Origin of the sequence: Halomarina pelagica (assembly GCF_024228315.1) — an archaeon.
In the GTDB taxonomy this organism is placed as follows: Archaea; Halobacteriota; Halobacteria; order Halobacteriales; family Haloarculaceae; genus Halomarina; species Halomarina pelagica.
The window spans coordinates 512,651-617,328 of record NZ_CP100455.1 but is presented as its reverse complement, the minus strand read 5'-3'; the positions used below and the strand labels follow the sequence as shown (position 1 = coordinate 617,328).

95 protein-coding genes and 1 pseudogene (1 of these 96 cut by a window edge) are annotated in these 104,678 nt (G+C 69.0%); 41 read left to right on the top strand and 55 right to left on the bottom strand.

The features are described 5' to 3' along the window. Window positions 1–387: 387 nt before the first annotated feature. On the top strand, window positions 388–666 hold the full coding sequence (locus tag NKI68_RS21400; protein ID WP_254546784.1) for an aldehyde dehydrogenase family protein: 279 nt from the start codon (window positions 388–390) through the stop codon (window positions 664–666). Between the two features lie 75 nt (window positions 667–741). Beyond that, window positions 742–2,883 carry a catalase/peroxidase HPI gene (katG, locus tag NKI68_RS21395; protein ID WP_254546783.1) on the top strand — a complete coding sequence of 714 codons (2,142 nt, stop codon included), beginning with the start codon at window positions 742–744 and terminating at the stop codon, window positions 2,881–2,883. A 311-nt stretch (window positions 2,884–3,194) separates the two neighbouring features. Here katG and NKI68_RS21390 read toward each other — a convergent pair whose 3' ends face one another. Continuing rightward, the gene (locus NKI68_RS21390; RefSeq protein WP_254546782.1) at window positions 3,195–4,628 is read right to left on the bottom strand and encodes a sodium:solute symporter family transporter; all 1,434 of its coding nucleotides are present in this window, start codon (window positions 4,626–4,628) and stop codon (window positions 3,195–3,197) included. A gap of 96 nt (window positions 4,629–4,724) precedes the next feature. Between NKI68_RS21390 and NKI68_RS21385 the strand changes: the two genes are divergently transcribed. Further along, window positions 4,725–5,774 carry an NrpR regulatory domain-containing protein gene (locus NKI68_RS21385; protein WP_254546781.1) on the top strand — a complete coding sequence of 350 codons (1,050 nt, stop codon included), beginning with the start codon at window positions 4,725–4,727 and terminating at the stop codon, window positions 5,772–5,774. A 4-nt stretch (window positions 5,775–5,778) separates the two neighbouring features. Here the strand turns inward: NKI68_RS21385 and NKI68_RS21380 are convergent, their stop codons facing one another. From NKI68_RS21380 to NKI68_RS21365, 4 genes are all read right to left on the bottom strand, one after another. Further along, window positions 5,779–6,801, bottom strand: a complete 1,023-nt coding sequence (locus NKI68_RS21380) for an agmatinase family protein (RefSeq protein WP_254546780.1) — start codon at window positions 6,799–6,801, stop codon at window positions 5,779–5,781. Next, window positions 6,794–6,985, bottom strand: a complete 192-nt coding sequence (locus tag NKI68_RS21375) for a hypothetical protein (RefSeq protein WP_254546779.1) — start codon at window positions 6,983–6,985, stop codon at window positions 6,794–6,796. Before NKI68_RS21375 ends, NKI68_RS21380 begins: the two co-directional genes overlap by 8 nt. Window positions 6,986–7,263: 278 nt before the next feature. Beyond that, window positions 7,264–7,740, bottom strand: coding sequence for a TRAM domain-containing protein (locus tag NKI68_RS21370; RefSeq protein ID WP_254546778.1), 477 nt, complete (start codon window positions 7,738–7,740; stop codon window positions 7,264–7,266). Window positions 7,741–7,926: 186 nt separating this feature from the next. Then, window positions 7,927–8,934 carry a PhoU domain-containing protein gene (locus NKI68_RS21365; protein WP_254546776.1) on the bottom strand — a complete coding sequence of 336 codons (1,008 nt, stop codon included), beginning with the start codon at window positions 8,932–8,934 and terminating at the stop codon, window positions 7,927–7,929. 180 nt (window positions 8,935–9,114) lie between these two features. Between NKI68_RS21365 and NKI68_RS21360 the strand changes: the two genes are divergently transcribed. Next, the gene (locus NKI68_RS21360; protein ID WP_254546775.1) at window positions 9,115–9,990 is read left to right on the top strand and encodes a MarR family transcriptional regulator; all 876 of its coding nucleotides are present in this window, start codon (window positions 9,115–9,117) and stop codon (window positions 9,988–9,990) included. Between the two features lie 66 nt (window positions 9,991–10,056). Here the strand turns inward: NKI68_RS21360 and NKI68_RS21355 are convergent, their stop codons facing one another. The 4 genes and pseudogenes from NKI68_RS21355 to NKI68_RS21340 all read right to left on the bottom strand — a co-directional run bounded on the left by NKI68_RS21355 (window position 10,057) and on the right by NKI68_RS21340 (window position 13,631). Beyond that, window positions 10,057–10,737: a DapH/DapD/GlmU-related protein gene (locus NKI68_RS21355; RefSeq protein ID WP_254546774.1), complete on the bottom strand. Its 681-nt coding sequence runs from the start codon at window positions 10,735–10,737 to the stop codon at window positions 10,057–10,059. Further along, a complete protein-coding gene (phnE, locus tag NKI68_RS21350; RefSeq protein WP_438267823.1) occupies window positions 10,734–11,690 on the bottom strand; it encodes a phosphonate ABC transporter, permease protein PhnE in 957 nt (318 codons plus the stop codon). Before phnE ends, NKI68_RS21355 begins: the two co-directional genes overlap by 4 nt. Continuing rightward, a pseudogene (locus NKI68_RS21345) lies at window positions 11,691–12,520 on the bottom strand (phosphonate ABC transporter ATP-binding protein); the annotation flags it as partial. It abuts the gene before it with no gap. A gap of 19 nt (window positions 12,521–12,539) precedes the next feature. Then, window positions 12,540–13,631 (bottom strand): PhnD/SsuA/transferrin family substrate-binding protein, encoded by a 1,092-nt coding sequence (locus NKI68_RS21340; RefSeq protein ID WP_254546772.1) that lies wholly within the window; start codon window positions 13,629–13,631, stop codon window positions 12,540–12,542. Window positions 13,632–13,908: 277 nt separating this feature from the next. Here NKI68_RS21340 and phnG point away from each other — a divergent pair, with 277 nt between their 5' ends. From phnG to NKI68_RS21295, 9 genes are all read left to right on the top strand, one after another. Beyond that, window positions 13,909–14,355, top strand: a complete 447-nt coding sequence (phnG, locus tag NKI68_RS21335) for a phosphonate C-P lyase system protein PhnG (RefSeq protein ID WP_254546771.1) — start codon at window positions 13,909–13,911, stop codon at window positions 14,353–14,355. Further along, a complete protein-coding gene (gene phnH, locus NKI68_RS21330) occupies window positions 14,352–14,948 on the top strand; it encodes a phosphonate C-P lyase system protein PhnH (RefSeq protein WP_254546770.1) in 597 nt (198 codons plus the stop codon). Before phnG ends, phnH begins: the two co-directional genes overlap by 4 nt. Beyond that, entirely contained in the window at window positions 14,949–16,106 is a 1,158-nt protein-coding gene (locus NKI68_RS21325) for a carbon-phosphorus lyase complex subunit PhnI (protein ID WP_254546769.1), read from the top strand. Next, window positions 16,099–17,223 carry an alpha-D-ribose 1-methylphosphonate 5-phosphate C-P-lyase PhnJ gene (locus tag NKI68_RS21320; RefSeq protein ID WP_256562704.1) on the top strand — a complete coding sequence of 375 codons (1,125 nt, stop codon included), beginning with the start codon at window positions 16,099–16,101 and terminating at the stop codon, window positions 17,221–17,223. Before NKI68_RS21325 ends, NKI68_RS21320 begins: the two co-directional genes overlap by 8 nt. After that, window positions 17,220–18,044: an ATP-binding cassette domain-containing protein gene (locus NKI68_RS21315; protein WP_254546767.1), complete on the top strand. Its 825-nt coding sequence runs from the start codon at window positions 17,220–17,222 to the stop codon at window positions 18,042–18,044. The genes NKI68_RS21320 and NKI68_RS21315 overlap by 4 nt, the downstream gene beginning before the upstream one ends. Continuing rightward, the gene (locus NKI68_RS21310) at window positions 18,041–18,808 is read left to right on the top strand and encodes a phosphonate C-P lyase system protein PhnL (RefSeq protein WP_254546765.1); all 768 of its coding nucleotides are present in this window, start codon (window positions 18,041–18,043) and stop codon (window positions 18,806–18,808) included. Before NKI68_RS21315 ends, NKI68_RS21310 begins: the two co-directional genes overlap by 4 nt. After that, window positions 18,805–19,986 carry an alpha-D-ribose 1-methylphosphonate 5-triphosphate diphosphatase gene (locus NKI68_RS21305; RefSeq protein WP_254546764.1) on the top strand — a complete coding sequence of 394 codons (1,182 nt, stop codon included), beginning with the start codon at window positions 18,805–18,807 and terminating at the stop codon, window positions 19,984–19,986. Before NKI68_RS21310 ends, NKI68_RS21305 begins: the two co-directional genes overlap by 4 nt. Continuing rightward, window positions 19,983–20,777 (top strand): sugar phosphate isomerase/epimerase family protein, encoded by a 795-nt coding sequence (locus NKI68_RS21300; RefSeq protein ID WP_254546763.1) that lies wholly within the window; start codon window positions 19,983–19,985, stop codon window positions 20,775–20,777. Before NKI68_RS21305 ends, NKI68_RS21300 begins: the two co-directional genes overlap by 4 nt. 131 nt (window positions 20,778–20,908) lie before the next feature. After that, window positions 20,909–21,871: a transcription initiation factor IIB gene (locus NKI68_RS21295; RefSeq protein ID WP_254546762.1), complete on the top strand. Its 963-nt coding sequence runs from the start codon at window positions 20,909–20,911 to the stop codon at window positions 21,869–21,871. Window positions 21,872–22,882: 1,011 nt separating this feature from the next. Here the strand turns inward: NKI68_RS21295 and NKI68_RS21290 are convergent. The 3 genes from NKI68_RS21290 to NKI68_RS21280 all read right to left on the bottom strand — a co-directional run bounded on the left by NKI68_RS21290 (window position 22,883) and on the right by NKI68_RS21280 (window position 25,966). After that, entirely contained in the window at window positions 22,883–23,653 is a 771-nt protein-coding gene (locus NKI68_RS21290; RefSeq protein WP_254546761.1) for an IclR family transcriptional regulator, read from the bottom strand. A 204-nt stretch (window positions 23,654–23,857) separates the two neighbouring features. After that, window positions 23,858–25,066 carry an MFS transporter gene (locus NKI68_RS21285; RefSeq protein WP_254546760.1) on the bottom strand — a complete coding sequence of 403 codons (1,209 nt, stop codon included), beginning with the start codon at window positions 25,064–25,066 and terminating at the stop codon, window positions 23,858–23,860. Window positions 25,067–25,087: 21 nt separating this feature from the next. Further along, the gene (locus NKI68_RS21280; protein WP_254546759.1) at window positions 25,088–25,966 is read right to left on the bottom strand and encodes an isocitrate lyase/PEP mutase family protein; all 879 of its coding nucleotides are present in this window, start codon (window positions 25,964–25,966) and stop codon (window positions 25,088–25,090) included. A 76-nt stretch (window positions 25,967–26,042) separates the two neighbouring features. On the opposite strand from NKI68_RS21280, the gene tcuA reads away from it, so the two are divergent. Continuing rightward, window positions 26,043–27,458 carry an FAD-dependent tricarballylate dehydrogenase TcuA gene (tcuA, locus tag NKI68_RS21275; RefSeq protein WP_254546758.1) on the top strand — a complete coding sequence of 472 codons (1,416 nt, stop codon included), beginning with the start codon at window positions 26,043–26,045 and terminating at the stop codon, window positions 27,456–27,458. Here the strand turns inward: tcuA and NKI68_RS21270 are convergent. The 3 genes from NKI68_RS21270 to NKI68_RS21260 all read right to left on the bottom strand — a co-directional run bounded on the left by NKI68_RS21270 (window position 27,455) and on the right by NKI68_RS21260 (window position 30,475). Then, window positions 27,455–28,006 (bottom strand): MaoC family dehydratase, encoded by a 552-nt coding sequence (locus tag NKI68_RS21270; protein WP_254546757.1) that lies wholly within the window; start codon window positions 28,004–28,006, stop codon window positions 27,455–27,457. The genes tcuA and NKI68_RS21270 overlap by 4 nt on opposite strands. Window positions 28,007–28,117: 111 nt before the next feature. Next, the gene (locus NKI68_RS21265) at window positions 28,118–29,350 is read right to left on the bottom strand and encodes an acyl-CoA dehydrogenase family protein (protein WP_254546756.1); all 1,233 of its coding nucleotides are present in this window, start codon (window positions 29,348–29,350) and stop codon (window positions 28,118–28,120) included. A 48-nt stretch (window positions 29,351–29,398) separates the two neighbouring features. Beyond that, on the bottom strand, window positions 29,399–30,475 hold the full coding sequence (locus tag NKI68_RS21260; RefSeq protein ID WP_254546755.1) for an alkaline phosphatase family protein: 1,077 nt from the start codon (window positions 30,473–30,475) through the stop codon (window positions 29,399–29,401). A 106-nt stretch (window positions 30,476–30,581) separates the two neighbouring features. Here NKI68_RS21260 and NKI68_RS21255 point away from each other — a divergent pair, with 106 nt between their 5' ends. Further along, a complete protein-coding gene (locus NKI68_RS21255) occupies window positions 30,582–31,946 on the top strand; it encodes an MmgE/PrpD family protein (protein WP_254546754.1) in 1,365 nt (454 codons plus the stop codon). 30 nt (window positions 31,947–31,976) lie between these two features. Next, complete coding sequence (locus NKI68_RS21250) at window positions 31,977–32,402, top strand: cupin domain-containing protein (RefSeq protein ID WP_254546753.1); 426 nt, start codon at window positions 31,977–31,979, stop codon at window positions 32,400–32,402. 44 nt (window positions 32,403–32,446) lie between these two features. Here the strand turns inward: NKI68_RS21250 and NKI68_RS21245 are convergent, their stop codons facing one another. After that, window positions 32,447–33,898, bottom strand: a complete 1,452-nt coding sequence (locus NKI68_RS21245) for an ABC transporter substrate-binding protein (protein WP_254546752.1) — start codon at window positions 33,896–33,898, stop codon at window positions 32,447–32,449. A 113-nt stretch (window positions 33,899–34,011) separates the two neighbouring features. Here NKI68_RS21245 and NKI68_RS21240 point away from each other — a divergent pair, with 113 nt between their 5' ends. Next, window positions 34,012–34,335, top strand: coding sequence for a hypothetical protein (locus tag NKI68_RS21240; RefSeq protein ID WP_254546751.1), 324 nt, complete (start codon window positions 34,012–34,014; stop codon window positions 34,333–34,335). A gap of 480 nt (window positions 34,336–34,815) precedes the next feature. On the opposite strand, the gene NKI68_RS21235 is transcribed toward NKI68_RS21240, so the two are convergent. Genes NKI68_RS21235 through NKI68_RS21220 form a run of 4 tightly spaced genes read right to left on the bottom strand, consistent with a single transcriptional unit; the run spans window position 34,816 to window position 38,159 of the window. Further along, window positions 34,816–35,724 carry a carbohydrate ABC transporter permease gene (locus NKI68_RS21235; RefSeq protein ID WP_254546750.1) on the bottom strand — a complete coding sequence of 303 codons (909 nt, stop codon included), beginning with the start codon at window positions 35,722–35,724 and terminating at the stop codon, window positions 34,816–34,818. 1 nt (window position 35,725) lies between these two features. Further along, window positions 35,726–36,670: a carbohydrate ABC transporter permease gene (locus NKI68_RS21230; RefSeq protein WP_254546749.1), complete on the bottom strand. Its 945-nt coding sequence runs from the start codon at window positions 36,668–36,670 to the stop codon at window positions 35,726–35,728. Window position 36,671: 1 nt separating this feature from the next. Continuing rightward, entirely contained in the window at window positions 36,672–37,838 is a 1,167-nt protein-coding gene (locus tag NKI68_RS21225) for an ABC transporter ATP-binding protein (RefSeq protein ID WP_254546748.1), read from the bottom strand. A 48-nt stretch (window positions 37,839–37,886) separates the two neighbouring features. Beyond that, the gene (locus NKI68_RS21220) at window positions 37,887–38,159 is read right to left on the bottom strand and encodes a hypothetical protein (protein ID WP_254546747.1); all 273 of its coding nucleotides are present in this window, start codon (window positions 38,157–38,159) and stop codon (window positions 37,887–37,889) included. Window positions 38,160–38,294: 135 nt separating this feature from the next. On the opposite strand from NKI68_RS21220, the gene NKI68_RS21215 reads away from it, so the two are divergent. From NKI68_RS21215 to NKI68_RS21200, 4 genes are all read left to right on the top strand, one after another. Then, entirely contained in the window at window positions 38,295–38,717 is a 423-nt protein-coding gene (locus NKI68_RS21215; protein WP_254546746.1) for a hypothetical protein, read from the top strand. Between the two features lie 98 nt (window positions 38,718–38,815). Next, window positions 38,816–40,216 carry an MmgE/PrpD family protein gene (locus tag NKI68_RS21210; RefSeq protein ID WP_254546745.1) on the top strand — a complete coding sequence of 467 codons (1,401 nt, stop codon included), beginning with the start codon at window positions 38,816–38,818 and terminating at the stop codon, window positions 40,214–40,216. Between the two features lie 2 nt (window positions 40,217–40,218). Continuing rightward, window positions 40,219–41,445: an MFS transporter gene (locus NKI68_RS21205; RefSeq protein WP_254546744.1), complete on the top strand. Its 1,227-nt coding sequence runs from the start codon at window positions 40,219–40,221 to the stop codon at window positions 41,443–41,445. 113 nt (window positions 41,446–41,558) lie between these two features. Beyond that, window positions 41,559–42,770, top strand: coding sequence for an MFS transporter (locus NKI68_RS21200; RefSeq protein ID WP_254546743.1), 1,212 nt, complete (start codon window positions 41,559–41,561; stop codon window positions 42,768–42,770). Between the two features lie 13 nt (window positions 42,771–42,783). Here NKI68_RS21200 and NKI68_RS21195 read toward each other — a convergent pair whose 3' ends face one another. The 3 genes from NKI68_RS21195 to NKI68_RS21185 form a co-directional block, all read right to left on the bottom strand. After that, window positions 42,784–43,839, bottom strand: coding sequence for a tartrate dehydrogenase (locus NKI68_RS21195; RefSeq protein ID WP_254546742.1), 1,056 nt, complete (start codon window positions 43,837–43,839; stop codon window positions 42,784–42,786). A 102-nt stretch (window positions 43,840–43,941) separates the two neighbouring features. After that, window positions 43,942–45,078 carry a mandelate racemase/muconate lactonizing enzyme family protein gene (locus tag NKI68_RS21190; RefSeq protein ID WP_254546741.1) on the bottom strand — a complete coding sequence of 379 codons (1,137 nt, stop codon included), beginning with the start codon at window positions 45,076–45,078 and terminating at the stop codon, window positions 43,942–43,944. A gap of 25 nt (window positions 45,079–45,103) precedes the next feature. Next, window positions 45,104–46,294, bottom strand: a complete 1,191-nt coding sequence (locus NKI68_RS21185) for a CaiB/BaiF CoA transferase family protein (protein ID WP_254546740.1) — start codon at window positions 46,292–46,294, stop codon at window positions 45,104–45,106. A gap of 63 nt (window positions 46,295–46,357) precedes the next feature. On the opposite strand from NKI68_RS21185, the gene NKI68_RS21180 reads away from it, so the two are divergent. From NKI68_RS21180 to NKI68_RS21160, 5 genes are all read left to right on the top strand, one after another. Further along, complete coding sequence (locus tag NKI68_RS21180; RefSeq protein WP_254546739.1) at window positions 46,358–47,140, top strand: enoyl-CoA hydratase/isomerase family protein; 783 nt, start codon at window positions 46,358–46,360, stop codon at window positions 47,138–47,140. A gap of 1 nt (window position 47,141) precedes the next feature. Continuing rightward, window positions 47,142–48,359 carry a CaiB/BaiF CoA transferase family protein gene (locus NKI68_RS21175; RefSeq protein ID WP_254546738.1) on the top strand — a complete coding sequence of 406 codons (1,218 nt, stop codon included), beginning with the start codon at window positions 47,142–47,144 and terminating at the stop codon, window positions 48,357–48,359. A gap of 41 nt (window positions 48,360–48,400) precedes the next feature. Further along, entirely contained in the window at window positions 48,401–48,742 is a 342-nt protein-coding gene (locus tag NKI68_RS21170; protein WP_254546737.1) for a cupin domain-containing protein, read from the top strand. Further along, on the top strand, window positions 48,739–49,929 hold the full coding sequence (locus tag NKI68_RS21165) for an iron-containing alcohol dehydrogenase (protein ID WP_254546736.1): 1,191 nt from the start codon (window positions 48,739–48,741) through the stop codon (window positions 49,927–49,929). The genes NKI68_RS21170 and NKI68_RS21165 overlap by 4 nt, the downstream gene beginning before the upstream one ends. 198 nt (window positions 49,930–50,127) lie before the next feature. Next, window positions 50,128–51,375, top strand: a complete 1,248-nt coding sequence (locus NKI68_RS21160; RefSeq protein WP_254546735.1) for a CaiB/BaiF CoA transferase family protein — start codon at window positions 50,128–50,130, stop codon at window positions 51,373–51,375. A 27-nt stretch (window positions 51,376–51,402) separates the two neighbouring features. Here NKI68_RS21160 and NKI68_RS21155 read toward each other — a convergent pair whose 3' ends face one another. After that, window positions 51,403–52,626: an MFS transporter gene (locus NKI68_RS21155; RefSeq protein WP_254546734.1), complete on the bottom strand. Its 1,224-nt coding sequence runs from the start codon at window positions 52,624–52,626 to the stop codon at window positions 51,403–51,405. A gap of 375 nt (window positions 52,627–53,001) precedes the next feature. Here NKI68_RS21155 and NKI68_RS21150 point away from each other — a divergent pair, with 375 nt between their 5' ends. Next, window positions 53,002–53,247 (top strand): ribbon-helix-helix domain-containing protein, encoded by a 246-nt coding sequence (locus NKI68_RS21150; RefSeq protein WP_254546733.1) that lies wholly within the window; start codon window positions 53,002–53,004, stop codon window positions 53,245–53,247. Between the two features lie 80 nt (window positions 53,248–53,327). Here the strand turns inward: NKI68_RS21150 and NKI68_RS21145 are convergent, their stop codons facing one another. The 9 genes from NKI68_RS21145 to NKI68_RS21105 all read right to left on the bottom strand — a co-directional run bounded on the left by NKI68_RS21145 (window position 53,328) and on the right by NKI68_RS21105 (window position 62,162). Then, window positions 53,328–54,476 carry an MBL fold metallo-hydrolase gene (locus NKI68_RS21145; protein ID WP_254546732.1) on the bottom strand — a complete coding sequence of 383 codons (1,149 nt, stop codon included), beginning with the start codon at window positions 54,474–54,476 and terminating at the stop codon, window positions 53,328–53,330. A gap of 897 nt (window positions 54,477–55,373) precedes the next feature. Continuing rightward, window positions 55,374–55,568 (bottom strand): XapX domain-containing protein, encoded by a 195-nt coding sequence (locus NKI68_RS21140; RefSeq protein WP_254546731.1) that lies wholly within the window; start codon window positions 55,566–55,568, stop codon window positions 55,374–55,376. After that, on the bottom strand, window positions 55,565–56,521 hold the full coding sequence (locus NKI68_RS21135; protein ID WP_254546730.1) for a nucleoside hydrolase: 957 nt from the start codon (window positions 56,519–56,521) through the stop codon (window positions 55,565–55,567). The genes NKI68_RS21140 and NKI68_RS21135 overlap by 4 nt, the downstream gene beginning before the upstream one ends. Window positions 56,522–56,569: 48 nt before the next feature. Next, complete coding sequence (locus tag NKI68_RS21130; RefSeq protein ID WP_254546729.1) at window positions 56,570–58,327, bottom strand: ABC transporter ATP-binding protein; 1,758 nt, start codon at window positions 58,325–58,327, stop codon at window positions 56,570–56,572. Beyond that, window positions 58,324–59,097, bottom strand: a complete 774-nt coding sequence (locus NKI68_RS21125; RefSeq protein WP_254546728.1) for an energy-coupling factor transporter transmembrane component T family protein — start codon at window positions 59,095–59,097, stop codon at window positions 58,324–58,326. The genes NKI68_RS21130 and NKI68_RS21125 overlap by 4 nt, the downstream gene beginning before the upstream one ends. A 70-nt stretch (window positions 59,098–59,167) precedes the next feature. After that, window positions 59,168–59,809 (bottom strand): ECF transporter S component, encoded by a 642-nt coding sequence (locus NKI68_RS21120; RefSeq protein WP_254546727.1) that lies wholly within the window; start codon window positions 59,807–59,809, stop codon window positions 59,168–59,170. A 51-nt stretch (window positions 59,810–59,860) separates the two neighbouring features. Beyond that, complete coding sequence (locus NKI68_RS21115; RefSeq protein ID WP_254546726.1) at window positions 59,861–60,319, bottom strand: universal stress protein; 459 nt, start codon at window positions 60,317–60,319, stop codon at window positions 59,861–59,863. Window positions 60,320–60,366: 47 nt separating this feature from the next. Then, entirely contained in the window at window positions 60,367–61,308 is a 942-nt protein-coding gene (locus NKI68_RS21110) for a nucleoside hydrolase (RefSeq protein WP_254546725.1), read from the bottom strand. Continuing rightward, window positions 61,305–62,162 (bottom strand): NAD-dependent epimerase/dehydratase family protein, encoded by an 858-nt coding sequence (locus NKI68_RS21105; RefSeq protein ID WP_254546724.1) that lies wholly within the window; start codon window positions 62,160–62,162, stop codon window positions 61,305–61,307. The genes NKI68_RS21110 and NKI68_RS21105 overlap by 4 nt, the downstream gene beginning before the upstream one ends. A 155-nt stretch (window positions 62,163–62,317) precedes the next feature. On the opposite strand from NKI68_RS21105, the gene NKI68_RS21100 reads away from it, so the two are divergent. Next, complete coding sequence (locus NKI68_RS21100) at window positions 62,318–63,040, top strand: metal-dependent hydrolase (protein WP_254546723.1); 723 nt, start codon at window positions 62,318–62,320, stop codon at window positions 63,038–63,040. A 20-nt stretch (window positions 63,041–63,060) separates the two neighbouring features. Here NKI68_RS21100 and NKI68_RS21095 read toward each other — a convergent pair whose 3' ends face one another. The 4 genes from NKI68_RS21095 to NKI68_RS21080 all read right to left on the bottom strand — a co-directional run bounded on the left by NKI68_RS21095 (window position 63,061) and on the right by NKI68_RS21080 (window position 66,013). Beyond that, entirely contained in the window at window positions 63,061–64,164 is a 1,104-nt protein-coding gene (locus NKI68_RS21095) for a mandelate racemase/muconate lactonizing enzyme family protein (protein WP_254546722.1), read from the bottom strand. Window positions 64,165–64,245: 81 nt separating this feature from the next. Beyond that, window positions 64,246–65,067 (bottom strand): fumarylacetoacetate hydrolase family protein, encoded by an 822-nt coding sequence (locus NKI68_RS21090; RefSeq protein WP_254546721.1) that lies wholly within the window; start codon window positions 65,065–65,067, stop codon window positions 64,246–64,248. 2 nt (window positions 65,068–65,069) lie between these two features. Further along, window positions 65,070–65,861, bottom strand: coding sequence for an SDR family oxidoreductase (locus NKI68_RS21085; protein ID WP_254546720.1), 792 nt, complete (start codon window positions 65,859–65,861; stop codon window positions 65,070–65,072). Window positions 65,862–65,872: 11 nt separating this feature from the next. Beyond that, complete coding sequence (locus NKI68_RS21080; protein WP_254546719.1) at window positions 65,873–66,013, bottom strand: hypothetical protein; 141 nt, start codon at window positions 66,011–66,013, stop codon at window positions 65,873–65,875. A gap of 127 nt (window positions 66,014–66,140) precedes the next feature. Here NKI68_RS21080 and NKI68_RS21075 point away from each other — a divergent pair, with 127 nt between their 5' ends. After that, window positions 66,141–66,902 (top strand): IclR family transcriptional regulator, encoded by a 762-nt coding sequence (locus NKI68_RS21075; protein WP_254546718.1) that lies wholly within the window; start codon window positions 66,141–66,143, stop codon window positions 66,900–66,902. Window positions 66,903–67,541: 639 nt separating this feature from the next. Here the strand turns inward: NKI68_RS21075 and NKI68_RS21070 are convergent. Continuing rightward, window positions 67,542–68,276, bottom strand: coding sequence for an IclR family transcriptional regulator (locus NKI68_RS21070; protein WP_254546717.1), 735 nt, complete (start codon window positions 68,274–68,276; stop codon window positions 67,542–67,544). Between the two features lie 607 nt (window positions 68,277–68,883). Then, the gene (locus NKI68_RS21065; protein ID WP_254546716.1) at window positions 68,884–69,999 is read right to left on the bottom strand and encodes an ABC transporter ATP-binding protein; all 1,116 of its coding nucleotides are present in this window, start codon (window positions 69,997–69,999) and stop codon (window positions 68,884–68,886) included. 144 nt (window positions 70,000–70,143) lie between these two features. Here NKI68_RS21065 and NKI68_RS21060 point away from each other — a divergent pair, with 144 nt between their 5' ends. From NKI68_RS21060 to dgoD, 6 genes are read left to right on the top strand one after another with little or no spacing between them, the layout of a single operon-like run. Further along, window positions 70,144–71,469: an extracellular solute-binding protein gene (locus tag NKI68_RS21060; RefSeq protein WP_254546715.1), complete on the top strand. Its 1,326-nt coding sequence runs from the start codon at window positions 70,144–70,146 to the stop codon at window positions 71,467–71,469. Beyond that, the gene (locus tag NKI68_RS21055; protein WP_368410982.1) at window positions 71,469–72,398 is read left to right on the top strand and encodes a carbohydrate ABC transporter permease; all 930 of its coding nucleotides are present in this window, start codon (window positions 71,469–71,471) and stop codon (window positions 72,396–72,398) included. The genes NKI68_RS21060 and NKI68_RS21055 overlap by 1 nt, the downstream gene beginning before the upstream one ends. Continuing rightward, on the top strand, window positions 72,391–73,251 hold the full coding sequence (locus NKI68_RS21050; RefSeq protein ID WP_254546713.1) for a carbohydrate ABC transporter permease: 861 nt from the start codon (window positions 72,391–72,393) through the stop codon (window positions 73,249–73,251). Before NKI68_RS21055 ends, NKI68_RS21050 begins: the two co-directional genes overlap by 8 nt. Further along, the gene (locus tag NKI68_RS21045) at window positions 73,248–73,919 is read left to right on the top strand and encodes a hypothetical protein (RefSeq protein WP_254546712.1); all 672 of its coding nucleotides are present in this window, start codon (window positions 73,248–73,250) and stop codon (window positions 73,917–73,919) included. The genes NKI68_RS21050 and NKI68_RS21045 overlap by 4 nt, the downstream gene beginning before the upstream one ends. Before the next feature lie 38 nt (window positions 73,920–73,957). Beyond that, complete coding sequence (locus NKI68_RS21040; RefSeq protein ID WP_254546711.1) at window positions 73,958–76,672, top strand: glycoside hydrolase family 2 protein; 2,715 nt, start codon at window positions 73,958–73,960, stop codon at window positions 76,670–76,672. Further along, window positions 76,669–77,817, top strand: coding sequence for a galactonate dehydratase (gene dgoD, locus NKI68_RS21035; protein WP_254546709.1), 1,149 nt, complete (start codon window positions 76,669–76,671; stop codon window positions 77,815–77,817). The genes NKI68_RS21040 and dgoD overlap by 4 nt, the downstream gene beginning before the upstream one ends. Before the next feature lie 84 nt (window positions 77,818–77,901). On the opposite strand, the gene NKI68_RS21030 is transcribed toward dgoD, so the two are convergent. From NKI68_RS21030 to NKI68_RS21015, 4 genes are all read right to left on the bottom strand, one after another. Next, window positions 77,902–78,201, bottom strand: coding sequence for a family 43 glycosylhydrolase (locus tag NKI68_RS21030; RefSeq protein WP_254547082.1), 300 nt, complete (start codon window positions 78,199–78,201; stop codon window positions 77,902–77,904). Window positions 78,202–78,223: 22 nt separating this feature from the next. Then, window positions 78,224–79,186, bottom strand: a complete 963-nt coding sequence (locus NKI68_RS21025) for an aldo/keto reductase (RefSeq protein ID WP_254546708.1) — start codon at window positions 79,184–79,186, stop codon at window positions 78,224–78,226. A gap of 79 nt (window positions 79,187–79,265) precedes the next feature. Next, window positions 79,266–80,294 carry a family 43 glycosylhydrolase gene (locus NKI68_RS21020; protein ID WP_254546707.1) on the bottom strand — a complete coding sequence of 343 codons (1,029 nt, stop codon included), beginning with the start codon at window positions 80,292–80,294 and terminating at the stop codon, window positions 79,266–79,268. A 118-nt stretch (window positions 80,295–80,412) separates the two neighbouring features. Continuing rightward, a complete protein-coding gene (locus tag NKI68_RS21015) occupies window positions 80,413–82,548 on the bottom strand; it encodes an alpha-L-arabinofuranosidase family protein (RefSeq protein WP_254546705.1) in 2,136 nt (711 codons plus the stop codon). Window positions 82,549–82,648: 100 nt separating this feature from the next. Here NKI68_RS21015 and NKI68_RS23650 point away from each other — a divergent pair, with 100 nt between their 5' ends. Next, on the top strand, window positions 82,649–82,777 hold the full coding sequence (locus tag NKI68_RS23650) for a hypothetical protein (protein WP_256562702.1): 129 nt from the start codon (window positions 82,649–82,651) through the stop codon (window positions 82,775–82,777). A 972-nt stretch (window positions 82,778–83,749) separates the two neighbouring features. Here the strand turns inward: NKI68_RS23650 and NKI68_RS21010 are convergent. From NKI68_RS21010 to NKI68_RS20995, 4 genes are all read right to left on the bottom strand, one after another. Continuing rightward, window positions 83,750–84,934: an ABC transporter ATP-binding protein gene (locus NKI68_RS21010; RefSeq protein ID WP_254546703.1), complete on the bottom strand. Its 1,185-nt coding sequence runs from the start codon at window positions 84,932–84,934 to the stop codon at window positions 83,750–83,752. Between the two features lie 84 nt (window positions 84,935–85,018). After that, window positions 85,019–85,906 (bottom strand): carbohydrate ABC transporter permease, encoded by an 888-nt coding sequence (locus NKI68_RS21005; RefSeq protein WP_254546702.1) that lies wholly within the window; start codon window positions 85,904–85,906, stop codon window positions 85,019–85,021. Window positions 85,907–85,988: 82 nt separating this feature from the next. After that, window positions 85,989–86,918 (bottom strand): carbohydrate ABC transporter permease, encoded by a 930-nt coding sequence (locus NKI68_RS21000; protein WP_254546701.1) that lies wholly within the window; start codon window positions 86,916–86,918, stop codon window positions 85,989–85,991. A gap of 3 nt (window positions 86,919–86,921) precedes the next feature. Continuing rightward, the gene (locus NKI68_RS20995; RefSeq protein ID WP_254546699.1) at window positions 86,922–88,262 is read right to left on the bottom strand and encodes an extracellular solute-binding protein; all 1,341 of its coding nucleotides are present in this window, start codon (window positions 88,260–88,262) and stop codon (window positions 86,922–86,924) included. Between the two features lie 118 nt (window positions 88,263–88,380). Between NKI68_RS20995 and melA the strand changes: the two genes are divergently transcribed. The 4 genes from melA (at window position 88,381) to NKI68_RS20975 (ending at window position 93,238) form a co-directional block, all read left to right on the top strand. After that, a complete protein-coding gene (melA, locus tag NKI68_RS20990) occupies window positions 88,381–89,736 on the top strand; it encodes an alpha-galactosidase (RefSeq protein WP_254546698.1) in 1,356 nt (451 codons plus the stop codon). Between the two features lie 167 nt (window positions 89,737–89,903). Next, entirely contained in the window at window positions 89,904–90,680 is a 777-nt protein-coding gene (locus tag NKI68_RS20985) for an IclR family transcriptional regulator (protein ID WP_254546697.1), read from the top strand. Between the two features lie 105 nt (window positions 90,681–90,785). After that, window positions 90,786–92,129 carry a sulfatase family protein gene (locus tag NKI68_RS20980; RefSeq protein ID WP_254546696.1) on the top strand — a complete coding sequence of 448 codons (1,344 nt, stop codon included), beginning with the start codon at window positions 90,786–90,788 and terminating at the stop codon, window positions 92,127–92,129. Window positions 92,130–92,944: 815 nt separating this feature from the next. Continuing rightward, window positions 92,945–93,238, top strand: coding sequence for a PadR family transcriptional regulator (locus NKI68_RS20975; RefSeq protein WP_254547081.1), 294 nt, complete (start codon window positions 92,945–92,947; stop codon window positions 93,236–93,238). Between the two features lie 82 nt (window positions 93,239–93,320). On the opposite strand, the gene NKI68_RS20970 is transcribed toward NKI68_RS20975, so the two are convergent. After that, window positions 93,321–94,382 (bottom strand): TrmB family transcriptional regulator sugar-binding domain-containing protein, encoded by a 1,062-nt coding sequence (locus NKI68_RS20970; protein WP_254546694.1) that lies wholly within the window; start codon window positions 94,380–94,382, stop codon window positions 93,321–93,323. 177 nt (window positions 94,383–94,559) lie between these two features. On the opposite strand from NKI68_RS20970, the gene NKI68_RS20965 reads away from it, so the two are divergent. Further along, complete coding sequence (locus NKI68_RS20965) at window positions 94,560–96,560, top strand: DUF7997 domain-containing protein (protein ID WP_254546692.1); 2,001 nt, start codon at window positions 94,560–94,562, stop codon at window positions 96,558–96,560. Between the two features lie 102 nt (window positions 96,561–96,662). Here the strand turns inward: NKI68_RS20965 and NKI68_RS20960 are convergent, their stop codons facing one another. The 7 genes from NKI68_RS20960 to NKI68_RS20930 form a co-directional block, all read right to left on the bottom strand. Further along, the gene (locus NKI68_RS20960; RefSeq protein ID WP_254546691.1) at window positions 96,663–96,854 is read right to left on the bottom strand and encodes a hypothetical protein; all 192 of its coding nucleotides are present in this window, start codon (window positions 96,852–96,854) and stop codon (window positions 96,663–96,665) included. A gap of 13 nt (window positions 96,855–96,867) precedes the next feature. Next, the gene (locus NKI68_RS20955) at window positions 96,868–97,926 is read right to left on the bottom strand and encodes a TrmB family transcriptional regulator (protein ID WP_254546689.1); all 1,059 of its coding nucleotides are present in this window, start codon (window positions 97,924–97,926) and stop codon (window positions 96,868–96,870) included. Window positions 97,927–97,929: 3 nt separating this feature from the next. Further along, window positions 97,930–100,359: a dipeptide ABC transporter ATP-binding protein gene (locus NKI68_RS20950; protein WP_254546688.1), complete on the bottom strand. Its 2,430-nt coding sequence runs from the start codon at window positions 100,357–100,359 to the stop codon at window positions 97,930–97,932. Next, window positions 100,359–101,402: an ABC transporter permease gene (locus tag NKI68_RS20945; RefSeq protein ID WP_254546687.1), complete on the bottom strand. Its 1,044-nt coding sequence runs from the start codon at window positions 101,400–101,402 to the stop codon at window positions 100,359–100,361. The genes NKI68_RS20950 and NKI68_RS20945 overlap by 1 nt, the downstream gene beginning before the upstream one ends. Continuing rightward, window positions 101,389–102,396, bottom strand: coding sequence for an ABC transporter permease (locus tag NKI68_RS20940; protein WP_254546686.1), 1,008 nt, complete (start codon window positions 102,394–102,396; stop codon window positions 101,389–101,391). The genes NKI68_RS20945 and NKI68_RS20940 overlap by 14 nt, the downstream gene beginning before the upstream one ends. A 23-nt stretch (window positions 102,397–102,419) precedes the next feature. After that, entirely contained in the window at window positions 102,420–104,231 is a 1,812-nt protein-coding gene (locus NKI68_RS20935; RefSeq protein WP_254546685.1) for an ABC transporter substrate-binding protein, read from the bottom strand. 331 nt (window positions 104,232–104,562) lie between these two features. Then, window positions 104,563–104,678, bottom strand: partial view of a halocyanin domain-containing protein gene (locus NKI68_RS20930; protein ID WP_254546684.1) — the 3' portion only. It continues 400 nt past the right edge of the window; the window shows 116 of its 516 coding nt (coding positions 401–516); the start codon falls outside the window, past its right edge; it ends in the stop codon at window positions 104,563–104,565.

The window sequence follows — 104,678 nt, the reverse complement described above, 5'->3', positions numbered from 1 at the left end:
CCATCCACGAGCAGCGCCCCTCGACACTGGACGTTATCGTCGAGGGGGCCGGTGGGGGACCGCACGTCGAGCGGGATGGCGTGTTCGCCGAAGATCGGGATGGACCGGCGTCCCCGGTGTACGCGCGCTTCGTTCGGGCCGAGTTCTCAGGAGGGGGACCGACCGCCGCCCCTGCGGTGAGACGTGCGGTGGCCGATGGTTCCATACACTCTATATCGCGATATTGTGGGGTGCATCCATCGAACCGTCGGTTCGGAGTCTGCGTCCTCACGGGAACCGACACCGATGCGGCGCTCGCCGACGGTTGGTACGGCGAGCCGACGCTCATCGGGGGTTGGATTACGACGGCGAAGCCGTTCGAGAGGGGCATTCGGCCCCGTCATCGGCGTGTTCCGCTGGGACGACTACGACGAGATGGTCCGCGTCGTCAACGACGTGGAGTACGGCCTCGCCACCGCCGTCATCACCGACGACACCACGAGCGCGATCGCGACCGCTCGCACCGACGTCCGCCGGATCGTCACCCCGCGATCGCCACGAAAGACGTCCAGTCAGGAACTCTACAGGGATTTCGTCCTCGAAAATGTCACGTGTCTGTATTGGGGCAGTCCGTACCGAATACGGGGCGTGAACCCCCTCCCTAACGAAAGTTTACAGATCCGATAGATAGCTTGGGCCGCAGCGAATACTTCGTTACCGAATTAGATAACCTTAACAGTCTAACGCAATTATTTCTCGAACATGAGCAAGTCCAACCGGGACTGGTGGCCGAATCGGCTGAACGTGGAGATCCTCGACCAGAACGCTCGACGGGCCGATCCGATGGGCGAGGAGTTCGACTACGCCGAGGAGTTCGAGAAACTCGACCTCGACGCCGTGAAGGCCGACATCGAGGAGGTGATGACGACGACCCAGGAGTGGTGGCCGGCGGACTACGGCCACTACGGGCCGCTGTTCATCCGGATGGCGTGGCACAGCGCCGGGACGTACCGCACCAGCGACGGCCGCGGCGGCGCGTCCGGCGGTAGACAGCGCTTCGCGCCCATCAACAGTTGGCCCGACAACGCGAACCTCGACAAGGCGCGCCGGCTGCTCTGGCCGGTCAAGCAGAAGTACGGCCGGAAGCTCTCGTGGGGCGATCTGATCGTCCTGGCCGGGAACGTCGCCCTGGAGTCGATGGGGTTCGAGACGGTCGGCTTCGCCGGCGGGCGCGAGGACGCCTTCGAGCACGACGAGGCCGTCGACTGGGGGCCCGAGGACGAGTGGGAAGCCTCCGAACGCTTCACCGACGACGGGGAACTCGAGGAGCCACTCGGTGCCACCGTGATGGGCCTGATCTACGTGAATCCGGAGGGGCCGGACGGTCAGCCGGACCCGCTCGCGTCGGCGGAGAACATCCGGGAGTCGTTCGGCCGGATGGCGATGAACGACGAGGAGACGGTCGCGCTCATCGCCGGCGGCCACACCTTCGGGAAGGTCCACGGTGCGGACGAGCCCGACGAGCACGTCGGCCCCGAACCCGAGGCGGCCCCCATCGAGAAGCAGGGTCTCGGCTGGGAGAACGAGCACGGCTCCGGCAAGGGGGCCGACACGATCACCAGCGGGATCGAGGGGCCGTGGAGCGCCACGCCGACCCGGTGGGACACGAGCTACCTCGACAACCTGCTCGACTACACGTGGTGGCCGGAGAAGGGTCCCGGCGGTGCGTGGCAGTGGACCACACAGAACGGCGAACTCGACGGCGTCGCACCGGGTGCCGAGGATCCGTCGGAGAAGGAAGACGTGATGATGCTGACGACGGACATCGCCCTCAAGCGAGACCCGGAGTACCGGGAGATCGTCGAGCGCTTCCGGGGGAACCCCGACGAGTTCCGGGAGGCGTTCGCGAAGGCGTGGTACAAGCTGATCCACCGCGACATGGGCCCGCCCGAGCGATTCCTCGGCCCGGAGGTCCCCGACGAGACGTTCGTCTGGCAGGACCCCGTCCCCGACGCCGACTACGACCTGATCGGGGACGAGGAGATCGCTGCGCTCAAAGAGGAGATCCTCGCGTCGGACCTGTCCGTCTCCGAACTGGTCAAGACCGCCTGGGCGGCGGCCTCGACGTACCGCGACAGCGACAAGCGCGGCGGCGCAAACGGCGCGCGCATCCGCCTCGAACCCCAGCGGAACTGGGAGGTGAACGAACCCGAGGAGCTGGCGATCGCGCTGGAGACCCTGGAGGGGATTCGGGAGGACTTCAACGGCTCGCGGTCCGACGGGACGAGAGTCTCGCTCGCCGACCTGATCGTGCTGGGCGGCTGCGCGGCCGTCGAGAGGGCCGCGAGGGATGCCGGGTACGACGTGGACGTTCCGTTCGAACCTGGCCGGACGGACGCCACGCAGGAGCAGACCGACGTCGACTCGTTCGACGCGCTCGAGCCGGAGGCGGACGGGTTCCGCAACTACCTCGGGGACGGGGTCGACCGGCCTGCGGAGGAGTTGCTGGTCGACAGGGCGGAACTGCTGAATCTGACGGCTCCCGAGATGACGGTGCTAGTCGGCGGCATGCGAGCGCTGAACGCGAACTACCGGGGGTCCGACCTCGGCGTCTTCACCGACCGGCCGGAGACGTTGACGAACGACTTCTTCGTGAACCTGCTCGACATGGACTACGAGTGGGAACCGACCGCGGAATCCGAGAACGTGTTCGAGGGGTGCGATCGCGAAACGGGCGAGGTCGAGTGGCGGGGGACCCGCGCGGATCTCGTCTTCGGGTCGAACTCCCGGCTTCGCGCCGTCGCGGAAGTCTACGCGTGTGACGACGCGGAGGGGAAATTCGTGCGCGACTTCGTGGACGCGTGGGACAAAGTGATGAGCCTCGACCGCTTCGACCTCGAGTGAGGTGACCTCCGAGCCGCCGGGTCGGTCGCCGCCGCCGTCTCGATGGCGTGTCGCCACGGTCCCCCGTCCGGTCTCGCAAACGAATCGTGACGGAGCGTCGAACGTAACGAAGTTCGACATCTTCCGTCAGCCCACCCTGTCGATACTGCCGATAGCTGTGGGCTGCCGTCGAACGGTGGCCAGTGCGGAATCGATGTCGTGAGACGGTTCTTCGTGACTCCCTCCCTCGATTCTTCCGTGACAGGGAGGATCTCCGACGGCCGTACCGTGCAACCGGGCGTCTACGGTTCGGCGTGGGTACCGGTTCGAATTCAGTCCGTCGAGGCGTCGTACCCGAGACTCCGCGTCCACGCCCGGAGCTTCTCCGCGGCGGGCGGGCCGGTGACGACGCTGACGACGACGAACACGACCGTACTCGTCGCGAGCCCGTAGACGATGGGGAGATTCGACGAGAAGCCGTACGTCCAGAGGGAGGCGACGACGACGCCCGCGCTCGCGACGATCGACGACAGCGCGCCCTGCCACGTCGAACGCTCCCAGAAGAACGCGGCGAAAACCGGGACGAAGATACAGCCCGTCAAGAGGTCGTACGCGAGGACGAGCGCCTGGACGACGTTCCCGATCGCGACGGCCGCGTAGATCATGACCGCCCCCAGTCCGAGGACGAACGCGCGCGACACGCGAGTGTAGGTCTCGTCGGACGCGTCGGGATCGACGAAGCGCTTGTAGACGTCGCTCGTGAACAGCGTGCTCGAGGCGAGCAGCGCCGAGTCCGCCGTCGACATCATCGCGGAGACGAACCCGGCCAGGATGAGGCCCGAAACGCCGACCGGGACGACCTCCAGGATGAGCCGCGGGAGCGCGAGTTCCGGATCCGCGAGGTTCGGGAGGACGGCGACCGCGATCGCGCCGAGGAAGGCGGTCGCGATCCCGTAGACGATGGTGTAGATACCGGCGGCGACGTTGCCCGTCCGCGCGACCTCGGCGCTCCTCGCGGTGAACACCCGCTGCCAGATGTCCTGCCCGATCATGATGCCCAGGACGTAGAGGAGGACGTAGCTGGCAATCGTCTTCCACCCGATCGCGGCCGGGGCGAAGTACGACGGATCGAGTTCGGCGGTCAGTCCGGAGAGCCCGCCGACCGCGTCGAGTCCGAGCGGGATCGCGAAGAGGAAGACCCCGACGGTCATGATGATCCACTGCACGAAGTCGGTCATCGTGACGGTCAGCATGCCGCCGAGCGCCGTGTAGCCGATGACGATGACGCCGGCGGCGACGATCATGGTACTCTGCTGGAAGCCGAAGAGGGCGCTCAGCACCTTCCCGATCGCGATCGTCTGCGTGATCGCGATCGTGAGCGCGTAGACGCCGGCGATCGCCGCACCGATCGTCCCCGAGTACTCGTCGTACCGCCGTTCGAGGACTTCGCCCAGCGAATACGCCCGGAGGTTAGCGAGGTTCGTCGAGATGAGGAGCCCGAGCGCGATCGTCCCGATCCCGAGCGAGACGACGAGCCACGCCCCCGAGATCCCGTACTGGTAGCCGAGCCCGCCGCCGCCGATCGTCGACGCGCCGCCCAGGATGACGGCCGACATGACGGGCACGTACATCCAGATCGGAATGTTCCGTCCGGCGACGAGGTAGTCGTCGAGCGTCTCCGACCTGCGGTAGCCCCAGTACCCGATCCCGAGCATGCCGAGCACGTACACCAGCAGCACGGCGGCGTCAATCGTTGGCACGACCATGGAACTGTGTTGCCACATCTCACTACTTAACGGTTGTTATTCTGGCTACCTCGGGGAGAGGCGTACGTTTACGGTCTCGAGGGCGGTACTCGGTCCATGACCGATAACCTGGACCGGCGTACCTACGACCTGCTCCGGCTCATCGCGGACTACGAGCCCATCGGGAGCATTCGGCTTGTGGACCTGCTTCGGCGGCACGGGTATTCCATCGAGGACCGGACGGTGCGGCTGACGCTCGCGGACCTCGACGAGGCGGGGCTCACGGAGAAGATCCCCGGTCGGGGACGGCGACTGACGCCCGACGGCGCGTCCGAACTCGAACGGGGACACGTCAGCGGTCGCCTCGAACAGGTCCGGGCGCGCATCGCGATGCTCACGGGCCAGGTCACCTACGATCCAGTCGAGGACACGGGGGAAGTCGTCGCGTCCGCGGCCGACGTGCCTCGCACCGAACTCGACGGCGCACTCGAGGCGCTCGACGTCCTGGACGGTACGCCCCTCTCGCCGGTCCCGATCGCCGTCGAGCCGGATCCGATCGACGCGCCGTCCGACGACGCCGTCCGTCTCTACGCCCCCTCCAGCATCACGATCGACGGCGTGTTGCTCTCCCGCGGTATCAACGCCGACCTCAAGACCGCGGGCGTCGCGGAGTATCACCCCGACCCCGAGCCGGACGCGTTCCCGCACGACGGCGACCTCGACGCCGATCACGGGGGCGCGATCCTGCGCTACATCGACGCGATCAACGGCGAGGGATCGACGGTCGACGTGACGCGACTGCTGATCGAGGCGGGACGCGACGACGTCCGGCCGGCGCTGACCGGCGGGGACGAGCGGTCGCTGTTCGTCGTCGACAACCGGGAGTATCCGCTCACCCGATACGACGAAGCCAGGGACCTGGCGGTGGAGGTGCGCGATCACCTCGGCGGCGTCTTCGACATCCGGAAGCCGCGCGAGGCGGGACCGTTCCCGAGCGAGCGCCCCGGCTGGGAGTTCGCGTCGATGACCTACGGGGCGATCGGCGAACTCGTGCTCTCGCTGCTGGTCGAAGGGGGGTACGCGGAATCCTGGGAGACCCTCTCCGGGCTCGTGCCCCGCTCGCGGTTCGAGCCGCTCGGGGCCGTTCGAGCCCGAGAGCGGGCGTAGTTCTTCAGTCGGGCCGTTCGGCGAACCGGCGTTCGAGGAGCGTGACGAGGAGGAAGGCCCCGAGCAGTTGCGTCGATCCCGTCGGATCGACGTCCGGAGCGACCTCCATCAGGTCGACGGCACCGACCGAGGGGTGAGCGCCGAGCGTCTCCATCACCGCGAGCGCCTGGTGACTGTCGAGACCGCCGGGTTCCGGCGTCCCGGTGCCGGGCGCTACGCTCGGGTCGACGGCGTCGATGTCGAAGGTCACGTAGACCGCGTCCGTGTCCGCGGCCGCGGATTCGATCGCCTCGGAAACGACCGACCGAATGCCCCCCTCCCGAACGTCCCGCATCGTGTAGAGCGACAGCCCGGTCTCCTCGACGAACTCGAAGAAGTCCGGGCTCTCGTACCCCCGGATACCGACCTGACTGACGTGCTCGTAGGCCGAGTACGCGGACTCGGCGATGAGCCGCGTGCTCGAGCCGTGGAACTCGTCGCCGAACACGGGGCTGCCGTCGGCGGTGTCCGTGTGAGCGTCGATCTGGACGAGGCCGACGCTCTCGGCGTCGGAGCCCTCGGCGAAGCCGCGGAACGAGGGGTAGGTGCAGTAGTGGTCGCCGCCGAGCAGGACCGGGAACGCCCGCCGGGCGACGGTCGCGACGTGCGCGGTGATGCTCTCGGCCGTCCGTTCCCGGTCCATCGGGAAGACCGGCACGTCGCCGCAGTCCGCGACGTCGAGGTCGGAGAAGTCGACCTGCTTGCGGGTGTTCATGTTGGTCAACCCGCCCTTGTAGCCCGAGAGGTACGCCCACCAGGTGCTGGCCTCCCGGAGCGCTCGCGGGCCGTATCGCGCCCCCGGTCGGTTGCTGGCCGCGCCGTCGAACGGCGCGCCGAGGACGGCCGCGTCGACGTCGTCGACGTCGTCGCCGTCGCGGGCGTCGCCCTTGAGGAAGGTCTGGTGTCCGGCGTAGGCCAGCTCGACGTCGGCTCCGGCGTGGGCGTCGCGGAACGCCCGCGCCCGAGACGGCCTCCCCTGTTCAGTCATCGGTCGGTACCTCCGCGAGGGTGGCCTCGAGTCCAGGGATCGCGGGCTCGAGTCGCTCGTCCGTGATCGTGAACAGCGGTCGCGGGTGCGGGGCGTTCTCGGAGACGTCGCCGACTCCGAAGATGCCCTCCTCACGACGGTACTCGGCGACGTTCGCAGTCGAGGGTGCGTCGTTCCGTGTCATCGACGGCTCACCATGGCACGACGTTGCCACCTACCCACATAAAAGGTGTTGCGATCGTAGTGCGCGGAGTTCCGAACGGCGTCGGACGCCTGCCGCGAGGGTACAGGAGGCGGTCGGGGCGAGGCAGGTCCGACGATGCCGTCGGCGACACCGTAGCGTGCGCGAGTTGCCCTGATCGAGTGGGAGGGCGCTGTGCACCGCGTCGCGAGCAGGTACCGACCTACCGAGGAGATGTCTACTTCGCTGACAGGATGGATCAATGCGTCGACGGGAGCGGTCTAACGGACGGTGGCTTCGCTCACTGGCTCGGCGAACGCCACCGTCTCTTTCACGTCCGTGATCTCCACCCTCACCTGGTCGCCCGGCTGAGTGCCCGGCACGATGAGGATGAACCCGCGTTCGACCTTCGCGATGCCGTCGCCCTGATCGCCGAGCGTATCGATCGTGACCGAGCGCACCTCTCCCTCCTCGACCGGGGGAGTCTGCTGAGATCGTCCCGACGGCTGTGACGGCTGGGTGGCCGCCTCGCGCGACTGGTCCGAGGCGGTCTCGGTTCTCTCCTGGCGCGTCCCCGTCGCGGACGCCGTCTGAGGAGCGGCGTCCGGCGCTGGAAACAGCGCGATCCGATACGAGTCGTCGGTCGAGAGCGAGCCGTTCTCGACGAGGTCCGCGGGAATCGGAACGACGTAGCGATCGTCTCGCGCTTCGATCGAGGTTTCGAACAGCAGCCGCAGTGAGTCCGAGATCTCTACCATGATTCGGGAGATGAACTCCAGCGTAAAAACTGGTTAGAATTCGACCGACCAGCGAGATCGAAGGCACTCCCGCGCGGGAAGCGCCCCCGCTGGGGGTCAGCGTCGACACCTCACGCGGAGGTCCACCCGTGGTCGTACTCCCCCGGCCGCGTTCGTCTCGGTGGTTCGAGCGCCGTACCGCCCCGACTACTCCCCCCGGCGTATCGTCCGCCGGAGTCCCATCTCGGCGACGTTCCGGCCGTATCCCGCCGTCCGCCGGACGCTCTCCAGGAGGAGCCCGACGACGTACGCCGCGACCGCGTCCTCGTGTCCGTAGAGGTCCTCGTCCAGTTCCGTGGTCGCCTCCTCCAGCGCCGTCGCGTCGTCGATGACGTCGAACGCGGTGGTCGCGTCCGCGTCGGTGAGCACGACGTCCGCCGCGCGCTCGACGATGCGTCGCGACTCGCGGGCGAGCCGGGCGAACTCGTCCACGTCCACCTCGGCGAGGTCCTCGCTCCGATCGGTGACCAGGTAGGCCATCTTCGCCGCGTGGTCGCCGATGCGCTCGAACTGCCGGGCCGTGTGGTAGTACTCGAACAGTTCGGGACGGGAGAGGTCGAGCTTCTCGACGGTCTGGAGGTCGTCGAGCGCGCGCTGGAACTGCCGCGTGACGAGACTGAACAGCTTGTCGGCCTCCGCGTCGCGGGAGACGACCTGTCGCGCCAGGCCAACGTCCGCCTCCGTGACGGCGCGAACCGCGTCGCGGTGCATCGCGAGGGCGACGAGTTTCAGCCGGAGCACGGTCTTCCGGATCGAGACGCTGGACGGGTCGATGATGTTCTGGAAGACGAGCCGCCGCTCTCCCGTCTCGATGACCTCGAACCCGCTCAGGTTCGCGGTCAGGTCCATCGCCGCGTCGATCGTCTCGTCGTCGTGTCCGCCCCGATCGACGAGGACGAGTTCGTCGACGCCGCCGAGGTAGGCCGACGCGACCGCGTGGGCGAGCGTCTCGGGCGCGTAGTTCGAGACGTCCAGTTCGACGGTGCGCCCGTCGGTCTCGCGCCGCTCTCCCGCCTCGACGAGGAGCGTTCCGTCGTCGTCGGGATGGAGATACAGCACCGACCCGCTGGTGATGCGCTGCTCCGTCGCCCACGACTTCGGGAGCGAGACGGTGTAGGTGGTGCCGCCCGACAGCTGGACCTTCCGTGTCTCCATAGCTACGCGGACGACCGGAGGTTCGAACCTTAGTCGTTGATATGAGGTACGTGGTGTCGACCGTAGGGCTATCGAGCGCTATCGACGGACATCGCGGTCACCGTGCGACGGGAGTCCGTACCGGTACGGACTCTCGGGTACGAAACCCTATACCGGCCCCTCGGGAGTCGTCACGAACGGATGCGATGGAGTCAGCCAAACAGAGCGCCACAGAACGGCCGAGAGGCGACGCTCGCCCGGGTCATCGAGACCATCGACCGTCTGGCCCCGGAGACCAAGTCGGAACTGGCGGCCGAACTCGACCTCTCTCAGCACTACCTCTCTGAGTTACTACAGGAGCTGAAGAGCGATCGAATCGTTCGCAAGGGGTACGTCGTCGACGACGCCCGGGTCTTCGCGAACGCGCCCGCCATCTCGGAGCTGATGCGCGGAGCGGGGTCCGGGAACGTCTCCTATCGACGCCTGTTCGACCACCTCGACCGCCTCGAATCGGTGACGACGGAGCAGTACCGCGCGGCGCAGGCGTCGTTCGTCGGCGACGACGTCGAACGATCCGCGGACGACCTCGAACCGCTCGCGAACGAGCGGTGCCTGGTCGTGCTCCAGGAGCTGAAGTCGATGACCCTCACGACCGAGTGGCCGGGCAACCGCGTCGCCTCGGACCTCGGGACCGTCGCGAAGAACCTCGAGATCGTCGGCGATCGGGCGTGTTTCATCTCCGACGTCACCGGCAAGATGGGGACCGACGCCGCGGGGATCGTCCACGATCACGTCCGCGAGATCTTCGACGGCGGGCTCGACATCAACGAGCACGTCGTCGCCGTCCTCTTCGACGCCGAGGTGGATCGTATGGACGACCTGTACGCCGAGGAGGACGAGGTCCACCGGAAGCTCGACGAACTCTTCGAACTCGTCACGGCCTACGATCCGGAGATGTACGGCCACCTCGCGACGATGACGCGGGCGCTCGAACGGAGCATCTACTACTGGGTGCACACGGCCGAACTCGCCGCGCGCATCCACTCCGGCATCGACGCCGAACACATCCCGAGCTAGGCCGTTGACGGAACGCGAACCGTGGATCGGGGGCGAACTCGAGCAGTGACGAACGGGGGTCTTCGCTTATTCTCGCGCGTACCGGTCGAGGAACGTCTCCAGGTCGCGGAAGGCCTCGAGGCGTTCGCGGAGCGTCTCGTGGTCCCACTCCCACCAGGCCGTCTCCCGCAGGCGGCGCGCGGTCTCCTCGTCGAACCGACGGCCGATCGGCTCGGCCGGCACGCCCGCGACGATCCCGTACGGCTCGACGTCGCGCGTGACGACCGCTCCCGCGGCGACGACCGCCCCGGTCCCCACGCAGACGCCGGGGAGGACCGTCGCTCCGTGCCCGATCCACACGTCGTGGCCGACCTCGACGGGGTGGTCGGCGCGCCACTCGAAGACCGCCTCGTCGTCCTCGCCGAGCCCGTAGGCCGCCGCCCGGTAGGTGAAGTGGTGCGCCGTCGGGCGGTCGACGGGGTGGTTCGGCGGGCCGAGGCGGACGTCCGAGGCGACGTTGCCGAACGCCCCGACGCGAGCGTGGTCGAGCTGGACGCGCTCCATCAGGTACGTGTAGTCGCCGATCCGCGAGGCGTCGAGGCGGGAGTGCGCCCGCACCTCGGTCCAGCGGCCGAGCGCGCTGTCCTCGATGGACACCGGTTCGTGGAGCGTCGGCGCTTCGGACAGCTCGCCGACGCGTTCCCCGCCGTACGACGCGACGTAGTACCGACCGTCGCGGCGGACGCCGACGTGTCCGCGCCCGCTCATCGCCACATCGCCTCGGCCGTCCGCCGAGGGAACGCCCGGAGCAGTTCGACGACGCTCTCGGTCTCCTCGTCGGCCCGGAGGCGCGAGCGGACGCGCTGGCTGGTCATCTCGATCGCGAGGATGAGCGCGACGGAGACGAAGATCGCCGCCATCATATTCGTGTACTGGAACGTCTGTCGCTGGATCATCAGCACGTAGCCGAGTCCGCCAGCGCCGATGAGCCCCAGCGTGATGGCGATCCGGACGTTCAGCTCGAAGATGTACATCGTCCACGCGATGTACTGGCGCATCACCTGCGAGAGCATCCCGAAGTAGATCGTCTGGCTCTCGCTCGCCCCCGTCGACCGGACGCCCTCGACCGGGCCGTCGTCGATCTCCTCGAGTTCGTCCGTGAACAGGCGGCCGAGGTACCCCATCGTGTCCACCGCGATCGCGAGCGTCCCGGTGAACGGCGTGACGCCGCCCAGCGGGATGAAGATGAGCGCCCACACCAGCGCCGGAATCGCGCGGATGACGCTCATCGTCGTCCGGAAGACGAAGTTGAACGGGAACGGCGTGACGCGCTCGGAGCCGAGAGTGCCGAGCAGGAGGGCCCCCGGAAGCCCGAGCAGCGTGCCCGTGAACGCCATCGCCACCGTGACGACCGAGAGGCGAAACAGGTCCTCGGCGACGACGAACCGCCAGTACCGCCCGACGTCGATGACCGGAACGCCGAGGACCGTCGTCGTCGGGAAGTACCCCCCGAGCGCCTCCGTGAACTGCGGCCAGTACTGGACCAGCGTCGCTATCGAGAACCCGACGGTCGTGTACGCGCCGTAGAACGCGACCGCGGCGACAAGCAGTCCGAGCGTCTGCTTCAGTCGGCGGAGGCTCCTCCGTCGGCGGATCTCGTCCAGTCGCTCCCGGACGGCCCCGTCGAACGCGCGCGTTCCGCGCGGGGCGTCGGTGCTCACGTCGGGTCCTCCATCAGCAGGTCGTTCCCTCTCCGACCGGGTTCGATCCCCGTCGGCGTCGCGTCGACCGGGGCAGTCGCGTCGGTCGCGTCGGGGACGCCCATCCCGACCGTCTCGACGTCGCCGTACAGGTCGTCGATGGCCTCGCGGGTGAGGTCGGCCCTCGTCCCGTCGAAGACGAGTTCGCCGTCGCGGAGCCCGATGAACCGCTCGCCGAAGTAGCGGGCGACGTTCACCTGGTGGAGGCTCGTCAGCGTGGCGATGCCGTACTCGTTCGCGGCCCGCTTGAGGTAGCGCATCACGCGCTCCGCGCTGGCGGGGTCGAGGCTGGCGACGGGTTCGTCCGCGAGCATCAGTCGCGGCTCCTGGACGAGCGCGCGGGCGATGCCGACGCGCTGCTGCTGACCGCCGCTCATCCGGGCGACGCGCTGGTCCGCCTCGTCGAGCAGGCCGACGGTCTCGAGGGCCTGGAGCGCCCGAAGCTGGTCCGTCTCGTCGTTGCGCTGGAGGACGCTCCGGAGGAGGCCGGTCCGGTCGAGCGAGCCGGTCAGGGCGTTCGCGAACGCCGAGAGTTCCTCGACGAGGTTGTGCTGCTGGAAGATCATCGCGACGTCGGAGCGCGACCCCGACAGTCGCTCGCCGTCGAGTTCGACGCACCCGTCGGTCGGCGTCGTGAGCCCGTTGACGCAGCGGAGCAGGGTCGACTTCCCCGCGCCCGACTGCCCGAGGAGGACCACGAACTCGTCGGCGTCGATCGTGAACGAGACGTCCCGAAGCGCCGTGACGTCGCCGTACCGCTTGGTGAGGTTTCGTACGGTGAGTGTGCTCATGGTGGGAGAAGAGGGAGCGTTAGCTCTCCTGGGTCAGGTCGATGCCGAGCGTGTGAACGCGATCGATGACCGGCCGGTAGTGCTCGATCGTGGTGTCCTTCAGCGTCGTGAAGGGCATAGTGCCCTCGTAGTCGTCGCCCTTGTACTTCGCCATCGTCTCCGCGTTCGAGGCCAGGAGCGCCTCCCTGATCTCCTCCTTCACCGGGTCCGTCCACGTCTTCCGGGCGTAGATCGGCTGTTTCGGTATCGGCTCGGACCAGAGGAACACGTCGAGTTCGGGATCCTTCGTCCCCGCCTCGCTCACGTACGCGGACTTCTGCGTTACGTCCGCGGGGATGTCGCCCTTCGGGACGTACGCCATCCCGTTGCCGCCCCACGTCGAGCAGGCGTCGGCCTTGTCGTTGATGAGCTGTTCGATGGCGGCCTTGTGGTTCGACCACGTGCCCGAGAAGTCCGCACCCGCGTCGCTCCCGGGCGCTTTCCCGATGTCGAGTCCCGCGTTCTTGAGTTCGTAGAGCGCGTAGATCGAGCCGGAGGTCGAGAGCGGGTCAGCGAAGGCCATCTCCTTACCCTCGACGTCGGCCGGTTCGTCGATCCCGCTTCCAGGCTTGGTCATCATGAGCGAGTAGTAGAACGCCGTCCCGCCCGTGACCGCCGTCCCCATCACGTCCATCTGGTCGGGTGCGGCGATGAGCGTGATGTCGTCCATCCCCATCTCGGCCTGCTCCGCTTTGAGCGCCGGGAGGATGGCCGCGTAGTCGAGCGGGACGCGGTAGGTGATCTCGAGTCCGTCGATCGCGTCCTCGAGGTACTTCTTCATCGGCATGTAGTCCTTCTTTACCTCCGTCGGGTTCTCCGGCGTGAGGAGGATGGTCACCGCCTTGCCGCCGGATCCCGACGACCCGGTCTTCGCCCCGCCGTCGGTATCCGTCCCGCCGCTCGCGTTTCCGTCGCTCGCGTTTCCGTCGCTCGCGTTTCCGCCGCCCGTACATCCCGCCAGTCCGACGGCACCGACGGCCCCGGCTCCCGCCAGGAACCGCCGTCGAGTGACCGTCGCTCGCGTCGCGTTCGACCCCGCGCCGTCCGTGGTGTCCCGAGTGGAGTTCACCATACGTGTGGCGACTCCGAGCTTTCCCGGATAACCGTTGTCTGGGTACAGTACTGAGGGGAGCAGGGGGAGGCGATCGAACGTCCGCCCGCGCTCGGCGCTCCGTTCCGCACTACTGTCACCGAGACGGTACCGACGAAACGGCGTCCCGTCCCGACGGGTCCGTACTCGTCCGGACCCGCCGACGCGAGGTGACGCTCCGACCTCCCACCGTTCGGTCGAGGGGAGAGTACCCAGCGAACCGTTATGCGCGCGCCTCGGGGAGACACGGACCGAGTTCATGGCCGATCCACACGACAGGGCGGACAGGTTCGAGTTGATCGCGGCGTGCGACGAGCGGACGCTCGTCGGCCTCGCCGACGACCTGCTGGACGGGACGACGCCGGTGCGCCTCCTGCGGGAGCCGACGCCGCAGCTCCTGATGCAGCGGGTCCGCGAGCCGGTCTATCGGCGGGCGTTCAACCTCGGCGAGGTGCTCGTGACCGCCGCGGAGGTGGAGTACGCCGGCGCGCGCGGCTTCGCGATGGTCGCCGGCAAGGCCGAGTCGAAGGCCGTCGCCGGTGCGATCGTCGACGCCGCCGTCGACGCCGACCACGGGACGGCAGCGCGCGTCTGCGCGACCCTGACGGCGAGCGCGGCCGACCGCGAGGCGGCCCGCCGCCGGCAGTGGAACGAGAGCCGCGCGACGACGGTGGCGTTCGAGACGATGGAGGGTGAGGCCGAATGAGGGCGCTCGACGTCGATCCGGTACACGACACCCGCGAGACGTTCCGGGCGCTCCTCGACGCCGCGAGTCGCCCCGGCACCGTCGAGCGGACGCCGGTCGCGCCCGCCGTCAACGCCGTGGTCGCGACCCTCGTCGACCACGAGGTGACGGTCCACGGCGGCAGCGAGACGCTCCGCGCGGCGCTCGATCGCGAGCGGCGGCTCAGCCGAGCGCCGTTCGAGGAGGCGGACCTCATCGTCGCGGCCGGGGACACCGACGGCCGCGTCACCGACGCCGAGCGCGGGACCCTGAAGGAGCCGAGCGAGGGTGCGACGGTCATCTACGAGGTCGACGCGCTGGCGGCGGACGCCACGCGCGTGAACGGCCTCGCGCTCTCTGTCACCGGGCCGGGGGTGCCCGGAACGCGGACGTTCGGCGTGGGCGGTCTCCCCGCGACGGAGGTCGGGGCGATCGCCGAGGCGCAGTCGACCTACCCGCGCGGCGTGGACGTCTTCCTCGTCGACGAGGAGCGGGTGGCCGCGCTGCCGCGCTCCGTCGAGGTCGAAGTCGAGATCGACGACGGGGTCGGGGACCGCACCGCGGAGGTGGCGTAGATGGGGTACGTCGCCGTGAAGGCCGGCGAGAACGTCATCCGCCGCGCCGAGGACCTCTTCGAGAAGCGCCGGCTCGAAGGCGACGAGCCGCAGGTGAGCGTCGAGGCCATCGACGAGCAGTTCGGCCGCCTCGTCGGGCAGGTCACGGGCGAGGGCGGGCTCTACGCGCCGAAGCTGGCCGCGCGCGCGATCAAGCAGGCGCAGGGCGACACCGCCGAGGCGTCGTTCCTCCTGCGGGCCTACCGCTCCACGCTCGAACGCTTCGACGAGACGGTCGTCGCGGACCCGGGCGACCTGTTCGCGACGCGGCGGGTGTCGCCCGCGTACAAGGACGTCCCCGGCGGGCAGATCCTCGGGGCGACGAAGGACTACACCCAGCGGCTCCTCGACTTCGACTTCGACGAGGCGGACCCCACGGCGGGGTGGGACCTCGGCGACGAGGACCCGGCGTCGCTCCGCGACGTGATGGAACTCCTCCGGGAGGAGGGGCTCGTCGCGACCCCCGCGCCGGTCGAGGACGACGACCCCCACGACGCGACGCGCGAGCCGGTGCTGTTCCCCGCGCCGCGCGACGCGGTGTTACAGGAACTCGCCCGCGGCGAGACGGGGGCGGTGACCGCGCTCGCCTACAGCGCCCTCCGGGGGTACGGGCAGGTCCACCCGACGCTCGGCGAGGTCCGCGTCGGGAGCCTGCCGGTCGAGATCGAACACCCCTACACCGGCGATCCCGTCGAGGTGACGAGCGTCGAGGTCACGGAGGTAGAGAGCGTCGTCCCGGTGTTCGCGAAGCGCGACGACCCGCAGTTCGCCTTCGGTTACGGTCTCGTCTTCGGCCGCAACGAGCGGAAGGCGATCGGCATGTCGATCCTCGACGCCTCCGTCCAGCTCGACGGCGACGAACCCGCGGAGGACGCCGAGTTCGTCCTCGACACCGTCGACGGGATCGACTCCTTCGGCTTCATCGAACACCTGAAGCTCCCCCACTACGTGACGTTCGGGAGCATCCTCGATCGCATCCGGGCCATACGGGCCCGTCGCGGGGTGGACGAGCCGGCGGCGCGCGAGGCGACCGTCGGCGGTACCGGTTCGGATCGCGACGACGATCCGGACGGGCGACGGGCGGCCGAACCCGAGACGCGGGTGAGCGACGATGACTGAACCGACGAGCGACCCGGCGACAGCCGCGGGCGACGGATCGGAGACGGCGGCCGACGAGCGGACGAGGGGAACCGAGGCGGACGACCCGGCGTCCGTCGCGGACGGACCGTCGACCGACGCGGACGGGTCAGCGTCCGCCGCGTACGAACCGTCGTCCGTCGCGGACCTCCTTCCGGGGACCGAGGGGGGACTCGACGGCTACAACTACGCCTACCTGGACGAGCACACGAAGCGCGAAGTGCGCCGCGGGATCCTGAAGGCCGTCGCGCTGCCGGGCCACCAGGTCCCCTTCGCCTCGCGCGAGATGCCCCTCGCGCGGGGGTGGGGGACCGGCGGGATCCAGGCGTCGCTGTCGCTGCTCGGTCCCGACGACGCGTTCAAGGTGATCGACCAGGGGAGCGACGAGAGCGTCAACGCCGCCAACGTCCGACGCCTCGCGGAGAGGACGGCCGACGTGGACGTGACGACCGACACCGCCGAGGCGACGGTGATCCAGACGCGCCACCGAATCCCCGAGGAGGTCATGACCGACGAGCAGATCCTCGTCCTCCAGGTGCCGACGACCGATCCGCTCCGGCGCGTCGACGGGAGCGACGACGCCAACCGCCGCCGGCACGCCCACCGGAACTACTCGAAGATGTGGGTCGCGCTCTACGAGAACGTCGTCGAGTGGGGCGAGATCCAGATCCCGGCGCGGTATCCGGTGCTGGTCGACGACCGCTACCTGATGGATCCCTCCCCCATCCCGCGGTGGGACACGACGAAGCTGAACGACGCCGAGACGCTGTTCCTCTTCGCCGCCGGCCGGGAGGCGCGCGTCTACGCCGTGCCGCCGCACACGTCGGTCGAACCGCTCGCCTTCGAGGACCGCCGGTTCCAGGTCGAGCGCTTCGCGGGCGAGTCGTGTCACCGGTGCGGCTCGACCGACACCTACCTGACGGAGGTGACGGACGACGACGGGGTCACCCGCCACGCCTGCAACGACGCCTCGTTCTGCGAGAAGCGGGTCGAGACCCCGGGGCTCCCGAAGGACCACCACCTCGACGCCGACGGCGTCGCGTGGGGGCCGGGGACGCCGGATCCGCTGCTGACGGACGACGGAGGTGACGGGGCGTGAGTCTGCTCGACGCCGAGGGCGTCACGCGGTTCTACGGCGACGGCGACCCCTGCGGTCGGTGCGTCGAACGGACCGGTCCCGACAGGGGGCGGAACCGCTGTCCGTGCGGAACGGTCGTCGGGTGTGCGGAGGTGAGCCTCTCGGTCGATCGCGGGGAGGTCCTCGGCGTGGTCGGCGAGTCGGGTTCGGGCAAGTCCAGCCTCGCGGAGATGCTGGCGCTCGACCTCCCGGCGACCGCGGGCCGCGTCGACTTCGCCGCCTACGACGGGAACCTCCTGGAGGCGAACTACGAGGAGCGCGTCGACCTGCGGAGCGGACACGTCGGCATGGTCCACCAGCACGTCCGCGACGGCCTGACGCTCGAGTTCACCGGCGGGGGGAACGTCGCGGAGGCGCTCCTCGCGGCGGGATGGCGGAACTTCGAGGAGATTCGCGCCCGCGTGCGCGACCTCTTCGAGGAGACGGAGGTCCCGCTCGACCGCATGGACGACCCGACCGACACGTACAGCGGCGGCATGCAGCGGCGCGTCCAGATCGCCAGGGCCATCGCGAACGACCCGGAACTGATCGTCCTCGACGAACCGACGACCGGCCTCGACGTGAGCGTGCAGGCCCGCGTGCTCGACGCGTTCCGGCGCATCCAGCGCGAACAGGACGTGGCGACCGTCGTCGTCTCGCACGACCTCGGCGTCGTGCGACTCCTCGCCGACCGGACCGTCGTCATGCGACACGGACGCGTCGTCGAGTCGGGCCTCACCGACCGCGTCATGGAGGACCCGCAGCACGAGTACACCCAGACCCTGATCAACTCAGTCATATGACGCTCCTCGAGATCGAAGACCTACGGAAGACGTTCGAGATGCACGTCGTCGGGGGGAAGCGCGTCGTCGGCCTCGACGGCGTCTCCCTCGACGTCCGCGACGGCGAGTTCCTCGCCGTCGTCGGCGAGTCCGGCAGCGGGAAGTCCTCGCTGCTGAAGTGCCTGTACCGCACCTACCGGCCGTCGGGCGGGAGCGTCCGCTTCGAGAGCCGCGACGGGACGGTCGACCTTGCGACGTGTTCGGGGCGACGGATGCTGGCGCTCCGTGGGGCCGAGATCGGCTACGCCTCCCAGTTCCTCGACGAGATCCCCCGCGTCCCCGCGGTGGACGTCGTGGCCCGACCGCTGGTCGAGCGTGGCGTGGCGCGCGCCGCCGCGCGCGACGTCGCCGAGGACCTCCTGTCCGCCCTCGACCTCCCCACCGAACTCCACGGGGCGTATCCGGCGACGTTCAGCGGCGGCGAGCGCCAACGGGTGAACCTCGCCCGCGCCGTCGCCCCCCGGCCGCGGCTCCTCCTCCTCGACGAGCCGACGAGCGCGCTCGACCCCGGGACGAAGGCGGCGGCGATCGACCTCCTCGACCGGTATCTCACCGACGAGACGACGGTCGTCGGGGTGTTTCACGACCGCGACGCGGTGGCGCGCGTCGCAGACCGCGTCGCCGTCCTCGAAGACGCTCGCCTGCGGCGCGTCGTCGACGTGGAGACCTACCTCGCGGCGGCGACGCCGGACGCCGAGGAGGCCGACTCGGGGGTGCGGCCGTGAGCGAGACCGCGGAGCGCGCCGACGCCGACCCCGGGGAGTACGACGTCGTCGTCGAGGACGCCCGCGTCGTGACGCCGACGGCGGCGTTCCGCGGGAGCGTCGCGGTCAGCGACGGCGAGATCGCGGCCGTCGAGTCCGGGCGGATCGACGCCGACGGCGTCGCCCGCGTCGACGCCGCCGGAAGGGTACTCATGCCGGGGATCGTCGACCTGCACGGCGACGACATCGAGCGCCACCTCCGCCCGCGGAGCAACGCCCGCGTGGAGGTTCCGATGGCGCTCGTCGCCGCGGACCGCGCGAACGTCGCCGCGGGGATCACGACGAAGTTCCACGCCATCGCCTTCGAGGAGGCACCCGAGAAGGACCGGTCGCCCGAACTCGCGTCGAGGATCGTCGACGCCGTCGGCTCGACCGACTCGCTCCTCGCCGACCACCGCATCCACGCGCGGTGCGAGATCACCGACGACGCCTGCGTCGACGCCGTCGAGGCGGTCCTCGCGCGCGGTGCGGCGACGCTCGTCTCGGTGATGAGTCACGTCCCCGGGAAGGGACAGTTCCGCGACGTCGAGCGCTTCCGGTCGTACTACGAGAACGACGCGAACCTCTCGGGCCGCGACGCCGACGCGCTGATCGAGGAGCGCACGAACCTCTCGGAGGCGACGCTCTCGGCGCGCGTCGACCGCGTCGTTTCGGCCGCCCGGACGGCCGGGGCCGTCGTCGCGTCCCACGACGACGAGACCCCCGTCGAGGTCGAACGGCTGCGCGAGCGCGGCGTCGCCATCAGCGAGTACCCCATCACGCTCGACGCCGCGGAGCGCGCCCGCGACCTGGGGATGACGACCGCGATGGGCGCGCCGAACCTCGTCCGCGGCGGCAGCCAGTGGGGGAACCTCTCGACGAGCGACGCGATCGCGGCCGACGCCGCCGACGTGCTCCTCGCCGACTACCACCCGCCGTCGCTCCTCGCCGCGCCGTTCGTCGACACCGGCGAACCCCTCCCGGTCCGCGTGGCCCGCGTCACCGCTGCCCCGGCCGACGCGGTGGGGCTGACCGACCGCGGGCGGATCGAGGCGGGCGCGCGCGCCGACCTCGTGCTGGTCGATCCGGAGCCGACGCCGGTGGTCGAGCGCGCCTTCGTCGCCGGCGAACCGGTCTTCCGCGCGGAGGCGGCCCGATGACCGGCGGCGGACGCGATCGCGCGACGCGCCTCGGCGCGGCGATGGACCTCCGGTTCGAGGAGTCGGTCCGCGCGTTCGTCGATCGCGTGACCGACTGGGGACTGAACCACGTCGAACTGAAGCGGGAGTACCTGTACGCGCATCCGGCGGCACCGACGCCGCGCGACCTCGCCGCGCTGGGGCGCGAGCGCGACGTCACGTTCACCCTGCACGCGCCGTTCCGCGACTGGAACCTCGGGAGCTTCAACGACGCGTCGCGTCGCGCCTCGGTCGAGCAGGTGATCCGGACGCTCGACGACGCCGCGGCGGCGAACGCCGGGGCCGTCGTCGTCCACGGCGGCTCCGTCCCCCGGCGGTATCCCGAGCGCGTCAGGACGACGGCCCGTCGGAACGCGATCTCGTCGCTCTCGGCGTGCGCCGCCCACGCCGCCCGCGTCGGCGTCCCGCTCTGCCTGGAAAATCAACCGCGGTCCGACTCGGCGGTACGACACACCACCACCCCCGACGACCTCGCCGCGACGCTCGACGCGGTGGACGCCGACCCCGAGTGGCTCCGCGTCACGCTCGACGTGGGTCACGCGACGGTCAACGGCGTCGACTGGCGGACCTTCGCGGACCGCTTCGGCGACCGGATCGAGGTGGTCCACCTCCACGACAACGACGGCGACTCGGACGCGCACGACCCGCTCCCGGCGTACGAACCGGTCGTCGAGGGGACGACGGCGGCGTACTACGTCTTCGAGATGAAGCGGGTCGGCGACGTGGCGGCGTGCGTCGGCGCGGGGCGGTGAGCGATCGTCCCGCGGTCGAGCGCCGTCATCTCGGCCGACGACGGCCGACGCGAGCCGCCGACGGTCCCCTCGATTCCCCCCGGATCGGGTGGCGAGGTCTTAAGGTGCCACGACGTTCCCGTTAATACGTCATGGAACACCGCACCCGTCGGCGTGAGCGCGAGTCCGAAGCGAAGCAGCGAGCGCAGGAATCAGGGAACGAGCGGGTGTGCTCGGAGTGCGAGGCGGGGACGCTCGTCAAGAGCGACGACCAGGGTGAACTCGTCTGCGATCACTGCGGCCTGATCGTCGAGGAGACGAACATCGATCGTGGTCCGGAGTGGCGAGCGTTCAACCACTCGGAGCGCCAGAGCAAGTCCCGGGTCGGCGCGCCGACCACGCAGACGATGCACGACAAGGGGCTGACGACGCAGATCGACTGGAAAAACAAGGACGCCTACGGCCGGTCCCTGTCGGCAGAAAAGCGCAGTCAGATGCACCGGCTGCGGAAGTGGCAGGAGCGCATCCGCACGAAGGACGCCGGCGAGCGCAACCTCCAGTTCGCGCTGAGCGAGATCGACCGCATGGCGAGCGCGCTGGGCGTCCCACGCTCCGTCCGCGAAGTCGCGTCGGTCATCTACCGCCGCGCGCTCTCGGAGGACCTCATCCGCGGGCGCTCCATCGAGGGCGTCGCGACGGGGTGCCTCTACGCCGCCTGTCGCAAGGAGGGCATCCCGCGCAGCCTCGAGGAGGTCTCCGAGGTCTCGCGCGTCGAACGCAAGGAGATCGGCCGTACGTACCGGTACGTCTCACAGAGCCTCGGCCTCGAGATGCGGCCGGTCGATCCGCAGGCGTACGTCCCGCGGTTCTGCTCGGAACTCGGCCTCAGCGAGGAGGTGCAGGCGAAGACCAACGAGATCATCGAGGTCACCACGGAGAAGGGGCTCCTCTCCGGCAAGTCGCCGACGGGCTACGCCGCGGCGGCCATCTACGCCGCCTCGCTCCTCTGTAACGAGAAGAAGACCCAGCGAGAGGTCGCGGCCGTCGCCCAGGTCACCGAGGTCACCATCCGCAACCGCTACCAGGAACAGATCGAGGCGATGGGCCTCCACTGATCCCCCGCGCGCCGCGACCGTCGTCGGTCTCGTTCCGGCCGCGTGGCACGGTCGCAGTCAGCGGTCCGTTCACGTTACGAACACGTCGCGGCCACGATCGAACGGGTGCACCGTACCGTCTCGAAGTCGCGAAGCGTCCTCGACGAGCGACGGGAACGATGCGGCCGACGCCCCGGTGTCCACGCGGGCGGTAACGAGTGTACCGTTAGAAGTGATCACTCGGATGTTCGATCGGGCTCGGTCGAACGACGTCGGGCGGCGCGACCCATCGTGAATCAGGGGTTCGACGCCGAGACGCACCGAACGGCGGTATCTCGCCGGGGTCGGGTCGTCGGGTATCGGATACCGGACGTCGATCGTCGGCCGCCTCGGGCGAACGTGTCGCTACGGGCGACCTCGGCCACGCGACGACCGTGGCTCGTCGCCGTGAGGGTGTCGAGTGGATGCCATTCGGCGCGACCGCGCAGCCGAACGGGCCGAACGGATCCTGTCGTGCCGGCGACCTGATCCCACGGAAACGCGCGTGCTGGGATCTCTCGCGACAGAAGGCGGCTCACGCCGCGGTTCGCGACGGTCGACCGTCGACCTGTCGCTCCGTCGTCGTTCGACGCGATCGCGTCCGCCGACTCCGGGCGCTCGCGTCCGCTTCGACGCGGCGGTCCGCGCCGCCGCGTCCCCGACTGTGCGCCCGTCACGCCCGACAGATAACGACCCGACTGTCGAGTAGTTTTTATTGACGGTTAGTGTCGACGAATCCGTCGTTCGTCCCCCGAGTGGCGACGCAGAGCGGGCGGGGTCGATCGCGAAACGGACGATCGCCGTAATGGGTGTAGGTTTGTTACGCCGTCGCTGCCTCGATCGATTCTGCCGTTTTTGGGAGAAGTAGTCGACGATCGTCCAACCGATGCCCCCGGAATGCGGTCGTGTAGCGATCGAGACGTACCGACGTGGTGTCCCGCGAATCCGTTCGCTCTCAACGAACGTGTCGGGGGGTGTGTTACCGCAGACCGATCAGAGGTACGCGATGTTCAACTCGAGTTCGTTCGCCGTGCCGAGGAGGAGGTCGAGGACCTCCTCCTCGAGTCGCTCGCCCTTCATGCGGTAGGTCGGTCCCGAGACGCTGATCGCACCGAGGACGCGGTCGTCGGGGAGTCTGACGGGTACGCCGACGGCGTGGAGACGTTCGGTGTTCTCCTCCTGGTTGAACGCGTACCCCCGTTCCCGAATCGCCCGCAGTTCCTCGCGGAGCGTCGCCTCGTCGGTGATGGTGTGGTCGGTCTGCCGCGGTAGACCGCGGTACTCGATGATCCCGTCGACCCGTTCGTCGGGGAGGTGCGCGAGGATCGCCTTCCCGGACGCGGTCGCGTGGAGCGGGACGTGGCCCCCGATGGCCGAGTCGGTTCGGACCGCGTTCGCTCCCGTCTCGCGGTGGACGTAGATGCCGCGGCCGTGCTCCTCGACGATGAACTGGGATCGCTCGCCGGTCTCCTCGGCGAGCTTCGCGACCTTCCGTCCGGCGAGTTCGTAGCTGGGCCGGCGCGTCCGGGTGTACTCGCCGACGTGGGCGAACTCCAGGGAGAGGTGGTACCGATCTCCCTCTTTCACCACGTACCCCCGTTTCCGGAGGGTGAACAGCTGACTGTAGACCGTGCTCTTCGCCAGCCCGAGGTGGTCCGCCAGTTCCGTCACGCGGGCACCGTCGAGTTCCTTCAGGGATTCGATGATGTCGAACACCGTCTCGGTAGATTTGACGGGTTTCGTCGTGGTAGTTCGGTGTATCATGACATACAGTGCCTAACGTTCGTCCATATTTAATGTTTCGCCTCACCGAACAGGTGTGGTTCGAGGAGTTACTCGCGGATCGATTCGCGGCTGCCCACGTCGGCGATCTCCCGTCTCTCGAGGGGCGAGGCGGTGCCGTATCGAGGGTAATGCGGGTGATCGGAACGTCCCGTCGTCCGATCTGGACGAACGGACGTCTCGGGATCACGCCGGCGTCGTCGGCTCCGACGCTCGCCAGGCGAGGAGGACGCCGAGCGCCGCGAGCGCGGCGGCGTAGGCGAACGCGGCGAGGTACGCGCCCGTCCAGTCGATGAGGACGCCGGCGACGACGGGCGCGGTGAACGCCCCGGCGACGGCCGTGGAGCCGAGAAAGGAGAGGGCGGTTCCGGCGACGCCGGCGGGGACCGACTCGCGGACGTAGCTGTAGAAGACGCCGATCGACAGCTGGATCGCGAAGCCGGCGACGACCAGCAGCACCACCAGCAACGCGACCGTGTTCGTGACGGCGATGGCGGCGACGATCGGGAGCGAGACGGCGAACGAGAGCCGGATGACCGGGAGTCGCCGTCGGCCGAGGAGTCGGTCCGAGAGCAGGCCGCCGGTCGATCGGGAGACGATCCCGACCGCCGGAAAGAGCGCGACGAGGAGGCTACCGATCGAGAGCGGGACGGCGAACTCCTCGGTCAGGTAGGTGGGCATCCAGCCGTTGAAGAAGAGAAAGAGCGAGTAGCCCACGAAGCTCATCGCGCAGCCGAACCGGACCGCGGGGCTGGCGAGGACCGTGTCCAGGTCGTCGAGGAGGGAGTCCGTCGCCGTCCGCGGGGCCAGGGACGTCGCGCCCATCGCGAGCAGGAAGACCGGAAACGCGGCGGCCGCGAGCAGGGGGAACGCGAGGAGGTTCGCCGGCCAGCCGTACGCGTTGCCGACGAGCGGACCGGCGGACTGGCCGATCGCGATGCCGGCGGGCGCGCTGGCGGTGAAGAGACCGAGCGCGGTCCCCTGACTCTCCGTGGGGAAGGCGCGACCGACGAGGTTCGCGCCGGTCGTCCAGATGGCCGCGAGCGCGACGCCGCCGAGCGCGCGCGAGGCGAGCAGGCCGCCGAAGTCGCCGGCAGTGCCGGCGCGAAAGCCCCAGACGCCGGCGAGGAGGAGCGCCGCGGTGCCCGCGGCCGCGACCCTGACGTCGCCGACCCGGTCGATGACGAACCCGAGCAGGAAGTTCGTGGCCGCCCACGCGCCGAACGCGGCGCTCACGATCCAGATCGCCGTCTCCGGCCCGAGGTCGAGCGTCTCCATGATCCGCGGGAGGACGCTCGCCGGGACGATGAGGTACGCGTTCGCGAACAGCGAGAGCGCCCACGTGCCGGCCAGGCACGTCCAGGACCGCCAGTCGGGCGGGCCGGAACCCGTCATCCTGGACGCCCCCGGTCGTCCCTACGCATCGTCGCCCGCGTAGCGCGCCTCCAGTTCGCGGATCGACGCGAGACCGGTGATCTCGTTTCGTTCCTCCCACGTCACGAGGCGGTCGAGTACGCCGACCTGGGTGCCCCGCTCGAATATCTCGCCGTACACCTCGCGGAGCGCCTTCGCCGCGGCCTTCTGACCCGTCGTCGGGTAGAGCGCCACGTCGAAACCCATCGACGACAGCTCGTCGGCGTGGACGAGCGGCGTCCGCCCGCCCTCGACCATGTTCGCGAGCAGGGGGACGTCGCCGAGTTCGTCGCCGACCCGCTCTAGGTCGGCCCGCGACTCCGGTGCCTCGACGAACAGCACGTCCGCGCCCGCGTCGGCGTAGGCCCGCGCCCGGTCGATGGCGTCGTCCAGGCCGGTCACCGCCGCCGCGTCCGTGCGCGCGACGATCGCGAGGTCGTCGCGGGCGTCGACCGCCGCCCGGAGCTTCCGGACCATCTCCTCGCGCGGGACCACCCGCTTGCCCTCGAAGTGACCACACCGCTTCGGGAACCGCTGGTCCTCGAGGTGGATCGCGGCGACGCCGGCCCGCTCGAACCGCTCGACCGTCCGGCGGACGTTGAGCGCGTTGCCGTACCCCGTGTCGGCGTCGCAGAAGACCGGCACGTCCACGGCCTCGACGACGTTCCGGGCGCGGTCGACCATCTCGGTCATCGTGGTCAGCCCCACGTCCGGCTTGCCGTGGACGCTGGTCGAGACCGCCGACCCGCTCACGTAGACGACCTCGCCGCCGGCCTCTTCGACCAGCTTCGCGGAGAGCCCGTCGAACGCGCCGACCGCCCGCAGCGTTTCCGCTCGGTTCACCAGCTCGAGAAAGCGTCTCCCGGGAGCGCTCGCGTCCATACCGTCCCGTACGGGAGCGGCGTGATAAAGATACGGTCGCACGGTTATTTACGCCGTCGGACGTACAGAGGGGACGATGGCAGGAGCTACGACAACCGGAGCGTACGACCTCGTCGTCGTCGGCTGCGGGATGGCGGGCCTCGCCGCCGCCGTCCGGGCGGGCGAACTCGGCCTGGAGACGGCGGTACTCGAGAAGACGCCGCGCGAGAAGCGGGGCGGACAGACGCGCTACGTCCAGTCCTTCCGCGTCCCGTCGGCCGACTGCGACCTCTCGCCGTGGGGGCTGACGTTCGACGTCCCCGACTACACGGTCGAGGCGTTCTACGACGACGTCATGAGGCAGACGAGCGGCCGCGCCGACCCCGACCTCGCGCGGACGCTGGTCGAGGAGGCGGGACCGACCGTCGAGTGGTTGACCGAGAACGGCGTCGAGTGGAGCATGGAACCGCTCCACGTCGGGTACACCGTCGGTCGGACCTTCTGCGACGGCGAGGACCTCGTCGCGACGCTCGTCGAACGCGCGGAGGAACTCGGCGCGACGGTGTTCTACGACACCGAGGTGCGGGCGATCCACGAGACGGCGGACCGGCGGGTGGCCGGCGTCCGGGCGATCTCCGGCGACGAACCCGCGACGTTCGAGGCCGACGCGGTCGTGGTCGCCGGCGGGGGCTACGAGTCCGACCCCCGCAAGCGAACCGCCTACTACGGACCCGACTACGACGCGATGACGGTCAGGGGCAGCCCGTACAACACCGGCGAGGCCATCGACGCGGCCCTGGACGCCGGCGCGCGGGCGGCCGGCCAGTGGAGCGGCGCGCACATGGCGCTCATCGACGCCAACTCGCCCGAGGCGGAGGGGGGCGCGAACCGCATCGACGGCTACCAGTACTGCGTGCTGCTCAACCACGAGGGCGAGCGCTTCGTCGACGAGGGGCGGGACGCCCGCGCGCACACCTACGCCGAGTTCGGCCGCCGCATCTTCGAACAACCGGGCCACGAGGCGTTCATCGTCGCCGACGCGGGGATGGAGGCCCACCTCTGGCCGGACGGTCCCTCCGACCCGACTTACGGCGAGACGGTCGCGGACGTCCTCGAGCGACTGGGCTGTGAGGACCCCGAGCGGGGCGAGGAGACGGTCGAGGCGTACAACGCCGCCTGCGACCCCACCGGGGAATTCGACCCCGACGCGCTCGACGGCAACCGCGCGGCGGGGATCGACCCCCCGAAGTCCAACTGGGCGATCCCGCTCGAGGAGCCGCCGTACGTGGGGTACCCGGTCACCGGCGGCATCACGTTCGCCTTCGGCGGCGTCGAGATCGACGCGCACGGCCGCGTGCTCGACACCCGCGGCCGGACGATCCCGGGGCTCTACGCCGCCGGCAACAGCACCGGGGGGCTGTTCTTCGACAACTACCCCGGCGGGACGGGGCTGACCAACGCCGCCGTCTTCGGCAGGCGGGCCGCCGAGGCGGTCGCCGAGGACGGAGTCTAGAGGTCCTCGGGCTGGGTGCCGACGCCGTCGGGCCACCCGGTCGGCCGGGCGGGCGAGGGCCGGGCGTGCTCGCGCTTGAGCACCATCGGCGTCCGCTCGAGCGACAGCACCAGCGTATCGTCCTGATTGTACGTCCGCAGTTCGGTGGTGACGAGTCCCACGTGCTCGCGCGAGTCCGACTCGCGTTTCGCGAGCACTTCGCTCTCGGCGAAGAGGGTGTCGCCGTGGTAGACCGGCGCGTGGTGTCGGACGTCGTCGTAGCCGAGGTTCGCCGTCGCGTTCATCGAGACGTCGATCACGCTCATGCCCACCGCCAGCGCGATGACGAACGTGCCGTCGACGAGGCGCTCGCCGAACTCCGTCTCGGCGGCGTACGCCTCGTTGAAGTGCATCGGGTTCACGTTCATCGTCACGTTCGTAAACCACACGTTGTCCGTCTCCGTCACCGTCCGCCCGTACGGGTGTTTATAAATGTCGCCCACCGCGAAATCCTCGTAGTAGCGCCCCTCCCACCCGCCGGCGAGGCGTCTCTCGTTGTCGTCTGCCATGGCGTTCGGACGGGAGGACGCGGCGCGGGTACAAAAGGTTCGTGGGGAGGGGCGGCGGACCGCGGGCGGTGGAGCGCGGACGGCGAGCGGTAAGCGAGCGGCGGACGGCGGTCAGTACGACCGTGGCATGCCGAGCACCCGCTCGCCGATGTAGTTGAGCGCCAGCTGCTGGGTGATCGGGACGAGGCGGGTCAGCCGGGCCTCGCGGAAGTAGCGTTCGACGTCGTACTCCCTCGCGACGCCGAAGCCCCCGTGGGCCTGGACGGCCGCGTCGGCCGCCGCGAAGCAGGCCTCCGCCGCCAGGAACTTCGCCACGTTCGCCCGCGCGCCGATCGCGGCGCGCGCGTCGTCCGACCCCCGTTCCCCCTCGGCCGCACCGTCCGCCCGGTCCGCCGCGTCGTAGGTCAGTTGCCTCGCGGCCTGCACGCGGGCATACGCCTCCGCGAGCGGGTGCTGGATCGCCTGGTTCTGCCCGATCGGGCGACCGAACACCTCGCGCTCGTTGGCGTACGCCACGCCGCGCTCGATCGCGAGGCGGCCGAGGCCGACGCACTCGGCGGCGATGACGAGGCGCTCCTCGTTGAGGCCGTCGAGCACCTGGTAGAACCCCTCGCCCTCGGTGCCGATCAGCGCCGATTCGGGCAGGCGGAGGTCGTCGAACCACATCTCGAAGGAGTGGACGAAGCCGCTCGCCGACTTCGGGATCTCCTCGACCTCCAGCCCGCCCTGCTCGTACGCCGCCTCGAGATCGACGAGGAACATCGAGATGCCGCGGGTCTTCTTCTCGACGTCGTCCTTCGGCGTCGTTCGCGCGACGAGCACGAGGTAGTCGCTCACGTCCACCCGCGAGGTCCAGATCTTCTGGCCGTTGACGACCCACTCGTCGCCGTCGCGCTCCGCGGCCGTCTCGATCGAGGTCGAGTCCGACCCGGCGTTCGGCTCGGTGAGTCCGAACGCCTGGATCGACGCCTCGCCCGCCGCGACCTTCGGCAGCAGCGCCTCCTTCATCTCGTCGCTCCCGTACTTCACGAGGGGGACCGAGTTGTAGATCCCGCCGTGGACGGCTTGCGCGGCGCTGAAGCCGCCGCCCCCGGCCGCGATCTCGTCCATCATCACCACCACCTCGCTGGTACCCATCCCCGCGCCGCCGTACTCCTCCGGAACGAGCGCGCCGAGCCACCCGTTCTCGGCGAGCGCGTCGACGAACTCGCGGGGGTACTCGCCGGAAGCGTCGCGCTCGCGCCAGTAGGCCCGATCGAAGCTCTCGCAGATCTCGCGGACGCTCCTCCGCACCAGCCGCTGCTCGTCGGACAGCGCGAGGCCGTCCACCGATAGCTGACTCATCGTCCGTCTATGGGACTCGTTCGCACATAGTTCCACGGATCGAGGCGATCACGGATTGTCGAGGGCGGCGAACGCCTCGACGTTGTACCGCAGTTCGACGTCGCGCGTGGTGACGTACGGGACGGTCCGCTCGTGGTGCGAACCGTGCGTCCGGAGGTCGACGGGTGCGCGGACGCCCCCCTCGACGGGGCCGAACACGGTGTCCGGATCGCCGAGGACGAGGTAGTCTCCGATCCGGTCCGGCGCGAGCCGAAAGCGCTGGGCCGCGTCGTCCCGCGGGAGGACCGCCTCGACGCCCGGTACGTCGGTCAGCCAGTCCCCCCCGCTACCGTCGTGGCTGTAGACGTACGCCGCGCCGCCGAGGTTCCGGTGGTGGTAGGTGTGCCGGTCGCGGATGAGCCGGACGACGGTGGCGTCGACGCCCGCCCGCTCCGCGACCGCGTCGAGGTCGACCCGGACCGACTTGCGGTTCATGCCGTGGTCCGCCGTCGCCACGAGGTCGACGCCGCGGTCGTGGAGCGCGGCCAGCCCCTCGTCGAGGCGTTCGACCCACGCCCTCGCCCGGTCCTCCGTCGGCGCGTGCTTGTGCGGCACCACGTCGGTTGTCGAGACGTAGAGCACGTCCGGGCACAGGTCGTCGAGGACGTGGAGCGCGGCGTCGAGGAGCCACCCGCTCGCCTCGCCGGAGTAGATGTCGGGGGGCGGCCCGACCGCCTCGACCAGCGCCGCGGGCGGGTCCTCCGCGCTGGCCGCGACGGCGCAGCCCCGCCCGACCATGCGCCGCAGTTTGTCCTTCGCGACCAGCGCCGCGACGGTCTCGCCCGCCGCCGCGAACGCCTGCAACCTCGTCTCGCAGCGGACGTACGCCGGGTCCTCCATGTAGACGAGATCCCCCCGGTCGGGGTCGTAGTAGGTGTTACCGGTGACGCCGTGGTCCGCGGGGAACGACCCCGTGACGATGCTCACGTTGTTGACGTTCGTGAGGCTCGGGACGACACAGTCGCACTCGCCCGCCGCGCCCTCGGCCGCGACGGCGTCCCAGCCGGGCGTGTCCGTCGCCGCGAGGTACGCCGGGTCCATCCCGTCCAGGCAGACCACGACGCGCGTCCGATCGCGGGAGTCCATGGCACGCTATTCCGCGGCACCGATAAATATTTCCCGGGGGTTGCGATCGCGACCCGCGTGCCGTGGTGACACGCACCGTTATATTCCCGGGGCGAAACGACCGGGTATGGACGAGACAACCGCGCTCGCGTCGTTCGCCGTCTCGACTGAGCTGTCGGACGTGCCCGAACCGGAGATCGACCACGCAAAACGCGCCGTCCGCGACTACCTCGGCGTCGCCGTCTACGGCTCGCGCCACGAGGTCGGCGACCGGATCGCGGCGTACGTCGAGGCGTCGTCGCCGGGGACCGACGCGACCGTGTTCGCCCGCGGGTCGGCCAGCGCGCCGGGCGCGGCGCTGGCGAACGGCACCTTCGGCCACGCCATCGACTACGACGACACCTTCGAGTCGATCGTCATCCACCCGACCTCGCCCGTCTTCGCCGCGGCGCTCGCGGCGGCGGAGCGCGCCGACGCCGACGGGCGCGCCCTCCTGGCCGGCTACGCAGTCGGCGTCGAGACCGCCTTCCGCGTCGGCCACGCGACCTACCCGAGTCACTACGACAACGGGTGGCACAGCACCGGCACCGTCGGGAGCTTCGGCGCGGCGGCGGCCGCCGCCTCGGTGCTCGGTCTCTCCGTCGAGGAGACGCGCCACGCGTTCGGCGTCGTCGCCTCCGGGTCGTCGTCGCTGAAGAGGAACTTCGGCTCCATGACCAAGCCGCTGCACGCCGGCCACGCCGCGCAGATCGGGGTCCGCGCCGCGCTCCTCGCGCGGGAGGGGTTCACCGCGGACCCGAGCGTGCTGTCGGGGGAGATCGGCTACGGCGCGGTCATGACGCCCGGCGGGGGCTACGACCCCGGCGAGATCACCGACGGCCTCGGCGAGACGTGGTCGCTCACCGACGTCGGGTTCAAGCCCTACCCCTCGGGCGTCATCACCCACGCCGCGATGGACGCCCTCCGGGGGATCGTCGAGCGGGAGGACCTCGCGCCGGCGGACGTGGCGTCGATCACCGTCGCGCTCGACGACGCGGCGAGCGAGATGTTGATCCACGCGGATCCGCAGAACGCGCTCCAGGCGAAGTTCTCGATCGAGTTCTGCCTCGCCGCCGTCCTCCGCGAGCGCGACGCCGGCGTCCGCGAGTTCACCGACGAGTACGTCGCCGAGGCCGAGACGCGCGACGCCATCGCCAGGGTCGAGCGGGCGTTCGAGCCGAACCTCTTCGGGGCCGAGTTCGCCGGCTACGGCGCGCGCGTGACCGTCGAGACGACCGACGGCGAGGAGCACGTCGCGGAGGAGCGCCACGCCCCCGGCGGCCCGACGAACCCCGTGAGCGAGGCGCGACTGCGGGCGAAGTTCGACGAGTGCGCCGGGACCGTGCTCGGGGCGGACGACGCCGACGCGCTGGCCGCGGCGGTGGTCGACCTCGAGTCCGACGGAGCCCTCTCGGACCTGCTCGACGTTCTTCGGGTGGACCGGACAGCATGAGCTATATCGGTGGGATCCGACGGTGATCCCATGGGAGACGGTTACCACCGCGTGTCGCTGACCGATCTCGAGACGAACCCGGAGAAGCCGGGACGACGCTGGGAGGTCTCGCCGGCGCTCGGCGTCGAGGACTACAACCTCAACGTCGCCGTGCTCGCCCCCGGCGAGCGCCTCTCGCAGAACGCCTACCACTACCACGACGATCAGGAGGAGGTGTACTACGTCGTCGACGGGACGGTGCGCGTCGAGGTCGAGGACGGCTCGTTCGACGCGGCGACCGACGACGCGGTCCGGTTCGAGGCGGGCGTCCCGCACCTGTTTCACAACCCGTTCGACGCGCCGTGCAAGCTGGTCGCGATCGGCAGTCCCCCGGAGGGGCGCTATCCGGTCAGGCAGGTCCGGAGCTACGACGACCTGCTCGCCGAGCGGTACGGGGAGCGTCGGAAGAACGGGTAGCGCGTAGCGTCGTCCGTCGCGAGGGCGTCGAGGGGCGGGCGTCGTTACGCGGTCTGGTTCTGCTTCAGGAGGTCGTTGATCTCCTTCGCCGCCTGCGCGGTCGCCTCCTCGACGGGGGTCCCGGCGTGGATGCGCTGGTGCATCGAGCGCGGGATGTCGTAGGTGATCGCGTTCGCCCCCCTGACGGCGGGGATGACGGCCGGCTTGATCTCCTTGAGCGTCTTCATGCAGGCCCCGCGCCAGAACTCCTCGTGCATCTTCGTCTTCGCGAAGAAGTCCTCCTTCTGGATGGCGTCGGGCGTCACCGGGACGAACCCGAGTTTCTCGGCGTTCTTCACGGCGCGCTTGGAGTCGCCGATCCACCACTCGAGGAACGTTACGGCCGCGTCCTTCTCCTTCTGGTTGGTGAAGCCCTCCTTCATGAACCCGACGGAGGGGAGCCACGCTAGCGCGGCCTTGGTGCCGCCGTTCATCGGCAGTCCCCACGTGTACTGACCGTTCCGCATCGCGTCGCCCTGCTCCTCGAGGTAGTCGCCCCAGAGGTCAGTCGAGTCCTGGAGGTGGTTCACCGCCGTCTTCCCGGACCAGTGGAGCGTGGTGGACTCCTCGTCGCCGTGGTTGATCGAGTTGGGGTGGAACAGCCCCTTGTCGATGAAGTCGAACTGGAACTTGATCGCCTCGCGCGCCTCCTTCGTGTCGATCGTCGCCTCGTCGCCCGTGACGTTGACGACGCCCGACAGCGACCCGCCGAACTGCGGGATGTAGAGCGACATGTACTCCTCGTCGCTCGATTTCATCCCGGTCGTGTCGGGGTAGTGGTCGCCTTTCTTGCCCATGGAGCTGTTCTTGAGCTTCTCGTAGATCGGCTGCACGTCGTCGTACCAGTGGAGGCTCCCGGCCTCGTGGTTGACCTCCGTCTCGTCGATGCCCGCCGCCTTCAGCCAGTCGGTGCGCCAGGCGGTGAAGAAGGGACGGAACCCGAGCGGGAAGGTCACGAGGTTGCCCTCCTTCCCCGTCGATTGAGAGCCCCAGACCCTGTGGCCGTTCATGATCGTGTCGGCCGTCTTGTCGGCCAGCGACGAACTCTCCCAGAGGTCGTTGACCACGAGGCCGGCCCCGCCGGCGAGCACGCCCGGTCGCGTCATCACCTCGACGAGGTGGGGGACGTCGCCGCTCGCCCGGGCCGCCCGGAGCTTCTTCACGACGTCCGTGTACGGCACTCCCTTTATGTTGATCGTGATGCCGGTCTCCTTCTGGAACTTCTTCACCACCTGGTCGGTGTACTGGCGCTTCGTCTCCCCCTCGGTGTAGTACGAGAGCCAGACGTCGAGCGTCGGCTTGCCCGTTCCCCCGGTCTGTGCGCCACCGCCTCCGTTCCCGTTTCCGCCGCCGCCGCCCATGCAACCGGCCAGCCCTGTCGTCACCAGCGCGGCACCGGCACCGGCCGTCTTCAGAAAGTGACGCCTACCGATCGATCCGCCGTCATTGCCTGTCATAGTCTAACAGCCGTGTGGGTATTACTATCCGGTGTAATAAGTGTTACTCCACGGCCGTTCCTCGGCGAGGGGGCGGCACAACGTTTATCACCGGATCGCCTGTACGGCGGAGTATGTCAGGTCAGACCGTATCACATGGTGGGAGGTCGACGACGGACCTCGTAGTGCTCGCGGCGTACGTGTTGTACGGGATCGCGGGCGTCGCCTTCCTGGCGGGGCTCTTCGTCGACTGGCGACTCCCGGGATTGGTCGTCGTCCCGCCGTTCGTCGTCACGACGGGATCGCCGACCAACAGCGGCCTCTTCATCCTCTCTATCGTCGTCCTGGTCGTCGGCTTCCTGCTGAGCAAGACCGGGCGGATCATCGAGGCGCGTCGCACCGAGGAGATCGACCAGACCCAGGAGTGGACGGTCGACGTGGGAAGCGACAGGCGCTGATCGCGGCGCACGCCCGATAGCGACCTGCCGGCGGACGTGTGGGTCCTTCGACGGTGGGCACGAGGCGTCCCGTCGAATCGCTCGGAGTCGCTCCGACCGTCCGTCACGTATCGAACCGCTCGTTCTCCGTGGAAACGGTGTCGGAAGGCGCGAGCGGTGCGCCTCGACGGGGAGAACGCGCCGCCGCGCCGCCGACGGAGCGGAGATGCGACGGTGAACACGGGAGAGAGGAGAACGTGGAGAGTGTGAAGGAGAGGGGAACGTGGAGAGTGTGAAGGAGAGGGGAACGTGGAGAGTGTGAAGGAGAGGGGAACGTGGAGAGTGTGAAGGAGAGGGGAACGTGGAGAGAGTGAAGGAGAGGGGAACGTGGAGAGAGTGAAGGAGAGGGGAACGTCGAGAGTGTGAAGGAGAGAAGAGCGTGGGGAGAGTGGGAGGGGGAAGAGAACGTGGAGAGAGGAGAGTAGAGGGAGAGGGGGAGCGTCACCCCTTGACGCCGCCGCCCGAGGAGAGCCCCTCGACCAGGTACTTCTGCAGGTACATGTACATCGTGATGGGCACGAGCATGGTGAGGAACGTGGCCGCCATGAGGTAGTGGAAGTTCCGGACGAAGAAGGTCCCCTGGAGTTCGAGGATGGCGACGGGGAGCGTGGTGTGGAGTGGGTCCTGTCCGATGATGAACGCCATCAGGAAGTTGTGCCACGCGAGCAGGAACGCGAGCAGGAAGACGCTCGCGATCGCCGGGCGCGAGAGCGGGAGGATGACGCGGAAGAACGCGCCGATCTGGGTGCAGCCGTCGACGCGCGCCGCCTCCTCTAAGTTCCGCGGGAGGTCCTCGAAGAAGCCCCGCAACAGCCAGATGTTGTAGGGCAGGGTGAACGCGGTGAACGCGAGGATCATCCCCGTGTAGGTGTTGAGCAGTTGCAACTGCTGGAGGAGGACGAAGATCGGGATCGCCAGCAGCACGACGGGGAACGCGAACCCGGCGACGCTGAGCACGAACAGCCCGTTCTTGAACGGGAAGTCGAGGCGCGCGAAGGCGTAGGCGGCGAAGACCGCGGACACCGTCGCCAGCCCCGCCGTCCCGACGCTGACGACGAACGTCGCCAGCGTGTACTGGACGAACGGGAACGCGCCCCACATCGTCCGCCACGCGTTCCGCCCGCTCCACGGCACGGGCTGGAAGGTGACCCACGGGATGCCGAGCGGCGTGGTGAAGATCATCTCGGGCGTCTTCAGCGAGTTGACGAAGGTGTAGTAGAGCGGCAGGAGCATCCACGCCATCAGGACCGCCAGCGCGACGTACTTGAGGACGGGCTTGTAGTGCTGCTCCCAGTTCAGCCCCTGCTGGGCCGTCTCGAACCGCCACTGCCGATCGGTGTCGGTGCTCATCTCAGTAGTCCTCCGTCTCGCTTCTGACCCACAGCAGGATCAGCGGGACGATCGCGATCGCGAACATGATGCCGAGCGCGGCGGCCTGTCCCATCGTCCAGTTGATGAACGCCTTCTTGAAGATGGCGACGCCGAGGAACGTGGTGTAGTTGACCGGCCCGCCCTTCGTGACCGCCCACGGGATCTCGACCTTGCCGATCGTGAAGATGGTGCGGATCATCACGACGGTGACGATGACCGTGCGCAGGTGCGGCAGCGTGATGTACCGGAAGCGCTGGATCGGGCCGGCCCCGTCCACCTTCGAGATCTCGTAGAGTTCCTTGGGGATGGACTGCACCCCAGCGAGGAACACCACGTACATGAACCCGAAGTCGCGCCACACCTTGGCGATGACCACGCCCCAGAACGCCCACGGCGTGTTGGACGTGATCCCGCCGGACGCGGGGATGTCGAAGAACATGTTCAGGATGTTGTAGATGATGCCGTAGGTCGCCGCCTGTTCCATGATCGCGAAGGTCAGACCGGCGGCGACGGCCGGTGCCGCGTACCCCGCGAGCATGAGGCCGCGCCACAGCGGCCGTCCCGGCAGGCTCTCGTTCATCACGAGCGCCGCGCCGAGCGCGACGATCAGGTCGAAGGGGACGACGACCAGTTCGTACAGGAGCGTCATCTTGATGCTGAAGAGGAACAGCTCCTGCCCGCCGCCGAAGAGCCAGTACTCGTAGTTCGCGAGGCCGACCCAGGGATCGACGTCGTTCGGGTTGAGCGTGAACTGCTTGAACGAGAGCAGGACCCCGTTGAACACCATCGGGTAGAAGACGATGACGGTGAGCAGGAGCAGCGTCGGCAGGAGAAAGAGGATCCCCTGGGCCGAGCCGTACTCCTCCAGGATGCGATCTGAGAGGGTCCGTTCCCGCCGTTCGAAGCGCTCTGAGACGGACGCCATCTTACGACTCCTCCTCGCGCGGTCGGCCCGAGCCGTCGGCCACGGCGTCGCCGCGTCCCGCGTCGCCACCGGACGCGACCTGCCGCCAGGTGAGGACCTTCGGACCCTCGGGGCTGAAGAAGTGGACGTTCGGCCACGCGACGTCGAGGCCGATCGTGTCGCCCTCCTCGATCTCCCGGGTCGACTCGACGACCACGTTGAACCGCTTGTCGTCGATGTCGACGTAGACGATCTTGGTGTCGCCCATCGGTTCGATGACCTCGATCCGGAGGTCGACCAGCCCCGCGCCCGGTTCGACGATGGTCAGGTCCTCGGGTCGGACGCCGAGGATCACCTCGTCGCCCGGGAGTCCGGCCCGGAGTTCGTCCGCGATCTCCGCGGGTAGCTCGTACTCGAACCCCTCGCCGGCGACCCGGCTCCCCTCGAGCGTCATCTCGAAGAAGTTGATCGCCGGGCTGCCGACGAAGTCGGCCACGAAGAGGCTGTTCGGGTTGTGGTAGATCTCCTCGGGCGGGTCGATCTGCTCGATGCGGCCCGCGTTCATCACCGCGATGCGGTCGCCCATGCTCATCGCCTCCTCCTGGTCGTGGGTGACGAACACCGTCGCCACGCCCAGGCGCTGCTGGAGTTCCTGGATCTCCGTGCGCATCACCGCGCGGAGTTTCGCGTCGAGGTTGGAGAGCGGCTCGTCCATCAGGAAGACGGCCGGATCGCGAACGATCGCGCGGCCGAGCGCGACGCGCTGTTGCTGGCCGCCCGAGAGCTGGTTCGGGTAGCGCTCGAGCAGGTCGCCGATCTCCATGATGTCGGCGGCCCAGCGGACCTGCTCGTCGACCGTCTCCTTCCCCTCGTTGCGCATCTTCAGCCCGAACGCCATGTTCTCGTACACGGTCATCGACGGGTAGAGCGCGTAGTTCTGGAAGACCATCGAGATCTCCCGGTCCTTCGGGGGCAGGTCGGTTACGTCGAAGTCGCCGAACAGGATCTGTCCGGAGTCCGGCGTCTCGAGCCCCGCGAGACAGCGGAGCGTCGTGCTCTTGCCGCACCCGCTGGGGCCGACCAGGACGATGAGTTCGCCCTCGTCGATGTGGAGATCGACGTCGTCTACCGCGACGACCTGTCCGTCGTTGAACGTCTTCCGTAGCGTATCGAGTCGTACCTCAACCATGGTGGTTCACCGGCGTTCGCCGTCCGTCGTCGTTTGTCGCGTCGAACATCATTCGTTGCCCTCCCACGGACCGCCCGTGCGGAACCGACCCGTCCGCCCGGTCCGTCGCTCCAGTACCGATTTGACGATCGGTACGAACAGGATCGAGCCGAGCGCGAGCGCCGCGATCACGACCGACCCGTCGACGGTACCCGCGTTTCCCACCGGCCCCTCGAGCCAGAGATACGCGGGCACGCAGACGATCGCGTACGCCACGACGGCGACGACGAGCGGGTCGGCCACGCCCAGGACGCTCGACTGTGATTCGTTAGGCTGCACCATACATCACTGGTAACGAACTCACCACGACATAAAACCTTGCACGGGTTCGCCACCCCGGGTTCGACGGCCGTCGCCGGGCGGCGACGGGACCCCCACCGGAGGGAGCTTTTTACCCCGGCGGCGAGTTGGGGGGGTATGGCCGACGACGCGACGGAGATCGACGCCGCATCCGAACACGCCGTGGACGAACCGCTCCTGGCGAGGGTGCCCGACGCGGTGGTCTCGCTCGGTGCCGGCGCGCTCGCGACGGCCACGCTCATCACCCTCGTCGGTACGCTCTTCGTCGGCTACTCCGTCGCGACCGGCGAGTTCTACGGTTTCCAACCGTACGAGATGGGTCTGGCGCTGCTCCAGTTCGCCGTCGCCACGGTCGCGATGGGTGCGGGCGTCCACTTCGCCCGACAGCGGACCCGCTGGACGCTCGTCATGGTCGCCGCGGCGCTCGGCTCGCTGACGTTCATCACGATCCCGTTCACCCTCACCGCGTTCGTCTGCGTCGGGCTCGGGAAGTACCACTTCGCCTCCCACACGCCCTCGGCCGTCATCCGCGGCGAATAGGCCGACGGGACCGCCGTCGGCTCCGATCGCCGGCGGTTTCGGCCCCCGACGGTCTCGATCCCCGGCGTTTATGCTCCCCTCCGTCGTCGTGTCCGTTCATGGGAACCGGTAGCACGACGGACGAGATCGCACGCTACTGCGTCGAGGCATCGACCGCCGACCTCCCCGAGGAGGTCCGCGAGCGACTCAAGCAACACCTGCTCGACTTCGTCGGCGTGGTCCTCGGCGGCCGCGAGCACGCCGGGTCGAGTCCGGCCGTCGAGCGGGCCGTCCGGACGCTCTCGGGGGCGGACGCCGCGGCCGAGGCGACGGTCCTCCCGACCGGCGAGCGCCGGTCCGCGGAGCACGCGGCGCTCCTCAACGGGACCTTCGCCCACAGCCTCGACTTCGACGACACCCACCGGGGGTCGTCGCTCCACCCCGGCGCGCCCGTGATCCCGGCGGCGCTGGCCGTCGCCGAGCGCGAGGGCGCGACGACCGAGGCGCTGCTCGCCGCCGTCGCCGCCGGCTACGACGTCACCTGCACGCTGGGGCGGGCGGCGAACCCGGACGCCCACTACGCCCGCGGGTTCCACGTCACGGCCACCTGCGGGACGTTCGGGGCGGCCGCGGCGGCGGGCGTCGTCGCCGGGCTCGACGCCGAGGGGTTCGCGTCGGCGTTCGGCGTCGCCGGGAGCCAGGCGGCCGGCTCGCTCCAGTTCCTCGCGAACGGCGCGTGGAACAAGCGCCTCCATCCGGGGCTGGCCGCCCGACGGGGCGTGACCGCGGCCGCGCTGGCGGCCGCCGGCTTCCGCGGCGCGGCGCGACCCGTCGAGGGCGACCACGGGTTCCTCGCAGGCTACACCGACGACCCGGACTACGCGGCGTTCGAGCGACTCGGCGTCGACCACGCCGTCACGGAGACGGCGCTCAAGCCCTACCCGTGCTGTCGCTACATGCACGCGGCGATCGACGCGCTGCTCGAGCTGTCGGGCGAGGTCGACCCGGCGGACGTGTCCTCGGTCGCCGTCGACCTCCCGCGCTCGGGCGTGACGCTCACGGGCGAGCCGATCGCGGCGAAGCGCCGACCGGAGAACGTCGTGGACTGCCAGTTCAGCATGCCCTTCGCCGCCGCGCTCGCGCTGACCCGCGGCGAGGCCGGTCTGCCGGCCTTCCTCGACGCCGGGTCCCGCCTCGACGACCCCGACCTCCGGCGGCTGATGGACGCGACCGACGTTCGAACGACCGACGAGGTGCAGTCCCGGTTCCCCGACCAGTGGGCGGCGCGGGTCGTCGTCGAGGCGGACGAGACGTACGAGCGGTTCGTCGAGACGGCGCGCGGCGAACCCGAGCGGCCCCTCGGCTGGGACGGCGTGGCGGCGAAGTTCGACGCCGTCGGCCGCTCCGTCGGGCTCTCCGAGGGGCGGCGGGCGGAGATCGTCGAGGTCGTCCGCACCCTCGAATCGCGCGAGCTGGCCGACCTGACGGGCGCGCTCCGCGGGGCGGAGCCGGACCGGTGAGAGTGGTTCGGCGCACGCTCGCGGGGACGCGGGAGCACATCCGCGGGACGAGCGAGGCGCTCCGCGGGGACGGCCGTGGGTGGGTGCTCGTCGCGGTCGCGACCGGGTGGCTCCTCGTGCTCGGCACGCGGGTCATCCTGCCCACGCTGCTCCCGCAGGTGAAGGGGACGTTCGACCTGGACAACGCGACCGCGGGCGTCCTCATGACGGTTCTCTGGGCGTCCTACGCCGTCACGCAGTTTCCGGCGGGGATGCTCGCCGACCGGATCGGGGAGAAGCCGACGCTCGTCGCGAGCGTGGTCGTGACGGCGGGGGGCGCGCTGGCGCTTTCGCTCGCGCCGACGTTCGTCGTGTTCGTCCTCGGCGCGATACTGTTCGGCCTCGGCTCCGGCCTCTACGCGCCCCCGCGGGTGACGGTGCTCTCGCGGATCTACCCCGACCGCGACGGGACGGCCCTCGGCGTCACGTTCGCGGTGGGGAACCTCGGCGCGTCCCTGCTCCCGCTCGTCGCCGGCGGCCTCGCCGTCCTGCTCGGCTGGCGCTTCGGGTTCGGGTTCGTCGTCGCGCCGCTCGCCGTCGTCGGGGTCGCCCTCTGGGCGCTCGTCCCGGCGCAGGACGGCGATCGGACGCGGGTCGCGGCGGCGGCACCGCGCCGGATCGCCGGCCGCCTGGCCAGCGAGCTGGTCGACCCGCACGTCGTGCTCGCGTGGACCGCCATGACGCTCGTCCTCTTCACCTACCAGGGGATCACGGCGTTCCTCCCCACCTACCTCATCGCGGCGAAGGGGATGAGCCAGGGGACCGCCTCGGCGCTCTACAGCCTCTTCTTCGCGAGCGGCGCGATCTCGCAGTCGGTCGCCGGCGGCGCGGCGGACAGCCACGGCGCGCGGCGCGTGCTGGCCGTCATCTCCGGCTTCGGCGTCCTCACGCTCGTGGCGCTCCCGTTCGTCCACGGCCTCCTCCCGCTCGCGGCGCTCGTCGTCCTCCTCGGCACCCGCCTGGGCATCGGACCCGTGGGCAACGGCTACGTCGCCGCCATCCTCTCGGACGACGTGCAGGGGAGCGGCTTCGGCCTCTTTCGGACGTTCTACCTCGCGGCCGGCGCGCTCGGCTCGTCGTTCGTCGGCGTCCTCGCCGGGCGGGGGCTGTTCGACGAGGCGTTCCTCGCCCTCGCCGGGATCACCGCCCTCTCGTCCGCCCTCTACCTCCGGCTCCCGCGGCGGGGCTGATCGGACGGGGGCACCGCCGCGGCGGGACGCCGCCGATCGCTCGCGGCCACGGCGTCGACCTCCCCCGTCTCCCCTCCGAAGTCTTCAACTACCCCCGGGTGGGAGACTCCCCCGTGCGCGAACGAACGAGGGTGCTCGCGGTGGCGAGTACGGCCCTCCTGCTCACGGTGCTGGTCTGGTTCAACTACTCGGCGCTGCTCCCGATCATCGTGGCCGAGTGGGGGCTCACGGGCGTCGAGGCGGGGGTCGTCTTCGCCGCCTTCCAGGCGGGTTACGTGCTGGCGGTCCTGCCGGTCGGCTGGCTCGCCGATCGGCGCTCCCGGCGGCGCGTGATCGCGGCCGGCGCGACGGGGACGGGGCTGTTCAGCCTCGGCTTCGCGTTCTTCGCCGTCGACGTCACCACCGGCGCGCTCCTCCGGTTCCTCGCGGGGCTGTGCATGGCCGGCGTCTACGTGCCGGGGATGCGTTTCCTCTCCGACTGGTACCCCGAGCGGGTACGGGGTCGCGCGCTCGGCATCTACGCCGGGGCGTTCTCGCTGAGCACGGGCCTCTCCTTCCTCCTCGCCTCGCCCATCGCCGCCGCGCTGGACTGGCGGATCGCCATCGGCGCGACGAGCGTCGGCGGTCTCCTCGCCGGGCCGCTGGTGCTCCTCGGGACGCGCGATCACCCGGACGCGAGCGTCGCGACCGCGGGGCTCGACCTCTCGATCCTGTCGAATCGGCCCTACCGCTCGGCGGTGGGGATCTACGCGGGGCACACGTGGGAACTGTTCGGCGCGCGGAACTGGCTCCTCGCGTTCCTGCTCGCCACGCCGGCGCTCGCGAGCACGGGTCGCCCCACCGTCGTCGCGGGCCTGCTCGTGGGCGTCACCCTCTCCATCGGGGGGCTCAGCAACCTCGCCGCCGGCTGGGCCAGCGACCACCTCGGCCGCCGGCGGACGATCCTGCTCACGCTGGGGACCAGCGCGACGATCTCCGCCGCCCTCGGGACGCTCGCGTGGAACTCGTTTCCGGTGCTCGCGGGCGTCGTCCTGCTCTACGGCCTCGTGCTGACGGCCGACAGCTCGCCGACCTCCACGGCGGTCACGGAGGTCGTCTCGGACGGGCGGATCGGCGTCGCGCTCGCGTTGCAGACGCTCGTCGGGTTCGGGACGACCGTCGTCTCGCCGGTGGTCTTCGGCGTCGCGCTCGACCTCGCGGGCTTCGACGCGGCGTTCCTGACGCTCGCCGCGGGCGCGGGCTTCGGGCTCCTGTCGCTGGCCGCCTTCTCGCGCCGGCAGCGGACGCACGCGAAGCAGTCGGGGGCGACGGGCCGTCGAACCTGACGGGGGCGAGCCCCTACAACCGGGAGCGGAGGTCCGCAGTGACGTCCTCCGTTCCGGCGTCGCCGCCGAGGTCGGGCGTCCGCGGCGCGCCGGGGTCGTCGAGTTGCGCCGACACCGCGTCCCACAGCGCGTCGGCCGCGTCCCCCTCCCCGAGGTCGTCGAGCAGCATCGAGCAGGAGAGCACGGCCGCGATCGGGTTGGCGATTCCCCGCCCGACGATGTCGGGCGCGCTTCCGTGAACGGGTTCGAACATCGAGGGGTAGTCGCCGTCGGGATCGACGTTCGCGGAGGGGGCGAGCCCCATGCTGCCCGTGATCTGCGCGCCGATGTCGGTGAGGATGTCGCCGAAGAGGTTCGAGGCGACCAGCACGTCGAACTCCTCGGGTCGGCGGACGAGGTCCATGCACGCGGCGTCGACGAGGAGCCGCTCGACGGCGACCGCGGGGTACTCGGTCGCCACGTCGTCGACGACCTCGTCCCAGAACACCATGCTGTGGGCCTGCGCGTTCGACTTCGTGACGCTGGTCAGCGTCCCCTCGCGCTCGCTCGCGGCCTCGAAGGCCGCGCGGACGACGGTCTCGGTCGCCTCGCGGGTGAAGACCGCGCTCTGGACGGCGACGTCGTGGGGGAAGCCTCTGTGCTCCCGTCCGCCGACGTCCGCGTACTCGCCCTCGGTGTTCTCGCGGTAGACGACGAAGTCGATGTCGCCCGCCCCGTACCCCCGGAGCGGCGACTCGATGCCCGGAAAGAGCACGGACGGCCGGACGCAGACGCCCTGGTCGAACCCCTTCCGGATCGGGAGGAGCAGGCCGTGGAGCGTGACGTGGTCCGGGACCTCGGGGTGGCCGACCGCGCCGAGCAGGATCGCGTCGAACGATTCGAGCCTGTCGAGTGCGTCCTCGGGCATCATCGCGCCCGTCTCGACGTAGCGCTCGCTCCCCCAGTCGAACCGAGTGGTCTCGATCGAGAACCCGTACTCGTCGGCGGCGTCGGCGACGATCGAGAGCGACGCGTCGACGACTTCGGGCCCGATTCCGTCCCCGGGGATGACAGCGATACGATGTGTCATAGCACGTCTGGGCGGCCCTCCGTAAAAAGCGTGTAGGATGACGCGCGGTTAGGTAGAGTGGGCGCGCGGTTCGATAGAGGGTCGAGGGCCGCCGCGACGCCGTCAGTCGAGGCGGAACGCAGCGAGGGTCTCCTCGTCGACCTCGATGCCCAGGCCGGGCGCGTCCGGGATCGGCACCGAGTTGCCGTCGTTGGTGATCGGATCGACGGCGAGCCCCTCGCGGATGGGGTTCGGCGTCCGGTCGAACTCCAGCATCGGGTCGCCGCGGATCGTCGCGAGCACCTGGAGGCTGGCGGCGAGCGCGACGGCGCTGCCGAAGACGTGCGGGAGACACTGGACGTCCGCGGCCTCGGCCATCGTGGCGACGCGGCGCGTCGAGGTGACGCCGCCCGCGCTGGTCACGTCGGGCTGGACGTAGTCGACCGCGCCGGCGTCGAGCACGCGGTCGAACTCGTCCCGGAACGCCCAGCACTCCCCGCCGGCGAGCGGGACCGCGAGCTGATCGTTGAGGCGCGCGTAGCGCTCGATCCCCGCCGGCGGGATCGGCTCCTCGAAGAAGTGGACGTCGAGATCCGCGAGCGCGCGGCCAACTCGACGGGCGTCTGCGACGTCGTAGGCGTGGTTCGCGTCCGTCATCAGGCGAACGTCGTCGCCGACGGCCTCGCGGATGGCGCGGACGAGCGCGACGTCCTCCTCGGGCCCCCACGGGAAGTGGCGCGCCAGCCCGATCTTGTTCTTCAGCGCGTCGAAGCCGGCCTCGACGTGCCCCGTCGCCTCGGCCACGACGGCGTCGCGGAGGTCGTCGAACGAGTCCACGTCGCCCCAGAAGTGCCCCGTCGCGTACGCCCGGACGCGCTCGCGCTCGCGCCCGCCGAGCAGCCGCGAGATCGGCTCGCCGAGCGCCTTCCCGTAGAGGTCCCAGAGCGCGATGTCGACGCCGCTCACCACGCTCGCCGGGACGTACGAGTGGTACGAGGAGCGGAGCCGGACGATCAGTTCGTCGTGGATCGCCTCCACGTCGCGCGGATCGCGACCGGTCAGCCACGGCCCGACGGTGCGCTCTACGATCTCGCGGTTGCCGGCTACCGGCCCCCAGCACTCGCCCCAGCCGACCGACCCGTCGTCCGCGGTGATCCGGACGAGGCAGTACTCGCGGCTGTCGATCCACTTCTGCGCGTTCGCGAACCGCTCGTCGAGGTCCCGGCGGAGCGGGATCGCCTCGACCTGCTCGACGTACATACGCCACTCGTTATCGGGGGCCGTGTTAACGGTTGCCCTCTGCGTCGGACGGTTCCCCCGAGCCGTCGGGGAGGACCTCGGCGAGCACCTCGCGGGTGTGCTCGCCGAGCGCGGGCGGGGCGCGCGCCCCGCCCGTCTCGCTCGCGGAGAACGTGACGGGGAATTCGACGAACGGGAGGTCGACGCCGCCGATCTCGAGGTCGGAGAGCGTGCCGCTCGACCGCAGGTGGGGGTCCTCGAACACCTCGACCGTGTCCTTGACGGGCGCGGCGGGGACGCCGTGCTCGCCGAAGGTCTCGAACCACTCCTCTGCGGTCCGCTCCGCCAAGGCGGGCGCGAGTTCCGCGGCGAGTTCCTCGCGGTGCTCGACGCGGTCGGCGTTCGTCTCGAAGCGTGGATCGGCCGCGAGGTCGGGGCGGTCGACGGCCGCACAGCAGGCGCGCCACGTCCCCTCGCTGCCGACGGCGAGGGCGATCGATCCCTCGGCGGCGGGGAAGACGCGGTAGGGGGCGAGCGAGGGGTGGGCCGTCCCCATCCGGGGGTAGGGTTCGCCGGTCGCGAAGGTGCGGCCCGCGCGCTCGGTCAGCCACGAGACGAGCCCCTCGAACATGGGGACCTCGACGTGCTGGCCGCCCCGCTCGTCGCGGGCGTAGAGCGCCGTGACGACGGCGACGACGGCGTACATCCCGGCGCAGATGTCGCCGATCGGGATGCCGGGGCGCGCGGGCGGGCCGTCCGCGTCGCCGGTGACGCTCATGCTCCCGCCGAGCGCCTGGACGACCATGTCGAACGCCGGGCGGTCGCGGTAGGGCCCCGGCAGGAAGCCGGAGATCGAGCAGTAGACGAGTTCGGGGTTCGCCGCGCGGAGCGTCTCGGAGCCGAGTCCCCACTCCTCCATCGTCCCGGGCCGGAAGTTCTCCACGAGCACGTCGGCCGACGCCGCGAGCGCGGCGAGCGCCGCCGCTCCCTCGTCGCTCCCCAGATCGAGTTCGACCGAGCGCTTCCCCCGGTTGAGCGCGGCGAAGTAGCCCGTCACGTCGGAGTCGCCGACCGTCGGCTCGATGGCGCGGGTGATGTCGCCCGTCCCCGGGCGTTCGACCTTGATCACGTCCGCGCCGAGGTCGGCGAGCAACTGGGACGCGAAGGGACCCGAGAGCATCTGCGTACAGTCCACGACGCGGACTCCGGCGAGGGGTTCGTGCGAGTGTTCGGTCATCGAGTGGGGGATCTGCCGTGCCGCGGGGCAAAACTCTTTCTACCGTGCTTGAGTATCACGGCCATGGTCGATTACAGCGCGTACGAGAGCATCACGGTCGACGTGAGAGAGGGGGTGGCGACGATCGAGTTCCACCGCCCGGAGGTGTACAACGCCCTGAGCACCGAGGTCATGCTCGACCTCTCCCGGGCGTTCGACGAACTCCAGCTCGACCGGTCGGTCGACGCCGTCGTCGTCACCGGCGAGGGCGAGGACGCCTTCTCCGCGGGGGCGGACATCGCTCAGTACGCCGGCCCCAGCGAGGAACACGACCCGAGACAGCGGGACCGCCAGAACCTCTTCTACGACATCTACCGGAAGCCGTACGACCTCCACGCGCCCGTGATCGCGAAGATCAACGGCTACTGCGTCGGGGGCGGCCTCATCCTGGCGATGTACTGCGACCTCCGGATCGCCGTCGAGGGCGCGAAGTTCGGCGTCCCGACGGCCAACATCGGCCAGATCCCCACGGGCGGGTCGACCTACCGGGCCGTGGAACTCGTCGGCGAGGCGAAGGCCAAGGAGTTGGTGTTCACCGCCGGCATGGTGGACGCAGCGGAGGCCCACCGGATCGGTCTCGTCAACCGGGTCGTCCCGCGCGAGCGGCTGGACGCCGCGGTCGACGACGTGATCGGCGCGATCCAGGATACCGGTCGGCTGGCGGTGAAGAACTCGAAGCGGGCGATCAACGAGAGCGTTGGCTCGCCCGACCTGGAGACGGCGCGCGCCGTCGAGGAGGAGATCTGGTGGGAGCAGTTCGCCACCGGGGAGCGCGAACGGCTGGTCGACGAGTTCAACGAGGGATAGCATGTCGGGACCGCTCTCCGATCTGACCGTCGTCGAGATGACCGTCCACCGCGCCGGCCCGTTCTGCGGCGCGCTCCTCGCCGACCTCGGCGCGGACGTGATCAAGGTCGAACGCCCGGACGTCGGCGACCCGGCGCGGGTGCAGGGCCCCGGTCCCGAGGGGAAGTCGGGGTACTTCATGGCGAACAACCGCAACAAGCGCTCGGTCGAACTCGACCTCAAGTCCGAGGCGGGGACCGAGGCGGCGCTCGCGCTCCTCGCGGACGCAGACGTGTTCGTCGAGAACTTCGGGTACGGCGTGGCGGAGAAACTGGGCGTCGGCTACGAGGCCGTCCGCGAGGTGAACGAGGAGATCGTCTACGCGAGCATCAAGGGCTACGGCGAGACGGGGCCCCACCGCGAGAAGAAGGGGTTGGACCTGATCCTGCAGGCCGAGGGCGGGATCATGAGCGTCACCGGCCCGGCGGGGGGCGATCCGGTGAAGGTCGGGCAGGCCATCGGCGACCTCACGGCCGGGATGTTCGCCACCATCGCCGTCCTCGCGCGCCTCCACGAGCGCGGGCGCGTCGACGGCTCCGACGACTTCGTCGGCAAGTTCGACGTCGGCCTCTACGACGCCATCGTCTCGATCATGAACGAGTACCTCACCTTCCACTCGATGACCGGCGAGGTGCCGGGACCCCAGGGGACGACCCACCAGTCGATCGTCCCCTACCAGTTGTTCGAGACGGCGGACGACTACGTCGTGACGGGCGTCCCCTCCGACGAGCGCTGGGACGACTTCGTCGACCTGCTCGGCCGCGAGGAGTTACGCGAGTACCCGACGAACGCCGACCGCGTCGCCCACGAGGAGCGCGTCGTCGGCGTCATCGCCGAGGAGTTCGCGAGCGAGCCGACCGCCTACTGGCTGGAGCGGCTCACCGAGTACGGGTTCCCGAACGGCCCGCTCAACGACGTGGCGGACGTGGTCGAGAGCGAGCAGTCCGCGGCCCGCGGCCTCGTCCGCCGCCACGAGGACCCCGACGGGGGCGAGGTGATCCTGCCGGGCCACCCGGTCCACTTCCCCGACTACGAGACGGCGATCCGCAGACCGACCCCCCGCCTCGGCGAGCACACCGACGAGGTGTTCGCCGCCGTGGCCGACGACCAGACCACGCTCGACCAGTGGCGCGAGGGCGGCGCGTTCGGCCCGCAGGGATCGAACCCTGCGAACCGCTGACAGTCGACAGCCTATTGATCCCGTACTCCGAGTGGGGGGGTATGGAGATCGTCGAGTGGGACGACCCACACAGAGCGGAGACGGCGTACGAGGGGATCGAGCGGCGGGTGCTGGCACACGACGGGGCGCAGATGCTCGTCCACTACACCGTAGAGGAGGGCGCGGAGTTCCCCGAACACGAACACGAGGAGGCCCACCAGGCGGTCTTCGTGATCGACGGCGCGATCGAACTGTTCGGCGACCGGGAGGCGCTCCTGGAGACGGGCGACAGCTTCGTCGTCGGACCCGGGGTGCGACACGGTATCCGCGGCGTCGCGCCCGAGACGCGACAGGTCTGCGCGTTCACGCCCCCGGTGAACGCCTACGCGGAGCGACGGCCGTGACGGGGGACGATCGCGGGCCGGTGTCGGGCGCGCACCTGACCGTCGACGTCCCGGAGACGGCGTTCGGCGACGGGATCGTCGAGCGGTTGCCGTCGATCCTCGACCGGTTCGGCGTCGACCGGCCGCTCGTCGTGAGCGACGACGGGGTCGCGGCGGCCGGCGTCCTCGAGACCGCCCTCGCCGCGGTCGATCGGCCCGTCGTCCACTACCGCGCGGCGACGGAACCCTCGACGGCGGACTTCGACGACCTGCCGTCGGCCGACGTGGACGGCGTCGTCGCCGTCGGCGGGGGGTCGTGCCTCGACGCCGGGAAGGTCGCCGCGCTCCTGCTCTCCCACGGGGGGACCGCGGACGAGTACCTGGGCGTGGACGCCGTCCCGGGACCCACCGCCCCGCTCGTCGCCGTGCCGACCACGAGCGGCACCGGTTCGCAGGCGACGCAGACGGCCGTCGTCGCCCACGACGGCGTCAAGCGGGGGATCAGCGACGAGCACCTCCGACCGGACGTCGGCGTCGTCGACCCCGCGTTGACGTTCGACCTCCCCCGGGGGGTGACCGCACGCTCGGGGCTGGACGCGTTCGTCCACGCGCTGGAGTCGCTGACGGCGAGGGACTACCGGTGGGTGCCCCAGCGCCCCATCACGTACCAGGGGGCGAACCCGTTCGCCCGGCCGCTCGCGCGGCGGGCGCTGGGGCTCGTCCACGGCCACCTCGAACGCGCGACGTACGCCGGGGACGACCGCGACGCGCGCCGGGCGATGGCGCTCGGGTCGCACCTCGCCGGCGTCGCCTTCTCGAATTCCGGTCTCGGGGCGGTGCACGCGCTCGCGAGCACCGTCGGCGGCATGACCGGCCGACCGCACGGGGAGTGTCTGGCCGTCTCGCTCCGCCCGGGGCTCGAGTACAACCTCCCCGTCCGCGAAGCCGAGTACGCGGCGGTCGCCCGGCACCTGGGCGTTGCGCGCGCCGACGCGACGGACCCGGAGGCGGCCCGCGCGCTGCTCGAGGAGTGCGACCGGCTCCGCGGGGCGCTCGGGCTTCCGGGATCGTTCGAGGCCGTCGGACTCGACGCCGACGACGCGGACGCGATGGTCGAGAACACGCTCGTGCAGCGACGCCGCCTCCCGACGAACCCGCGGACGGTCGCGGCTGACGTCCGCGACGTCCTCGACGGTCGCCTCGACTGACCGCCTCGGATCCCCCTCGTCGCTCGAGGGGTCCACCGCCAGTCGACGGTTCCGCCACCGGTCGCCGGTTCCACCGCCGGTCGACGGCCCGTCGGTCGCGGAGCGCGGAGCCCCGGGTGGCCCAGGAGCGACCGCGATCCGGCGTTCGCGGGGCCGTCGGAGGGCAAGACCTTTACTAGTTCGCCGCGACCGAACGTCATGGCAGAGTCGTCTCGAATCCTCGACGGGATCACCGTCGTGGACCTCTCGACGTTCGTCACCGGTGGCTTCGCCACCGCGATGCTGGCCAACCAGGGCGCGGAAGTGATCAAGGTCGAACGCCCCGGCGCGGGCGACGACAGCCGGCACTCGGGTCCGCCGTTCGTCCCGGCCGAGGACTACGACGGCCCGGGGACGGTCGCCGACGCGAACGGCGAGTCGCCCTACTTCTGGACGGTCAACTACGGGAAGCAGTCGGTCGAGTTCGACCTGAAGACCGCGGAGGGGCTCGCGGCGCTCTACGACCTGATCGAGGTGGCCGACGTCTTCGTCGAGAACTTCCGACCGGGGACGGCCGAACGCCTCGGGGTCGGGTACGACGACGTCCGCGAGGTGAACGAGGACGTCGTCTACTGCTCCATCTCCGCGTTCGGCGAGACGGGGCCGTGGAGCGACCGCCCCGGGTACGACCTCCTCGTCCAGGGGACCAGCGGCATCATGAGCGTCACCGGCACCGAGGGCGGCGACCCCGTGAAGGTGGGGCTCCCGCAGACGGACCTCGTCACCGCGATGTGGGCGGCGTTCGGCGTCGTGGGCGCGCTGTTCCGTCGCGAACTCACCGGGGAGGGCGACCGCGTCGAACTCGGGATGCACGACGCCGCCCTCCCCTGGTTGACCAAGCAGGCCGCGAAGGCGTTCGTCGGCGAGGAGACCCGACGCATGGGGACGAAAGACCCCGTGCTCGCGCCCTACCAGGCGTACCCCACGGCGGACGGCTACCTCAACGTGGGCTGTGCGAACCAGAAGCTCTGGCGCGGCCTCTGCGAGGGCGTCGGCCGGCCGGAACTCGCGGACGACCCGCGATTCGCGACGAACGCGGACCGCGTCGAACACATGGAGGAGCTTGAAGCGGAGCTGTCGGCGGTGTTCCGTCGGCGGACGACCGACGAGTGGGTCGAGCGACTCGCCGACGAGGCGGGGTTGCCCGTCGGCCCGGTGTACGACGTCGACGAGGCGCTCACCAACGAGCAGACCGAGGCCCGCGGCGTCGTCACGACGATGGACCACCCCGCGGTCGGGGAGATCGACGTGCTCGAACACCCGCTGAACTTCGAGCGCGCCGAATCGGGCTTCGAGGGGGCACCGCCGCTCCTCGGCGAGGACACGGAGGCCGTCCTCCGTCGCCTCGGCTACGGCGTGGACGACATCGAGACGCTGCGCGAGAGCGGGGCCATCCCGGATCGGTGAGCGACGGACGGACGCGAACCGAACACCCTAGCGGCGCAGGAGGGCGATGCCGAGGCCCGCGGCCAGGAGCACGATCCCCGCGAGGACGACGAACAGCGCGCCGGTGCCCGCCCAGGTGAGCACCGCACCCGCGAGGGCCGCGCCGCCCGCGCCGACGCCGAACATCCCCAGGTAGGTGTAGCCGTAGGAGAGCCCGCGCACGTCCGCGTGGACGTGGTCGGCCACCGTCGCCTGGTAGACGGGCGCGACGACGTAGATGAGAAAGCCCAGGAGGACGCAGACCGCGAGGAGGGGCAGGACGCCGGCGGCCGCCGCCGGGAGGAAGAGGAGCGAACTGACCGCGAGCGCGGCGAACGTGATCACCAGGACGCGGACGGTGTCGAAGGAGTCGGTGAGCCGTCCGCCGACGTACTGGCCGGCGACGCCCACCAGCAGGAGCCCCGCGTAGACGTACTGTCCGGGCTGGACGGTCGTCCCGAACACCGTGGCGGGCGAGAACGTCCGCAGGCCGCCGAGGATGTCCGGAAGGAACGTCAGGACGCCCCGGTAGTAGAGGCCGTAGCACATGATGACCGCGAAGACGAGGAGGAACGAGCCCGTGAACAGGGCGCGCGACTCCCGCCGGAGGTCGCCGAGCGAGGTGATCTCCCGCTCCGCGGCCGCGCCGCCGTCGGCGCGAGCGCCGTCCTCGATCGCGGCGGTCTCGTCGAAGTCGAGGCGGAGCGCCATCGCCGCGCCGAGGAGCGCCGGCAGGACGAACAACCCCGTGACGACGCGCCAGTCGAGGACGGCGAGACCGACGGCGGCGAGCAGCGGTCCCACGACGGTGCCGACGTTGCCCGCGGCCCCGTGGTAGGCGAACGCCGCGCCCCGCTCCGTCGTCCCCCGACTCAGCAACGCGAGGCCCGCCGGATGGTAGACGCTCGCCGCCGCGCCCCAGAGCGCGAGCGCGAGCGCGACGACGTAGACGTTGGGCGCGACCGAGAGCGCGGCGAACCCTGCGGCCATCCCGAGCAACGCGCCGACGATGAGCCGCCGAGACTCGAAGCGATCCGAGAACACGCCGCTCGGGAGGGCACCGACGCCGACGAGCGCGTAACCGGCACCGACCACCAGCCCCATGGTCGCCGGAGTCACGGAAAAGGCGTCGAGCCACGCGACGACGAACACCGGGATCGACAGCTCGTAGGTGTGAAACAGCGCGTGGGCGAGCATCGTGAAGCCGGTTATCGCGCGATCGTTCGAGTTCACGGGGACGCCTCCGTTCGTGCCATGGTCACCCATAACAGTCGGCCGCCGTAAGTGTTGGTACACCGGCGACGGGCGGGCCGGCCGCGCGGGTCGACGGGATCGCTCCGACGCGAACGTCGGGCGGCGTCCGTCCTCCTCAAATTAAAGTAGAAGTAATTACTCGGAATTTTGGACGAAGTCGGGGGTGCGCCGTGGCCGGCGATCGGTGAAACGCGACGACGAACCTCTCGGCGAGACGACCGACGCTGCGGGAGCGCGTTTCCGAGGCGGAGGGCGGCGTGGCCGCCCTCTTCCGGTCACGGACTGCGCGTTGCCCCACCGGCGTGTGCGACTCGAACCCAGCTTTTACGCTCGTGGAGGCAGTATCGAGCGAGTATGCCCACGTTCGAAGTGACGGTTCCGGACCAGATCGACAGCCAACTCGACCGCCTCGTGGACCAGGGCGACTTCCTGAACCGGGAGCAGGCGATCGAGGAACTCCTGACGATGGGGGTGTCCGCGTACGACGTCCCGGAGGACTCCACGCAGGAGGTGGGGGAGGAGCTGTTCACCAGGGCGGTCGACGACCAGCAGGACCCGGCGCAGCTGGACGACCAGCGCGACGACGGATACACCTTCTGACGATCGCGACGATCGCCGGGGTCGAGGCAGAAAAGATCGAGATAATACTTTTGACTTGAACCTGGCCGAACGTCGCGAGTTCACGCCGCGCAGTTGTTCGGGCCGAGTTCGAGTTCGGTCGCCTCGCCCTCGTCGTCGACGGTCTCCCGCCCGGTGTTGATCGCGACGACCGTTTCGTAGTTCGGCGGCTTCTCGGGCGCGTTCTCCGTCAGCCGCTCGACGAACGCCTCGCGGTCGAGCCCCAGGAGGTCGAGGTCCGCGCGCAGGTCGCCGAGGCGGGCGACGATCGGTTCGCCGGGGGAGCCGTTCTCGTAGCGGCCGTCGCTCGTGACCGTGACGTGGCCGGGCAGGATACGGGTCTCGTCCGGCAGTTCGAGGACAGTCTCGTGGAGCGACCCGTACAGCAGTTCGGCCCCGCGGGAGGCGTCGTCCTCGCCGAACTGGAGTTCCGTTCGTCCCACCGAGTCGACGAACAGCGTGTCGCCCGTCAGGAGCACCTCGCCGTCGACGAGGTAGTTCACCATCTCCGTCGTGTGGCCGGGCGCGTGGAGCACCTCGATCTCGACGCCGCCGACTTCGACGATCTCGCCGTCCGACAGCGGCCCGTACTCGTACTGGACGTCCCGCTCGCGCGCGCGTTCGCCCAGCCGGTAGGGAACGCCGACCGCCGCCGCGAGCGCCGGACCGCCCGAGACGTGATCGGCGTGGACGTGGGTGTCGAGGACGCCGGCGATCGACAGCGCCGCGTCCTGCGCGGCGACCTTGAACCGATCGGTCTGCCGGGTCGCGTCGACCACGACCGCTTCCCCCGTCCGCCTCGAGCCGACGACGTAGCCGAGACAGCCCTTCGCCCGACGCTGGACCTGCCGGACGACGAGGTCGTCGTTCGCGGTCTCGACGGGGACGACCTCGTAGAGCTTGCTCCACGCCTCCATGCCGCCGGTGACGACCGACACGTCGTCGTAGCCGCGCTCGTCGAGTTCGAACCCGAACGGCGTCGAGGTCAACCCCTTGCCGCAGATGACGACGATCGGCCCGTCGTCGACGCGCGCGTCGACCTCGTTCAGTCGCTCCTCGCTCGCCCCCTCGCGCGGGTCGTACGGGACGTTCTCCGCGCCCCGGACGTGCCACGCCTCGAAGCTGTCCGCGGGGCGGGTATCGATCAGCGTGAACCGCTCGTCGGCGTCGACCTTCTCCGCGAGTTCGGCCGCAGTGACGTTCTTCACCATCGTCGTTCACTCCGCGTACGTCCGGGGGCCGTATCTACGGCCGGCTTGCCGTGTCCGTTCGCGCCTCGCGTCCGTCGCCGGTCGCCCGCGGTTCGCGTCGGTTCGCCTCTCGATCATCGTGTCGAGGAGTAGAGCGTCCCGCCTCTCATATGTTGTGGGTGATATTCGAAAGACGGCACAAGACTACCGACGCGCGCCGAGACGGGGGAAACCGGCGGTCGGACAGGAACGAAGGGACGGTGCGGGTTTCGAACGCGAACGCAATACCCGGTCCCGCTTCGGAAACGACGGGACGCCGCGGGTCGCGTTTCGCGGACTACGTCCGGGGACTCTCGGTCGAGGGCGAGGGTCGGGAGGTACCGGGAACCGATTCGGACCTGCTACCGCCGTCGGACTCGTCACGAGGGCGGTAGTAATCGAAAGTAACTACACGAAATACGGGACGTCACGAACCGCATCGTCGACCGGCGCTCACCCGGGGCGTCTCGCGGATTGACGGTCGAACGTATTAGTCACCCGACGTATGCCGGAGGTGATCGCCGAAGGGTACGGAGAGTGGCGTGCGTGGCGTGTTCGGCGGCGACGGCCCCCCCGACACCGAGTGAACGCGCGGACACGGTGACGAGCGAGTGTCTCGAGTGCGTACCCTCCTCACTCCCGACGGAGTCGACGTGGTGCGGTGTGTCGCACGACCCTCCGACGGAAAACGGGACCGAGGCCGCCGGCCGGTTCCGGCCGACGATAACGGACGGCGGACGGCGGACGGCGGACGGCGCTCCGTTCGAGCGGTGTCGCGGCCGGTCCGTCCGGACCACGCTCGTCGGGACGCGCCATCGTCGATCGCGACCTATTCGAGCGAATAGTTTTGACGTTATTTACCGTTCGGTCGCGGTGATCTCAGAGTCCGAGCGCGTCGAGGAGGTCGACGCCGACGCCGAGCCACTCGACGAGCAGATAGCCCGCGTAGATGCCGAGGATGCCGACGACGCCCGACAGAGTCGGCGGCGCGGGGATCGGGACCTGCAGGAACTTGAACAGCGCGCCGGTGGCGAGTCCGGCGACGAAGGCGAGCGCGACGACGGCCGCGTTCATAGCGAGCGCGCGGACCGCCCGCCGTACGTCTCCAGGAGGCGGACCACGGTCTCTTCGTACGCGTCCCCGTCGACCCCGAGGGCCACCTGACAGTTCGGGTCCTCGCCGTAGACGCCGTGTTCGTCGTAGACGGTCGCGCCGTTCGAGGGCCCGCCGCTCGTGTCGATCTCGACGTACGCGTCCTCGAACTCGAGCGCCCCCGCGATGACGTCCGTGAGCACGACGGCGTCGCTCGCGAGCCCGCCGTCGTGGCCGAACTTCGAGCGGACCTCCTCGACGCTGAACTCGAGGATCTTCGCCATCGTCGCGAGGGGTTCGGGTTCCTCCGCCAGCCGACGGATCTCGTCGGTCGAGACGTAGACGTGCTCCGTGACGTCGAGGCCGACCACCTTGGGAGCCGCCTCCTGGACGACGCGGCTGGCGGCTGCGGCGTCGACGTAGAAGTTGAACGAGGCCTGGGGCGTCACGTTCCCCGTCGTCTTCAGCGCCCCGCCCATCGCGTAGATGTCGCCGACGAGGTCGGGCAACGCGGGTTCGAGCGCGAGCGCGAGCGCGAGGTTCGTCTGGGGGCCGACGGCGGCGATCGTGAGTTCTTCGCCGTACTCGTGCGCCTGCTCGACGATGAACGCCGCCGCGTGCGCGTCGACGACGGTTACGTCGCTTTCGGGGACCGCCGCGCGAACTCGTTCGGGCAAGCCGCCGGGACCGTGCACGTGCTCCGCGGTCGTTAGCTCCTGGGCGAGCGGGCGGGCGGCACCCGCCGCGACCGGGACGTCCGTCCGATCGACGAACTCCAGTAGCGAGAGCGTGTTCCGCGTCGTGTTCTCGAGCGTCGTGTTCCCCATCACGGTCGTCACGCCGACGACGTCGACGTCGTCGGCCGCCAGCGCGAGGAAGAGCGCGATCGCGTCGTCGCAGCCGGGATCCACGTCGAGCAGGAGCTTCGTACCCATGAGTAGTACGCGGAGAACTATCGGCCCGTCTAATAAAACTTTCTCACACTACCGCGACGAGCCGCGCGGACCCTGGCGCTGTGTCTCGAGTGCCTCGAGGAGTTCGTCGATGGAGAGGACGGGTTCCACCCCGAGTTCGAGCCCGTAGCGGGCGACGATCGGGGGGTGAACGTTGGATCGGGCCAGCGTCGCCTCGTCGGTGAGCACGGTCCGGGGATCACCGTCCGCGAGCAGGCGGCCCTCCGAGAGCAACACGACGCGGTCGGCGTGGTCGGCGACGAACTCCATGTCGTGGGTGATGACGACGACCAGCTTCCCCCGCTCGACGAGGGCGTCGACGGCCCGCCCGAGACAGTCCCGGCCGGGCGCGTCCTGACCGCTGGTCGGCTCGTCGAGGACGACCACCGGCGTGTCCATCGCGACGACGGAGGCGACCGCGACCCGCTTGCGCCACGCCTCGCTGAGGTCGTACGGGTTTCGCTCCCTGTCCCCTTCGAGATCGAACTGGGAGACGGCCCGGTCGACTCGGGTCTGGATCTCCTCGTCGTCGTAGTCGAGGTTTCGCGGGCCGTACCTGATCTCGTCGTCGATCGAACTGTGGAACAACTGGTCGTCGGGGTTCTGGAAGCTCAGTCCCACGTGGTGTGCCAGTTCCGCCACCGTCCTGTCGCGAGTGCTGGACCCGTCGACGTACACCTCCCCTTCGGTCGGTTCGAGGAGCCCGTTCAGGTGTTTCACCAGCGTCGACTTCCCGGCCCCGTTCTGACCGATCAGACAGACGCACCCCTCGTCGAGCGAGAACGAGACGTCGCTGAGGGCCTCGACGCCGCTCGGGTAGCTGTAGTGGAGTCCGTCGAGGACGATCTGCGCACTCTCGTCCACGTCGTCCACGCTCCGTCGGTTCCCGTCCGTACCGGCGTCGACGCTCGATCCCTCCCGCGAGATGGAGCGACCGATCGCCCGCTGAAGTTCGGCGAGACAGCCCTCCTCCGTTACCGGGATCGACTCGTCCGCGGGGACGTACCCCGCCTCGCGGAGGCGACGACCGACGGCGATCGTCTTCGGGACGACGACCGGGAGGTCGTCGTCCGCGGCGCGGAGGAGGACCTCCTCGGGGTGACCGTCGAGTCGGATCCTCCCCTCTGTCATCACGAGGAGGCGATCGAGGAGCGGCGTGAGCCGTTCGAGGTCCTGACTGACCATCACCACGGTGTACCCCTCCTCGTTCATCCGGCCGACGACGTCGAACACCTCGTCGGTCCCTTCCGGGTCGAGCTGCGCCGTCGGCTGCTGGAGGACGAGGATCTCGGGCTGCATCGCGAGCACGGACGCGATGGCCACGCGCTGGCACTGCCCCCCCGAGAGCTGTTGCGGGTCGCGGTCGACGAGGGTCTCGACGCCCATCGCGGCGAGGCTCTCCCTGGCGCGTTCCCGCATCTCGTCCCGGCTGAAACCCCTGCTCTCCAGCCCGAACGCGACCTCCTCCAGCACGGTCGAGGTCGCGCCCGTGAGCTGGTCGTACGGGTTCTCGAAGACGAACCCGATCCGCTTCGAGAGGTCGCCCAGCGACTCGTCGCTCGTCGGCGTTCCGTCCACGGTGACCGACCCGCTCAGCTCCCCGGTGTAGAAGTGGGGGATCTGCCCCGCGATCAACCGACAGAGCGTCGCCTTGCCGGCACCGCTCGGACCGGTGATACCGACGAAGCTCCCGGCGTCGATCTCGCAGCTGACGTCCCGCACCGCGTACTCGTCGTCGGGTTGCGTGGCGTACTGGAACGTCACGTCGTCCACGTCGATCAGCGTCATGGGAGGAGCCTCCACGCGAGCGCGCCGAACACGGCGACGACCGCGGCGTACCGGAGGAGTCGCTCGCCGCCGGTGTCGGGGACGTCGTAGAGGAACGTCCGCTCGCCGGACGCGTCGAACCCGCGCGCGTCGAGGGCGAGCGCCCGCGTGTTCGCGGCGATGAGGGTGCCGATGAGGAGCGGTGCCATCAGCGCGACGATCGACCCCGTTCGAGTCCTGATGTCCGCGTGGATGTCGAGACCGCGCGCCTGCTGCGCGTCGGCGATGGACTTCGCCCGGGTGCGCATCTCGGGGATGATCTGGAGCGAGGCGATGAACACGTACGCGAGCTTGTTCGGGACACCCTTCTCCATCAGCGCGACGCGCATCCGCTGTGGCTGGCTCGTGGTGGCGAACAGCAGGAACGACAGGATGAGCACGAGGATGCGCAGGAAGATCAGCCGCGCGGTCTCGAACCCCGCCTCCCAGACCGTCACCGGCCCGATCGTCACGAGCGGCTCCGCCTGCGGTCCCGGGTTGAGGACCCCGTGGATGAGCAGGAGGAAGAACGCGAACGGGATCGCGAGCGCCGCGACCAGCCGGAGGACTAGCCGGTGGACCCGGGCGACGAACACGAGCGCGAGCAGAACGATCGACAGGCCCAGCGGGAGCCGGTAGTCGGGGACGACGAACACGACGACCGAGAGACACGCCGCGAGGACGAACGTCGTCACCGGGTTGAGTCGGTGGAGGACGCTCTCGCCGGGCTGGTAGATGGATCGCTCAGCCATCGATCGCCTCGCCCGAAAGCGGAACGCGGTGGGATGCGGTTCTCGGGATCATATACCGTGATGCCGGGGACTACGAATAAATATCTTGCCCCTGGGGCGGCAGGTAGCGCGTGGGGACGGATCGCCCGATGAAGTAGGCGACGAACGCCGACCCGCCCTTGTCAACGAACTCCACCATCAACTGCGCGGAGGCGGCGCTCTCGACCAGGCTGCGGCCGGTCGCGACGAGCGTCGCGGTGACGAGGCTGGTGCCGGAACTCGTGACGCCGCCGAAGACGAGCACGACGATGGGCGTCGCGATGAGCGTCGCGACGACGGTCAACACGAGCGCCGGCACGACGACCTTCTTCGGGCTGTCGAACCACCCGCGCCGCGCGAGGACCCCCGTGACGAACCCGATCGCCACCGGAACCGGGAGGAACGCCAGTTGCACCGGGTTGCCGAGCATCGCCTGGATGACGTTCGCGAACCCCCCGGTCAGCATCGCGGCCCACGGGCCCGCGAGGATCCCGATGAGCATCGTCCCGATGTTGTCCAGGAACAGCGGTAGCTTGAGCGTGCTCGCGATGAACCCGCCGATGGCGTTGATGCCGATCCCGATCGGGATGAGGACCCACGTCGTGATCGTGAAGTCCTCGCCGACGCTCTCCCGGAACCGCTCGACGAAACCGACGTCTCTCTTGGCCGTCGTCTTGGCTTCAGTGCTTGACATAGTATGTCACCCACAATGCGACGGAGCACCGAGATAAGCGTTTCGCTTGGGCTACCGCGTCGTGACGGTGACGTATCCGTCGAAGTTGAGGATGACCGACTGGACGGTGTCGCCGAAGATCGCCTTCCCGGTCGGCGACCGGCGATGAGTGAGGAGGTAGATGTAGTCGCAGGCGTGGTTCTCCGCGACGCCCATGATCTCCGCCGACGGTCTGTTCGTCTCTACGTGGTCGCCGATCGCGAGGTACTCGACGCCGAGCGGAGCCAGCACGTCACTCCCGAGCGAGTCGGCGAACCGGCGCGCGAGGTCCCCGACGGGCGAGGAGGGCTCCCGTTCGTCCGCGAGGTCCGTCGTCTCGCGTATCGCGTCGAGCCACTCGTCTTCCTCCCCTTCGACGACCGGAGCGAGGACGACGACCCCGGCGTCCGTTTCCGCCGCGACGCGGCCGGCCTCTTCCACGAGCGCGACGCCCGACTCCGACGGCTCAGCGACGACGAGTATTCGGTCCATGGCGTGGGGGACGGTTCGATCCTTTTTAAGGGTTACTCACGCCCCGGCTAGGGAGCGGCGCTCTTCAGGCTGGAGACGATCACGTCCCGGCACCGATCGACGTCGACGTTCAGCGCGGCGTGGCAGTTCGGGTCCTCGCCGTAGACGCCGTGTTCGTCGTAGACGGTCGCGCCGTTCGAGGGCCCGCCGCTCGTGTCGATCTCGACGTACGCGTCCTCGAAGGTCAGCACGTCCGCGTCGAGCATCCCCGCGAGGACGACCGAGTCGCTGACGATGGCGCCGCCCTCCGCTACGACCCCGTCCGGTCCCTGCGCCTTGTAGTCGAGGACGTCGAAGATCATCCGCCCGTACTCGGTGCCGTCCGCGAAGGTGTCGTGCAGTTCCGGCGGGAGGTACCCCGGTTCGGTCACGTCGAGACCGACGACGTGCGGGGACGCCTCCTGGACGACGCGGCTGGCGGCCGCGGCGTCGACGTAGAAGTTGAACGAGGCCTGGGGCGTCACGTTCCCCGTCGTCTTCAGCGCCCCGCCCATCTGGTGGACGCCCCCGATGAGATCGGGGAGTTCCGGTTCGAGCGCGAGTGCGAGCGCGACGTTCGTCTGGGGGCCGACGGCGGCGATCGTGAGTTCTTCGCCGTACTCGTGCGCCTGCTCGACGATGAACGTCGCCGCGTGCGCGTCGACGGGTCGCGTCGTCGGTTCGGGGAGCACGTCTCGCACCGGCTCCGGCACGCCGCCGGGGCCGTGGACGTACTCGGCCATCACGAGGTCGTCCGCAAGCGGCCGCGCGGCACCCCTGGCGACGGGGACGTCGCTCCGCCCGACGAACTCGAGCAGCGCGAGCGCGTTCCGCGTGGTGTTGTCGATCGTCGTGTTGCCCATCACCGTCGTCAGGCCGGTGACCTCGACCGAGTCGTTCCCGAGCGCCATGAGGACCGCCAGGGCGTCGTCGAGTCCGGGGTCCACGTCGAGGAGCAGCTTCCGCGTCATCGGCTCACACCTCCTCCACCGGTCCCCCGCGTCTCCTCGGGCGGGGCGTCCCACTCCTCGCCGTTATCTCGCGGGTCGTATCCGATGACCTCCCGGGCGTGGTCGATGTCGAACCACCGTCGGTCGTTGTCGCTGACCCCGTAGAAGACGTCGAACTCGACGGAGTCGTCCCGGAGACAGCACTCGACCATGTGCGCCAGGTCGCGCCGCGACTGCCACATCGCCTTCATCCGCGCGACCATCTCCTCGTACTCGTCGCTCCCGCGCTCCCAGTCCCCGCGGTCGACGCCGCGCTCGGCGTCGCCGTAGGGGTGGTCGTACTCCTCGTGGCGGACGCTGCAGATGCGCAGCGCGTAGAACCGCTCGGGGTACTCGAAGTTCTCGACGTAGAATCGCCCGTGATCCTCGTCGAAGCACTTCGAGGAGCCGTAGTACGAGTCCGGCCGGTGGGGGGCCGTGTGATCGACGGTCAGGTCGAAGTCCGGTTCGTAGATCGCCGGGGCGTCGTCGACCTCGTACATCCCGACGACGTGGTTCGTCGAGCCGAAGACGAACGTCTCGACGGCCGCGTCGCGGGCCGCCCGGAGGACGTTCTCCATGCCGACGAGGTTGTTGTCGAGGACCTGCTCCCACGTGCCGTCGGTCTCGGGGTACCCGGCGAGGTGGATCACGGCGTCCGTGCCCTCGAAGGCCGGACGGATCGCCTCGTAGTCGGACACGTCGGCGACGAACGTGTCGTACTCCGGTCGGTCGCTTCGGTTGAGATACGTGAAGTCGTACTCCTCGCGCGGCGCGAGGTGGTCGATGATGGCGGTGCCGACGCGACCGAACGCGCCAGTCAACAGGACGTCCATACGAGTCGAATTTCCGAGAGCGGTATTAAAGATTCGGTGGGAAGTCGGGACGTTCGGGGTCGCCAGGGTCGCTCGCTCGCCCCGATCCGCTCCCCTGACCACCGCCGGCGTCGGACCCGGCGGATTGATGTAGTTCGCTCGCGCAGTCGGTAGCGATGCACTCGGAACCGACGCTCACCTACTACGGGCTCTCGTCGTTCGAGATCGAATTCGACGGGACCCGACTACTGGTCGACCCGTGGATCGAGGAGCCGGACTGGTCGTCGCTCACGGTCGAGGACTTCGAGGACGTGGACTACGTCTTCGTGACCCACGGGGCGTACGACCACGTCGGCGACACGCGCGCCATCGCGTCCCGGTCAGGCGCGACCGTGATCACCGAACCGGCCCTCGCGGATCACCTCCGCGACGAAGGGGTGCCGCCGGAGCGGGTTCGGAGCGTGATCTGGGGCAACACCTTCGAGGAGGCCGGGATCGAGATCAGGGTCCTCGAGACGCGGCACCTCTCGTACTTCGAGTCCGGCGGCGACCGGCTGTCGGGGATGCCCCTCGGCTTCTACTTCGGCTTCCCCGAGCGGAGCCTCTACTACGCCGGCGACACGTCGCTGTTCGGCGACCTCCGGCTGTTCGCCGAGCGATACGAACCGGACACGGTGCTGCTGCCCGTCGGCGGCGCGCCGGGCGATCTCGCCCCGCTCCCGCCGGACGACGCCGCCGTCGCCGCGTCGTGGCTGGACGTGGAGACGATCGTCCCCGTCCACTACGTCCCCGGCAGCGGCGAGGTGGAGGCCTTCGAGGCCGAACTCGACGGGCGAGTGGACCGGTCCCGACGGCCCGAGATCCGCCCGCTCGACGTCGGCGAGCGGTACGTCCTGTAACCGCGAGCGGGGGACGGCGCTCAGATGCGGAACTGATCGAGCCTGTCGTCGTGGAGTTCCACGCCGTGGCCCGGCCGGTCGGGGAGTCGAATCACGCCGTCCTCGGGTTCGATGGGGTGCTTCAGGACGTCGTCGAACGCCTTCACGTCGGAGTCGCGGTAGAAGAACTCGATGAAGAGGCCGTTCTCGACGGCCGCGAGCAGCTGGATGTGGAGGTCCCAGTTGTAGTGCGGCGCGATGGGGACGTCGTAGGAGTTCGCCGTGTTCGCCACGCGCATCCACTCCGTGACGCCGCCGACGACGGTCACGTCGGGCTGGACGATCTCGACGGCACCCTCGCGGAGGAGGTGGGCGAAGCCGTACCGCGAGAACTCCAGTTCGCCGGCCGCGACGGCGTAGTCGAGCGACTCGTTGACCTCGCGCATGAGGTCGACGCTGTCGGGCATCACCGGCTCCTCGATGAAGTAGGGGTCGTACGCCGCGAACCGGCGGCAGGCGCGGACCGCCTCTTGTTTGTTCTTCCACTTGCCGTTCGCGTCGAGCAGGAGCGTCCGCTCGGGACCGATCGCCTCCCGGGCGACGCGGACCCGCTCGACCTCCTCCTCGAGGGACTTCCGGCCGACCTTCATCTTCACGACGTCGTGACCCCGGTCGACGTACGTCCGCATCTCCTCGCGGAGGCCCTCCAGGCCCTTGCCCTCCCGGTAGTACCCGCCGCTTGCGTACGCCGGTAGTTCGTCGGTGTACGCCCCGAGGTACTTGTAGAGGGGCTGGCCCGCGGCCTTCGCCTTGATGTCCCAGAGCGCGATGTCGATGCACGAGATGGCGCGCACCATCACGCCCTTCCGGCCGATCTGGACGGTGCCGTCGAACATCTCGCGCCACAGGCGCTCGGTGTCGCGTGGGTCCTCCCCGACGAGCATCGGTTCGAGCACCGACTCGACCGCCTGCGCGATGACGTCCGCGCCGCCGTACCCGAGGGTGTACCCCAGTCCCTCCGTCCCGTCGTCGGTGCGGACGTACACGATCGCGTGGTCGCGCTCCTCGACGACCCGCGTCGCGAACGCCACCGGCTCCTTCAGCGGGATGGAGACCGCAAAGCTTTCCACTTCGGTGATTTCCATGAGTGCGTTTGACACCATTCGGCAGGAGGGTAAAGAGTGTTTCGTCAACGGGCCGCTCGGCGGGGTCGAGCCGCCGGCGCGTCACCGAACGACGTCCGCCGAGACCTCGCCGACCCCCTCGACCCGCGCGGTCACCCGGTCTCCGGGGGTGATCGGGTACGCGCCGGGCGTCCCGGTCGAGATGACGTCGCCCGGCGAGAGCGTCATCACCCGCGAGTGGAACGAGACGAGGTCGCGCGGCGGCGTCATCATGTTCCGGACCTCGTTCTCCGCGACGACCTCGTCGTCGACGATCGTCTGCACCGTCACGTCGTCGAGCGACTCGACCTCGTCGGTCGTCGCGATCCACGGCCCGATGACGATGAAGGAGTCGAAGCTCTTCGAGCGGGTCAGAAAGCGCGGGTTCCGCTCGAGGATGTCCTCCGCCGTCATGTCGATCACCGGGACGTACCCCGCGACGACGTCCTCGGCCTCCTCCCGGCCGACGTCGGAGCAGGTGCGACCGATGACCACGCCGAGTTCCGCCTCGGCGGTCACCCGATCGGAGAGTTCCCGGGGAGGGAGGGTGATCGGTCCCTCCGGTCCCGTCGCCGCCGTCGCGGGCTTCATGAAGCTGGCCGGCTCCTCGGGCCAGTCCTCCCGGAGGTCCGCCGCGTGATCGGCGTAGTTCAGGCCGATGCCCCAGAGCTTCCCGGGGGTCTCGAGGGGCGTCGCGAACGAGAACGACGACGCCGGCCGCGCCTTCGCCGGCGCGCCTTTCCACTCGGGGAGCGTCCCCGCCGCCGCCCGGGGGAGGGCGTCGCTCACGCTGGAGAGCGACGGCTCCGCGGCGGCCAGCGGAACGAACCGATCGCCGTCGCCGAGCAGTGCGGTCCCGTCGGTCGTCCGTGCGAGGTGCGGCATTGCTAGAGGTTGGAACTGCCCGCACCGCCGTCGACGGGGATCGCGACGCCGTTGACGTAGCTGGATCGCTCGGAGCTGAGGAAGGCGACGAGGTCGCCGAGTTCCATCGGGTCGCCGATCCGTCCCATCGGGTTTCCGGACCCGCGGGCCTCCAGTCCCTCCTCGTAGGAGCCGTACTCGCCCCGGTCGACCGACTGCTCGACCAGTTCGCGGATCCGCGCGGTCTCGTGCGGCCCCGGCAGGACGGCGTTCGCGCGCACGTCGGGCGCGAGTTCCGTAGAGAGGGTCTTCTCCAGTCCGACGACGCTCATCCTGACCGAGTTGGACAACACTAGCGAGTCGATCGCCTCCTTCACGCTGCGCGAGGTGATGGTGACGACGGTACCGCCGCCGTCGGCCCGGAGGTAGTCCGCCGATTCGTGGACGAGTCGCACGACGCTCATCACGAGGAGGTCGAACGCGTCGTACCAGTCGTCCTCGTCAGTCTCGAGGAACGGCCCGCTCGGCGGTCCCCCGGCGCTCGTCACCAGGTGGTCGATCCCCCCGAACTCGTCGACCGTCCGCTCGACGAGCGCGCTGACGTCCTCCTCCCTGGTGAGGTCGCCGGGGTGGCCGACGACCTCGCCGGTCGCGACCGCCTCGACGTCGCCGACGGCCTCGGCGAGTCGGTCCTCGTCGCGACCGTTCACGACGACGTTCGCACCCTCGCGGGCGAGCGCCTTCGCCGAGGCTTTCCCGAGGCCGCTGCTCGATGCCGTGACCAGAGCGGTATTTCCCGTTATCTCTAGATCCATGACTGACGTGATCAAGTTACGAGCGGTGGTATAAAGCTCTTCTTCCGTTCGGACGGCGTCTCACGGTCGACCGACGCCGTCGGCCGTCCCCGTTCGCGGTCGTCGGCTCTGTTTAGCATCGGAAAACCGCTCACCCTCAGATCCTCTGGCACTTTCCGCCCATTTCGGTGATATCCACGGTATTATCACTATCGCTCGTCGTTGTGAGGGCAGCGCGTGCCGTCGGGCGTTTGGAGTTACTAAACAAGCTTTTTGTACCCGGACGGGCATCGCGTACCCATGAACGAAGCGAAAAACCCGGTGAAGTCGGTGGGGACGACGATTCGGATCGTCCACGCGCTACGCGAGTTAGACGGGGCCGGGGTGACCGAGGTGGCGGACCACCTCGGGCTGACGAAGGGGACGGTGCACAACCACCTCGCGACGCTCGAGGAGCACGAGTGCGTCGTCCGCGACGGGGACGTCTACCGCCTCGGGTTACTCTTCTTCGAGGTCGGGGAGTACGTGCGGAGTCGGAAGAAGATCTACGAGATCGGCGTGCCGGAGATCGACCGCCTGGCCGCAGAGACCGGCGAGATCGCCAACATCCTCGTCGAGGAGCACGGCCACGGCGTCTACCTCCACCGCGCGAAGGGGTCGCAGGCGCTGACGCTCGACACGGGCATCGGCTCGCGGGTGAACTTACACAGCACCGCGCTCGGGAAGGCGATCCTGGCGTTCCTCCCCGAGGAGCGCGTCGAGTCGATCGTCGACGTGCAGGGACTCCCGGCGTCCACGGCGCACACGATCACCGACCGCGACGACCTCCGCGAGGAACTCGCGACGATCCGGGAGCGGGGCTACGCCTACGACATGGAGGAGCGCGCGGAGGGGATCCGGTGCGTCGCCGCCCCCGTGACCACGAACGGCGGCGTGGCGTACGGCGCGGTCAGCATCGCGGGCCCCACGAGCAGGATGAAGGGCGAACGACTCGAATCGGACGTCCCCGAACTCGTCGAACGCGCGGCCAACGTCATCAGCATCAACCTGAAGTACTCCTGATCCCCGTTTGGCGACGCTAAACGCAATTCTCCCGATGCGGTACGTCGGCTCCCCCGTCCCGACGCGCCCGTCGATACCGACGCGTCCGGGCCGAGGGGAGACTCGCCTCCAACGAGAACGACGACGGTACTGGTAATCGGAATAGCGCGATCGCCGACTCGACAGATCGCGCTCGAACGCCACGAATTCGGCGATCTGCGACGTTCGACGCGCGGCCCGCGGAGCGATCGTGCGGATGGCAATAACAACGATACACGCGTTATTTCGAGGTGGGTCGATGACACGACGGCTCACGCGACGGGGCGGTCGGTCACGCGCTCGTTCGCGCGGCGGGGAGCGAGGAGCGCGTGCACATCCGTCACGGACGACCGGGCGGCGCCCGTCGTGCGAGGGGGCCCGGTTTCGAGAGACTGGACGCGCTTCCGGGGAGTTTGCGTCGTGAGACCGACGGGGCGTTTCGCCGGGAGTTCTGGACGCAGGGACGTTTAGGCATGCTTAACAGTGATGCGGCGGGAGCGCGTCCGGTCCCCGGTGCTGGACGATCGGACGGACGTACATCGACTATACCGCCTCGGCGATAACAGAGCTACGTTCGTTATCTGCCGACCGGTTCAGTTCCGGGCGAGCGCGCACGATCGCTCACCGTTTCAGCAGTTCGACCTCTACTCCCTTGCTCGAACTCACCAGGAGACCGGCGATGTCTTCCTCGAGGCGCTTCCCCGACAGGCTAGCCGCGGATCCGCAGACGCAGATCGCCCCCAGGGCGCGGTCGTCGGCGTTCCGGATCGGGACCGCGACCGCGTTGACGCCCTGTTCGGTGCTACTCCGATCGATCGCGAGCCGTTGATCGCGAACCCTACCGAGTTCCGTCCGCAGTTCGTCGTCGATCTCCACCGAGATGTCGGCACAGAGCGTGTCCGTGCCGAGCGGTGAGCTGAAGGCGAGGATCGCCTTCCCCGCCGTCGATTCGACCATGGGCCTTCGTTCGCCTTCCTCCAGCGCCTTCGATCCCCCTCCGTGAGCGCAGTAGACGTTCACGACCTCGTCGCGCTCCGGGACCGCGAGCGCCACCGATTCGCCGGTCGTGCGAGCCAGGTTGTCCACGTACGGTTTCGCGATCTCGAACAGCGTCTGCCGCCGACGGACTTCGTTTCCCAGATCGAAAAATCTGAGGCTGAGGGAGTACTTCGAGTCCGCCTTGTTCACGTAGCCGACCCGGTAGAGCGTGTCGAGGTGTTTGTAGACGGAACTCTTCGAGTAGCCCAGACGCGTCGCGAGTTCCGTCACTCCGGCTCGTTCGAGCGTTCTCAGCGCCTCCACGATCCGAAACGCCTTCACCACGGTCTGGATCACGTGCGCGTCATCTGTAGTCACGATCATGTACTATCCGCATCATCGATCATAATGTTTCCTACTTCGAACGAGAACGGGAGGTCGGGGAGCGACGGACGCGTTCGCGCCGCCCGTCGTGTCGCGCTCCCCCCTACGGACCACGAACCGCGGCGATCGATCGTCGAGAGCGGGAGGTTCGTTTCCCGTGAGGAAACGGCCGGAGGGAGCCAGTGAAGCGACGCGGAAGGTGCGAAACGAGACCGGAGGGGCCGGCCGCCGTCGGCGGTCTCCGGCGACGACGCCGCAGCACTCCTCTCGCGTCGTCGGGGCGGTCTGTCGGTCGCGGGAGTTCTACGTCGACCGTTCGCCCCCGAAAGGGAGCAGATGCGGGCCGTCGCGATACCGCCGGCCCATCGTCCGGTCGTGCGTTTCCCATTTCGAAGCGTCGCTGAGAGGACGCGATGTCGTTCCCCGTTCGTCGCCGATTCGGCGGAATAGCGGGCCGTCGCGGCGAGCCGTTGGACTGCGGAGGGATAACCGAAAACGTGATCGAAGCACGTCGCCGCGCGATCGACCGGGGCACGGCGCGGCACGGCACGGCGCGAAGCGAGCGCGGGAGGCGGTCGAGTGGTGAGTCGGACTATCCCGTTCAGTCGGAGGCGGGAAGGTAGTCCGTCCGGCGCGTGAGCACGCTCCGGTCGGTCTCGGCGTCGAAGAGGTGGAGGCTCGACTCGTCGAACGAGACGTCGACGACGCTACCGACCGAGGGTCGTACTCCGCTCGGCGTTCGGAGGATGCACTCGTCCTCGCCGACGGTGACGTACACGTAGTTGTCGCTCCCGACCGGTTCGACGACGTCGACGGTCGCCCGGATGCTGTCGCCGGCCGCCTCGTCGCCGAGGTGGATGTGTTCGGGACGGACGCCCAGGATCAGCGCGTCGCCGTCGGTCGCGTCGACGCGGTCGACGAACTCCTCCGAGAGCGCGTACTCGAACGACGGCCCGACGAGGGTGGCGTCGCGGAGCGTGACGTCGAAGAAGTTCATCGAGGGGCTCCCGATGAACTCGGCGACGAACCTGTTGACCGGCTGGTGATACACCTCGTCCGGGGTCCCGACCTGCTGGAGCGCGCCGGCGGCGAGGACGACGATCCGATCGGACATCGTCATCGCCTCCTCCTGGTCGTGGGTGACGTAGATGGTCGTCGTGTTCAGGTCTTCCTGGATCCGCTGGAGTTCGGTCCGCATGTGGACCTTCAGCTTCGCGTCGAGGTTGCTGAGCGGTTCGTCCATCAGGAACGCCTCCGGGTCGCGGACGATCGCGCGGCCGGTCGCGACGCGCTGCTGCTGCCCGCCCGAGAGGTTCCCCGGCCGCTGGTCGAGCAGTTCCTCGATGCCCATCATCTCGGCGGCCTCCTCGACGCGAGACTCGATCTCGTCGTCGGGGAGGTCCGTCGTGAGTTTGAGACCGTACGACATGTTCTTCCGAACCGTCATGTGGGGGTAGAGCGCGTAGTTCTGGAACACCATCGCGATACCCCGTTTCTGCGGGGGGACGTCGTTCACGACGCGGTCGCTGATGCTGATCTCCCCGTCCGTGATGTCCTCGAGTCCGGCGAGCATCCGGAGGAGGGTCGACTTGCCGGACCCCGAGGGCCCGACGATGGAGACGAACTCCCCGTCCTCGATGTCCATGCTGAACCCGTCCACCGCCACGATGGACCCGTCGTACTCTTTCCGCACTCCGTTGAAGCTCACGCTACTCATGGGATTGCGTGTCACATAGGGACGGTCCTACATAAAAATATATGCTCTCTCACGCTCGGTGCGGTTCGGAGACGCGGACGTCGGACGCCGCCCGCCGAACGATAGCGAAAATTTATGTAGATGGGCACGATTCGTAGGAGTGGTATGTCAAGCAATAGCGAGAGGTCGTCGCGCCTCGGCAGGCGCGCCTTCGTGGCGACCGCCGGTGCGGCCGGCGTCGCCGGACTCGCAGGCTGTATGGGCGGGAACAGCGGTACGAAGTCCGGCGGAGGCGGCGGGAAGAACGGGACCACCACCGTCGAGTTCTGGACGCTCTTCGGCGGCGGGGACGGGAAGGCGATGAAGCAGATGGTCGGGACGTTCAACGAGCAGCACGACTCCGTCCAGATCAAGCGACAGCGCCTCCCCTGGGATCAGTACTACAACAAGCTCTACACGGCGCTGACCGGAGGTAACCCGCCGGACCTGGCGGTCGTCCACGCGACGCGCCTCGCGAAGTACGCCGACGTGGTCGAGCCGCTCGGCGATATGGCCGGGTCGAACGTCGGCGACAAGTACGTCTCCTCCATCTGGAAGAAGATGAACGTGGACGGAAAGCGCCTCGCCCTCCCGCTCGACACGCACCCGGCCGGCTACTGGTACAACAAGGACATCTTCGAGCAGGCCGGTCTCGACCCGGAGAAACCGCCGGAGTCGGCCGAGGAGTTCGAGCGCGCCTGCAACGCCATCGTCGAGAAGACGGGCAAGCTGGCGTTCAGCCCGGCACCGTACGGCATGACCGAACTGCTGCGCGACTACTTCCTCCGCCTCCGCCAACTCGACGGCCGGCTGCTGACGGAGGACGGAAAGAAGGCGGCGTTCGACAGCCAGAAGGGCGTCGAGGTGGCCGAGTACCTCGCGAAGGTCAGCGGGACGTGGAACTGGGACAAGGCGTCGATCGGTAACAACCGCGGGACGAAGGCGTTCCGCGCCGGCGACCTCGCGATCCTCCAGAACGGGACGTGGTACTACAGCGTCGCCGAGCAGCAGGACTTCGACTACGGCATGTTCCGGCCGTTCGTCCAGCCCGGGAAGGTGCAGAACGCGACGTGGGCCAACAGCCACACGCTCGCGATCCCGCGGAACCCGAAGCGGAGCGACGCGGCCTCCGAGGCCGCCGTCACCGCGGCCAAGTGGCTCACCCAGGAGGGCGGCCTGACGTGGGGCACCGTCGCGGGACACCTGCCGGCGAGTCAGTCGGCGCTCGAAGCCGACGAACTCCGCAACGCGACGGTCTGGAAGAAGTCGCTGAAGACGTTCTACGAGATCGCGAAGGCCGACGAGATCGCGTACGTACCGCGAAACGAGAAGGTCACGGAGTACAAGGAGCCGATCATGAAGAACCTCTCGCAGATCTACACGCAGAAGGTCCCGCCGAAGCAGGGTATCTCGCAGGCCGCCAAACGGGTCGACCAGATCCTCTCGTCGTGATGTCGATCGCAACTCGAATCACCGGCCGCTTCCAACGGCTGAAGGGCGTGACGAGCGGGTACGCCGAACGGGAGTCGCTCGAGGGCGTCCTCTTCGCCCTCCCGTACCTCGTGGTGTTCTCGCTGTTCCTCCTCTATCCGCTGTTGAAGGGGCTCTACATGAGTTTCTTCGACTGGAACGCGATCTACCCCTCCGAGTCGGAGTTCATCGGGTTCGGTAACTACGCCCGGATGCTGTCGGACCCGCTGTTCTGGACCTCGGTGAAGAACACGGTGTACTTCGTCGTCCTGACCGTCCCGACGCTGGTCGTCCTGGCGCTGTTCCTGGCGCTGGGCGTCAACCGGAACGTGAAGGGGAAGAAGGCGCTCCGCGCGGTCTTCTTCAGCCCGTACATCCTGACGGTGTCGGTCGTGACGCTCATCTGGCTCGAGATCTACGGCGCTCAGTACGGCCTGCTCAACTACTATCTCGGGCTGATCGTGGCGAACCCGCCGGATCTGCTCAACTCGGAACTCTTCGCGATGCCGGCCATCGCGCTGACGACCATCTGGTGGACGCTCGGGTTCAACTTCGTCATCCTGTTCTCGGCCCGCCAGAGCATCCCCGGCCGGCTGTACGAGGCCGCGAAGATCGACGGTGCCGGAAGCTGGAACACGCTCAGGGACATCACGCTGCCGCAGATGAAGCCGGCGCTGTTGTTCGTGACCGTCGTCCAGTTCATCGCGTCGTTCCAGGTGTTCGGACAGGTGTTCATCATGACCGGCGGGGGACCGGGGAACTCGACGGAGACGATCGTGATGTACCTGTACGACATCGCCTTCCAGAGCCACGAGTTCGGCTACGCCGCCACCGTCGGTTACTTCCTGTTCGTCGTGCTCGTCGGCGTCTCGCTCGTGAACTACCTCGTCATCGGGAGGAACGATGAGTAACCGAAGCGAACCGAGCGTCGCGGGCCGCATCGACGTCGGATCGATCCGAACCGCCGGCGTGTACGTCGCGCTGTACGGGACGGCGTTTCTCTTCGTCGTCCCGTACCTGTGGATGCTGTCCACGTCGGTGAAGCCGAGAGACCAGTTGTTCTCGCAGGTCCCCCACTGGATCCCGAGCACGATCACGTTCGAGTGGTACCGGCAGGTGCTCGCGGGGTCGATCATCGAGACGTGGATGCTCAACACGATCCTGATCGCGACCGCGACGACGGTGATCGTGCTCGTGTTCGACTCGCTCATCGCGTTCTCGCTCACCCGCCTCGACTGGCCGGGGAAGAACGTCGTGCTGACGGTCATCGTCGCGAGCTTCATGGTGCCGGCGTACGTCAATATCGTGCCGCTCTACACGCTCGTCGCCGATCTCGGCCTCCTCAGCAGCTACTGGGGGGTCGTCCTCCCCCTGACGGCGGGACCGCTCGGGGTCTTCCTCCTGGTACAGTTCTTCCGGGACTTCCCCGACGAGATCGAGGAGGCGGCGCGGCTGGACGGCTTCTCGTCGCTCCAGATCTACCTGCGGATCCTGCTCCCGCTGATGAAGTCGCCGCTGACGGCGCTCGCGCTGTTCACGTTCGTCACGACGTGGAACCAGTTCCTCTGGCCGCTGCTCGTGTTGCAGTCGGAGGGATCGTACACGCTCGCCATCGGGCTGGTGACGCTCACCAGCACGAACGTCTTCCAGCCGGGGCTGACGATGGCGGCGACGCTCATCGCGTCGCTCCCGCTGTTCGTGGTGTTCCTGCTGCTGCAGGACTACCTGATCGACGCGGTGCAGATCCAGGGGACGACCGGATGACCGGCGACTCCGATCTCGCGCGGCTTCGGTCGGCCCTCAGCGAGACGGGGCGGTTCGTCTACCGCCACGCCGCCGCGCTCGTCGGCGTGAGCGTGGCGTGGTTCGTCGCCTCCCTCCCGCTCGTCACGATCGGCCCGGCGACCCTCGGCGCGTACGCGGCGATACGGTCGCTGCGCGAGACGGGACGAGTCGATCGCGGGACCGTCGCCGAACGGCTGCGGGCGAACGGCGTTCACGCGCTGTTGCTCGGCGCGCTACCGATCGTCCCCGCGCTGGCCGCCGGCCTGTACGCGGGCGACTACCTCGCGTCGGGAACCGCGCTGAGCGCCGCGCTCACCGTCGCGTGCGCCTACGCCGCCCTGTACGCGGTGCTCGTGCTCGTGCCGGCGTTCGTGTCGCTCTCCGACGGCGCGACGGTCGTCGAGGCGCTCCGGTTCGGCCGCACACAGGTCACGGGACATCCGACGCTCGCGCTCACGACGGCGCTCCTGACCCTGACCGTACTCGTCGCGACCGTCGCGCTCACCGTCGGGTTCGTCCTGCTGTTTCCCGCGGTCGCCTTCTCGCTGCACCTGTTCCTCTTCGACTTCGATCGGGAGGACGCGGGAGACGAGCGCGGGACCGCGGGCATCGTCCGCCACTCGAATCGCCTGCCGACCGAACTCTGAGGACAGCACGTGAACGAACGACTCTCCGAGGACACTACATGAACGAACTAGATCGAACCCGGGAACGGACAGACGCACAGTCGTATCGAACCGAACGATCGATGAACGGACCGTGGGAGTTCGCGCTCGACCCCGACGACGAGGGGCGTCGCGACGGCTGGTACGGGCCGGACGCTGACTGGCCCGAGACGACGACCGTGGACGTACCGCACGCGTGGCAGGAGCGGGAGGAGTACCTCGAGTACACGGGCGTCGCGTGGTACCGCCGCCGGATCGAGGTCTCCGAGGTCGGGGGTGACGAACGCGTCGCGCTCCGGTTCGGGGCGGTCGACTACGAGGCGACCGTCTGGGTCGACGGCGAGGAGGTGGGGACGCACCGCGGCGGCTACCTCCCGTTCGAGTTCGACGTCACGGACGAGTCCGGCGGGGGCGAGAGCACCGTCGTCGTGCGTGTCGAGGACCCCGAGGACGTCTCTGAGATCCCGCACGGCAAACAGGGCGCTCCCTGGTACACCCGCGTGAGCGGTATCTGGGGGGACGTCTCGCTCCGGACGCGGCCCGGGACGCGGACGACGAGCGCGCGCGTCACGCCGAACCTCGAGACGGACGCGGCGGAAGTCGAGCTAGCGGTCGAGATCGCGGACGGGCGACGGGACGTGACGGCTGTCGTCGCCGCCGCGACCGACGGAGAGACCGTCGCCGAGGCGACGACCGAACTCGACGCCGACGGCTCGGCGCGCGTCGAACTCGACATCGACGATCCGGTCTACTGGACGCCCGAGACCCCGCACCTCTACGACCTCACGGTCCGCCTCCGCGCCGACGGCGAGACCGTCGACCGCTACGAGGACTACTTCGGCATGCGGAGCTTCGAGACGACCGGGGACCGGTTCCTCCTCAACGGCGAGCCGATACGGCTCCGCGGCGCGCTCGACCAGGGCTACTACCCCGGGACGCTCTATCGTCCCTTCGAGGACGACCTCTTCGAGCGCGAGATCCGGATCGCGAAGGAACTCGGGTTCAACCTGCTCCGAAAGCACATCAAGCCCGCGCACCCCGACTTCGTCGAGGCGGCCGACAGGCTCGGCATCCTCGTCTGGGAGGAACCGGCGAACCCGACGGTCTGCACGGAGCGCTCGAAGCGGGAGGTCCGCGAGCAACTGCGAGGGTTCGTCGAGCGCGACTACAACTCCCCGAGCGTGGTTCTCTGGAGCCTCTACAACGAGGAGTGGGGGATCGGGAACCCGCAGGGTCTCGACGAGGAGACGAGCCTCTGGACCGACGAGGAGAAACAGGCGTACCTCGTGGAGCTGTACGAGACCGTCCGCGAGTGGGACCCGACGCGTCCCGTCTGCGACAACTCCGGGTGGGCGCACGTCGCCACCGACGTCAACGACTACCACCGGTACTTCGTCAGCCCCGACCGCGCGGACGCGTGGGCGGACGACCTCGACCACGTCCTCACCCACCCGGCGGACAACTACGCCGCGACCGAGACCGACCCGTCGGAGGCGCCGATCGTCGTCTCCGAGTTCGGCACGTGGGGGTTGTGCGACGTCGACGCGCTCAGGGAGCGGTACGGCGGCGAGCCGCCGTGGTTCGACCACGAGTTCTTCGACGACCCCATCAAGCGCCCCGCGGGGGTGGACGAGCGCTACGAGGACTCCCACCTCTCGACGGTCTTCGACGGATTCGAGGACCTCGCGTCCGTCTGGCAGGAGCGGGAGTTCGTCTCCGTGGCCGACGTCATCGGACAGATGAGAACCCGCGAGGACGTCGCGGGCTACGTCATCACCGAGTTCTCGGACATCGAGTGGGAGTTCAACGGGCTACTCGACTACCACCGCGAGGAGAAGGCGTTCTGTGATGCGTTCGCCGCGGTGAACGGGCCGGTGATGGTCCGGCTCGAACCGCACGCGCGCTCGGCCTGGAGCGGGGAGGACGTCCCGGTCGACGTCGTCGTGGTCAACGACGCCGCCGACCCGATCGACGCCGACCTCTCGTGGGAGGCGTTCGGCCGGTCCGGGACCGTCGCGGTCACCGCCGATCCCGCGAGCGTGACGCGCATCGACGAGGCGTTCGCCGTCACCGCGGACGTGACCGGCGTCGCGTCGGACGAGCTGACGGTCTCGCTCGAAACGCCCGCCGGAGAGGTTACCTCGACCGAGCGACTCTGGGTCGCCGAGCGCGAGTTCGACGGCGACGGCGTCGCGGCGTTCGTCCGCGGCGCGATAAGCCCGCAGATGGCGGCCGCGGACAACGGCGTCGACGTTCAGCACGACCTCGACGGGGACGTCGACGTCGCCATCGTCACGGAGCTGGACGACTCCGTCCGGGCGTTCGCCGAGGAGGGCGGCGCGGTCCTCCTCGTCCCCGACGCCGACGGCTCGATGACCGACGGGAGCCCCTTCGAGTTCCGCGAGCTTCCGGCCACGGAGAGCTGGAACCTCGTCTCGTCGCTGCTCTACGGCGACTCGGCGCTGGTGGCCGATCTGACCGTCGACCGCCGTCTCGGATGGGCGTTCGACGGACTCTACCCCTACGCGGTCGCGACGGATCTCGAGGCGACCGACGAGGTACACGTGGGATACGTCGAGGGCTGGCTCGTCAACGAGGCGACGCCGCTCGCGACGCGCGACCTGGGGGCCGGAACGATCACCGCCTGCACGTTCCGACTCGCCGACGGCTACGGCGACCACCCGACGGCAACGGTACTTATGAACGACCTCCTCGAAACCATCGTACGCGAATGAGAATCACCGACTACGAACTCTACGCCGTCCCGCCGCGGTGGCTGTTCCTGCGCCTCGAGACGAGCGACGGCCGCGTGGGCTGGGGCGAGCCGGTCGTCGAGGGCCGCGCGCGCACCGTCCGCGCCGCCGTCGAAGAACTGATGGACACCTACCTGCTGGGCGAGGATCCGATGCCCATCGAGGACCACTGGCAGACGATGTACCGCGGAGGGTTCTACCGCGGCGGCCCCATCCTCATGAGCGCCATCGCCGGCATCGACCAGGCACTCTGGGACCTCAAGGGCAAGGCGTTCGACGCGCCGATCTACGAGTTGCTCGGCGGTCGGGCGCGCGACCGCGTCCGCGTCTACCAGTGGATCGGCGGTGACCGACCGGCGGACGTGGGTCGAGCCGCCGCCGAGAAGGTCGAGGAGGGGTTCACCGCGCTGAAGATGAACGCCACGCCGGAACTCCGCCGCGTCGATACCCCGGCCGCGGTGGGAGCGACGGTCGACCGTCTAGGGGCGGTCCGGGAGGCGGTGGGGCCGGCGGTGGACGTGGGAGTGGACTTCCACGGGCGGGTGTCGAAACCGATGGCCAAGCGGCTGGCGAGCGCGCTCGAACCGCACGAACCCTTCTTCATCGAAGAACCCCTCCTTCCGGAGCACACCGACGCGCTCCCCGAGATCGCCGCCCACACCTCGACGCCGATCGCCACCGGCGAACGCCTCTACTCGCGCTGGGACTTCAAGGAGGTCTTCGAACAGGGCGTCGTGGACGTGATCCAACCCGACCTCTCGCATGCTGGGGGGATCACGGAGGTGAAGAAGATCGCGGCGATGGCCGAAGCCTACGACGTGGCGATGGCCCCGCACTGCCCGCTCGGACCGATCGCACTCGCCGCGTGCGTGCAGGTCGACGCGTGTTCGCCGAACGTGCTCATCCAGGAGCAGAGCCTCGACATTCACTACAACGAGGGCGGCGACGTCCTCGACTACCTCGCGGATCCGAACGTCTTCGAGTACGAGGACGGCTACGTCCGCCTGCCCGACGGTCCGGGGCTAGGCATCGAGATCGACGAGGACTACGTGCGTGAGCGGGCGGGGGCGGTCGACTGGCACAATCCCGTCTGGCGACACGACGACGGCAGCGTCGCGGAGTGGTAGGTCGCGGGACGCGAACGGTTCGTACCGGCCGATCCGGCTTCGTCACGGAGCGACCCCGTGACGCGGTTCCGTGACGCCTTCCGGCTACCGCTCGTGGACGATCGGTACCTTCTCCTTGACGCTCGGGAACGTCCCGTCGACGATCGGCCACCCGTTCTTCCAGCGTAGCGGATCGAGCATCATCGGCCGTCGGGGTGCGCCGCTGGGCAGGGAGGCGGGTTCGTCGCGCTCGTAGGCGTGATACAGGAGCCAGCGGTTTCCCGCGTCGTCGGTGGCGACCGAGTTGTGCCCAGGGGCGGCGAATTGCTCGCTGTCGTCGACGACGAGCCGACCGTGCGAGTCGATCACGTCCCGGCCGTACTCGTTGCGGTAGGGACCGAGCAGGGAGTCGGACCGCGCGACCTCGTTACCGGTCGTGCTCGTCGTAGGCGGCGGTGATGCGGTCGCGCTGGTCGTCGGAGAGCGAGACGTCGACCGCGTCGACGTTCTCGTCCAGTTGTTCGACGCTCCTCGCGCCGACGATCGGGACGCACGTGAACGCCGTCCGGTCCATCAGCCAGCGGAGCGCGACCTGCGCGGGCGTCGCCCCCTCCTCCTCCGCGACCGCGCGGACGGCGTCGAGGGTCCGCCACTGCCGGTCGTCGAAGCGGTCGGTCCACGAGTAGCGGTCGCCGCGCGACCCGGCCGGGCTCTCGCCGTCGCGCTCGTACTTGCCGGTGAGAAAGCCCTCCTCCAGAGGCGACCACGGGCAGACCGCGAGGTCCTGATCGGCGCAGACCTCGAGGTACTCCGCCACCTCGTCGCGGTGGGCCGCGTTGAACTTCGGCTGGGTGACCTCGAAGCGCTCCCAGTCGTGCACGTCGCTCCTCCAGAGCGCCTTCGTCAGCTTCCACGCCGCCATCGACGACGCGCCGAGGTAGTTCACCCGCCCCTCCTCGACGAGGCCGTTCAGCGTCGAGAGCGTCTCCTCGATCGGCGTCTCGTCGTCCCAGCGGTGGATGTAGTAGACGTCGAGGTAGTCGGTGCCGAGGCGGTCGAGCGTCCCCTCGATCTCGGCGCGGATCGTCTTCCGCGAGAGGTTCTCGCTCACCGGGGACTCCATCGTCCAGTACACCTTCGAGGCGATCACGAAGTCCTCGCGGTCGCGCTCCGCGAGCCAGTCGCCGATCCACTCCTCGCTCAGGCCGCCGCCGTAGCCGTTCGCCGTGTCGATGAAGTTTCCACCCCGTTCGGCGAACGCGTCGAGCAGTTCGTGGGCCGTGTCGCGGTCGGTCTCGAGGGTGCCGTCGGACTCGTGGCCGAATCGCCACGTACCGAAGCAGAGCGGTGATACCTTCGTGCCGGTGGAACCGAGGGAGACGTACTCCATACCGAGAGATGGACCGACCACCCCGAAACACCTCGCATTTCGGTAATCGCTTCCGATAGAACCGTTCGCTATCCGATCGTCACTTCCGTGCGCTCGGAACGGGCGCTTCCGCCGAGGGGGCCTGCCCTTCGACGGTGGGAAAGCCGTCCCTCCAGACGAGCCTGTCGAGCATGAGCGAGCGTCGGGGCGTGCTCTGGACGAAGTAGTTCGGGTCCTCGTAGGCGTGGTACAGCATCCAGTCGTCGCCCGCGTCGTCGCGAACGACGGTGTTGTGGCCCGGTCCGACGAACGTCTCGGTCCCCTCGACGACGAGGCGTCCCGCTCCCGTCATCAGGTCGGTCCCGTCGGCGTCGAGGTACGGCCCCCGCAGCGACTCCGATCGCCCGACCGTCACGTGGTACGTGCTCGTCATCCCCTCGCAGCAGGAGCCGACCGAGCCGAAGAGGTAGTACCGGTCGTCGCGCTCGAAGACGAACGGTCCCTCGAACGCGTCGCCCGCGATCTGGAACGGTTCGCCCGCGACGGACAGCCCGTCGGCGGCGAGTTCGACGCCGTAGATCCCGTGGAAACTCCCCCAGAACAGGTAGGGCACGCCCTCGTCCACGTAGAAGAAGGGATCGATGGAGTTCTCGACGCCGATCTCCTCGCTGGTGAACAGCTTCCCCCGGTCCTCGAACGGTCCCGCCGGGGAATCGGCGACCGCGACGCCGATGCCCGGGTTGGGGTCGCCCCAGACCGACACCGAGTAGTAGAGCAGATAGCGACCGCGGTGGCGGGCGATTCCGGGGGCCCAGATGCCCCCCTCGTCCTTCCAGTCGGGGCGCTCGGTCAGCGCCTCGCCGACGTACTCCCAGCGCACGAGGTCGGTCGAGCGGACGATGGGGACGAGACGCGTCCCCTCGCCGTCGTACCAGTCGTCGCCCGTCGCGTAGGCGTAGTAGGTGCCGTCCTCGGTCCGGAGCGCCGTCGGGTCGGCGAAGATCGGTTCGAAGACCGGGTTCGAGTACGTCTCCGTCTCGGGCGTCACGGATTCCAGCGCCCCCGAACAGCCCGCCACCGCCGGCGTCGAGGCGCAGCCGAGCGTACGCAGTAGTTGCCGTCGTCTCATGACAACGAGAGTCACGGAACGCGGGCATATATGCTTACGCATGGAAACGACGCGCCGTCGATCGGTCGTCGATCGGCCGTCGATCGACCATCGATCGGTCGTCGTCCTCGACGTCCGCTCACGGATCGGACGCGGGGACCGTCACCCGGGTCAGCGAGAAGGGCGGAAGCGAGAGCGAGAGCCTCCCGTCGCGTATGCTCGCGGTTCCCTCCGACGGCGACACGCGTTCGGGCGTCTCGTAGGTGTTCTCGGCGTGCATCGTCTCCGCGTCGAGCGTCGTCACCGCCGCCGTACCCCCGTCGGTCACCGCCTCGACGTCGAGCGAGAGCGAGATCGGCTCGCCGCTCCGCCGGTTCACGAGCGAGAGGTGGACCGCCGACCCGTCCGCCGCGAGCACCGCCATCGGGTCGACCGCCGGCACGCCGTCGAAGGCATCGATCCGGCCGAAGGAGCGACCGGTCGAGACGGTACCGCACGCGAGGTCGATCCCCAGCGGCGTCCCGCCGGCGAGCGGTTTCAACAGAACGTGGCCGTAGTGGGCGGGGTCGGCCCACGTCCGTTCCCGTCGCTTCCGGAGGCCGCCGCCGTGATTGACTGTCGCCGAGTGGGTGACCAGCCGGACGAACTCGCCCATCCTGATGCACTCGTGGAGTATCGTCGCGTCGTACAGCGGCTCCGAGATCGTCGTCCGGGTCGGCATCGTCTCCGGGGAGAGCGGTCCGCCGTGGGTCTCCACCTCGCGATCGCGGACGAAGTCGGCGAACAACTGCAGTTCCGTGATCGCGAGCCCCGGCGCGTCGACGCCGACCGCCGCCATCCGATCGCGGAGTTCCCGGTACTCCCGTCCCAGCTGGTCCGCGTAGCCGAGGAAGGCGCGAAACAGTTCGTCTCCGTCCGTCGCGGATGAAACCGCGCCGCCGGTCAGGACGTGATCGGAGAGCACGGCGGCGTCGGCTCCCGCTCTCGTCAGGAGTTCCTCGTTCCAGCGGCTCTCCGGCGAGGTGCGGTTTCCACACGCCACGATCTCGACGTCGGGATCGGCGGCGAGCATCGCCTCGCGGAAGCGTCGGTAGCGGTCGGCGTTCCCCGCCGGCGTCGTCCACCCGACCTGCCAGCGGCCGAACAGCTCGTTACCGATCTCCCAGAACGTGACGCCGTACGGTTCGGGGTGCCCGTGGTCGGCCCGGAGCGCGCCCATCTCCGTCTCCGTCGATCCGTTGCAGTACTCGACCCACGCGGCGGCGTCCTCGGGGCGTCCGTCGCCCGCGTTGACGCAGATCATCGGTTCGCAGTCGACCGTCTCACAGAACCGAAGGAACTCGTCGGTTCCGAACAGGTTCGACTCGGCGCGACCCCACGCTGGGTTGACGCGCGACGGCCGTTCGTCGAGCGGGCCGACGCCGTCGCGCCAGCGGTACCCCGACGCGAAGTTCCCGCCGGGCCACCGGAGGAGCGGGAGGTCGGCCGCACGGAGATACGCGATCACCTCGGGATCAGCGCCGTGGAGGTGATCGTCGGGCGAGAGCGTCAGTCGGTCGAGGACGAGGTCCGCGTCGCCCTCCGCCGCGACCGTGACGCAGAACGCGTCGTCGAGCGGTGCGTCGGCGTCCTCGGGGAGGGTGATCTCGCTGTCGATCGTCGTCCACGCCCGCCCGACCGGAACCTCGACGCGCGCGAGTTCGGCCGTCGGCCGGGCGTCGTCGTCCGTTCGGTGAACGGACACCTCGACGGCGGTGGCCTCGGTCGCCCGGACGCTCCCGCCGAGTTCGTAGGTCCGCGTCCGGTGCAACGGGAGGTGGGTGTACTGTCGCAGTCCGGTTCCGTCCGCGCCAGAGACGCGCTGGGCCCGATCTCCCGCCCGTCCGACCTCGGGACTCAGCGTCGCACCGCCGGCCGGTAGCCACCCGAACGCACCCCCGGCGCGATACGACTCCCAGAGCCCGACCGGGTGGGGCAGGTCCCACCGTTCGCAGTACCGCTCGATGGCGACGCGGAGCGAGTTCGGGTCGTGTTCCGGCTGGATACCGCCGTCGGGGTGGTCGTCGCCGACCGGGAACTCCCACCGCCCGAACGTCGGGTTGAGCAGGATCTGCGCGTCCATGCCGTTGTAGACGTTCCGCCCGAGGTGCTCGCAGAACTTCCCGAGGAGGAACGGCGTCACGGGGGCGTCGCCTCGAACCGCCGGGGTCACGCGGATCGTCGCCTCGGCGGGGTCGCCCGCGTCCCGGTGTCGGAGGAGTTGGCGTTCGGTCATCACCTCGGACGTCGCGGAGCGGTCGCTTAACGTTGGTCCCGGGACCCCGCGCGCGGTGAACGGTAACCGTACCCCCCGGACGGTACCTCTATCGGGGCACGTGCACCCGGACGAGGGTGAAGACGAGGACGAGGCCGAAGACGAGGACGAGGCCGAAGACGAAGACGGCGAACGGGATCGCCCCGCCCGAACGAGCAAGGTCGAACGGGTCGCGAAGCGGTACCGATAACCGTGAAAGTAAGTACCCCCTTCTTCGAAGCGAAGATGCCGATAATATCAACGTAGTCGGTAAAGACGGACGGGGGCTGGACGGTCACTCGGAACCCGTCTCAGTCACAGTCGGTCGAATGACCGTATCCGCCGAGTAGGACCGTCCGCTGTACGACCGAGGCGATCGCCGGATCGGCCGAGATCGCCGACGGGTTCGAGACCCGGTCTGTGGGGTTTCCGCGGCGCTCGACCCGTTCGTCCTGATCCGTCGACCGGCGGGTCAGATCAGCAGCGGTGACGCGCTTGCCGGCGTTCTCGGGTCCTGGCTCCGCGATTTCGGACTGGTACACGGCGTCCCGTTCGCGGACGTCGGAACCGACCTCGGGCGCGCCGAGTGGTCCGTCACCTCGAGAAACCAGCGCGCGTGGACGCTCGCGAGATCGCCGTACCTCCCCGCAGGACATCGATCCGCGCGAAACCGTGCCCGTCGGGCGCACGTCGTTCGGTACGTTCGCTCTCGGGACGAGCGCAGACCCCCACGTTCTCCCGTTATCGGGGAGGGAAACTCCGCACCACCGCGCGGGCGGTTCCGTCCACCCGCCCCGTCCGCCTCCGGAACGTCCGCCTCCGGAACGTCCGGCGATTCTACCGGTACTCGTCTGTACCTCGGTGTGCGTCCCGCGCCGAAGCGGTACGAACGAGGACTGCCGCGCAGTCCGGACCCGGTACCCAGGTCCGGTCGGCGTCGTCGCGGGACGCTACTCCGGCCGTAACATCAATAGTTGGAGATAGTATTTAAGTAATAACTTTCGAGAAATCACTACTGATGTATATCGTCGATCGGAGGTCGGGAGTTGCCGTCCGACGGAGGAGGTGAAGTCGATACTCGAGTCTGTCGCCACGCGATCGGAGTACGAGCCGAGCGGTCGCTCCCGGCCGCTCCGAGAGCGGTTCACAGGCCGGGGAGAACGAGGCGTTCGGAGACGGACCGTCAGTCGCCAGCGGACGAGCGGCCGACGTCGGCGTCGGTCGCACCGACGCCGCTCACCCCGACCTCCGCTCCGACGTCGCAGTTCTTGATCGCCTCGCCGGTCCGTCGGTCGAACACGTGCAGGCGGTCCTCCGGGAAGACGACCTCGACGTGCTCGCCCTCCCGCACGACGCGCTCGCCGCTGACGCTCGCGGTGTACGTCCGCTCTCCGAGTTCGAAGTAGACGAACGTCTGGTCGCCGAGCGGTTCGATCACGTTCACGTCGATGTCGATGGCGTGACCTCCCGCCTCCCCGTCGGTCAGGCGGACGTCCTCGGGGCGGATTCCCAGCGTGAGCGCCTCGTCGGCGTCCGCGGCGGCGAGCGCCTCCCGGGCGGACCCCGAGAGCGGGTACGCGAACGCGTCGTGGACGAGTTCACCCGCCTCGGCGTCGTAGGCCACGTCGAAGAAGTTCATCGACGGCGACCCGATGAACCCCGCGACGAAGCGGTTCGCCGGCGCGTGGTAGCACTCGAGTGGCGTGCCGACCTGCTGGAGTTCGCCGCCGTCGAGGACGGCGACCCGATCGGCCATCGTCATGGCCTCCGTCTGGTCGTGGGTCACGTAGACGGTTGTCACGTCCAGTTCCTGCTGGAGCGCCTGGAGTTCGGTGCGCATCTGCGTCCGGAGCTTGGCGTCGAGGTTGGAGAGCGGTTCGTCCATCAGGAAGACCGCCGGGTCGCGCACGATGGCGCGGCCGAGTGCGACGCGCTGCTGTTGCCCGCCGGAGAGTTCCTTCGGCTTCTTCTCGAGGAGGTCCTCGATCCCCATCATCCGGGCGGCCTCCTCGACGCGTTCGTCGATCTCTCCGTCGGAGAGGCTCGTGCTCATCTCCAGACCGAACGACATGTTCCGTCGCGAGGTCATGTGCGGGTAGAGCGCGTAGTTCTGGAAGACCATCGCGATGTCCCGATCCTGCGAGCGGCGGTCGGTGATGTCGACGCCATCGAGGGAGATTGTCCCCTCCGTCGCGCTCTCCAGGCCGGCGATACAGCGGAGCGTCGTGGACTTGCCACAGCCCGACGGCCCGACCAGAACGAGAAACTCCCCGTCCTCGATGTCCATCGAGACGTCGTCGACGGCGACGATGTCACCCTCCGCGTTGCTGAACCGTTTGGTCAACCCCTGTATGCTAAGCTGTCCCATGTGAGTTTCTCGTTGTCGGTTATCAGTGTTAAATCTTCTTCTCCCGCGCCGGCGAACGGAACGGGCCCCGCCGGAGACGGACGGTCACATGCCCTTCATGCCGCCGCCCGCCAGCCCCTCGACGACCCACCGCTGGACGAGCGAGAACAGGACGACGACGGGGAGCATCGTCAGCGTCGCGGCGGTGAGGACCAGCCCCCAGTTGACGGTGTTCGAGGACTGGAACAACTGGAGACCGAATGGGAGCGTCCGCGTCGCGGCCGTCTGAGAGAGGATGGACACGGCGAGGTAGTCGTTCCACGACAGCACGAAGGTGTAGAAGCCCGCGACGGCCATGCCGGGGAGCGCCAGGGGGAAGACGACGTGGCGCATCACCTCGTACTGCGAACAGCCGTCCATCCTCGCCGCCTCGTCGAGCGACTCGGGGATGTCGTCGAAGTAGCCCTTCAGGAGCCACACGGCGAACGGCAGCGCGAACGCGGTGTGCGCCAGCACGATCCCGGTGTGCGTGTCGATGAGGTGCAGGTTGAACATCACCAGGAAGAACGGGATGAGCACCAGCACCCAGGGGAGCATCTGTGTGGAGACGTAGCCGAGCAGCAACACGCGCTTGCCGGGGAAGTCGAACCGGCTGAGCGCGTACCCTGCCAGCGATCCGAACAGGAGCGTCAGCGTCGTGGTCCCGGTCGCGACGACGATTGAGTTGACCGCGTAGCGCTGGAACTCCCCCTTCGTGAGGACGGTCACGTAGTGACCGATCGTCAACTCGGAGAGCGCGGGGAGGACGCGCCCGGAGTAGAGGACGCTCTCCGCGACCAGCGTCGAGAGGACGAGGTAGGCGATGGGCAGGAGGAGGAAGGAGAAGTACACCCCGAGGACCGCGTAGACGACGACGCCCCTCCTGGCGCTCACTTCCGTGCCGAGCCACGCGTCGAAGCGTTCGACGAGGCCGTTCGGCGACCGCGTCGACATCACCAGTCACCTCCGTCGATGCGGGCCGCGTCGGACGCCTCGCGCGCACCCTGCACTCCGGCCGGTGTGAGCGACGGGAGCGTCATTCGCCCACCCCCTCGAGTTTGACGTAGACGACGGTGAACGACAGCATGAGCACGAGCATCACGACGCCGATGGAGGCGGCGTACCCGAGCGCGTAGGAGCCGAACGCCTGCTTGTACACGTACGTGGCGAGCACCTCGGTCGACTGGAGCGGGCCGCCGCCCGTCGAGAGGTAGACGATGTCGAAGTTGTTGAACGTGAAGATGACGTGGAGGACGATCATGATCATCGAGACGTACGAGATCTGCGGGAGGGTTATGTACCGAAACTGCTGGAGCGGGCTCGCACCGTCCATCCGTGCTGCCTCGTACTGCGACTCGGGGATGCTCTTCATGCTCGCGAGGAGCGCGATGGCGAAGAACGGCATGTTGCGCCACACGTGCATCACGGTGATCAGTGGGAAGGCCCACGTCGTACTCCCGAACCAGTACTTTGTCGGGAGTCCGAGCGCCCCCAGCACGACGTTGACGATCCCGTAGTCGAGTTGCACCATCCACTGAAAGATGATGACCATCACGACGATCGGGAGCACCCACGTGACCATCGAGACGCTCCGGAAGATCGACATGCCGGGGACTTTCTGTTTGAGCACGAGCGCGAGACCCAACCCGAGGAGATACTCGAGCGAGACGGCGACGCCCGTCAGCAGGACCGTGTTCTTCAGCGCGAGCCAGAACGTCGGATCGCTCGCCATTCGGGAGAAGTTCTGGAGCGCGACGAACTCCGCCGAGTTCGGGTGGAGCAGCGACTTCTCGAGGAACGCCAGCGAGATCCCCCGAAGCGTCGGGTAGAGGACGATGACGCACAGCAGGAGCGTGGCCGGGAGGACGAGGCCGACGCCCAGCCACGTCTCGCCGATCAGCGAGCGGAACTCGTCCACGTACCGCGAGCGGTGGGATGCACGGCTGGACTCCGTGTTCGTCGTCACGATCTACACCTCGGACTCCAGCTCTTTCAGTCGGCTGTGGAGGTCCTTGCCTGCCCGATCGGGTGCCTTCTTCCCGTAGATGACCCGCTGCATCTCGCCGTAGAACGCCTTCCTGACCGGTCCCCAACTGATCTTCGCGAGCGGGGTACCCGTCTCGAAGACGTCGACGAACGGGAGCCAGTCCTCGTCGCTGAGCGTCGACTCGATGTCCTCGTGGACCGGGGTGGCGAGGTCGCCGCTGTTCGGCTCCGCCTGCTTCAACTGGCGGAAGGACTCGGGGCTGGTGAACAGGCTGACGCCCTCCCAGGCGAGGTCCGTCTGCTCGGAGTGCTTGTTGACCATGACCGGTTTCACCTCGAGGTACGTCCCTCGTCTCGCCGTACCGGCGTGGGGGAGGTGTGCGACGGCCGTCTTCTCGTTGAGGATCGTCTTCGTCCGCTCCGAGTTCGTGACTTCCTCACCGGTCGTCCAACCGCGGAGCCACGGCCCACACTCGATCATCGCGAACTGGCCGTTGAGGTAGCCGGGGTCGTTGACCTGCCAGCCGGTGCCGCGCTGGTCGGGGTTCGCGATCGGCTCGTCGGACGCCCACACCTGGTAGTAGAAATTATCGAACACCTGACCGAGCGCGTCGGCGCTGGCGACGAGCGTGGGACTCCCCCCCTCGTAGGTGTAGAGGGCGTCCGCGTGCTGATAGACGTGGGACATCCACTCCTGGAAGGCGCGCGTACTCCCCTTCTTCGTGCAGTTGTGGAATGCCCACATGTCGTCCTCGCGCTCGTTGATGACGCGGCCCGCCTCGAGGAAGTCCGCTGCCGTCTCCGGCGGTTCGAGTCCGTGTTTCTCGAAGACGTCCTTCCGGTAGATTAGCGCGCGGCCGTTCCCGGTGAACGGGAGGCCGTAGAGTTCCCCCCGGTAGGAGACCGCGTCGATGGCCCCGTCGACGTAGCCGTCGAAGTGCTCGAGGTCTTTCGCCCGGTCGGTGATGGGTTCGAGGAGGTCGGCCTTCACGAACTCGCTGAGGTGCGAGAGGACTCCCTCGATGTAGTCGGGATTTCCGCTCCGCGCTGACGTGAGGAACTTCTTCCGCCGGTCGGCGTACGGGAAGCCCGCGACCGTCACGTCGGTCCCCGTCTCCTTCTCGTACGACTCGTGGTACCAGTTCTCCCAGGGGTCGTCGACCTCGTCGGCGAAGTATTCGGTCCAGAAGATCGGCTTCCCGGAACCTCCACCGCCGCTTCCCCCGAGCGCGGCACAACCGGACAGCGATGCAGCGATCGTCGCGCTGGCTCCCGCCAGCACGGAGCGCCGGCTCACGCCGGGCGGCATGGCGTCTTCTAGCATGGTAGACAACGAAGAACCGAGGTAGAGGCATATATAAATTTCGGTCGACAGGAGTCGACACCCTCTCCGACCGGTGGACGTATAGATTTATACGGGAGAAGCTGGCATGCTCAGACGCATGCCACGGATAGCCTTCATCGGGGCCGGCAGTATGGTGTTCGCGACCAAGCTCGTCGGCGACGTCCTCTCCTTCGACGACCTCTCCGACAGCGAGATCGTCCTGATGGACGTCGACGAACGCCGCCTCGATCGGACCCGGCGGGTCGCGGACGCCATCGTCGAGAACGAGGGGCTCGACGCGACGGTCGAGGCCACGCTGGATCGACGGGCGGCCCTCGACGGCGCGGACTACGTCGTGAACATGATCAACGTCGGGGGCATCGAACCGTTCGAGAACGAGATCCGCATCCCCGAGGAGTACGGCGTCGAGCAAGCCATCGGCGACACGACCGGTCCGGGCGGCGTCTTCCGCGGCCTGCGGACGATCCCGACCCTGCTCGACGTCGCCCGAGACGTGGAGCGCCTCTGTCCCGACGCCCTCCTCCTCAACTACACGAACCCGATGGCCATCCTCTGTAAGGCCGTGTTCGACGCGACGACCGTCGAGACGGTCGGGCTCTGCCACAGCGTCCCGCACACCGCGGCGGCGATCGCGGACTACGCCGGCGTCCCCGAGGACGAACTCGACTACTGGGTAGCCGGCATCAACCACATGGCGTGGTTCCTCGAAGCGGAACACGACGGCGACTCCGTCTACCCGGAACTTGAAGCCGCCGCAGAGGACCCCGAGACGTACGAGCGGGACACGGTCCGCTTCGAGATGATGAAGCACTTCGGCGCGTTCCCCACCGAGTCCAGCCACCACGTGAGCGAGTACGTCCCCTACTTCCGGACGGACCCGGCGGTCGTCGAGGCGATGACCGGGACGGACTACGCCGAGCGGATGCCGACCGCCAGCTACCTGGAGGGATGGACCGAGCGCTCCGCGGCACGTGACGATCCGGCCCTCGAGCCCGACCTCGGCGAGGTGGGCGCGGAGCGCTCGGAGGAGTACGCCTCGCGGCTCATCCACTCGCTGGAGACGGGCACGCCGCGCCGGTTCAACCTGAACGTGAGCAACGAGACGAACGCCGTCGCGAACCTCCCGAACGACGCCTGCGTCGAGGTGCCCGTCCTCGTCGACGGCGCGGGACTCCACCCCTGCTCGGTCGGCGAACTGCCGCCCCAGCTCGCGGCGCTCGACCGCCAGCACACCGCCGTCTACGACCTCGCCGTTCAAGGGGCGCTGGAGAACGACCGCCGGAAGGTCCACCAGGCCGTCACGCTCGACCCGCTGACGAGCGCCCGGCTGACGCTCGAGGAGATCCACGAGATGGTCGAGGACCTCATCGAGGCCAACGAGGAGTACCTCCCCGACCTCGACTGGCCGGATTCCCCGTCGGACCGGCCGGTTCGGATGGAGGCGGACGACTGAGCACGCGTTCCGTTCACGATGCGTGAACGCACTGCGATCGACCGCCCGGGTGGAACTGTTTTCGCGGCCGCGCGTCGCCGGTCGATTCGCGGGTCGCGCGGCCGTTCGTTCACGCTGCGCGAACGGACACGGACACGCTTATGTAGTCGGGCGGGTACCGGATCGCCATGGACGTCGGTGACATCCCCGAACAGGAAGGGCGGACGGTCGAAGCGACCAGGACGAGTTTCCGCGTCATCGAGGCGCTGAAACGCCTCGACGGGGCGGGCGTCACCGAACTCGCGGGGGAACTCGACCTCGCGAAGGGGACGGTCCACAAGCACCTCTCGACGCTCCACCGCCTCGACTACGTGGTGAAGGACGACGGTTCGTACCGGCTGGCGGTCGGTCTCCTCGGGCTGGGCGTCGCCGCCCGGTCGCGGCTCGACGTCTACGGGGCCTCGCAGGACGCCCTCGAACGGCTCGCCGAGACGACCGGTCGAGTGGCGACCCTGATGGTCCCCGAACACGGTCGCGGGATCTACGTGAACCAGGTCGTCCCGGCGGACGTCGACCGGGTGTTCCAGTACGAGGGCGAGCGCGTCCCGCTCCACGCCACCGCGGGGGGAAAGGCGATCCTGGCGTACACGGACGAGGCGGTCCGCGAACGCGTCTTCGACCACCGCGGACTCGACTCACTCACTGAACAGACGACGACGGACCGCGACGAACTCGCGGCGGAACTCCAGAACGTTCACGATACGCGAATCGCGTACGACCGCGGCGAGTACGTCGAGGGGGAGTACTGCGTCGCGTCGCCGATCACGAACGAGGAGGGGCGGGCGATCGCCGCCGTCTCGGTCGCCGGATCGGCCGAACGGATGACGGAGACGTTCGCGCGTTCGGACGTCCCGAGCTTCCTCGGGAGCACGGCGAACTCGATCCGGAACCGCCTCCGGTCGTGACTGCGTGACGCCGGTACGGTCGTCGGTCGAACCCGCGCGTTTCCACAGCGCGAACGGTCGGTGCGGAGACAGAGTCTTCAAGTGGATCGGTGCGAACGTGCTCGTATGTCATCATCTCGCGAACGGCCGAACGTCCTCCTGATCCTGACCGACCAGCAGCGCTGGGACACGGTCGGCGCGTACGGGTCGCCGATGGACCTCACACCGACGCTCGACGCGCTGGCCCGACGGGGAACGAGACTGGAGAACGCGGTCACGCCCCAGCCGACGTGCGGCCCCGCCAAGGCCGCCCTCCAGACGGGGAAGCACGCCACCGAGACCGGCGTCTGGCGGCTCTCGCGCTCCATCGCCGGCGAGCGAACGCTGGCTCACCACTTCGGCGACGCCGGGTACGACGTCGGGTTCGTCGGCAGCTGGCACATCGCCGGCACGCACGACGCGCCGGTCCCGCGCGACCGGCGCGGCGGGTACGAGGACGTCTGGATCGCGGCCGACGTCCCCGAGTTCACGACGTCCCCCGAGGAGGGCCACCTCTACGACGAGTCCGGCGAGCCCGTCGAGTTCGAGCGGTACCGGGCGGACGCGTTCACCGACTTCGCCGCCGAGGCGCTCGACGCGCTCGAGGAACCGTTCTTCCTCGTCGTGTCCTACCTGGAACCGCACGACCAGAACGACAGGTGGACCTTCGTGGCACCGGATGGGTACGCGGATCGCCACGCGACGAACCCCTACGTGCCGCCGGACCTGCGGGGTCGTCCGGGCGAGTGGTACGACGAACTCCCCGACTACTACGGGATGTGCGAGCGCCTCGACGAGTGCGTCGCCCGACTGCTCTCGGTCCTCGACCGCGGCGGCCTCCGCGAGGACACCGTCGTCGGGTACACGTCCGATCACGGCTGTCACTTCCGCACGCGACCCGGCGAGCACAAGCGGACGTGTCACGAGTCCGCCATCCGCGTCCCGGCGATCCTCTCCGGCCCGGGGTTCGATCGGGGTCGGACGGTCGAGCGCGTCACCAGCCTCGTCGACCTCGCACCGACGCTCCTCGACGCGGCCGGCGTCCCGATCCCCGACGGGCTGCACGGCGAGAGCCTCCTGCCGGTGATCCGCGGCGAGCGACCGGACGGCGGCGGCGAGGCGTTCGTCCAGATCAGCGAGTCGGAGATCGGTCGCGCGATCCGGACCCCGCGCTGGAAGTACGCCGTCGCGGCCCCGACCGAGAACGGGTGGCGCGGCGGCAACGGTGATCCGAACAGCGACGTCTACCTCGAGCGGTACCTCTACGACCTCGGGCGCGACCCCGAGGAGTCGGTCAACCTCGTCGGCCGGTACGACTACCGCGACGTGGCTGACGACCTCCGGGAACGCCTCGCGGCGCACATCGAACGGGTCGAGGGCCACGAACCCGACATCCGGCGGTTCGAGGACCCCGGATACCGCGAGTACTGACCCGACCGAAGGGTCGTACCCCCGGTCGCACTAACAACGATAGTGGTGTTATCCCAGCCCGACTTCCACGCTCTCTGACCAGTTCGCTCGAGCGAACGTCTCCGGGTACGGACGTCATCCCGCTCTCCGCGACCGCGGTCGTCACACGACGCCGGGTCGTTCGACGGTAGAGATAGAAACTCTATTTTCGAGCTATACAGAATTTCAAAACACCAACGTATTATATGACTTAGCACTACGATACTGTCCCGAACCTCGTTTTATAAATCATTTGGTGAGGTTCTACTGCCCTCGAAGATAGCGGGTTCAGCCATCAAAATCGAGCAGTACGTGTCGTGATCTGTTCAGTACTACGCCAGCAAGGCGGTTCCAGGGACCCCTGCGGACTCACCGTGAAGGTGACCGAACGATCACCGCATATTGACGCTCTAAACGAGTAGTTAATAATAAATAGATCGCCCCTCGAGGTCGGATCGAGCGCGATGGGTCTACGCGGAGGTGACGTACCGACGGTTCGACCGGCGAGAGGGACGACCGGTATCTGTTCGGACCGTCGCGCGTCCGATACGTCCGCCTCCGAGTCCGGCGTCGCGCTCGCTCGTGATGTAAATCCATCCTTAAGCGCGAACGTCGTCTCCGAGCGACGATCAGAGAGCGGACCGGGGGACCCCGGAGCGCCGAATGTATCGACCCGTCGACTCGCTACCCGAATCAGGCACGGCAGCGTGAGTGTTGTGCCGGCAACGATCCGTGCGTGTCTTTACCACTCGCACGAATAGGACGGCGTACCACCGGGGTACGAGAGTATCATGACACTGTTCGAGCTCACTGGCTTTCAGCGCGACCTGTTGTACGTGATCGCGGGCTCCGACCGGTCGTCGGGCCAGCAGGTCAAGAGCGAACTGGAAGCGCAGATGGATCGCGAGATCACGCACGGGCGGTTGTATCCGAACCTCGACACCCTCGTCAATCGCGGATACGTCGAGAAGGGCGAGATCGACCGTCGAACCAACTGGTACGCGCTCTCGGAGGAGGGGCGGGAAGCGCTCGCCGCCCGCCACGACTGGGAAGACACCTACCTCCCCCTCTCCATCTCCGCGCCGTCCTGACGGCGCGAGTCCGGGGGCCACGCCCTGCACTCGCAAGAGCGGATCCGACGAGACCGGATCGAGATCGCCCCGCCGTGACGGGTCAGTTCGGCGCGTCCGCCGGTCGCAGTTCGACGTCGGTGGCCTCGAAGTCCTCGACGAACGCGCCGCGACCGCCGACGCTGTAGGTCCCCTCGGCGGTCTCGACGATGAGCGTGTTCTCGACGGGGAACGAACTGGTCTGCGGTTCGAGGAGCGACTGCCGCACGTCGACGACGACCCCCTCGAGTTCGGTCGATAGATCCGCGTCGTGGAGGGGGCGGCCCGTGACTCGCGCACGGACAGGGGCGTCGGCGCGTCGGTGGAGCGCCGCCTGCAGGACCGCGTGACGGAAGTTCCGGTACGTGGACGGGAGCGCGGCGGGGTCGGCGGTGTACACCTCCGTCGCCATCGGGAAGTAGTTCCCCAGGAACGATCCGACGATGACCGGGCCGAGTTGCTCCTGTTCGAAGACGATGGCCTGTGCGGGGCTGTCGGATCGCGAGAGCATCTCGCCCGGCGCGACGAGTCCCGCCCGCTGGTCGACCGTCAGCATCGTCGGCATCGGTTGCTCCCAGGCGCGAGCGACGGAGGCCAGACCGTCGAGATCGAGGTCGCCGTCCGGGCTGACGCCGGTGACCAGCAGGAGGACGAGTGCGCCGCGCTCGACTGCGGCCCGTAGTTCGGCCGCCACCTCGTCGATCAGTCGGTAGGGAATCGCGAGCGTCACCTCCGTCTCGGCGCGACCGAGTCGCTCCGAGACGCGCTTTATCACCGTGACGCGCGACTTGACGACCTCGAAGCGGGCCGAGCGGGGCGTCGCCCGCGAGAAGCGCGATTCGAGCGCCGGGCGCATCCGTTCGAGGTCGTCCGTCAGCGCCGTCACGACGCGCTCGGGGGGGTTGGCCCTGATGATCGTCGGGACGACGTGGTCGTCGACGGCCACGAACTCCCTCTCGGCGAGCTTCTCGGCGATGCTGTAGACGTACCGCTTGGAGACGCCCGACTCGTTCGCGACGGTGCTCGCCTTCGCCTCTCCGAGTTCCAGGATCGTCAGGTACGTGTCGACCTCCTTGGCCGAGAACCCCAGCCGCCGTAACGATTCCTCCAGCGACGCGTCGTCCATGGGCGTACTGTACGAGGATCGTACTTACATCGCTCGGTAGACGTGTCCGTCGCTCCTCGAAGCGCCCCGCTACGGTCACCGCGGGCGGGACGGCGTCGGTGAGCCGAACGACGCTCGAAAAATTTGTGAAGTAGAAGTACACCAAAGTTATTACTACGTGCCGCCGAACCCTCGGCGATGCACCTGCGCGACGCGTTGAACGACTACAACCAGCACCGTGGCGACCGGACGAGGGTCCCCGGGGAGCGGCGGACGACGACGGGTCGCTTCTCCGGCGACGGCGGTCGACTCGTCCACGTGGAGACGGACGGCTCGATCCGGGACTTCAGCTACCCGCTCGTCGGTTTGGCCGGGATCGCTCGCTCCCGGTTCGGCGTCCGCCCCGCCGACGGCGCGGACGCGGACGTGACGTGGTTCGACGCCGGCGCGACGCAGCGCTGGTGCGACGGCACCGCGCTCGTCGTGACCGACCACGAGACGGCGTACGGACGCGTCGTGCAGTACGACCTCACGCTCGACGACGTTCACGTCACGCACTTCGACGCGAGCGCGGCCGGCCGATCGCTCGAGGTCGTCGCCTGCGTGGGCTTCGCCCCCGACGGCCGGGACACGCGCGTCGGACAGCTCCACCACGGCGACGCCGTCGAGGTGTACCACGCGGAGGAGACCGACTACCTCGCGAGCGCGACCGGGTTCGAGGCGGTTCGGGGCGTCGCGTTCGGCGGCTTCGACGAACTGCTCGACCGGACGCCCGCAGAGTACCCCCGCGGCGGTTCGGCGACTCCCGACGCACACCCGCTGAGTGGCGACGTCGTGTGTGTCGTTCCGACCGACGCCGGGGCGGCGACGCTCGCGACGCTCCTGACGACGCGCGCCGACCGTCCGCGCGAGGCGGCGCTCGACGCGGTCCGGGCGGCCGCGCGCGACCGCGACCGCGCGTCGCTGGAGCGGGTCGCGGACCGCCGCGGACCGCCGACGGTCGACCCGGACCTTCCACACGCCGACGCGCTCGCGGCCGACCTGCGCGTCCTCTCGTCGCTGTCCGGTCGGACGGGCCTGCGCGTCGCCGGCCCGGACTTCGACCCGTACTACGCCCACTCCGGCGGCTACGGCTACTCGTGGTTCCGCGACGACTCCGAGATCTCCCGCTTCCTCCTGGAGGCCGACCGCCACTTCGACCTCGGGCTCGACGACTGGCACGCGCGCAGCGCGGCGGTCTACCGCGAGACGCAACTCGACGACGGGACGTGGCCCCACCGCGTCTGGCCGTTCGACGCCACGCTCGCCCCGGGGTGGGCCAACGCGCGGCTGGAGGCCGGCGACGGCGTCGACTACCAGGCCGACCAGACGGGGAGCGTCGCGGCGTTCCTCGCCGCGGCCGACGGGGACGGCCGGGAGACGCTCGAACGCGCGCTCGACGGACTCGACGACGGCCTCGCCGCCGACGGTCGGCCGGTCACCTGTCAGAACGCCTGGGAGGACACGACCGGGCGATTCGCGCACACCGCCGCCACCTTCCTCGAGGCGTACTCCGCGCTCGCCGCGACGGGGATGGACGGGGTCGCGGATCGCGCCGCGGCCCGTGCCGAGCGCGTCTACGACGCCCTCGACGACCTCTGGGTGGACGACCGCGGCGTCTACGCCCTGCGGGAGTACGGCGGGGACCACGAGCGGGCGGGCGACCTCGACGGGCGATGCGATTCGGCGACGCTCGCGCTCGCGAGCGCACACCGCGCCTACGCCCGGGTGGGTGACCTCGACGACCGTCGGCTCGATCGGCTCGTCTCGCACGTCGAGACGGTCGTCGCGGAACTGACCCGCGACACGGCCGCGGTCGCCGGTCTCGTCCGATACGAGGGCGACGAGTGGCGACGGCGCGAGCAGGAACGCGAGAAGATCTGGACCGTCTCGACGGCGTGGGGTGCCCACGCCGCCGCGACGCTGGCGGCGATCTTCGCGGATCGCGGCGACGGGCGCGCCGACCGACTGGCCGCGACCGCGCGCGACCTGCTCGCGCTCGTCCTCCCCGGCGGGCCGCTCTGCCTCGACAGCGGCTACCTCCCGGAGCAGGTGTTCGACGACGGGACGCCCGACAGCGCCACCCCGCTCGGGTGGCCCCACGCGCTCAGGCTGGCGACGGTGGCCCTGATGGACGAGTACGGGCTACTGGAGCGGTGAGCGAACGACCGCCGGATGATCGCCCGCGGCGGTTCGACACCCCGACGGCGATTCCGAGCGTCCGAGCGGGCGTCCCCGTCCGCCTCGGCGCGTCGTCCGCCGTCAGAACGGGTCCCAGTCCGCCCGAATGAGCAGGCCGAGGCCGAGCAGCGAGACGACGATGACGACGAACGCCATCAGCGAGATCGTCCGGGCGGCGGACCCCGGCGGCTGGAACGGGTAGGCGAGGGCGAGCAGCGTCAACAGCACGAGATCGAGCGCGAACATCGTCCGCCAGACGGTCGTAGCTGACATGCCTCGTTCCCCCTCACGCCCTCCGCACGGTGATCGTTTCGGCCGTGTAGTCCTCGACGAACGCGCCGGGACCGCCGACGCTGGCCGTCCCGCCGTCCCCGGTCTCGACGATGATCCCGTTCTCGACCGGGAAGTCGCCGGTTTCGGGTTCGACGAGGCTCTGTCTGACGTCGACGACCCGACCGGACAGTTCCTCCCCCGCCGCGGTCTCCACCTCGACGAACGGGTCGGTGCCGGCGCGGAGGTGGAGCACAGTCTGGACCACCGCGTGGCGGAAGGACGCGAACCGGCGGGGGAGGGGTTCGGGCTCCGTCACGAACCGCTGGCTCGCGACGGGCCAGAAGCTCCCGATGAACGAGCCGAGGACGGACCCGGCGAGGTGGACCTCCGAGAGTACGACGGCGGTCTCGTCGGCGTGGGAGCCGGCGAGGAGGTCGGCGTCGCCGAGGATGGCGTCGTAGTTGTCGGCGACGAGCATGAAGGGGGTGTTCTCCGTCCACGTGCGGACGACGCTGGCGCGTCCCTCGAAGCGGGACGGGGCCGCCGGCTCCGGTCCCGCGTCGCTGTACAGACCGATCACCAGCACGTCGCGATCGACGGCGTCCGCGAGGTCCTGGGCCACCGACTCGTGCACCGAGAGGGGGAGACAGAGAAAGACCTCCTCGCGGGCGTTCGCGATCAGTTCGCGGAGGTACTTCAGCGCGGTCTGTCGGGACTTCACCGTCTGGAACCGGGCGGTCAGCGGCTCGGTCTCCGCGTGGCGGTCCTCCAGCGTCGGCGTCAGCGACTGGAGCCGCTCCGACATCCGGGCGATCGCCTCCGACGGCGGGCGCGCCCGGACGGTCGTCGGCGAGGCGTGATCGTTCATCTGGACGAGCCCCCGATCGGCCAGCTGCGACGCGATGCTGTAGACGTACCGCTTCGAGACGTCGGCGTGGTCCGCGATCGTGCTCGCGGTCGCCTCCCCGCGGTCGAGCACGGCGAGGTAGGTCTCGATCTCCTTCTCCGAGAGGCCGAAGGTGTGCAACTCGCGCCTGAGCGTCTCGTCGTCGACGGTTCCGTTCCGGCTCATGGGTCAGTCCGCGAACCCCGTCGGTTCGCCCGGCCGGTCGGGATCGTACAGGTGACAGGCGACCGGATGGCCGCCCGCGGTCGCCGCCGGCCGGTCCCGCTCGCAGACGCTCTCGTAGTGCTCGCGAAGCCCCGCGCTCGCGCGCTCCCAGTCGCCGTCGACGACCGCGGCGAGCGCCTCGTCGACGCGCTCGCGGTGCGGATCGGGGAGCGTCTCGTCGAAGGCGCGTTCCCGCAGGTCGTCGACCGTGGCTCCGGTCGGGTCCTCGCCGAACAGTTCGGCCGAACGCTCGTCGAGCGCGTGGCGCAGGCTCATGATCTCGTTGTACACCGCCTGGTCGATCTCCATTCCTTCCGGCGGAACGACGTTCGGACAGCGCGTGTGGAACCGACAGCCGCTCGGCGGATCGACGGGGTCGGGGATGTCGATGTCACGCACGGGCGGTTCCTCGACGACGTCGCCGGGGTCGAGGTCGGCGGTCGCCCACCGGAGCACCCTCGTGTAGGGGTGTCGCGGGTTTCGGAGCACCTCCTCGGCCGGCCCGACCTCGACCAGTTCGCCGAGGTACATGATGCCGACGCGGCCGCCGGCCGTCTCGGCGAGGTACCGCGCGTTCGAGAGGTTGTGCGAGATGAACAGGTAGGAGGTGCCGAACTCCTCCTGGAGTTCGAGCAGCAGGTCCATCATCTCCACCCGGAGGGAGACGTCGAGCGCCGACACCGCCTCGTCCGCGAGGACGAGGTCGGGGTTCATCAGCAGCGCGCGGACGAGCGCGACCCGCTGTTGCTCCCCGCCGCTCAACTGGTGCGGGAAGCGGTGTGCGTAGTCCGTCGCGGGCTTCATGCCGACGCGCTCCAGCATCCGGAGGATGCGCGCCTGGCGGTCCTCGCTCCCCAGGTCCGGTTGCCACTGCTTCAGCGGCGCGGCGAGCGTCTTCATCACCGTCCGGTTCGGGTTCAGTGCGCTCCCCGGGTCCTGGTGGATGATCTGGAGCGACTTCCGGATCTCCCCGAAGGGGATGTCGCCGCCGCCGTCTCTCACCTCCCACACGTCCCGACCGCGGTAGCGCACGCTCCCGCCGGTGGGACGCTGGACGCCGATGGCGGTCTTGCCGAGCGTCGTCTTCCCGCAGCCCGACTCGCCGACGAGCGCGACGACGTCGCGCTCGGGAACCGCGAGACTGATGCCGTCGACCGCGCCGACCGTCTCGGGGTCGTTGAACAACCCCTCGAGGAATCCCTGTTCCTTCTCGAAGTGGACTTCGACGTCGTCGAGCGAGACGACCGCGTCGCTGTCGTCGACGCGGTCGTGGGTCGATCCGGCTCCTTCTTGCGTCTCGACCGTCGCGGCCGTCCCGGTTCGCCCCGCCGCGTCGACCTCGTCGTCGAGCGACCCGAGGTCGTAGTCGACCGCCTCGCTCGCCTCCGTCCAGTGGTGACAGGCGACGACGTGACCGTCGTCGTCGGCGTCGTACATCGGCGGATCGACGGATCGACACTGGTCGTCGGCGAGGGGACACCGGTCGGCGTAGGTGCACCCGGACGGGATGTTCACCGGGTCGGGCGCGCTCCCCGCGATGGAGTCCATCGTCTCGAGCGGGGCGTCGAGGTTCGGCACCGCCTTCAACAGCGCCCGGGTGTAGGGGTGCGTGGCGTCCCGGACGAGTTCGTCCGCCGGACCGACCTCGACGAGTTCGAAGGCGTACATCACCGCGAGGCGATCGGCGAGCCCGGCGACCAGCGGGAGGTCGTGGGTGATGAAGACGACGGTGAGGTCGTACTTCTCCTGTAGCTCGGATAGCAGCGAGAGGATGGACCGCTGCATGAGGAGGTCGAGCGCGGCGGTCGGCTCGTCCATCACGAGCACGTTCGGCTCGAGGATCAGCGACAGGGCGATGAGCGCCCGCTGGCTCATCCCGCCGCTCAGCTCGTGCGGGTAGGACTCGAGCACCCGCTCCGGGTCGAGGTAGAGATCGGAGAGCAACTGGCGGGCGCGGTCCATCCCCGCTCCGACGTCGGCGTCGTGGGCCTTCAGCGTCTCCTCGAAGTGGCTCGCGATGGTCATCGTCGGGTTGAACGAACTCATCGCCCCCTGGAACACCATCGCGATCTCCTCCCAGCGGAGGCGCTTCAGTTCCGCCTCCGAGAGGTTCAGCACGTCGATCGGATCGCCGTCCGGCGGGTAGTAGGTGACCTCGCCGGTGAGGCGACCCGGCTCCTCGACGGCGTCGAGCATCGCGGAGGCGAGCATCGACTTGCCCGACCCCGACTCCCCGACGACGCCGACGATCTCCTGGCGCTTCACGTCGAGGTCGACGCCGTTCAGCACCCGGGAGACCCCGCGGTCCATCTCGAAGGTCACCTCGGTGTTCCGTATCTCGATGATCGTGTCGCTCTCCGCGGCCTCGTCGCGGCGCTGGCCGGTCGTCGCCATCAGCGGACCACCCCCGTCGAGCGGGCGTCGGTCGACCTGTCGTCGACGTCCTCGTCGGTCGCCGTCCGGGAGAGGTGTCGAGCGCGGACGCGGGGGTTGAACAGGCGATCCGCGGCCTGCGCGAACATCGTGAGCGCCAGCGCGAGGCCGATGACGGCGAGCATCGGCATCAACAACCAGTGGAACGCCGCCGGGGAGGAGACCGCGCCGGCCTGGCTGTACGCGTTGTCCATCATCACGCCCCAGTTCGCTTCGCTGTACGGCAGGATGCCGAGGAAGTACAGCGCGACGGAGCCGAAGATGACGTTCCGGGCCTGCTGGACGAAGTTCATGGTGACGTACGGCATGAGGTTCGGAAGGATGTCGACCGCGATGATCTTCCGCGTCGGGATGCCGAGGATGCGCGAGGCCTCCACGTAGGGCGCGTCGCGCAGGGTCAACACCTGCGAGCGGATCGAGCGCGCCAGCCCCGCCCACGCGTTGATCGCGAGCAGGACGCCGATCACGGCCGGGTTGCCGGTGAGAGCTTCCCGCAACGCGCCCGCGAGGACGATGACGAGCACGAGGCCGGGGAGAGTCATGGCGACGTCGGTGAACGTCATGATGACGCTGTCGACGGTGCCGCCCTTGTAGCCGGAGACGGTCCCCAGGACGGTGCCGAGGGCGACCGAGAACACCGCGCCCGACAGGACCATGACGAGCATCGACGGCGTCGCGTGGACGATCTGCGCGAAGATGTCGACCCCCGAGTACGTCGTTCCCAGCGGGTGCGCCAGGCTGTAGAACGCGCCGAGAAGCGCCGGTCCCTGATTGGGTTGCGGTTCGGGGACGAGCAGCACGCCGACGGTGCCCATCAGCACGTACCCGGCGATGATCACCGCGGAGAACAGCGCGCGCCGGTCGCTCATGACGATGCTCGCGGGCGCGACGACGACCTCCTCGAACGATCGCCGGTAGCGCTCGCGCCGCGAGAGGTTCGTGCCGGCGACGGTCTCGAAGTCCGACTGGGCGGCGTTCGCGCCGGTCCCCTCAGTAGGACTCACTGTTCTCACCTCCCTTCGCCCGCGGATCGACGTAGCCGTACGTCAGGTCGGCGACGAACACGCCGATGGTGACGGCGACGGCGATGATCATGAACGCCCCCATCATCACGGGGTAGTCCCGCTGCCCGATGGCCTGGATGAGGTAGTAGCCGACGCCGGGGTAGGCGAAGATCTGCTCGAGGATGACCGACCCGCCGAACATGAACCCGATCGAGATGAGCAGCCCCGTGTACATGGGGAGGATGGCGTTCCGCCCGACGTACCGGAGCGCGATGCGGCGCTCGGGCAGGCCGCGCAGGCGCGCGACCCGGAGGTAGTCCTCGCCGAGGACGCGGATGCTGTTGCCCCGCATCGTCAGCGCCCAGCCGCCGAAGCTGGCGACGACCAGCGAGAGGATGGGGAGCGCGCCGTGATACAGGACGCTCAGGACGAAGTCGAGGTTCGGGCCGACCGGGACGCTCGACGCGTACCGACCGCCCGTCGGGAACAGGTCGAACCGGTACCCCAGGAACGCGATGAACAGGAGTCCGATGACGTAGAAGGGGATGGAGTTCGAGACGAGCGACACCGCCGTCGCCCCCGTGTCGAAGCGGCTCCCCTCCCGGTAGGCCATGAACGCGCCCAGCGAGACGCCGATGACGAATTGAACGAACAGCGCCGACGCCATCAGGAAGACGGTCCACGGTAGCGCCGGGCCGAGGACGGCGGTCACCGGCTCGTTGTACCAGATGGAGGTCCCGAAGTCGAGGTGGAGAACGTCCCAGACGTAGTCGACGTACTGGACGTACAGCGGCTCGTCGGTGGCGATGTTGGTCTGCGCGGCGATGCGCTGGTTGATCTGCTCCTGCGTGAGGCCGCCGCCCTGCTGGATGAGCTGCGCCCGGAGGTAGTCGGCCGGCCCCCCCGGGAGGAGGCGGACGATGCCGAACGACAGCGAGACGACCGCGAAGACGGTGAACACCGCCTGCCCGGTGCGACGGAGGAGATAGCTCATGTGGTAGTGCCCCCCATCCCCCGTTACCCCTGTTTGGCCGTCCAGTCGCCCGTGCGCGGGAGCCACTCCGTCGGCCAGTACAGCTGGATCTTCTCGCTGTCCGCCGGGGGGACGTTCCAGTCGTCGGAGGTGAGGAACGTCTGGGCGAGTTTCTCCTGGAGCGGGAGCACCGGGAGCGTCTGGTTGGTGATCCAGGCGAGTTCCTGGATCTGCTTCAGCGCGGCCTCGCCGCTGCTCTCGGTGAGCGTCGTCACCAGTTCGCCGGGCGTGACCGACCGCGGCTCGCCCGACGGGTCCGACAGCGGGGGGACCTCGAAGCGCTCGGGCACCTTCCAGTAGTCGTTGGCGTCGGTGCTGTTGAACAGGAAGTCGAAGTGGAAGTACGGGTAGCTGTTGTCGTAGTCCGCCCACCCCTGCAGGCCGATGGTGAACTCGTGGTTCGTGTACACCTTCCCCCAGTAGGTCGAGGTGTCCTGCGCGTTGAGCTGGGACTTGATCCCGAACGACGAGAGCTGGCTCGTGACGGTCTTCGCGCCGGCCACCCAGTCGGTGAAGCCCGCGGGCGCGGAGATGTCGAGCTGGAGCGCCGCGCCGCTGCCGTCCTTCCACGTGCCGCCCTCCTTCGCGTAGCCGGCCGACTCGAGCAGTTCGGTCGCCTTCGCGGGATCTGGCTGGTACTTCTCGAACGTGTCAGCGACGCCCTTCAGCCACCGGTCCTCGATCGCGCCGCTGAACTGACCGGTGAGGCCGCTCGGGTACTTCACCGGGAGCTTCGAGTCCGTCCCGGCACCGGAGTTCTTCGCGACGGACTTCCGATCGATGACGTAGGCGAGCGCCTTGCGGACCTCGGGCTTCGCGAGGTGCTCGTTGCGGAAGTTGAACACCAGGCCGAGCCCCCAGTGGCGCGGGATGAGACCGACGTGGGTGTGCTCCGGTAGCTGCTTGAGCTTGTTCGCGGGCATGAACAGCGTCGCCGAACCGTCGGTCCGGTCGTTGATGAGCGCGTTCCAGCGCTTCTGGTTCGTCGGCATGTAGAGGTACTCCATCTTCGGGAAGTTGATGTTGCCCGCGTCCGGGTGGTCCTCGTACTTCGTGAGTAGCGTGCGCTGGCTGTCGGCGTCTTCGAACTTGAACGGGCCGTTTCCGACGGGGTCCGTGATCGCCGTGGTCTGTAGCTCGGAGATGACCTTCGAACGGGCCTCCTCCCCGCCGGCCTCGTCGGCCCGCTTCACGTACTCCCCGTAGACGCTGTCCTTCGCGATCAGCCGCTTCGGCTGGAGGTACGACAGGAGGATCTGCTCGTTGAGCTTCTGATTCAGGGCGATCTCGACGGTCTTCTCGTCCCGCTTCGTCACCGCCTCAGCGATGTCGTCGACGTACTGTTGCAGCGACCCGCCGGTGTACATGTCCAGTTTCAGCTGGTTGACGACGTCCGTCGCGGACACGGGCGTCCCGTCGTGCCACGAGAGGCCGTCTCGGACCGTCAACGTCGCCGAGTCGTCGTCGAACGTCCAGTCCGAGATCGCGTACGGGTAGAACTTCTGCTCGGCGATATTGTAGCGCATGAACCGGTCCCACAGCATGCGGCGCGGTTCGGCGAAGTTCTTGCTGTTCCAGGGGTTGTACTGGGAGTCCTGCGGAACCGCCCACTGGGCGAACGTCAGCGCCGTGTCGGTCGATCCGTCGCCGCCCCCGCCGCCGCCACCGTTGTCGCTCGCCGCGCGACGGCCCCCACAGCCCGCCAGTGCGCCCGCGATCCCGGTCGCTCCGAGGACCTTCACGAGACCACGCCGGCTCAGTCCGCCGGCGGTTCCTCCTTGGTCATCTTTCGTCATAGTCCGACTATCCGTGTGGAATGGAGGTATATATAAATTGGGGTGTAATACTACCACAACATTTTTTCACCGTTCGGGGACCTGCGTCGCCGCGTGCTCGTTCCGGTCGCGCGAGGCTCTGTGCGCGGTCACGACCTGAACCTCCCGAGCGTACTTCCGAAACGGCCCGACGGTCAGTTACTCCTCCCGGAGTACGTCCAGTCCGAATCTGCCGGAGTCATCAGCGTTCGAGAGGTAGAGAGAAACCGCGAGAACGTAGCGCGAGTCGCGGCGACCGGGTGGGGGATACGGTCGGCGGACGCCCGGGGGACTCACAGACCGCGTCAGGGGCTCACCGATCGGCGTTTCGTCGGCGTTTCCGCGCCTCGCTACGCGTGCCGAGCGCGAACACCGCGAACAGTGCGCCGGCGAGTCCGATCCCCCCGCCGATGGCGAGGGTGTCCGCGA

Bases quoted from the DNA above. Each gene is read 5' to 3' on its own strand.
- katG (WP_254546783.1), top strand. From the start codon at position 742: ATGAGCAAGTCCAACCGGGACTGGTGGCCGAATCGGCTGAACGTGGAG.
- NKI68_RS21390 (WP_254546782.1), bottom strand. From the start codon at position 4,628: ATGGTCGTGCCAACGATTGACGCCGCCGTGCTGCTGGTGTACGTGCTC.
- NKI68_RS21385 (WP_254546781.1), top strand. From the start codon at position 4,725: ATGACCGATAACCTGGACCGGCGTACCTACGACCTGCTCCGGCTCATC.
- NKI68_RS21380 (WP_254546780.1), bottom strand. From the start codon at position 6,801: ATGACTGAACAGGGGAGGCCGTCTCGGGCGCGGGCGTTCCGCGACGCC.
- NKI68_RS21375 (WP_254546779.1), bottom strand. From the start codon at position 6,985: ATGACACGGAACGACGCACCCTCGACTGCGAACGTCGCCGAGTACCGT.
- NKI68_RS21370 (WP_254546778.1), bottom strand. From the start codon at position 7,740: ATGGTAGAGATCTCGGACTCACTGCGGCTGCTGTTCGAAACCTCGATC.
- NKI68_RS21365 (WP_254546776.1), bottom strand. From the start codon at position 8,934: ATGGAGACACGGAAGGTCCAGCTGTCGGGCGGCACCACCTACACCGTC.
- NKI68_RS21360 (WP_254546775.1), top strand. From the start codon at position 9,115: ATGCGATGGAGTCAGCCAAACAGAGCGCCACAGAACGGCCGAGAGGCG.
- NKI68_RS21355 (WP_254546774.1), bottom strand. From the start codon at position 10,737: ATGAGCGGGCGCGGACACGTCGGCGTCCGCCGCGACGGTCGGTACTAC.
- NKI68_RS21340 (WP_254546772.1), bottom strand. From the start codon at position 13,631: ATGGTGAACTCCACTCGGGACACCACGGACGGCGCGGGGTCGAACGCG.
- phnG (WP_254546771.1), top strand. From the start codon at position 13,909: ATGGCCGATCCACACGACAGGGCGGACAGGTTCGAGTTGATCGCGGCG.
- phnH (WP_254546770.1), top strand. From the start codon at position 14,352: ATGAGGGCGCTCGACGTCGATCCGGTACACGACACCCGCGAGACGTTC.
- NKI68_RS21325 (WP_254546769.1), top strand. From the start codon at position 14,949: ATGGGGTACGTCGCCGTGAAGGCCGGCGAGAACGTCATCCGCCGCGCC.
- NKI68_RS21320 (WP_256562704.1), top strand. From the start codon at position 16,099: ATGACTGAACCGACGAGCGACCCGGCGACAGCCGCGGGCGACGGATCG.
- NKI68_RS21310 (WP_254546765.1), top strand. From the start codon at position 18,041: ATGACGCTCCTCGAGATCGAAGACCTACGGAAGACGTTCGAGATGCAC.
- NKI68_RS21300 (WP_254546763.1), top strand. From the start codon at position 19,983: ATGACCGGCGGCGGACGCGATCGCGCGACGCGCCTCGGCGCGGCGATG.
- NKI68_RS21295 (WP_254546762.1), top strand. From the start codon at position 20,909: ATGGAACACCGCACCCGTCGGCGTGAGCGCGAGTCCGAAGCGAAGCAG.
- NKI68_RS21290 (WP_254546761.1), bottom strand. From the start codon at position 23,653: ATGATACACCGAACTACCACGACGAAACCCGTCAAATCTACCGAGACG.
- NKI68_RS21285 (WP_254546760.1), bottom strand. From the start codon at position 25,066: ATGACGGGTTCCGGCCCGCCCGACTGGCGGTCCTGGACGTGCCTGGCC.
- NKI68_RS21280 (WP_254546759.1), bottom strand. From the start codon at position 25,966: ATGGACGCGAGCGCTCCCGGGAGACGCTTTCTCGAGCTGGTGAACCGA.
- tcuA (WP_254546758.1), top strand. From the start codon at position 26,043: ATGGCAGGAGCTACGACAACCGGAGCGTACGACCTCGTCGTCGTCGGC.
- NKI68_RS21270 (WP_254546757.1), bottom strand. From the start codon at position 28,006: ATGGCAGACGACAACGAGAGACGCCTCGCCGGCGGGTGGGAGGGGCGC.
- NKI68_RS21265 (WP_254546756.1), bottom strand. From the start codon at position 29,350: ATGAGTCAGCTATCGGTGGACGGCCTCGCGCTGTCCGACGAGCAGCGG.
- NKI68_RS21260 (WP_254546755.1), bottom strand. From the start codon at position 30,475: ATGGACTCCCGCGATCGGACGCGCGTCGTGGTCTGCCTGGACGGGATG.
- NKI68_RS21255 (WP_254546754.1), top strand. From the start codon at position 30,582: ATGGACGAGACAACCGCGCTCGCGTCGTTCGCCGTCTCGACTGAGCTG.
- NKI68_RS21250 (WP_254546753.1), top strand. From the start codon at position 31,977: ATGGGAGACGGTTACCACCGCGTGTCGCTGACCGATCTCGAGACGAAC.
- NKI68_RS21245 (WP_254546752.1), bottom strand. From the start codon at position 33,898: ATGACAGGCAATGACGGCGGATCGATCGGTAGGCGTCACTTTCTGAAG.
- NKI68_RS21240 (WP_254546751.1), top strand. From the start codon at position 34,012: ATGTCAGGTCAGACCGTATCACATGGTGGGAGGTCGACGACGGACCTC.
- NKI68_RS21235 (WP_254546750.1), bottom strand. From the start codon at position 35,724: ATGAGCACCGACACCGATCGGCAGTGGCGGTTCGAGACGGCCCAGCAG.
- NKI68_RS21230 (WP_254546749.1), bottom strand. From the start codon at position 36,670: ATGGCGTCCGTCTCAGAGCGCTTCGAACGGCGGGAACGGACCCTCTCA.
- NKI68_RS21225 (WP_254546748.1), bottom strand. From the start codon at position 37,838: ATGGTTGAGGTACGACTCGATACGCTACGGAAGACGTTCAACGACGGA.
- NKI68_RS21220 (WP_254546747.1), bottom strand. From the start codon at position 38,159: ATGGTGCAGCCTAACGAATCACAGTCGAGCGTCCTGGGCGTGGCCGAC.
- NKI68_RS21215 (WP_254546746.1), top strand. From the start codon at position 38,295: ATGGCCGACGACGCGACGGAGATCGACGCCGCATCCGAACACGCCGTG.
- NKI68_RS21210 (WP_254546745.1), top strand. From the start codon at position 38,816: ATGGGAACCGGTAGCACGACGGACGAGATCGCACGCTACTGCGTCGAG.
- NKI68_RS21195 (WP_254546742.1), bottom strand. From the start codon at position 43,839: ATGACACATCGTATCGCTGTCATCCCCGGGGACGGAATCGGGCCCGAA.
- NKI68_RS21190 (WP_254546741.1), bottom strand. From the start codon at position 45,078: ATGTACGTCGAGCAGGTCGAGGCGATCCCGCTCCGCCGGGACCTCGAC.
- NKI68_RS21185 (WP_254546740.1), bottom strand. From the start codon at position 46,294: ATGACCGAACACTCGCACGAACCCCTCGCCGGAGTCCGCGTCGTGGAC.
- NKI68_RS21180 (WP_254546739.1), top strand. From the start codon at position 46,358: ATGGTCGATTACAGCGCGTACGAGAGCATCACGGTCGACGTGAGAGAG.
- NKI68_RS21175 (WP_254546738.1), top strand. From the start codon at position 47,142: ATGTCGGGACCGCTCTCCGATCTGACCGTCGTCGAGATGACCGTCCAC.
- NKI68_RS21170 (WP_254546737.1), top strand. From the start codon at position 48,401: ATGGAGATCGTCGAGTGGGACGACCCACACAGAGCGGAGACGGCGTAC.
- NKI68_RS21160 (WP_254546735.1), top strand. From the start codon at position 50,128: ATGGCAGAGTCGTCTCGAATCCTCGACGGGATCACCGTCGTGGACCTC.
- NKI68_RS21150 (WP_254546733.1), top strand. From the start codon at position 53,002: ATGCCCACGTTCGAAGTGACGGTTCCGGACCAGATCGACAGCCAACTC.
- NKI68_RS21145 (WP_254546732.1), bottom strand. From the start codon at position 54,476: ATGGTGAAGAACGTCACTGCGGCCGAACTCGCGGAGAAGGTCGACGCC.
- NKI68_RS21140 (WP_254546731.1), bottom strand. From the start codon at position 55,568: ATGAACGCGGCCGTCGTCGCGCTCGCCTTCGTCGCCGGACTCGCCACC.
- NKI68_RS21135 (WP_254546730.1), bottom strand. From the start codon at position 56,521: ATGGGTACGAAGCTCCTGCTCGACGTGGATCCCGGCTGCGACGACGCG.
- NKI68_RS21130 (WP_254546729.1), bottom strand. From the start codon at position 58,327: ATGACGCTGATCGACGTGGACGACGTGACGTTCCAGTACGCCACGCAA.
- NKI68_RS21125 (WP_254546728.1), bottom strand. From the start codon at position 59,097: ATGGCTGAGCGATCCATCTACCAGCCCGGCGAGAGCGTCCTCCACCGA.
- NKI68_RS21120 (WP_254546727.1), bottom strand. From the start codon at position 59,809: ATGTCAAGCACTGAAGCCAAGACGACGGCCAAGAGAGACGTCGGTTTC.
- NKI68_RS21115 (WP_254546726.1), bottom strand. From the start codon at position 60,319: ATGGACCGAATACTCGTCGTCGCTGAGCCGTCGGAGTCGGGCGTCGCG.
- NKI68_RS21110 (WP_254546725.1), bottom strand. From the start codon at position 61,308: ATGACGCGGAAGCTGCTCCTCGACGTGGACCCCGGACTCGACGACGCC.
- NKI68_RS21105 (WP_254546724.1), bottom strand. From the start codon at position 62,162: ATGGACGTCCTGTTGACTGGCGCGTTCGGTCGCGTCGGCACCGCCATC.
- NKI68_RS21100 (WP_254546723.1), top strand. From the start codon at position 62,318: ATGCACTCGGAACCGACGCTCACCTACTACGGGCTCTCGTCGTTCGAG.
- NKI68_RS21095 (WP_254546722.1), bottom strand. From the start codon at position 64,164: ATGGAAATCACCGAAGTGGAAAGCTTTGCGGTCTCCATCCCGCTGAAG.
- NKI68_RS21090 (WP_254546721.1), bottom strand. From the start codon at position 65,067: ATGCCGCACCTCGCACGGACGACCGACGGGACCGCACTGCTCGGCGAC.
- NKI68_RS21085 (WP_254546720.1), bottom strand. From the start codon at position 65,861: ATGGATCTAGAGATAACGGGAAATACCGCTCTGGTCACGGCATCGAGC.
- NKI68_RS21075 (WP_254546718.1), top strand. From the start codon at position 66,141: ATGAACGAAGCGAAAAACCCGGTGAAGTCGGTGGGGACGACGATTCGG.
- NKI68_RS21065 (WP_254546716.1), bottom strand. From the start codon at position 69,999: ATGAGTAGCGTGAGCTTCAACGGAGTGCGGAAAGAGTACGACGGGTCC.
- NKI68_RS21060 (WP_254546715.1), top strand. From the start codon at position 70,144: ATGTCAAGCAATAGCGAGAGGTCGTCGCGCCTCGGCAGGCGCGCCTTC.
- NKI68_RS21055 (WP_368410982.1), top strand. From the start codon at position 71,469: ATGTCGATCGCAACTCGAATCACCGGCCGCTTCCAACGGCTGAAGGGC.
- NKI68_RS21050 (WP_254546713.1), top strand. From the start codon at position 72,391: ATGAGTAACCGAAGCGAACCGAGCGTCGCGGGCCGCATCGACGTCGGA.
- NKI68_RS21045 (WP_254546712.1), top strand. From the start codon at position 73,248: ATGACCGGCGACTCCGATCTCGCGCGGCTTCGGTCGGCCCTCAGCGAG.
- NKI68_RS21040 (WP_254546711.1), top strand. From the start codon at position 73,958: ATGAACGAACTAGATCGAACCCGGGAACGGACAGACGCACAGTCGTAT.
- dgoD (WP_254546709.1), top strand. From the start codon at position 76,669: ATGAGAATCACCGACTACGAACTCTACGCCGTCCCGCCGCGGTGGCTG.
- NKI68_RS21025 (WP_254546708.1), bottom strand. From the start codon at position 79,186: ATGGAGTACGTCTCCCTCGGTTCCACCGGCACGAAGGTATCACCGCTC.
- NKI68_RS21020 (WP_254546707.1), bottom strand. From the start codon at position 80,294: ATGAGACGACGGCAACTACTGCGTACGCTCGGCTGCGCCTCGACGCCG.
- NKI68_RS21015 (WP_254546705.1), bottom strand. From the start codon at position 82,548: ATGACCGAACGCCAACTCCTCCGACACCGGGACGCGGGCGACCCCGCC.
- NKI68_RS21010 (WP_254546703.1), bottom strand. From the start codon at position 84,934: ATGGGACAGCTTAGCATACAGGGGTTGACCAAACGGTTCAGCAACGCG.
- NKI68_RS21005 (WP_254546702.1), bottom strand. From the start codon at position 85,906: ATGTCGACGCGGTCGCCGAACGGCCTCGTCGAACGCTTCGACGCGTGG.
- NKI68_RS20995 (WP_254546699.1), bottom strand. From the start codon at position 88,262: ATGCTAGAAGACGCCATGCCGCCCGGCGTGAGCCGGCGCTCCGTGCTG.
- melA (WP_254546698.1), top strand. From the start codon at position 88,381: ATGCCACGGATAGCCTTCATCGGGGCCGGCAGTATGGTGTTCGCGACC.
- NKI68_RS20985 (WP_254546697.1), top strand. From the start codon at position 89,904: ATGGACGTCGGTGACATCCCCGAACAGGAAGGGCGGACGGTCGAAGCG.
- NKI68_RS20980 (WP_254546696.1), top strand. From the start codon at position 90,786: ATGTCATCATCTCGCGAACGGCCGAACGTCCTCCTGATCCTGACCGAC.
- NKI68_RS20970 (WP_254546694.1), bottom strand. From the start codon at position 94,382: ATGGACGACGCGTCGCTGGAGGAATCGTTACGGCGGCTGGGGTTCTCG.
- NKI68_RS20965 (WP_254546692.1), top strand. From the start codon at position 94,560: ATGCACCTGCGCGACGCGTTGAACGACTACAACCAGCACCGTGGCGAC.
- NKI68_RS20960 (WP_254546691.1), bottom strand. From the start codon at position 96,854: ATGTCAGCTACGACCGTCTGGCGGACGATGTTCGCGCTCGATCTCGTG.
- NKI68_RS20955 (WP_254546689.1), bottom strand. From the start codon at position 97,926: ATGAGCCGGAACGGAACCGTCGACGACGAGACGCTCAGGCGCGAGTTG.
- NKI68_RS20950 (WP_254546688.1), bottom strand. From the start codon at position 100,359: ATGGCGACGACCGGCCAGCGCCGCGACGAGGCCGCGGAGAGCGACACG.
- NKI68_RS20940 (WP_254546686.1), bottom strand. From the start codon at position 102,396: ATGAGCTATCTCCTCCGTCGCACCGGGCAGGCGGTGTTCACCGTCTTC.
- NKI68_RS20935 (WP_254546685.1), bottom strand. From the start codon at position 104,231: ATGACGAAAGATGACCAAGGAGGAACCGCCGGCGGACTGAGCCGGCGT.